The 113832-nt window shown below is 67.6% G+C and carries 102 protein-coding genes and 1 pseudogene (2 of these 103 only partly in view); 54 read left to right on the forward strand and 49 right to left on the reverse strand.

What is annotated here, in order from left to right; translation table 11 throughout:
• The 3 genes from istA to U5O44_RS02555 all read left to right on the forward strand — a co-directional run.
• Positions 1–629: the final stretch of an IS21 family transposase gene (gene istA, locus U5O44_RS02545; protein WP_322586890.1), read on the forward strand. 895 nt of this gene lie to the left of the window's left edge; the window shows 629 of its 1524 coding nt (coding positions 896–1524); its start codon lies beyond the left edge, outside the window; the stop codon is at positions 627–629.
• A gap of 44 nt (positions 630–673) precedes the next feature.
• Positions 674–1450: an IS21-like element helper ATPase IstB gene (gene istB, locus U5O44_RS02550; protein ID WP_322586891.1), complete on the forward strand. Its 777-nt coding sequence runs from the start codon at positions 674–676 to the stop codon at positions 1448–1450.
• Between the two features lie 137 nt (positions 1451–1587).
• Positions 1588–4038, forward strand: coding sequence for a DEAD/DEAH box helicase (locus U5O44_RS02555; protein WP_322586892.1), 2451 nt, complete (start codon positions 1588–1590; stop codon positions 4036–4038).
• A 274-nt stretch (positions 4039–4312) separates the two neighbouring features.
• On the opposite strand, the gene U5O44_RS02560 is transcribed toward U5O44_RS02555, so the two are convergent.
• The 11 genes from U5O44_RS02560 to U5O44_RS02610 all read right to left on the reverse strand — a co-directional run bounded on the left by U5O44_RS02560 (position 4313) and on the right by U5O44_RS02610 (position 15798).
• Positions 4313–5080 carry an SIR2 family NAD-dependent protein deacylase gene (locus tag U5O44_RS02560; protein WP_322586893.1) on the reverse strand — a complete coding sequence of 256 codons (768 nt, stop codon included), beginning with the start codon at positions 5078–5080 and terminating at the stop codon, positions 4313–4315.
• A 168-nt stretch (positions 5081–5248) separates the two neighbouring features.
• Positions 5249–6052: an ankyrin repeat domain-containing protein gene (locus tag U5O44_RS02565; RefSeq protein ID WP_322586894.1), complete on the reverse strand. Its 804-nt coding sequence runs from the start codon at positions 6050–6052 to the stop codon at positions 5249–5251.
• Positions 5985–6224: a hypothetical protein gene (locus tag U5O44_RS02570; RefSeq protein WP_322586895.1), complete on the reverse strand. Its 240-nt coding sequence runs from the start codon at positions 6222–6224 to the stop codon at positions 5985–5987. The genes U5O44_RS02565 and U5O44_RS02570 overlap by 68 nt, the downstream gene beginning before the upstream one ends.
• 14 nt (positions 6225–6238) lie before the next feature.
• Positions 6239–6445 carry a hypothetical protein gene (locus U5O44_RS02575; RefSeq protein WP_322586896.1) on the reverse strand — a complete coding sequence of 69 codons (207 nt, stop codon included), beginning with the start codon at positions 6443–6445 and terminating at the stop codon, positions 6239–6241.
• A gap of 13 nt (positions 6446–6458) precedes the next feature.
• Positions 6459–7658 (reverse strand): vWA domain-containing protein, encoded by a 1200-nt coding sequence (locus tag U5O44_RS02580; RefSeq protein WP_322586897.1) that lies wholly within the window; start codon positions 7656–7658, stop codon positions 6459–6461.
• Positions 7655–8848, reverse strand: a complete 1194-nt coding sequence (locus U5O44_RS02585; protein ID WP_322586898.1) for an ATP-binding protein — start codon at positions 8846–8848, stop codon at positions 7655–7657. Before U5O44_RS02585 ends, U5O44_RS02580 begins: the two co-directional genes overlap by 4 nt.
• Positions 8820–10598 (reverse strand): hypothetical protein, encoded by a 1779-nt coding sequence (locus U5O44_RS02590; protein WP_322586899.1) that lies wholly within the window; start codon positions 10596–10598, stop codon positions 8820–8822. The genes U5O44_RS02585 and U5O44_RS02590 overlap by 29 nt, the downstream gene beginning before the upstream one ends.
• Complete coding sequence (locus tag U5O44_RS02595) at positions 10598–11128, reverse strand: protein-tyrosine phosphatase family protein (protein ID WP_322586900.1); 531 nt, start codon at positions 11126–11128, stop codon at positions 10598–10600. Before U5O44_RS02595 ends, U5O44_RS02590 begins: the two co-directional genes overlap by 1 nt.
• A 43-nt stretch (positions 11129–11171) precedes the next feature.
• Positions 11172–12275, reverse strand: coding sequence for a hypothetical protein (locus tag U5O44_RS02600; protein WP_322586901.1), 1104 nt, complete (start codon positions 12273–12275; stop codon positions 11172–11174).
• A gap of 40 nt (positions 12276–12315) precedes the next feature.
• A complete protein-coding gene (locus tag U5O44_RS02605; protein ID WP_322586902.1) occupies positions 12316–14463 on the reverse strand; it encodes an AAA family ATPase in 2148 nt (715 codons plus the stop codon).
• Between the two features lie 207 nt (positions 14464–14670).
• Entirely contained in the window at positions 14671–15798 is a 1128-nt protein-coding gene (locus tag U5O44_RS02610) for a helix-turn-helix transcriptional regulator (RefSeq protein ID WP_322586903.1), read from the reverse strand.
• Positions 15799–15968: 170 nt separating this feature from the next.
• Between U5O44_RS02610 and U5O44_RS02615 the strand changes: the two genes are divergently transcribed.
• Genes U5O44_RS02615 through clsB form a run of 4 tightly spaced genes read left to right on the forward strand, consistent with a single transcriptional unit; the run spans position 15969 to position 19526 of the window.
• Positions 15969–16886, forward strand: a complete 918-nt coding sequence (locus tag U5O44_RS02615; protein ID WP_322586904.1) for a prenyltransferase — start codon at positions 15969–15971, stop codon at positions 16884–16886.
• Positions 16887–16915: 29 nt separating this feature from the next.
• Entirely contained in the window at positions 16916–17404 is a 489-nt protein-coding gene (gene nudB, locus U5O44_RS02620) for a dihydroneopterin triphosphate diphosphatase (protein ID WP_322586905.1), read from the forward strand.
• Positions 17401–18201: an endonuclease/exonuclease/phosphatase family protein gene (locus U5O44_RS02625; RefSeq protein ID WP_322586906.1), complete on the forward strand. Its 801-nt coding sequence runs from the start codon at positions 17401–17403 to the stop codon at positions 18199–18201. The genes nudB and U5O44_RS02625 overlap by 4 nt, the downstream gene beginning before the upstream one ends.
• On the forward strand, positions 18198–19526 hold the full coding sequence (gene clsB / locus U5O44_RS02630) for a cardiolipin synthase ClsB (RefSeq protein ID WP_322586907.1): 1329 nt from the start codon (positions 18198–18200) through the stop codon (positions 19524–19526). The genes U5O44_RS02625 and clsB overlap by 4 nt, the downstream gene beginning before the upstream one ends.
• On the opposite strand, the gene U5O44_RS02635 is transcribed toward clsB, so the two are convergent.
• The 4 genes from U5O44_RS02635 to U5O44_RS02650 form a co-directional block, all read right to left on the reverse strand.
• Positions 19520–20692 (reverse strand): acyltransferase family protein, encoded by a 1173-nt coding sequence (locus U5O44_RS02635; protein WP_322586908.1) that lies wholly within the window; start codon positions 20690–20692, stop codon positions 19520–19522. The genes clsB and U5O44_RS02635 overlap by 7 nt on opposite strands.
• 134 nt (positions 20693–20826) lie before the next feature.
• Positions 20827–21702 (reverse strand): protease HtpX, encoded by an 876-nt coding sequence (gene htpX, locus U5O44_RS02640; RefSeq protein ID WP_322586909.1) that lies wholly within the window; start codon positions 21700–21702, stop codon positions 20827–20829.
• Positions 21703–21811: 109 nt separating this feature from the next.
• Positions 21812–22858, reverse strand: a complete 1047-nt coding sequence (gene pyrC, locus U5O44_RS02645) for a dihydroorotase (RefSeq protein WP_322586910.1) — start codon at positions 22856–22858, stop codon at positions 21812–21814.
• The gene (locus tag U5O44_RS02650; RefSeq protein WP_322586911.1) at positions 22855–23802 is read right to left on the reverse strand and encodes a LysR substrate-binding domain-containing protein; all 948 of its coding nucleotides are present in this window, start codon (positions 23800–23802) and stop codon (positions 22855–22857) included. Before U5O44_RS02650 ends, pyrC begins: the two co-directional genes overlap by 4 nt.
• A gap of 294 nt (positions 23803–24096) precedes the next feature.
• Between U5O44_RS02650 and U5O44_RS02655 the strand changes: the two genes are divergently transcribed.
• The gene (locus tag U5O44_RS02655; RefSeq protein ID WP_322586912.1) at positions 24097–24516 is read left to right on the forward strand and encodes a hypothetical protein; all 420 of its coding nucleotides are present in this window, start codon (positions 24097–24099) and stop codon (positions 24514–24516) included.
• On the opposite strand, the gene U5O44_RS02660 is transcribed toward U5O44_RS02655, so the two are convergent.
• Positions 24483–26372 (reverse strand): ABCB family ABC transporter ATP-binding protein/permease, encoded by a 1890-nt coding sequence (locus U5O44_RS02660; RefSeq protein WP_322586913.1) that lies wholly within the window; start codon positions 26370–26372, stop codon positions 24483–24485. The genes U5O44_RS02655 and U5O44_RS02660 overlap by 34 nt on opposite strands.
• Before the next feature lie 143 nt (positions 26373–26515).
• Between U5O44_RS02660 and U5O44_RS02665 the strand changes: the two genes are divergently transcribed.
• Positions 26516–26881: an acyl-CoA thioesterase gene (locus U5O44_RS02665; protein ID WP_322587102.1), complete on the forward strand. Its 366-nt coding sequence runs from the start codon at positions 26516–26518 to the stop codon at positions 26879–26881.
• Here the strand turns inward: U5O44_RS02665 and U5O44_RS02670 are convergent.
• The 7 genes from U5O44_RS02670 to U5O44_RS02700 all read right to left on the reverse strand — a co-directional run bounded on the left by U5O44_RS02670 (position 26865) and on the right by U5O44_RS02700 (position 35309).
• Positions 26865–27638, reverse strand: a complete 774-nt coding sequence (locus U5O44_RS02670; RefSeq protein WP_322586914.1) for an SGNH/GDSL hydrolase family protein — start codon at positions 27636–27638, stop codon at positions 26865–26867. The genes U5O44_RS02665 and U5O44_RS02670 overlap by 17 nt on opposite strands.
• 49 nt (positions 27639–27687) lie before the next feature.
• A complete protein-coding gene (locus tag U5O44_RS02675) occupies positions 27688–28452 on the reverse strand; it encodes an enoyl-CoA hydratase (protein WP_322586915.1) in 765 nt (254 codons plus the stop codon).
• Positions 28453–28597: 145 nt separating this feature from the next.
• Entirely contained in the window at positions 28598–29797 is a 1200-nt protein-coding gene (locus U5O44_RS02680; RefSeq protein ID WP_322586916.1) for an acetyl-CoA C-acyltransferase, read from the reverse strand.
• 23 nt (positions 29798–29820) lie between these two features.
• On the reverse strand, positions 29821–32214 hold the full coding sequence (locus U5O44_RS02685) for a 3-hydroxyacyl-CoA dehydrogenase/enoyl-CoA hydratase family protein (protein WP_322586917.1): 2394 nt from the start codon (positions 32212–32214) through the stop codon (positions 29821–29823).
• A gap of 43 nt (positions 32215–32257) precedes the next feature.
• Positions 32258–32698, reverse strand: a complete 441-nt coding sequence (locus U5O44_RS02690) for a DUF2147 domain-containing protein (RefSeq protein ID WP_322586918.1) — start codon at positions 32696–32698, stop codon at positions 32258–32260.
• Positions 32699–32757: 59 nt separating this feature from the next.
• On the reverse strand, positions 32758–34560 hold the full coding sequence (locus tag U5O44_RS02695) for an acyl-CoA dehydrogenase C-terminal domain-containing protein (RefSeq protein WP_322586919.1): 1803 nt from the start codon (positions 34558–34560) through the stop codon (positions 32758–32760).
• Positions 34561–34649: 89 nt separating this feature from the next.
• The gene (locus tag U5O44_RS02700) at positions 34650–35309 is read right to left on the reverse strand and encodes a TetR/AcrR family transcriptional regulator (protein ID WP_416222112.1); all 660 of its coding nucleotides are present in this window, start codon (positions 35307–35309) and stop codon (positions 34650–34652) included.
• Positions 35310–35454: 145 nt separating this feature from the next.
• Between U5O44_RS02700 and U5O44_RS02705 the strand changes: the two genes are divergently transcribed.
• Complete coding sequence (locus U5O44_RS02705) at positions 35455–36012, forward strand: HNH endonuclease (RefSeq protein WP_322586920.1); 558 nt, start codon at positions 35455–35457, stop codon at positions 36010–36012.
• A gap of 27 nt (positions 36013–36039) precedes the next feature.
• Positions 36040–36540, forward strand: coding sequence for an outer membrane lipoprotein (locus U5O44_RS02710; RefSeq protein WP_322586921.1), 501 nt, complete (start codon positions 36040–36042; stop codon positions 36538–36540).
• Positions 36541–36560: 20 nt separating this feature from the next.
• Here the strand turns inward: U5O44_RS02710 and U5O44_RS02715 are convergent, their stop codons facing one another.
• Positions 36561–37835 (reverse strand): O-acetylhomoserine aminocarboxypropyltransferase/cysteine synthase family protein, encoded by a 1275-nt coding sequence (locus U5O44_RS02715; RefSeq protein WP_322586922.1) that lies wholly within the window; start codon positions 37833–37835, stop codon positions 36561–36563.
• Between the two features lie 56 nt (positions 37836–37891).
• On the reverse strand, positions 37892–39226 hold the full coding sequence (locus U5O44_RS02720; RefSeq protein WP_322586923.1) for a DUF3422 family protein: 1335 nt from the start codon (positions 39224–39226) through the stop codon (positions 37892–37894).
• A gap of 153 nt (positions 39227–39379) precedes the next feature.
• On the opposite strand from U5O44_RS02720, the gene groES reads away from it, so the two are divergent.
• The 4 genes from groES to U5O44_RS02740 all read left to right on the forward strand — a co-directional run bounded on the left by groES (position 39380) and on the right by U5O44_RS02740 (position 43922).
• Positions 39380–39670 carry a co-chaperone GroES gene (gene groES / locus U5O44_RS02725; protein WP_322586924.1) on the forward strand — a complete coding sequence of 97 codons (291 nt, stop codon included), beginning with the start codon at positions 39380–39382 and terminating at the stop codon, positions 39668–39670.
• A 57-nt stretch (positions 39671–39727) separates the two neighbouring features.
• Positions 39728–41374 carry a chaperonin GroEL gene (gene groL / locus U5O44_RS02730; protein ID WP_322586925.1) on the forward strand — a complete coding sequence of 549 codons (1647 nt, stop codon included), beginning with the start codon at positions 39728–39730 and terminating at the stop codon, positions 41372–41374.
• 291 nt (positions 41375–41665) lie between these two features.
• Positions 41666–42079, forward strand: coding sequence for a pilin (locus U5O44_RS02735; RefSeq protein WP_322586926.1), 414 nt, complete (start codon positions 41666–41668; stop codon positions 42077–42079).
• 88 nt (positions 42080–42167) lie between these two features.
• A complete protein-coding gene (locus tag U5O44_RS02740; RefSeq protein WP_322586927.1) occupies positions 42168–43922 on the forward strand; it encodes a PglL family O-oligosaccharyltransferase in 1755 nt (584 codons plus the stop codon).
• Position 43923: 1 nt separating this feature from the next.
• Here U5O44_RS02740 and moaC (U5O44_RS02745) read toward each other — a convergent pair.
• Together moaC (U5O44_RS02745) and moaC (U5O44_RS02750) are read right to left on the reverse strand one after the other, a co-directional pair.
• A pseudogene (gene moaC, locus U5O44_RS02745) lies at positions 43924–44019 on the reverse strand (cyclic pyranopterin monophosphate synthase MoaC); the annotation flags it as partial.
• Positions 44020–49640: 5621 nt separating this feature from the next.
• Positions 49641–50120 (reverse strand): cyclic pyranopterin monophosphate synthase MoaC, encoded by a 480-nt coding sequence (gene moaC / locus U5O44_RS02750; protein WP_322586928.1) that lies wholly within the window; start codon positions 50118–50120, stop codon positions 49641–49643.
• A 98-nt stretch (positions 50121–50218) separates the two neighbouring features.
• Here moaC (U5O44_RS02750) and U5O44_RS02755 point away from each other — a divergent pair, with 98 nt between their 5' ends.
• Entirely contained in the window at positions 50219–51826 is a 1608-nt protein-coding gene (locus U5O44_RS02755; protein WP_322586929.1) for a M48 family metalloprotease, read from the forward strand.
• A 26-nt stretch (positions 51827–51852) separates the two neighbouring features.
• Here U5O44_RS02755 and U5O44_RS02760 read toward each other — a convergent pair whose 3' ends face one another.
• Complete coding sequence (locus U5O44_RS02760) at positions 51853–52209, reverse strand: phage holin family protein (RefSeq protein ID WP_322586930.1); 357 nt, start codon at positions 52207–52209, stop codon at positions 51853–51855.
• A 360-nt stretch (positions 52210–52569) separates the two neighbouring features.
• On the opposite strand from U5O44_RS02760, the gene U5O44_RS02765 reads away from it, so the two are divergent.
• Positions 52570–53550 carry a TerC family protein gene (locus tag U5O44_RS02765; protein ID WP_322586931.1) on the forward strand — a complete coding sequence of 327 codons (981 nt, stop codon included), beginning with the start codon at positions 52570–52572 and terminating at the stop codon, positions 53548–53550.
• 116 nt (positions 53551–53666) lie between these two features.
• On the opposite strand, the gene sucD is transcribed toward U5O44_RS02765, so the two are convergent.
• From sucD to recA, 4 genes are all read right to left on the reverse strand, one after another.
• The gene (sucD, locus tag U5O44_RS02770; RefSeq protein WP_322586932.1) at positions 53667–54563 is read right to left on the reverse strand and encodes a succinate--CoA ligase subunit alpha; all 897 of its coding nucleotides are present in this window, start codon (positions 54561–54563) and stop codon (positions 53667–53669) included.
• 25 nt (positions 54564–54588) lie between these two features.
• Positions 54589–55749, reverse strand: a complete 1161-nt coding sequence (gene sucC / locus U5O44_RS02775) for an ADP-forming succinate--CoA ligase subunit beta (protein ID WP_322586933.1) — start codon at positions 55747–55749, stop codon at positions 54589–54591.
• A gap of 168 nt (positions 55750–55917) precedes the next feature.
• Complete coding sequence (gene recX / locus U5O44_RS02780) at positions 55918–56379, reverse strand: recombination regulator RecX (protein WP_322586934.1); 462 nt, start codon at positions 56377–56379, stop codon at positions 55918–55920.
• A gap of 4 nt (positions 56380–56383) precedes the next feature.
• Positions 56384–57478 (reverse strand): recombinase RecA, encoded by a 1095-nt coding sequence (gene recA / locus U5O44_RS02785; RefSeq protein WP_322586935.1) that lies wholly within the window; start codon positions 57476–57478, stop codon positions 56384–56386.
• Positions 57479–57655: 177 nt separating this feature from the next.
• Here recA and U5O44_RS02790 point away from each other — a divergent pair, with 177 nt between their 5' ends.
• Together U5O44_RS02790 and U5O44_RS02795 are read left to right on the forward strand one after the other, a co-directional pair.
• The gene (locus tag U5O44_RS02790) at positions 57656–58330 is read left to right on the forward strand and encodes a response regulator transcription factor (RefSeq protein ID WP_310463234.1); all 675 of its coding nucleotides are present in this window, start codon (positions 57656–57658) and stop codon (positions 58328–58330) included.
• A gap of 55 nt (positions 58331–58385) precedes the next feature.
• Entirely contained in the window at positions 58386–59852 is a 1467-nt protein-coding gene (locus U5O44_RS02795; protein WP_322587104.1) for a sensor histidine kinase, read from the forward strand.
• Here the strand turns inward: U5O44_RS02795 and rodA are convergent.
• The 5 genes from rodA to U5O44_RS02820 all read right to left on the reverse strand — a co-directional run bounded on the left by rodA (position 59829) and on the right by U5O44_RS02820 (position 65777).
• The gene (gene rodA / locus U5O44_RS02800; RefSeq protein ID WP_322587105.1) at positions 59829–60989 is read right to left on the reverse strand and encodes a rod shape-determining protein RodA; all 1161 of its coding nucleotides are present in this window, start codon (positions 60987–60989) and stop codon (positions 59829–59831) included. The two genes, U5O44_RS02795 and rodA, sit on opposite strands and share 24 nt — an antisense overlap.
• 2 nt (positions 60990–60991) lie before the next feature.
• A complete protein-coding gene (mrdA, locus tag U5O44_RS02805; RefSeq protein ID WP_322587106.1) occupies positions 60992–63184 on the reverse strand; it encodes a penicillin-binding protein 2 in 2193 nt (730 codons plus the stop codon).
• 20 nt (positions 63185–63204) lie between these two features.
• Positions 63205–63723: a rod shape-determining protein MreD gene (mreD, locus tag U5O44_RS02810; protein ID WP_322586936.1), complete on the reverse strand. Its 519-nt coding sequence runs from the start codon at positions 63721–63723 to the stop codon at positions 63205–63207.
• The gene (gene mreC, locus U5O44_RS02815) at positions 63720–64670 is read right to left on the reverse strand and encodes a rod shape-determining protein MreC (protein ID WP_322586937.1); all 951 of its coding nucleotides are present in this window, start codon (positions 64668–64670) and stop codon (positions 63720–63722) included. Before mreC ends, mreD begins: the two co-directional genes overlap by 4 nt.
• A 63-nt stretch (positions 64671–64733) precedes the next feature.
• A complete protein-coding gene (locus U5O44_RS02820) occupies positions 64734–65777 on the reverse strand; it encodes a rod shape-determining protein (protein WP_310463230.1) in 1044 nt (347 codons plus the stop codon).
• Between the two features lie 195 nt (positions 65778–65972).
• Here U5O44_RS02820 and gatC point away from each other — a divergent pair, with 195 nt between their 5' ends.
• A complete protein-coding gene (gene gatC, locus U5O44_RS02825) occupies positions 65973–66272 on the forward strand; it encodes an Asp-tRNA(Asn)/Glu-tRNA(Gln) amidotransferase subunit GatC (protein ID WP_322586938.1) in 300 nt (99 codons plus the stop codon).
• Positions 66273–66289: 17 nt separating this feature from the next.
• Complete coding sequence (gene gatA / locus U5O44_RS02830; protein WP_322586939.1) at positions 66290–67807, forward strand: Asp-tRNA(Asn)/Glu-tRNA(Gln) amidotransferase subunit GatA; 1518 nt, start codon at positions 66290–66292, stop codon at positions 67805–67807.
• A 22-nt stretch (positions 67808–67829) separates the two neighbouring features.
• Here the strand turns inward: gatA and U5O44_RS02835 are convergent, their stop codons facing one another.
• Positions 67830–68861, reverse strand: a complete 1032-nt coding sequence (locus U5O44_RS02835) for an extracellular catalytic domain type 2 short-chain-length polyhydroxyalkanoate depolymerase (protein WP_322586940.1) — start codon at positions 68859–68861, stop codon at positions 67830–67832.
• 188 nt (positions 68862–69049) lie between these two features.
• Between U5O44_RS02835 and U5O44_RS02840 the strand changes: the two genes are divergently transcribed.
• Positions 69050–70351: an Hsp70 family protein gene (locus tag U5O44_RS02840; protein WP_322586941.1), complete on the forward strand. Its 1302-nt coding sequence runs from the start codon at positions 69050–69052 to the stop codon at positions 70349–70351.
• A gap of 13 nt (positions 70352–70364) precedes the next feature.
• Here U5O44_RS02840 and U5O44_RS02845 read toward each other — a convergent pair whose 3' ends face one another.
• Positions 70365–71384, reverse strand: coding sequence for a FecR family protein (locus U5O44_RS02845; protein ID WP_322586942.1), 1020 nt, complete (start codon positions 71382–71384; stop codon positions 70365–70367).
• 406 nt (positions 71385–71790) lie between these two features.
• Here U5O44_RS02845 and U5O44_RS02850 point away from each other — a divergent pair, with 406 nt between their 5' ends.
• The 17 genes from U5O44_RS02850 to U5O44_RS02930 all read left to right on the forward strand — a co-directional run bounded on the left by U5O44_RS02850 (position 71791) and on the right by U5O44_RS02930 (position 90342).
• Positions 71791–72237 (forward strand): division/cell wall cluster transcriptional repressor MraZ, encoded by a 447-nt coding sequence (locus tag U5O44_RS02850; protein ID WP_322586943.1) that lies wholly within the window; start codon positions 71791–71793, stop codon positions 72235–72237.
• Between the two features lie 10 nt (positions 72238–72247).
• Positions 72248–73222: a 16S rRNA (cytosine(1402)-N(4))-methyltransferase RsmH gene (rsmH, locus tag U5O44_RS02855; protein WP_322586944.1), complete on the forward strand. Its 975-nt coding sequence runs from the start codon at positions 72248–72250 to the stop codon at positions 73220–73222.
• Complete coding sequence (ftsL, locus tag U5O44_RS02860) at positions 73219–73530, forward strand: cell division protein FtsL (protein WP_322586945.1); 312 nt, start codon at positions 73219–73221, stop codon at positions 73528–73530. Before rsmH ends, ftsL begins: the two co-directional genes overlap by 4 nt.
• The gene (locus U5O44_RS02865) at positions 73527–75326 is read left to right on the forward strand and encodes a peptidoglycan D,D-transpeptidase FtsI family protein (RefSeq protein ID WP_322586946.1); all 1800 of its coding nucleotides are present in this window, start codon (positions 73527–73529) and stop codon (positions 75324–75326) included. Before ftsL ends, U5O44_RS02865 begins: the two co-directional genes overlap by 4 nt.
• Positions 75326–76861, forward strand: coding sequence for a UDP-N-acetylmuramoyl-L-alanyl-D-glutamate--2,6-diaminopimelate ligase (locus U5O44_RS02870; protein ID WP_322586947.1), 1536 nt, complete (start codon positions 75326–75328; stop codon positions 76859–76861). The genes U5O44_RS02865 and U5O44_RS02870 overlap by 1 nt, the downstream gene beginning before the upstream one ends.
• A 12-nt stretch (positions 76862–76873) precedes the next feature.
• Positions 76874–78292, forward strand: coding sequence for a UDP-N-acetylmuramoyl-tripeptide--D-alanyl-D-alanine ligase (locus U5O44_RS02875; protein WP_322586948.1), 1419 nt, complete (start codon positions 76874–76876; stop codon positions 78290–78292).
• Entirely contained in the window at positions 78282–79463 is a 1182-nt protein-coding gene (gene mraY / locus U5O44_RS02880) for a phospho-N-acetylmuramoyl-pentapeptide-transferase (RefSeq protein ID WP_322586949.1), read from the forward strand. The genes U5O44_RS02875 and mraY overlap by 11 nt, the downstream gene beginning before the upstream one ends.
• A gap of 25 nt (positions 79464–79488) precedes the next feature.
• Positions 79489–81024 (forward strand): UDP-N-acetylmuramoyl-L-alanine--D-glutamate ligase, encoded by a 1536-nt coding sequence (gene murD / locus U5O44_RS02885; protein WP_322586950.1) that lies wholly within the window; start codon positions 79489–79491, stop codon positions 81022–81024.
• A complete protein-coding gene (ftsW, locus tag U5O44_RS02890; RefSeq protein WP_322586951.1) occupies positions 81021–82271 on the forward strand; it encodes a putative lipid II flippase FtsW in 1251 nt (416 codons plus the stop codon). Before murD ends, ftsW begins: the two co-directional genes overlap by 4 nt.
• A gap of 28 nt (positions 82272–82299) precedes the next feature.
• Positions 82300–83391 carry an undecaprenyldiphospho-muramoylpentapeptide beta-N-acetylglucosaminyltransferase gene (gene murG, locus U5O44_RS02895; protein ID WP_416222117.1) on the forward strand — a complete coding sequence of 364 codons (1092 nt, stop codon included), beginning with the start codon at positions 82300–82302 and terminating at the stop codon, positions 83389–83391.
• A gap of 7 nt (positions 83392–83398) precedes the next feature.
• The gene (murC, locus tag U5O44_RS02900) at positions 83399–84808 is read left to right on the forward strand and encodes a UDP-N-acetylmuramate--L-alanine ligase (RefSeq protein WP_322586953.1); all 1410 of its coding nucleotides are present in this window, start codon (positions 83399–83401) and stop codon (positions 84806–84808) included.
• Positions 84805–85782 (forward strand): D-alanine--D-alanine ligase, encoded by a 978-nt coding sequence (locus tag U5O44_RS02905; RefSeq protein WP_322586954.1) that lies wholly within the window; start codon positions 84805–84807, stop codon positions 85780–85782. Before murC ends, U5O44_RS02905 begins: the two co-directional genes overlap by 4 nt.
• A gap of 150 nt (positions 85783–85932) precedes the next feature.
• Positions 85933–86625 carry a cell division protein FtsQ/DivIB gene (locus tag U5O44_RS02910; RefSeq protein WP_416222118.1) on the forward strand — a complete coding sequence of 231 codons (693 nt, stop codon included), beginning with the start codon at positions 85933–85935 and terminating at the stop codon, positions 86623–86625.
• Between the two features lie 22 nt (positions 86626–86647).
• The gene (gene ftsA, locus U5O44_RS02915; protein ID WP_322586956.1) at positions 86648–87877 is read left to right on the forward strand and encodes a cell division protein FtsA; all 1230 of its coding nucleotides are present in this window, start codon (positions 86648–86650) and stop codon (positions 87875–87877) included.
• Positions 87878–87903: 26 nt separating this feature from the next.
• The gene (gene ftsZ, locus U5O44_RS02920) at positions 87904–89112 is read left to right on the forward strand and encodes a cell division protein FtsZ (RefSeq protein WP_322586957.1); all 1209 of its coding nucleotides are present in this window, start codon (positions 87904–87906) and stop codon (positions 89110–89112) included.
• Positions 89113–89204: 92 nt separating this feature from the next.
• Positions 89205–90140 carry a UDP-3-O-acyl-N-acetylglucosamine deacetylase gene (gene lpxC / locus U5O44_RS02925; protein WP_322586958.1) on the forward strand — a complete coding sequence of 312 codons (936 nt, stop codon included), beginning with the start codon at positions 89205–89207 and terminating at the stop codon, positions 90138–90140.
• Positions 90141–90159: 19 nt separating this feature from the next.
• On the forward strand, positions 90160–90342 hold the full coding sequence (locus U5O44_RS02930) for a hypothetical protein (RefSeq protein WP_322586959.1): 183 nt from the start codon (positions 90160–90162) through the stop codon (positions 90340–90342).
• Positions 90343–90357: 15 nt separating this feature from the next.
• Here U5O44_RS02930 and ruvC read toward each other — a convergent pair whose 3' ends face one another.
• The 4 genes from ruvC to dusB all read right to left on the reverse strand — a co-directional run bounded on the left by ruvC (position 90358) and on the right by dusB (position 93871).
• The gene (gene ruvC / locus U5O44_RS02935; protein ID WP_322586960.1) at positions 90358–90912 is read right to left on the reverse strand and encodes a crossover junction endodeoxyribonuclease RuvC; all 555 of its coding nucleotides are present in this window, start codon (positions 90910–90912) and stop codon (positions 90358–90360) included.
• Positions 90913–90937: 25 nt separating this feature from the next.
• Positions 90938–92524: a bifunctional phosphoribosylaminoimidazolecarboxamide formyltransferase/IMP cyclohydrolase gene (purH, locus tag U5O44_RS02940; RefSeq protein ID WP_322586961.1), complete on the reverse strand. Its 1587-nt coding sequence runs from the start codon at positions 92522–92524 to the stop codon at positions 90938–90940.
• A 64-nt stretch (positions 92525–92588) separates the two neighbouring features.
• Positions 92589–92840, reverse strand: coding sequence for a helix-turn-helix domain-containing protein (locus U5O44_RS02945; protein WP_322586962.1), 252 nt, complete (start codon positions 92838–92840; stop codon positions 92589–92591).
• Positions 92837–93871, reverse strand: coding sequence for a tRNA dihydrouridine synthase DusB (gene dusB, locus U5O44_RS02950; RefSeq protein WP_322586963.1), 1035 nt, complete (start codon positions 93869–93871; stop codon positions 92837–92839). Before dusB ends, U5O44_RS02945 begins: the two co-directional genes overlap by 4 nt.
• A 116-nt stretch (positions 93872–93987) precedes the next feature.
• Between dusB and U5O44_RS02955 the strand changes: the two genes are divergently transcribed.
• The 8 genes from U5O44_RS02955 to U5O44_RS02990 all read left to right on the forward strand — a co-directional run bounded on the left by U5O44_RS02955 (position 93988) and on the right by U5O44_RS02990 (position 101246).
• Positions 93988–94473, forward strand: a complete 486-nt coding sequence (locus U5O44_RS02955; protein ID WP_322586964.1) for a YqaA family protein — start codon at positions 93988–93990, stop codon at positions 94471–94473.
• A gap of 393 nt (positions 94474–94866) precedes the next feature.
• Positions 94867–96372, forward strand: coding sequence for a ferritin family protein (locus U5O44_RS02960; protein WP_322586965.1), 1506 nt, complete (start codon positions 94867–94869; stop codon positions 96370–96372).
• A gap of 32 nt (positions 96373–96404) precedes the next feature.
• A complete protein-coding gene (locus U5O44_RS02965) occupies positions 96405–96665 on the forward strand; it encodes a toluene-4-monooxygenase system B family protein (protein ID WP_322586966.1) in 261 nt (86 codons plus the stop codon).
• A 19-nt stretch (positions 96666–96684) separates the two neighbouring features.
• Positions 96685–97020 carry a monooxygenase system ferredoxin subunit gene (locus U5O44_RS02970; RefSeq protein ID WP_322587107.1) on the forward strand — a complete coding sequence of 112 codons (336 nt, stop codon included), beginning with the start codon at positions 96685–96687 and terminating at the stop codon, positions 97018–97020.
• A 41-nt stretch (positions 97021–97061) separates the two neighbouring features.
• Complete coding sequence (locus tag U5O44_RS02975; protein WP_322586967.1) at positions 97062–97376, forward strand: MmoB/DmpM family protein; 315 nt, start codon at positions 97062–97064, stop codon at positions 97374–97376.
• A gap of 45 nt (positions 97377–97421) precedes the next feature.
• A complete protein-coding gene (locus U5O44_RS02980; RefSeq protein ID WP_322586968.1) occupies positions 97422–98405 on the forward strand; it encodes an aromatic/alkene monooxygenase hydroxylase subunit beta in 984 nt (327 codons plus the stop codon).
• Positions 98402–99421 carry a 2Fe-2S iron-sulfur cluster-binding protein gene (locus U5O44_RS02985; RefSeq protein WP_322586969.1) on the forward strand — a complete coding sequence of 340 codons (1020 nt, stop codon included), beginning with the start codon at positions 98402–98404 and terminating at the stop codon, positions 99419–99421. Before U5O44_RS02980 ends, U5O44_RS02985 begins: the two co-directional genes overlap by 4 nt.
• Positions 99422–99482: 61 nt before the next feature.
• Positions 99483–101246, forward strand: coding sequence for a sigma-54-dependent Fis family transcriptional regulator (locus U5O44_RS02990; RefSeq protein ID WP_322587108.1), 1764 nt, complete (start codon positions 99483–99485; stop codon positions 101244–101246).
• Positions 101247–101255: 9 nt separating this feature from the next.
• Here the strand turns inward: U5O44_RS02990 and U5O44_RS02995 are convergent, their stop codons facing one another.
• The 4 genes from U5O44_RS02995 to U5O44_RS03010 form a co-directional block, all read right to left on the reverse strand.
• Positions 101256–102245: a PQQ-dependent catabolism-associated beta-propeller protein gene (locus U5O44_RS02995; protein WP_322586970.1), complete on the reverse strand. Its 990-nt coding sequence runs from the start codon at positions 102243–102245 to the stop codon at positions 101256–101258.
• A 132-nt stretch (positions 102246–102377) separates the two neighbouring features.
• Positions 102378–102836 (reverse strand): c-type cytochrome, encoded by a 459-nt coding sequence (locus U5O44_RS03000; protein WP_322586971.1) that lies wholly within the window; start codon positions 102834–102836, stop codon positions 102378–102380.
• 29 nt (positions 102837–102865) lie between these two features.
• On the reverse strand, positions 102866–103405 hold the full coding sequence (locus tag U5O44_RS03005; protein ID WP_322586972.1) for a pentapeptide repeat-containing protein: 540 nt from the start codon (positions 103403–103405) through the stop codon (positions 102866–102868).
• Between the two features lie 83 nt (positions 103406–103488).
• Positions 103489–105375 (reverse strand): methanol/ethanol family PQQ-dependent dehydrogenase, encoded by a 1887-nt coding sequence (locus tag U5O44_RS03010; protein WP_322586973.1) that lies wholly within the window; start codon positions 105373–105375, stop codon positions 103489–103491.
• Between the two features lie 188 nt (positions 105376–105563).
• On the opposite strand from U5O44_RS03010, the gene U5O44_RS03015 reads away from it, so the two are divergent.
• The 4 genes from U5O44_RS03015 to U5O44_RS03030 are packed head-to-tail and all read left to right on the forward strand — an operon-like array spanning position 105564 to position 108651.
• Entirely contained in the window at positions 105564–106199 is a 636-nt protein-coding gene (locus tag U5O44_RS03015; RefSeq protein WP_322586974.1) for a response regulator transcription factor, read from the forward strand.
• A gap of 9 nt (positions 106200–106208) precedes the next feature.
• On the forward strand, positions 106209–107702 hold the full coding sequence (locus U5O44_RS03020) for a sensor histidine kinase (RefSeq protein WP_322586975.1): 1494 nt from the start codon (positions 106209–106211) through the stop codon (positions 107700–107702).
• A complete protein-coding gene (locus U5O44_RS03025) occupies positions 107690–108349 on the forward strand; it encodes a response regulator transcription factor (RefSeq protein ID WP_322586976.1) in 660 nt (219 codons plus the stop codon). Before U5O44_RS03020 ends, U5O44_RS03025 begins: the two co-directional genes overlap by 13 nt.
• A gap of 20 nt (positions 108350–108369) precedes the next feature.
• Positions 108370–108651, forward strand: a complete 282-nt coding sequence (locus tag U5O44_RS03030; RefSeq protein ID WP_322586977.1) for a hypothetical protein — start codon at positions 108370–108372, stop codon at positions 108649–108651.
• Positions 108652–108786: 135 nt separating this feature from the next.
• Here the strand turns inward: U5O44_RS03030 and U5O44_RS03035 are convergent, their stop codons facing one another.
• The gene (locus U5O44_RS03035) at positions 108787–109722 is read right to left on the reverse strand and encodes an IS5 family transposase (protein ID WP_322586978.1); all 936 of its coding nucleotides are present in this window, start codon (positions 109720–109722) and stop codon (positions 108787–108789) included.
• Between the two features lie 689 nt (positions 109723–110411).
• Between U5O44_RS03035 and U5O44_RS03040 the strand changes: the two genes are divergently transcribed.
• The 3 genes from U5O44_RS03040 (at position 110412) to U5O44_RS03050 (ending at position 113307) form a co-directional block, all read left to right on the forward strand.
• Positions 110412–111911, forward strand: a complete 1500-nt coding sequence (locus tag U5O44_RS03040; protein ID WP_322586979.1) for a carboxypeptidase M32 — start codon at positions 110412–110414, stop codon at positions 111909–111911.
• A 61-nt stretch (positions 111912–111972) separates the two neighbouring features.
• Complete coding sequence (locus U5O44_RS03045) at positions 111973–112374, forward strand: hypothetical protein (RefSeq protein ID WP_322586980.1); 402 nt, start codon at positions 111973–111975, stop codon at positions 112372–112374.
• Positions 112375–112401: 27 nt separating this feature from the next.
• Positions 112402–113307, forward strand: coding sequence for a GGDEF domain-containing protein (locus U5O44_RS03050; RefSeq protein ID WP_322586981.1), 906 nt, complete (start codon positions 112402–112404; stop codon positions 113305–113307).
• Here U5O44_RS03050 and hutF read toward each other — a convergent pair.
• On the reverse strand, positions 113281–113832 hold the 3' portion of the coding sequence (gene hutF / locus U5O44_RS03055; RefSeq protein WP_322586982.1) for a formimidoylglutamate deiminase. It continues 867 nt past the right edge of the window; only the last 552 of its 1419 coding nucleotides appear in the window; its start codon lies beyond the right edge, outside the window; its stop codon occupies positions 113281–113283. The two genes, U5O44_RS03050 and hutF, sit on opposite strands and share 27 nt — an antisense overlap.

The raw sequence follows: 113832 nt of genomic DNA on the forward strand, positions 1-113832 counted from the left end.
CCGGCAGCCGTGCGAGCGTGTTCGCCGAACTCGATGCCCCGGCGCTGATGCCGCTGCCCGCACAGCGCTACGAGATGGCCCGCTTCAAGACCGTGAAGGTACACATCGACTACCACGTCGAGATCGAGGCCCACCGCTACAGCGTGCCGCACGCCCTGGTCGGGCAGACCCTGGAGGCGCGCATCACCCGGCACGCGCTGGAGTTGCTGCTGCGCGGCCAGCGCGTGGCCGCCCATGCCCGCAACGATCGGCGCGGCGGCTACACGACGGTGGAGGCCCACATGCCGGCCGCCCACCGCGCCCATCTCGAATGGACGCCGCAGCGCCTGATCGATTGGGGCCAGCGCATCGGCCTGTCCTGCGGCGAACTCGTCACCCGGCTGCTGCAGACCTACAAGCACCCCGAGCACGGCTACCGCTCCTGCCTGGGCCTGCTGAGCCTGTCGCGCCGCTATGGCGAGGCCCGGCTGGAGGCCGCCTGCGAGCGTGCTCTTGCCCTGGGCACTTGGCGCTACCGCCACGTGCGTGACCTGCTGGCCAACCACCGCGACCTCGCCACCGAGGCCACCGCTTCCGACTGGATCAGCCCCGAGCACGCCAACTTGCGCGGCCCCGGCTACTACCAGTGAGCCCCATGCCCCCGGCCTGCCCATCCACCGAATCCGACCCCACCATGCTCAACCACGTCACCCTCACCCAACTGCGCTCGCTCAAGCTGCTTGGCTTCGCCGATGCCCTGCAGCAGCAGCACGAACAGGCCGACTGCCTGGGCCTGTCCTTCGACGAGCGTCTGGCCCTGCTCGTCGAACGCGAGGTCTACGCCCGCAGCGACCGCAAGCGTGCTCGGCTGCTCCAGCAAGCCCAGCTCAAGTACCCCACCGCCACCATCGAGGACGCCTCCTTCCAGGGCGTGCGCGGCATCGACCGCCCCGCGCTCATGGGCCTGGCCCTGTCCAACTGGATCGACACCGGCCAGACCATCACCTTCGCCGGCGCCACCGGCCTGGGCAAGACCTGGCTGGCCTGCGCGCTGGCCCAGTACGCCTGTCGCCAGGGCCGCTCCGCGCTGTACCTGCGCGTACCACGTCTGCCCGAGGAGCTTCGCATCCTCCACGGCTCCGGCGCCTTCCGCCGCTGGCTCGTCCAGCTCGCCAAGACCGACGTGCTCGTACTCGACGACTGGGGCACCGGTCCCATGGACCCCGCCACGCGCGGCGACCTGCTGGAGATCATCGACGACCGTGTCGGTCACCGCGCCACCCTCATCACCCACCAGTTGCCCATCGAGCACTGGCACGCTTGGCTCGCAGACCCGACCATCGCCGACGCCATCCTTGACCGGCTCATGCAGCGTTGCCGTCGCTTCAACCTCGAAGGCGAGTCACGCCGCACCGGCAGCGCTGCGCGTGCAGCCGCCAAGCCACATCCTGCCGTTCAGGAGACCTCATGACGCCCTGACAACCACCCCTCGACCGTAGACTCTCACCACTGCGCAGCACCGCCTCCAACACGGCGGTCACGTTCACCGAAACGGCCGGTCACGTTGCCGGAACGGGTCTGATTCCCGCCCACAACGCCTCGGTCACGATGCGCCGAAATGGGCGGTCACGTTCGCCGAAATACGCAGCTGACGAGGTGGGGTTGGGCAAGACCATCGAGACGGCGCTGATCCTGCGCGAGCTGGCCAGTCGGGGTGAACTGAACCGCGCGCTGATGGTCGTGCCGGCCGGTCTGGTCCACAACTGGCACCGCGAGCTGAATGAGGTCTTCAACCTGGATTTCGAAGTCTTCGGCTCCGAGGGTGACATCACCGACCGCAAGACCAACGCCTTCGCCAAGCACGACCGCCTGATCGCCAGCATCGACACCCTCAAGCGACCGGCACGCATCAAGCGCCTGCAGGAAGCGCCCCGTTGGGACTTGGTGGTGTTCGACGAAGCACATCACCTGACGGCACACCGCAACGGCGGCAAGGTGCGCAAGACCGAGAACTACAAGCTGGCCGAGGTGCTGAAGGACCACGCCCGTGACCTGCTGATCCTCTCGGCTACGCCGCACCAGGGCAACCACTTCCAGTTCTGGATGCTGGTGCAGTTGCTGAACCCGACGTTGTTCGGTGCGCCGGAGGACATGGTCGAGAACCGTCACCGGCTGAACCAGGTGATGTTCCGCCGCACCAAGGCGGACGCCTGCCAACCCGATGGCTCCCCCTTGTTCGCCCGGCGCTGGGTGCACACCGAATCGTTCCTGATGGGACCGGAAGAGCGCCTGTTCTACGAGAAGCTGCGCGAGTACCTAGAAGACGGCTTCGACCTGGCCAAGCGCCAGGGCAACAAGGGCCGCGCGCTGGGATTCCTGATGGCGATCTTTCAGAAGATCGCGGCATCCAGCTTCGCAGCCGTGCGGCGCACGCTCAAGCGCCGGTTGCTGATGCTGACCTTGCACGAAGCCTATCTGCGTGACCAGGACCTGGACATCGAGGGCCGCGAGCGCTTGATGCAGGAAGCCCGCGCCATGGTCCACGAAGAGCTGGGGCTTGCGGACGACATCATGGGGCGCAGCGAGGTCGATCGCGTCATTGCCGATCTGAAGTACCGGCTGGTGAAGAAGCTGGACGAAGAGGCGTTGGAGAAGGCCTCGGACCCGTATGGCAATGAATTCGAGTCTGCAAACGCAGAGGACGCCGTGTCAGCCGTGGTGGAGCTGCACCTGCCAGAGGAACGGCTGCGCATTGGTGATCTGCTGAAGGTCTTCCCGCGACAGAAGGAGACGAAGGCTCAGAAGTTGCTGGATGGTCTGGGCTACCTGTGGCGCCAGAACCCTGCCGAGAAGATCGTTATCTTTGCGACCTACTTGGGTACAGTCGAGCTGCTTGCCCGAGAAATCGAACTGACCTTCCCGGGGCAAGGCGTGGTGGTACTCCGTGGCGGTGACCATGGTGCTAAGACCGCAGCGGAGCGCAAGTTCAGACAGAAGGACGGTCCACGTGTGCTGGTTTGTACCGCTGCAGGCCGGGAAGGAATCAACCTGCAGTTTGCCCGGATCCTGTTCAACTTCGACCTGCCGTGGAACCCCATGGACATGGAGCAGCGGATTGGCCGCATCCACCGCTACGGGCAAAACCACACGGCCCAGGTCTACAACCTGGTGCTGTCGGACACGATCGAGGGCCGCATATTCCTTCTGCTGGACGACAAGCTCACCGAGATCGCCCGCACAGTCGGTAAGGTAGACGATCAGGGCAACGTGGCAGAAGACTTGCGAGCCCAGATCCTGGGGCAGCTGTGTGAGCGACTCAACTACGACAAGCTGTACCAAGAGGCACTGTCGGACCCCGAGCTGAAGCGCACGCAGGTTGAGCTGGAAGCCGCACTGTCGAACTCGCGAGAGGCGCGCGAGGTGGTGTTCGACCTGTTCCAGGACCTCGAAGGCTTTAGTTTGGATGACTACAAGCCCCTATCCGACGTGGCCACCGGCCTGCAGCGACTAGTGCACTTCCTGTCGGCAGCAGTCGAAGACCGCCAACAACGCTTCGTAAAGCTGGACGACCAGACCTACGAGCTAGCCACCGTGGACGGGATGGTCATCGCGCGGTTCACGCTGGATCGAGGCGTCGCCACGGCTCAGGACGACTTGCAGCTACTGGGCCTAGATCACCCTATCGTGCAGCAGGAATTCGGTCGTTGGCGCAGCCTGTCACCTGAAGAGATCGGCGTGGCGGTCAACAGTCCGTCGGGTGAGCCGACGGTTCTTTCTTTCTGGAGGGTGGAAGCGGCCGGCAAGGGCGGGGAACGACGTACGTTCATACAGCCTGTCGCAATCCAGACCGACGGCATTCGTGTGCCGGCAATCGAACGTCTGTGCGATCAAGCTTTTCGGAATGCACCTGCGAGCCCCCATCTGGACGTCGAGGCACGAGCCCGTCTGATGACTGAGCACGTAGAAACGACTATTCAGCGGGAGTTGCGTCACAAAGGTGCTGTCCACGGTGACGGCAGCTACGCCGCTGAGTTGATCGGGTATGTCGAGTTGGTCTAACGGCCAAGTAGTCATCTCATAGGTTTGTTGTTCCACGGAAATCACTCGCTCGCCCAGCGGCTTGAAGTAGCGCATATTCGTCTCCACCAGTGGCCACCGGGGTAGCCGTTTCAATTCCTCCAGATCGCGCGATCCAGCCGATTGTTTGTCTTGCGCCCGACCTCGGTGCAAGCCGCGGCCTGGGCATACTTATTTACGCGTCGGAATTACCGCTTCAGCCCCTCGCCCGGCAATGGCCCAAGGGCGCGTGCAATTGACTGAAAGCCGCTGGTCTTCACGCCCACCGCGCCAGCAGCGCCGGAAGCACCTCGCCGGCCGGTCCACGCAGGCACAACTCGCGTGACTGCACACTGGCCATCTCGCCTGGGTTGATGACGATGATCGGCTTGCCTTGCTGCGCAGCGATCTGGTGCAGACCCGCCGCCGGGAACACCTGCCCGGACGTGCCGATCGACAGGAACAGATCGCACTCGCGCACCGCCCGCTCAGCCGCCGACCAGGCTAGCGTCGGCAGCGACTCACCGAACCAGACCACGCCGGGCCGCACATACCCGCCACACCGTTCGCACCGTGGCGGCTGTATGGAGCGACCGCCTTCCGGCTCATCGGGGATCCCGTCTGGCAGCACATGTGGATGCCCGCAGGCAAAGCAGCGCGGGTGGAGCAAGCTGCCGTGCAGGTGCACCACGTCCGGACTGCCGGCTCGCTCGTGCAGGTCATCGACGTTCTGCGTGATCAGCCGTAAGTCGTCGACGCGCTGGCGCAGGACCACCAGTGCGCGATGGCCGGCGTTGGGCTGGCTGCGCAGCACTTGCATGCGACGCCATTCGTACCAGCCCCAGACCAGCGCCTTGTCCGCCCGGAACGCCTGCGGCGTGGCCAGGTCGGCCGCCTCGAAGCGTTCCCACAGCCCGGTCAGGGCATCCCGAAATGTCGGGATGCCGCTTTCGGCAGAAATCCCGGCCCCCGTCAGCACGGCCACTCGGCGCGACCGGGCTAGCCAGTCTGCGGCCTTGTTCAGTTGGGTGGCGTGAACGGTCATACGGACACTCTGGGTGATGGGTGCGCCAACGCCGCATCAACGAAGGACCAGTTCCGCTCAGCGGAGGCGTTCAGGTGATCTGGACTGCCTGCATGCAGCCGGTCCGGAATTGCGGGGTCGCTGGATCGGAACGAACGGTTCACGGTGGTTTCCTGGTGGAGCCTGACTTCAGTGTATCTCTTGCGAAAGCGATTCCTTGCGGGCAACGGATTCGATTCCGTCCAGATACTTCAGCGGCTTGCCGAATAACCAGCCGCCATATTCGTGAGACAGTCCGGTGATCTCTAGGTCGGGATGAAAGACCGCCAGCCGCGGAAAAAATCCTGCATTCCAGAAATCTCGTCGAACCTGAAGCACGAGGGATACTGGGGAGTGAAGCGAACCCGGTTTGCTTGTCTCGGCTCGCATCAATATATGACCTTCGCAGTCAATCTCCACAAATCCTTGTCTTGGTCCGAATGGAGAGTGTTGTGAATCTTCCCAGATGCATCCTACCCGCAATTCCGCTTGGACCACACGAGCCAATTCATGGCACTCGACATCGACCTGCATCCTGAGATCGATGAAAGCCTCAGATGGACGCAGGATCTTCTGGGGCGGATGAACCTGTTGCTCGTGTTTCTGCAGTTCATTCAATACACGTGCAGAGTCGATGGTCGCCCCATGTCCGTGCAACCTCTGGAGGACTTCCATCTGGCCGAAGCGAGCCGCTTCGCAAGCCGGAGTCCAGCCATCGGTGCAGGCAGCTTCAGGGTCTGCTCCCTGTTGAACCAGTTCATCGATCAGAACAAAGTCACCGCGAGCCGAGGCCACATGCAGGGCTGTACGCCCTTGGTTCCCGCGAATGTTGGCGGGGGCTCCATCCGCCAGGCTGGCACGGATCGAGTCGGAATCTCCATCCGTGTCAATCAAGAATTGCAGACGGCAGAAATCTCTCTGCAAATTTGGCGTCATTTTCATGGTGGTAATCATCGCGTGTGGCGATGTTGTCTGACAATATGACTTTTCCGCAGGGAGTGACCTCGGTAAATATCCCCCGCATCAGTAACGCTCTTGCAAGCGTTAGTGCATCCAGTTCTGATGAATCGTGGGGCTGGAATGGGTTTTCAAAGTCGGAAACGGAGATGTATTGGTCTGCTGGCATTTTTCTCTCCTATCTCACTTCAACACCATCCATTTCACCCACTGCGAGCAGGACGCGGACGGACTGCGTTGCGTCCGGTTCCAGCCGCCCCCCACGCATTCGCCGCGCACACGCTCGCTGTCGTATTCGACGCGCTCACGAAAGGTGGACACCTGCCGCGGGCCGGCCCAGTGCGTGCAGGTCGCGCAGACCTGCCAGTTCGATGGTTTTCCAGTGCTCATCACATCTCCTCGTTCAAGAACAGGCGCTGATGTCTTTCAGGCCCAAGCTCAACTGCTGTCCCCATTCCACCGGCGCACTGCAGTGTTCGGGCACCACCCACATCACCGGGAACGCCGGGCTGTGCGCAGGGGCGCGGCCCTGGCCATCGGTCAGGTAGATCAGGGCGTCGGGCGGGTTTTTCTCTGCTTCCGCAAATGGCGGGCACAGGTCGGTTCCGCCGCCTCCGAGCAAGGTCTGGCGGTTGATGTCCCGCAGGTCATCGCCAGAGCGATAGGTCCGGATACGGTGTATCTCGGCATCGCATTCGACAAAGGTCAGCTCCAGGCTTTGCTCCACGGCCATCAGTCCGCCGATCTCGGCGATGAACATCGGCAACAAGAGGCGGGTGCTGCCACTGGTGTCGATGGCCAGCATCAGCCGCAGCCCATTTGGGCGCAGGTCCGGCAGCCATAGGCCACGGTGCCAGTGCCGGCGCGCAGGGCGCTCCCAGCCCCGCCGGCGGTCTTGCCGCCCGAGCACGAACTCGCGCAGCACTTGCCGCCACGGCACTTGCGCCGGTGTCGGCTGTTGGCCGATCAGCGTCTCCAGACCGGCTGGCAGTGTGCCCATCTGACTGTGGTGCTTGATGGCCGAGCCGAGCCGGAATTTCCACTCGTTCCGCAGCGCTTCGTCGGGCAGCGTGCCGAACTCTGAGGGCAGTTCATGCAGGTCAAACGAGACGCCCTCGACGTTGTGCCCATGGTCGATCAGCCACCCGTAGACCTGTTCGGCCGATTTGCCACGCTGTTTGCGGAACAGGACCGCGCCGAGCGGCATGGTGAAACCGTCCTGCAGCAGCAGCCAGTTCACCTCATGGTCAACGGCCAGGTTCCACAGCCGGGGGTCACGGCCCTGGCGCCGCCCCAGGTGGCCGGCCACGCAGTGCCAGACCTCATGGGCCATCACGAACAGGCGCTGATCGGCGTCGAGCCGGCCCAGGAAGTCGATGTGGAAATAGAGCCTGCGCCCGTTGGTGGCCGCCGTGGGAATGCGCGGATCGGTGACCAGCTCGACCGGCAGGTGCAAGGTCAGCGAGGCCGTGAAGGGATGGCGCAACAGGAAGCGGGCGCGATCGTCCTGCAGCGTGCGCAGCCACTGCGCACGCACTTCGTCGCTCAGCGTGGCCGTGCGCGCGGTGTCGGTGGCAGGATCGGGCACCCGGATCGCCTTCATGCCGCCCTCCGCTGCCGCCCGGTCACGGGCTTCGGCGCCTCTTCCGGCTCGGCCAGGGTGCTGCCATGGCGCAGGCCCCACTGGACGTAGAGCGGATGCGAGAACAGTGCATTCGCCTTGTCGCCTTTCGGGTCGTTCTGTTCTAGCCACTGCAATGCCGCCTGCATCGACATCACCGCGAAGTCGCTGCTGAACGCCAGACCCGCTCGCAGGAAATGCGTCAGGCGGGTGTCGCGTTGCTCGACTGGACCGGTCCAGAGGTGCTGCGCCAGCCCGGTCGCCATCGTGTGCCGGAGGTCCATGCGCTCGGGCACCTCGAACGCGATCTTGCCGAGCAGCACGCTTTCGAGGTCCGGCAGCTCCTCGTGCATCTGCAGGTAGGCCAGGAACTCGGTGGCGGCGGCCGAGCCGATCAGGCCGTGGACCATCAGTGCCACGCTGCTCGGGCCGAGCGAGCTGCCGGACGCCAGCACCTGCGCAACCCGCTCCCAGCTGCGCGGGCTGGGCCAGCCGCGCTCGACATTGCCCTCCATGTCGAGAAAGCAGTTCGGCCGGTATTTCAGGAACGAGACCACGATCGGGTGCAGCGCCTGCTGCTGTGCCCAGTCCAGCCAGGTGCCGAGATCGGCCCGAAGCTCCAGGTGACAGAAGCGGTTGGCCAGCGCACTCGACAGCGGCTGGCTGACGGCACGGTCCTCGCGCCGGTTGCCCGCCGCGCAGATCAGCCATCCCGGCGGCACCTGGTACAGGTCGCCCAGTCGGCGGTCCAGGATCATCTCGTAGGCGGCGACTTGCAGCATCCGGTCGGCGGCGGTCAGTTCATCGAACAGGATGATGCCGCGGCTGTCCGGGTCACGTGGCCACTCGGAGGACAGCAGCCAGCGCACCTGATCGCCGTCCGGCACCGGCAGACCGCGCAGGTCCACAGGCTCGCGCTGCGACAGCCGGACATCGATGAAGCCGATGCATTCCTGCTCGCACAGCGCGCGGACCACGCTGCTCTTGCCGACGCCGGGGGCGCCCCAGAGCATCATCGGCGCGATCCGGGCCGCAGCGCCGGGGTGCTCCAGCTGTCGCAACTGGTGGCGCAGCAGTTCGCGGACCTGGTCGATGGTGGCGGTCGGCGAGACCGGGGCGGGCTCGCGACGGGTTTCACGGCCATCAGCGTAAAAGCGGGGTGGTGCAACCATGATCGGCCGTGCTCCAAGGGGGTGGATCGAAAGTGGTGTCGTTCTTCGGCGCTGCCCGGAATCCGGGCGGCAGGCGCCCGCTCAGGATCAGCAGCTGGGCCAGTTGGCGGAATTCGGACTCGGACAGGCTGGAGCCGGCCTGTTTCGGGGGATCGGTCAGCAATCGGACCAGCGCGCAACGCACCTCGACCGGGCGCGCCGTGATCTGTTCCGCCAGCGTTTCCAGCACATGGCAGCGCGGCAGGTGCTTGAGCAGGAAGTCATGGGCCGCTCGACGGAGCCCGGCGTCCATCTGGGGCGTGCGCATCAGGCTCTTGGCGGTCCGGGTCAGCCACTCGCGCGTCTGCAGCGGCATCGGTCGATGGGTTCGGGCATGCACGAACATGGCGGTCAGGAATTCCGGCATGGCCACCGCCGCCTGGCCGGTGTGCTGCCACCACGACACCATCTGCTCCAGGATGTGGGTCTGGTAGCAGAGGTCGACCACCATCTGGTGCATGGCCGCCCGGGCCTCGGGCAGGTGCCGGCAGCCTTGCCACAGCAGCCAGTCGGCCCGCCACCCGTCGGCGCCCAGGTCGAGGGCCATAGCCCAGCGCCAGGCGTAGGGGTCGGTCACAGGCCGGCCGTTCTGGTCGCGCATCAGGCGCCTTGCGAGGCGGCAGCGGTGGGCCCAGACGACCGCCGGATCGATCCCCGCCCGCAGCATCTCCAGCAGGGTCGCCAGTACGCCGGGCAGCAGGGCTTGTGTGCAGTGCTTCAGCAGGCCCTGGAACTGCTCCCACGACGACTGGTCTCCGGCGATGCAGGCCTGTTGCAGGCGGCGGAAGGTGCCGTCATTGAGGTGGACCTCACTCACCTCGACCAGGTCCGGCGGGACATGGCCGGTGCAGTTGACTTTCGTGCCGACGCCCAGGCTGGTTCTCATCAGCTGGAGGCAGTTCTCGATCGTCAGCGTCGTCGGCTCGTGCAGCGTCAGGGCGGTCACATGGCTGTCCGACAGATCGACCTGCTGGGCGGGCAGGGCGATCACCAGGCCAGCGCGGGCGCCGGTCTGGTGGCCCAGTTCCAGCCGGTTGGCCGAGCCCAGGCCATCAAGGCACAGCAGCCGGTTGCAGCCGATGAGTTCAACATGGCCCATGCTGGCCTGCAGGCTCAGTCGCTCCAGGCTCGGTGTCTGGCTGATGCGCAGGTGTGACAGCGCCTGCGCGCAACTCAGCGACCGCAGGTCGGGGTGGTCGATGACCAGGGCTGTGCGCCAGGACACATTCGGTTCCAGGACGAGATGGCCGCCGGCCCTGGACGAAGCGCCGGTCAGGACACGCAGCTCGACAGGCTGCGGCGTCTCGTCCGGGGCATGGGCCGGACCAATGCGGGCCGACTGCCAGGGCGGGTGGCGGTGGTCTGCTGCGTCCAGCATGAACTTCGCCTGGCGCCAGCAGGCATCGAGCAGGGCCAGCTGGGCCTCGATCAGCATCTCCGGGGTCTGGTCTCCGCCGTCGAGGTGGACCACCGCCCGGGCCGACTCGGGCATCCGCACATGCCGCAAGGCGGGGCAGCCCTGCACGGTCAGGTGGACCTCGTCCGTGCCGGTCAGCCCCCGAAGATCGAGTTCCTGCAGATGCGGGCTGTCGCTCAGGTCGAGTGCCCGCAGCGTCGGGTGCACGATGCACAGGACGAGGGTGTCCGGGCAGGAAACCCGCGCCCCATGGGCGGCGTCCACCTGCGGCGACAGGTAGCGGATCACCTCCATCAGGACACTTCCGTGACCGGGGCCGGCGGGCGTGCAGCCCAGTCCACGACGTAGCGGCGCTGCTGTTCGGTCTCGGGCGAATGTGGCCGGCGCTTTGACTTCGGGCAGGTGGACCACAGCTGGGCGAGTTGCTGCAGCGCCGCCTCTCCCGTCACCGCCTGCTGCGTGGCCAGCCAGCACCCGACGATCACGCCCGTGCGGCCGATGCCGCCCCAGCAGTGCAGGTAGACCTGTCGCCCTGCCGCTAGATGGCGGTCGATCGCGTCGAGGGCGCCGCGTGTCACCTCGGCGTTTGCCGGCACCGAGACATCGCGGATCGCATGGCGCTCGTGGTGAATGCCTGCCGGCAGCAGGTGGGCGTAGGGGGCCAGCTCGCGCTCCTGGGTCAGGTCAATGAAGACCTGCACCCCGGCGTCCACCATCGCCTGCACCTTGACGCGGGCTTGGGCCTCGGTGGCGGCGCCGGGGTATTCGCCGGCGTGGAAGCGTCCCGGCAGGATCTCGTAGCTGTGAAAGGTGGGAACGGGCATGGGGTTTTCCTCCGGAGGTTCATTCAGTGCAGGGCAGGGCTGGTCAGGACAGCACGCGGACCTGATCGGCGGTGACCCCGAGACGCAGGCGCTTGCTCTTGATCACCTGTTCCCAGAGGCGGTAGCCGGAAGGCGGCAGGTACTTGTATTGCTTGGGGTCGTAGCGCCCTTCGATGCCTGTCATGGCGTGCATCGTGCTGGTGGCTGCGGCCTTCACGCCGTCGTCGGTTTCGCGGCAGCCGATGTAGTAATCGTTGCCGGGCCAGGAGACATGGTCCCAGGCCACGACGCTGAAGAGGTCGCAGTCCGAGAAGTCGTCCCCCGCCTCCTCGTAGGCAGTCGGCGGGCAGAGCTGCGGCGTGTCGAGGTGCAGGAGCAGCGGGCGCACCCGCAGCAACGTCTGACCGCACACGACCTGCTGGTCCGTACCAGACCGGTAAGGGTCGAAGCGGACCAGGGCAACATGCTGCAGCCGGTCGGCGTGGCGTTCCAGGAGGGTCTGCAGGGCGAGGGCCAGAGGCTGTTCGAGTTCTCCTCTGAACACGCCGGCGAACTGGCCGCAACCCAGACCCGGTACCGTGACCACGGCCCGGCGACCTTTTCGGGCTGCCGTCTCGTTGGCGTGGAGCAGGACCGGCAACAGCCGCCGCTCGTACAACGCGAGGAAACCCGGCAGGTGCAGCGTCCGCTCGCGCACCACCTCGCCCGAGTCGGCCGCAGGGTAGCCCTTGCCGTTGGCCAGCAAGGCCCCGGGCGTGAACAGCATCGTGGCGTCGATCGGCACGGGATGGACCCGGGGTGCATGGTGTGTGCCATCGTCATGGACCCGGACCGGCACCGCCACGCTGATGTCGCCCAGCAGGCCGAGTTCGTGCTGTGTCCAGTCCGTGCCATCGCCGTAGACGGCACTCTCGGCAAAGATCTGCGGCTCCTTGGTCTGGAACAGCCGCTCCAGCATCGAGACGAGATCGTGCGGTTTCCCGTGCTCACGCAGCACCTTGGCCAGCCGGGCACCTGGCTTCTGATCGGCCTGCAAGGCCTGCACGTACGCCAGTAGACGTTGCCGGGTGTCTTCGCTCAGCAACAGGGTGTATGGCGCTGCGGCGGTGGCGGATGAGGGGTGTGACAGATCGATCGAGTTTTCCATGAGAACCTTCCTTGTTGACGTTGCTTGAGAGATGTTGGGCTCAGATCGGCGCATGAGAGTCGATCTGGAGCGAAAGATCACGGGTGTGATCGAGCGAGTCCAGGAAGCCGATGCCACGCGACGGCCGCCCTGGCTTGATCGCGCAGGCCTGCTTCAGGCGCTGGGCCAGTGCAGCGCTGTCCTGCGGCACGTTCAGCCGGGCACCGCGGCGCACTGCGGCGAAGTCCCCCGGTGTGAGCAGGTCCAGTGCAGCGATCATCGACAGGCTGTGGACGTCGGCCGCCCAGCCCCAGGCGCCGACCAGTTCCTGGAACATCTCCAGGGCCTGTTCGGCTTTCAGCGGGCCAAAGCGGATGCAGAGGTCGAAGCGGCGCATCGCCGCCTGGTCGATCTGCTCGATCAGGTTGGTGGACGCGATGAAGAGACCGTCGAAGGCTTCCATCTGGGTCAACATCTCGTTGACCTGGGTGATCTCCCAGGGACGCTGGGCGCTGCGGCGGTCCATCAGGAAGCTGTCCGCCTCGTCCAGCAGCAGGACCGAACCGTCGCGGCGCGCCTGGTCGAACATCTGCGCCATCTGTTTTTCGGCCATGCCGACATAGGGTGACAGCAGGTCCGAGGCCTTGCGCACCAGCAGCGGCCGGCCGAGCGTGTCGGCCATGTGGCGACCGAACTCGGTCTTGCCGGTGCCGGGCGGTCCCCAGAGGCACAGGCGCCCGCTGCCTTCCCGCAGCAGACCATCGCGCAGCGACGGCAGGTTCGTGTCGGCATTGAGCCAGTCGAGCCGGTAGCCGCCCCGGGCCGTCACGGTGGCGGGCAGTCGGGGGGCGTCCATCGCCTGCAGGGTGTTGTTCATCACCCGGGTCAGAACCTGCTCGGCCCCCATCGTGCAGCCTTCGGTGCCGGTCACGGCTGCACAGACCTTGGCGGCGCGCTGGATCAGGCCCGGCCCCAGGGCCTCGTGACGGGCCGCCTGCGCGATCCAGGCCGGCGAGAGCGGCAGGTCGTGTGCGCGCAGGTGCTGCTCCAGCATGTGCCGGCGCACCCGCTCCGGTGGCATCTCCAGTTCCAGCACATAGTCGAACCGGCGACGGTAGGCCGGATCCAGCCCGTCCAGGTCGCTGGTCACCCAGAAGGTCAGCACCGGGTTGTGCTCCAGCACATGGTGGACCCAGCCCTTGATGCCACTGCTGTTCGGTTGACTGCCCTCGAAGACATCCTCGGCTTCGTCGAAGAGCAGCGCCGGGGAGGCGGTGTTGCGCAACAGGTTCTGCGCAAAGCGGAACGAGTTGAAGCGGGCCTTGCCGCCGTTGGGTCGGCCGTCTGGCAGGTGCACCGGGATCTCCAGCAATTGCAGCCCTGTCGCCTGGGCCAGCATCCGGACGAACTGCGTCTTGCCGGTACCCGAGCGACCGTGGATCAGGACGTTGAGGCCCATGCGGCCCTGCTGCGCCGACGATGCCAGATAGGCCGACAGGATGTGGACATCCTCCTGGACGTGGGCAAAGTCTTCGCGGTTCAGAGTGGGCGGCGACGGCCGCACGACCATCGCCGGGAACAGGTCCAGCAGATCGACCGGCCCCTGCTGCAGGGCATCGACCAGACCCTCCAACAGGTCGACCTTGTCGTTGAAACGGTAGCGCCGGTCATCATCGACCGAAATCAGTGCCGAGCGGCACAGGCCGGACTGGGGAGCCAGGGCCATGCGGATACGGTGACTGCCGCTGGGCAGGCAGGTCGCCAGCAACTGCACCAGTTCAGTCCGGCTCAGATCCCCCGCCAGATTCAGCGCGCTGTTCAGTTCGTTGTGCAGACGCTGCAGAACCACCACATGCAACAGATCGCGCTCGATCACATTCAACCCGAGGCGATCGCCCAGCCGGGCGATGTTCATCGCCAGCGTGGTGTCCGTCGGCAGCACGGGTTGGAGGCGCTCGAGATCGGCCTGCAGTGCCTGCAGTTGCCTGCGCACCTTGTCGGCATCGTGGGCCTTCTTGTTGTTCAGCCCCAGGAAGAAGGCCACATCCTCATCACCGAGAAAGTGCTCCTGTACCAACTGGTCGATGCCCCGGAAGGAGAAGAGCACACGCAGGATCCAGCGCTGGATCACGGGGGTGTAGCGCGCATCGAGGGTCGGCGAGAGGTCAAGACCGTCTGCCGTGGTGCTCGACCCCAAGGCCGATGTCATCGCTGGCTTCAGACGGGGCGCCTCCTGGGCGCTGATCGGGTGCTTTTGCGCCAGTCGGCCTGTGCGCCGAAGCGAATCGAAAACGCGTGTGATCCACCGCCGGACTCTCGATGTGTCACGTGCATCCGGTGCGGGCGAGAGGCCAAGGTCGTTGGCGGTAGTACCTTCCAGAGTGGGGGGCATCGGCAGCTCCTCGTGTCCATGGATTCAGTGTGGGCGGCGCTGCGACAGCATGTGTCGCAGCCGATCCGATGTCGGACTGAAGTCCGTCGTGTCGGCTCCGGAGGCTGCAGGGGCGGCTTCATAGCCTGCCAGCGCCTGGCGCAGCGTGTGGCGGATTTCGTCGCGCAGGGCCTGTGGCGCCAGCACCTCCACCTCTGCAGAGCGTCCGACCAGCCACCAGCGCAGCTCCCAGGTGTCGGCCACGCTCGCCTGCACGCGCACGCGGCCGTCCGACATGGACTCGCTCCACTGGTCCTCGTCCAGCGGCGATTCCTGGAGCATGCCGCCCATCAGCGACGAGCAGGCCAGGACCAACTCGATCGGCTGGCTGCCGGGCTTCATGCCGAACTGGGCCTGTCCGCTGGACAGCCATTGGTCCAGGCTCCAGCCACGGGGCGGCATGATCGGGTGGGAGACCATGCGTGCCCGCAGGATGCGGTGCATGGCGTAGAAACCGGGAGGGGCTTCGAAGCCCTTGGACGCGATGAGGTAGGTCGTGCCACCGCGCAGCACGAGGCCCAGCGGATGCAGGGTGTAGCGCTCCGTGCGTGACCGGGTCGCGGTGGCATCCTGACTCTGACTCGCGCGGGCGTAAGAGACCTCGATCTGGACCTCTTTCAGCAGTGCATTCGAGACGACGGACCGGATGCCCGGGTTGACCACCGGCGGCATCTGCAGCAGCCCGGGCGTGACCACCCGGACCTTGTCGGCCCAGCGGGGCATCTCGACGTGGTCTCCCAGTTTCTGCAGGCGGTTGCCGGCCTGCTCGAAGACGGTGGCGAAGCCGTCGATCATGTGGGCCGGCAGCGCGGCCTGCAGGTGCTGCTTCACCAGCGTCACCATCAGCGCTTCGGGCACGCTCATGCCGCCGATGCCTTGGTCGGCCTCGACACCCCAGCGCCAACTGTGTGGCTTGCTGCTCTCGTTGACTTCCAGCGGGAAGTGATCGCGCAGCATCTGCAGGTCGCGCTGGACCGAGCGCAGCGTGACGCCATGGCCCCGCTCGCGCAGCCGCTCCTGCAGTTCCGTGGCCGACACGGACGATCGCCTGGGAATCGCCTGCAGCAGATCGAGCAGGCGGGCCAGGGTCTTGGGTTTGGATTGCGCGGGCACTGCGTGAACCTCCTGGGGTCGGTCATGCCGGCCGGGGCAGCTCGCTCGGCTCGGTCGTGACAGACATATCGGAGGAAAACCGTCCGACCTGACCTGCCGCCTCCTGGCTGGAAACCATCACTTGATGTTTCTCAACCTAGCCCTTTCGCTCCGCAGGCACCCTCCCGGGCATGTTCACCTCTGGCCTCCGCTGGATCACCGCCGCCCGCCCCGGCTTCCTCGTCGTCACCCTGGTCGCCGCCCTGCTGGGCATCGCCTCCGCGCAGGCTTGCGGCGCGGGCTGGCACCCACTGGACGCGGCGGTCACCGTCGTGCTGGCCCTGCTGGCCCATGCGGCGATCAACCTGCACAACGACTGGGGCGACGCGCTGATCGGCTCCGACGCGCTCAACACCGACCGCATCGGGCCATTCACCGGCGGCTCGCGTGTCGTGCAGGACGGTGTGTTCACGGCCGCGCAACTGCGCGACATGGTGCAGATGATCGGGATGGTGGTCATCGGCGGCGGGCTGGTGCTGGCGGCACGGGCGGGCCCCGGGCTGTTGTTCATCGGCATGGCAGGCCTGGCACTGGGCTGGGCCTATTCGCATCCACGGCTGGCGCTGATGTCGCGCGGGGCGGGGGAACTGGCGGTGGCGGCGGGCTGGTGGCTGGTCGTGGTCGGGGCGGACTATGTGCAGCGTCGGCACTTCGACGCCGCGCCTGCGCTGGCCGGTGTGAGCCTGGCGCTGCTGATCGCGGCGATGCTGTGGATCGCCGAGTTCCCCGATGCCCGCAGCGACGCGCAGGCAGGCAAGCGCACGCTGGTCGTGCGGCTCGGCCCGACAGTGGCCGCACTGGGCTATCTGGGGCTGGTCGTGGTAGCGCATGGCTGGGTGGCGTACTGGTGGTGGGCGGTCTGGCTGCCGACCACGGCCTGGCTGGCGCTCGGCTCGGCACCGCTCAGCCTCGTGGCGGCCGGCCTGCTCTGGCACCACCGGCGCACGCCGCAGCGGCTGCGCCCGGCCATCGTGCTGACGCTAGCGGCGGCGGTGCTGCATGGGGTGCTGCTGACGGTGGCGTACGGGCAGATCGCAGGCTTGCGCTGACCGGCGGCGTTGCCGCTATGCTTTGCCGCATGACACCCCGCAAACCGCCGAAGATTCCTGAATCCGTCCTCGTGGTCATCCACACGCCTGACCTGCAGGTGCTGCTGATCGAGCGTGCCGACAAGCCCGGCTTCTGGCAGAGCGTGACCGGCTCGAAGGACACGCTCGACGAGCCGATGCGTGCCGTCGCGCGGCGCGAGGTGGCCGAGGAGACGGGCATCGTGGTCGGCACGGCGGCGGTGCCCGAGGACGCGCTGTGCGACTGGGCGCTGCGCAATGTCTACGAGATCTACCCGGTCTGGCGCCACCGCTATGCCGACGGCGTGACCCACAACACCGAACATGTGTTCGGCCTGACCGTGCCGGCGGGCACGCCCGTGACGCTGGCGCCGCGCGAGCACTTGCAGCATGTCTGGCTGCCGTGGCGCGAGGCAGCCGACCGCTGCTTCTCGCCGAGCAACGCCGAGGCGATCCTGCAACTGCCGCGACAACTGGCGCTGAGTTCCTCGACCCGATGACCCCGACGATTCCGATGACCCTGCCGGGCGGGCTGGACGGCCCGCGGCTGCGGGTGGCGACCTACAACATCCACAAGGGCGTGCGTGGCGTCGGCCCGCGCAAGCGGCTGGAGATCCACAACCTGGGGCTCGGCGTCGAGGCGCTGGACGCGGACCTGGTGTTCCTGCAGGAGGTGCGGCTGTTCCACCACCGTGAAGCACGGCACTTCGACCAGACCTGGTTCGGCTGGCCGGAGCAGGGACAGGCCGATTTCCTGGCCCCTGAGGGCTATGCGTCGGCCTACCGCACCAACGCGGTCACGCGCGACGGCGAGCACGGCAATGCGCTGCTGTCTCGCTGGCCGCTGGGCGATGTCGAGCACCACGATGTCTCCGACCACCGCTTCGAGCAGCGCGGTCTGCTGCATGTGAAGGTGAACTGGCGCGGGGTGGACATCCACGCCATCGTGGCCCATTTCGGCCTGATCCATGCCAGCCGCGTGCGGCAGGCGCAGCGGCTGGGGGCCTATGTCCGCGCCGAGATTCCCCCGCACATGCCGCTGGTGGTGGCCGGGGACTTCAACGACTGGGGGGAGCGACTCGACCCGGTGTTCCACCTGGCCGGTCTGGCGCGGGCCCATCCGCCCGGCCCGCACAGCCGCACGCCGCGCACCTTTCCTTCCCGCATGCCGCTGCTGTCGCTGGACCGGGTCTATACCCGTGGCCTGCGCTGCCACAGCATGAGCGTGCCGCGTGGCCCGGCCTGGGCGCGCATGTCCGACCACCTGCCGCTCCTGGTGGAGCTGGAGCTGACGTGAAGTCCGGCGATCCTGTGCCCGTCGATCCGGTGAGTGCACTGGGCATCGACCCGGACGGCGAACCGATGTCCTGGTACCTGGTGCCGCGGCCGGTGTTCCGCGGGGGCAACGAGGTGGAGTTGCTGCGCGGTGGCGAGGCGCTGTTCCCGGCCATGATCAGCGCGATCCGCAACGCCCGCCACGAGATCTGGCTGGCGACCTACATCTTCCACGACGACGCCGCGGCGATGGCGGTGGCGGTGGCGCTGGAGCGGGCGGCGCGGCGCGGCGTGCGGGTCCGCGTGGTGGTCGACGGGTTCGGCGCGCACGACCATCTCGCGGCGATCGTGCCGCGGCTGGAGGCAGCCGGCATTGCCGTGACGGTGTTCCGCCCCCTGGAGCGCTGGACCCACTGGCTGCAGCCGGGACAGCTGCGGCGGCTGCACATGAAACTGTGCGTGGTGGACGGCGTGGTGGGCTTCGTCGGCGGCATCAATGTCATCGATGACCACATCGACCTGAACCACGGCCACACCGAGTTGCCACGGCTGGACTTCGCCGTGCGCGCCACCGGTCCGGTGGTGGCGCCGATGGAGCAGGCGGTGCGGGCGATGTGGTCGCGCTCCTGGTTCGGCCACGACTGGCAGCAGGAGATGCGCACCTTGCTGCACACCGAACGTCCCGTGCGGCGCCTGCGCGGCCTGATGCGCCAGATGCGGCTGACGCGCCGCGGACACCGGGTCGCGCTGCTGGACGAGGCGCTGCCGCCGGTGCAGGCGGCTTTCGTGGTGCGCGACAACCTGCGCCAGCGCCGCACCATCGAGCGGGCCTACATCGACGCGATCCGCTCGGCGCAGCGCCGCATCTGGCTGATCAGCCCGTATTTCTATCCCGGGCGCGAGTTCCGGCGTGCCCTGTGCAAGGCCGCGCAGCGTGGCGTGCAGGTGCGCCTGTTGATGCAGGGCAAGCCGGACTACCGCATCGCCGCGATGGCCGCGCGCGTGCTCTACGAGGAGCTGATGCGCCACGGCATCGAGATCTACGAGTACCTGCCCGCGTTCCTGCACGCCAAGGTCATGCTGGTCGACGACCACTGGGCCACGGTGGGCAGCTCCAACATCGACCCCATCTCGCTCCTGCTCAATCTGGAGGCCAACATGGTCGTGCGCGACCTGACGTTCACGCAGGATCTGGCGGTGGAGATCGGCCGGGCGCTGGCGCAGTCCGAGGCCATCACGGCGCAGCGTGTCAAGTCGCAGGGCTGGGCTGGGCTGGCGCCGCGGGTGCTGGTCGAATGGGCGGCCTATGTGTACCTGCGCGTGGCGGGCGTGACCGGCCGCTACTGACTAGGCCGCGCTCCGCGCGGACGCAGCCGCTCGCGCAGCGGTTGCTCGAACCACTGGAACGAAGCCCACGCCACCCCCACCAGCACGGCAATGGCCGCCAGCATGCCCAGCACGGCGGGGCCGCCCTGCCGCACGATGGTGTTGTGGACCGGGTGCACGATGAACGGGTGGTAGAGGTACATCCCATAGGAGATCTGGCCGATCAGCACCAGCACCGGGGCATTCAGGAGGGCTGCGGTGGTGCCGCGGCCGGAAGCCCGGATCAGCACCAGCGGCAGCAGCGCGCACAGCAGCACCGTCTCCAGCGCGAAGGCATAGAGCTGCTGATCGGCCACGGCGCCGGTCTCCCGCAGCAGCGAGGTGGACAGCAGCATGCCCGCGATCAGCGCCGGCAGCGGCCAGCGCCAGCGGGCGAGCTGCTCGAAATGCCGCCGCCAGCGCGGGGTCGTCAGCAGTACCGCCAGCAGACAGCCGGCGCAGAGCTGGTCCATGCGGGTCTCCAGTGCGCGGTAGAGGTAGACCTCGCCGACGCCGAAGCCGAAGATCAGCACCGCCTTGTACAGCCAGACCAGCGGGATCGACACCGCCAATGCCTGCCGCGGCGACTGGCCCCGGCGCAGCAGCGCGACCAGCAGGAAGGGCCAGACGAGGTAGAACTGTTCCTCCACCGCCAGCGACCAGCAGTGCGAGAGGTAGTGGGCGGCGGCGCCCGTGAATGCCTGGTAGTAGTTGGTGCCGTAGAGCAGCGTCGAGACCACGGCCCCCCAGGGAATCTCCTGGCCCCGCAGCGCCAGCAATGCCATGCCGGCCAGCACATAGGCCAGCGACGCCGGCAGCAGCCGGGCCACGCGGCGCTGGTAGAAGGCGCCCAGGGCGATGTGGCCGTGCCGGGCATGCTCGGCGAGCAGCAGCCAGGTGATCAGGAACCCGCTGATCACGAAGAACAGCTCCACCCCGACCGAGCCGTCGAACACCATGACCGGTCCGATCCGGTCCGCGCCGAGGTGGTTGACGATGACCAGCAGCACCGCGATGGCACGCAAGCCGTCGAGACCGGCCATGCGCGGCTGCTGCAAGGCCGACAGCAGCACCGGCGCCGGTGCCCGCCCGGACGACGCCTCTTGGATCCACGGACCCCGCAGAGGGGTGTCGATGACAGACTTCATGGCCCTCCCGAGGCAGCGTGCAGTGGCAATCAAGAAACTTTTGGTTACATTGATTTTCGCTGGGGAGGGGCCTTCTTTGCTGAAGGCCTGCTTGGCCTGCTTGGCCGGCGTGGCCGCAGCGGTTCAGGCGGGGATCACCGGGCGTTCTGGAGCGCCCGGATGCGGTCCTCGATCGGCGGGTGGCTGGAGAACAGCGCCATCAGGTCGTTCGGTCGACCCGAGATGCCCATCGCGGCCATGGTCTTCGGCAGGTCACCCGGCTCCAGCCCACCCAGACGGGCCAGCGCATGCACCATCGGCCGGCGATCGCCCATCAGTTGTGCGGCGCCGGCATCGGCGCGGAACTCCCGCTGGCGCGAGAACCAGGCCACGACCATGGCGGCGACCACGCCCAGCAGCATGTCCATCACGAGGGTGGTCGCGATGTAGCCGATGCCGGGAGCGTCCTTGTCGTTCTTCAGGATCATCCGGTCGACCACATAGCCGACCACCCGCGAGATGAAGACGACGAAGGTGTTCATCACGCCCTGGATGAGGGTCATCGTCACCATGTCGCCGTTGGCGACGTGGGCGACCTCATGGCCGATGACCGCTTCGACTTCCTCGCGGTTCATGCTCTGCAGCAGTCCGGTGGAGACCGCCACCAGCGCCGAGTTCTTGAAGGCGCCGGTGGCGAAGGCGTTCGGTTCGCCGTCATAGATGGCAACCTCGGGCATGGCGATGCCGGCCTTCTGGGCAAAGCGCTCGACGGTGCCGACCAGCCAGCGGTGCATCGGGTCGGTCGAGCCGTTGATGACCTGCGCGCCGGTGCTCCACTTGGCCATGGGCTTGCTCATCAGCAGCGAGAGGATCGCGCCGGTGAAGCCCATGAACAGCGAGAACAGCAGCAGCGTGCCGAGGTTCAGCCCCTGCGCGTCCAGGTAGCGGTTGATGCCGAGCACGCTGGAGGCGATGCCCAGCACCAGCATGACGGCGAGGTTGGTGAGCAGGAACAGGGCGATGCGTTTCATGGTGAAGCTCCTCGTGGGGGATCCCCAGCGTATCTGAGGCCGCTTCACCCGCGTGTCAAGTGGGTGCCGGTGTCGGTGCCGGTGTCGGCACCGCCATGGCCGACACGGCTCAGGGGATGAGGCGCCAGTTCAGCGTCTCGCCACCACCCAGCGGCTTGAGTTCCGCGTCACCATAGGACAGCGACTCGGGCAAGGTCCATGGCTCACGGCGCAGCGTGATGGTGGTGGTGTTGCGTGGCAGGCCGTAGAAGTCCGGGCCGTGGTGGCTGGCGAAGCCCTCCAGCCGGTCGAGGCGACCGGCGCGCTCGAATGCCTCGGCGTACAGCTCGATCGCCGACAGCGCCGTGTAGCAGCCGGCGCAGGCCGCGGCGTGTTCCTTGAGGTGGGCGGCGTGGGGGGCGCTGTCGGTGCCGAGGAAGAACTTCGGGCTGCCCGAGGTGGCCGAGGCGAGCAGCGCCAGACGGTGTTCCTCGCGCTTGAGCACGGGCAGGCAGTAGTAATGGGGCCGCAGTCCACCGGTGAAGATCGCGTTGCGGTTGTGGAGCAGGTGGTGCGCCGTGACGGTGGCTGCCGTGTTCGGGCCGGCTTCTGCGACGTACTGGGCGGCGTCGCGGGTGGTGATGTGCTCGAAGACGATCTTCAGTTCGGGAAAGGCATCGCGCAGCGGCTCCATCACCTCGTCGATGAAACGTGCCTCGCGGTCGAACACGTCCACCGACGGATCGGTGACTTCACCGTGGACCAGCAGCAGCAGGCCTTCGCGCTGCATCATCTCCAGCGTCGCATGGGTCTTGCGGATGTCGGTCACGCCCGCATCGCTGTTGGTCGTGGCACCCGCCGGGTAGAGCTTGAGCGCGACCACGCCGGCGTCCTTGGCGCGGCGGATTTCGTCGGGCGGGGTGTTGTCGGTCAGGTAGAGCGTCATCAGCGGCGTGAAGTCCACGCCTTCGGGCACACAGGCCTCGATGCGTGCACGGTAGGCCAGGGCCTGCTCGGCCGTGGTCACCGGCGGACGCAGGTTGGGCATGATGATGGCGCGGCCGAACTGGCGTGCGGTGTGCGGCACGACGGCCGCCATCGCTGCGCCGTCGCGCACGTGCAGATGCCAGTCGTCGGGGCGGGTGAGGCGGAGCGTGGGGGCGGTGGCGGTCGTCATAGACCGCGATTCTCGCCCAGCTTGGTGGTGCGCAGGAATTCCCACAAGGCCTGCGCCGCCGGCTTGTTGTGGCGCGAGACCTCGGGCCGCTCGCGGTAGAGGCGCACTTCGATCGTCACCTCGAAGGCCGCACCCGACTGGCGCGGACCGGCGGGGACCAGCCGCCGCGCACTCAGCTCCTTGCGCACCGAGCTGGCGGGCAGGAAGGCCAGTCCATGCCCTTCGAGCGCCATCGCCTTCAGGCCCTCGGCCATGTCGGTCTCGTAGATCGGGTCGAGGTAGAGGGCTTCGCTCGACTGCTTGAGCAGCAGGTCGACCATGCGCCCCAGGTAGGCGCCGGTGGCATAGCCGAGGTAGGGCACCTTGTCATGCGAGCGGCCCGGCAGGCGGAACAGCGGGTCGCCGTCGGCATTGGCCCGTGCATAGGGCGCCAGCGTCTCGGTGCCCAGGCTCAGCATCTCGTAGCGCTCGGGGTTGAGCTGCAGCGGCTGCGAGGCGTGGTGGTAGGCCAGCAGCAGGTCGCAGGAGCCCTCGGTGAGCTGCATCACCGCGTCGTGCACGTTCAGGCCCACCAACCGGCTCTTGAAGGCACCGAAGCGCTGGCGCAGCCCCATCACCCAGTGCGGGAAGAAGGTGAAGGCCAGCGAGTGCGGCACGGCGAACTCGATCATGTCCTGGCTGGAGGTCTGGTGGCCGCGCATCAGGTTGCGGGCTGCCTGCAGGTTGCCGAGGATCTCCAGCGCCTGCGGCAGCAGGGTCTTGCCGGCCGAGGTCAGGCGGGTGGGGTAGGACGAGCGGTCGACCAGGTCGATGCCGGCCCAGGCTTCGAGCGCCTGGATGCGCCGGGAGAACGCCGGCTGGGTCACATGCCGCAGCTGGGCCGAGCGCGAGAAGCTGCGCGTCTCGGCCAGGCTGACGAAGTCTTCAAGCCATTTGGTTTCCACGCTGACCAGTGTAGCGAGCCTGACCGAGCGGCCGCATCGGGTCCAGCGCGCAGATGCCAGGCCATGCGGTGGGGTCCATGGCCTCTGTCAAGCATGCAACTGCGAGACATTTGCCACTTGATTGCGATGGAATTGCTATCGAAATGACATGGAACTGCGCTCCCTACATGGGTACTATTCGCAGCCAAATTGCAAAATTGCAAAAATCAACAACAAACCAAGTCAACCGACTTGTGTCGAGGTGACATTGCCCACTTCACCGGCATTCCAGAGTGTGAATCCAAGAGCGTCGCCATGAGTCATCCCTCCCCTTCCGAGTCCCTGTCGCGCGACATGGGCGCAGCACCGAGCCAGTTCGAGGCGCGGCCAACGCCGGGTTCCGCCACCGACGCCCGGCCTGTGCTGGAACTGCGCCACGCGGAGTCCGGGGACAGTCGCCAGATCACCATCGGCTACTCCCTGCGCGTGGCCTTGCTGGGACCGATCGAGCTGATCCGCCGCGGCGACTGGCGCAGCACCGCCGTGAGCGTGCTGCTGCCCGTCGTGGGCCAGTTGCTGCTGGCGCCCACGGCCAACCGGTCCTATGTGAAGCTGCTGGTGCGCCGCGGCTACCGCGCCGTCAGCCGGGAGCCGGGCCAGATCAGCCGCATCGAGTGGATGCTGGGCCTGCAGATCCCGCGCTACGCTGGCCGCAGCAGCAAGTCGGTGAACTGAGCGTCGAGCGGGTCTTTCGCTCCGTCCGCCGTCCCGCCACTTTGCTGCAGGCGCCACATCCGGGCATACACGCCGTCGCGGGCGAGCAGTTCGGCATGGCTGCCTTGCTCGGCGATGCGGCCCTGCTGCAGCACCACGATGGTGTGCGCATCGACCACGGTGCTCAGCCGGTGCGCGATGACCAGCGCGGTCTTGCCTTTCGCCGCGCTCGCCAGTTCCGTCTGGATCGCCCGCTCGTTGGCCGAGTCCAGCGCCGAGGTGGCTTCGTCGAAGATCAGGATCGGCGGGTTCTTCAGCAGCGTGCGCGCAATCGCCACCCGCTGCTTCTCCCCGCCGGAGAGCTTCAGCCCCCGCTCGCCGACCATCGTGTCGTAGCCCTTGGGCTGGGCGGCGATGAAGTCGTGGATGTGCGCGGCGCGGGCGGCGGCCTCGATTTCGGCCTGTGACGCGCCGGGGCGACCGTAGCCGATGTTGTAGCCGATGGTGTCGTTGAACAGCACGGTGTCCTGCGGCACGATGCCGATGGCGCGGCGCAGGCTGTCCTGCGTCACCTCGCGCAGATCCTGCCCGTCGACCGTGATGCGCCCGCCGCCGTGGTCACCGGCCGTGGCGTCCACGTCGTAGAAACGGTAGAGCAGCCGCGCCAGCGTGCTCTTGCCCGAGCCGGATGGCCCGACCACCGCCACCGTCTGCCCGCCCGGGATCTCGAAGCTCACGTCGTGCAGGATCGGCCGGTCCGCGTGGTAGGCGAAGTGCACGTGCTCGAAGCGCACGGTGGCGTGTTCGATCGCCAGCGGCTGTGCGCCGGGCTTGTCGGCGATCTCGCGTTCGCGCTCCATCAGGCGGAACATCTTGTCCAGGTCGGTCAGGCTCTGCTTGATCTCGCGGTAGAGCACACCCAGGAAGTTCAGCGGGATGTAGAGCTGGATCAGCAGCGCGTTCACCATCACCAGGTCGCCCAGCGTCAGCCGCTGCTCGACCACGCCCGCAGTCGCGCGCCAGAGCATCGCCACCAGGCTGGCGGCGATGATGAACTGCTGCCCGGCGTTGAGCAGCGACAGCGTGCCCTGCGACTTGATCTGCGCGCGGCGGTAGGCGTCCAGGCCCTCGTCGTAGCGGCGCGACTCGAAGTCCTCGTTGTTGAAATACTTGACGGTCTCGTAGTTCAGCAGCGCGTCGATGGCGCGGCTGTGCGCCTTCGAGTCCAGCTCGTTCATCTCGCGGCGGAAGCGGTTGCGCCATTCGGTGATGCTGATGGTCAGCGTGCCGTAGGCGACGAGCGCGGCCAGCGTGATCCACACGAAGCCCATGTCGAAGCGCGAGCCCAGCAGCGTCAGCACCAGCCCAAGCTCCACCAGCGTCGGCACGATCGTGTAGAGCGAGTAGCTCACCAGCGACTGCAATGCCCGCGTGCCGCGCTCGATGTCACGGGTCATGCCGCCGGTCTGACGCTCCAGGTGGAAGCGCAGGCTGAGCGCGTGCAGGTGGCTGAAGGTCTCCAGCGCGATGCGGCGGGTGGCGCCGTGGGTGGCCTTGGCGAAGACGAGTTCGCGCAGCTCGGTGAACAGCGTCGTCGAGAAGCGCAGCCCCGCATACGCCAGCAGCAGCCCCAGCGGCACGACCACCAGCGCCCGCGGGTCACCCACCGGGATCGCTAGGTCATCGACCAGCGTCTTCAGCAGCACCGGCACGCCGACATTGGCCACTTTGGCGGCCACGAGGAACAGCAGCGCCAGCAGCATGCGGACGCGGTATTCCCACAGGTAGGGGCCGATGCGCTTGAGCGTGGTCCAGTCGCTGCGGGGGGTGCCGGGTGGGTCGGCGGGGGCGGGGTCGTTCGGAGCGAAGCGGCGCATGAGGGGTCTTGGTGAAAGAATGGCGCCTGTAACCGAGGTGCCAACCCATGAGTGTGAACCAAGCCAACGCTCCGCGTTTTTCCAGTCCGCCGCCGGTCCACGGTGGTGATCCCGGCTCGCACCAGCGCGAACTCGTGCTGCGCATGATGCCGATGCCCGCAGACGCCAACGGCAACGGTGACATCTTCGGCGGCTGGATCATGGCCCAGGTGGACATCGCGGGTGCCGTGCTGCCGGCACGCATCGCCAAGGGCCGCATCACCACTGTGGCGGTGAACCAGTTCATCTTCAAGCAGGCGGTGTCGGTGAGCGACCTGCTGAGCTTCTATGCGACGGTGGAGCGCATCGGCAACACCTCGGTGACGGTGCATGTCGAGGTCTATGCCGAGCGCAACCCGGCCGATCCGCAGACGGTGAAAGTGACCGAGGCGAACCTGACCTATGTCGCCATCGACCCGGCCGGCCGGCCGCGCCCGATTCCCCGCCCCGGGCTCACACCGGCCGCATGAGCGGCCGGTAGTCGGCGGCGATCTGCAGCGCCAGCGCCTCGCCCCAGCGCTGGTAGAGGGTGGGGCCAGGGTGGAATCCGTCACTGGCCATGAGGTGCCGCACCTCGTCGTGCTCCGGGTCGTAAGGCAGCTCGAAATAGGCCCGCGTCCCCGAGTCCGCCGTCCACTGCATCAGGGCAGCATCCAGCGCCTGCGCCGAGCGGCCCAGCACCCAGCGCAGCGGCTGCGGCAGCAGCGGGAACAGGTGCATCGGCGGCACGGCGGTCGCCACGATCTGGTGCACCCCTGCCAGCTCGCGGGCGCAGTCTTCGAGCCGGTCGAGCTGGGCCAGCCAGCGCCGCGGGCTGGTCTGGCGCACGGTGTCGTTCACGCCGAGGGCGGTCACCATCACATCGGCCGGGGGCAGGCGGCCCTGCGAGGCCAGCGCCTCCAGCGCCTGGGTCGCGTCCGGCGTGGTCCAGCCGGTGCGTGCCACCAGTTGCCAGGCGATCGGCGCCTTGAGCCGGCGGGTCAGCGCCTGGCTGAGCCGGCCGGCCAGTGCCTCGTCCTGGGTGGCCGCGCCGACGCCCGCTCCCGAGGAGTCCCCCACGATCAGCACCCGCAGCCGCGGCATCGCGCCGCTGTGGCGCTCCATGCCGGCCAGACCGAGGCGCGGCCCCTCGGCTTCCGGCAGGCGCGGGGCTTCCCTGCGCACCTGCCGCCCTTGCCAGATCAGCAGTGGGGACAGGGCAACTTTGGCGGCGGTGAAGGTGGGCATTGGCAGGTGGTCGCGCTCGGGCGGCGCGTTCGGTGTGGGCAGGGGACGTTCAGGTGAACGAGGAAAAGTCGGGCTTGCGCTTCTGGAAGAAGGCCTGGAAGGCCTCCTGCGCTTCGGGGCTGCGCAGCCGCTCGGAGAAGATGGCGGCCTCGCTGGCGATGACGGCACGCACCTGCTCGCGCTGCGGCGCGCGCATCAGGCGCTTGCTGTCGCGCACGGCGCCCGGCGGCAGCGCGTTGAAACGCTCGGCGACGCGGCGCGCATGGTTGACGACTTCGCTGGTCGGCAGCACCGCGTTGGCGATGCCGCACTCGACCGCATCCGCGCCCGTGAACGGGTCGCCGAGCAGCAGCTTTTCCGCCGCCTTGGCGTGGCCCATCAACTGCGACACGAGCAGGCTCGACCCGTATTCCGGCACCAGCCCGAGCCCGACGAAGGGCATCGCCAGCCGCGCCTCGTCGCTGACATAGACGAAGTCGCAGTGCAGCAGCATGGTCGTGCCGATGCCGATCGCCGCACCCGTCACGGCGGCGACCACCGGCTTCTCGCATTCCAGCAGCGCCAGCATGAACTGGAACACCGGCGAGTCCATGCCCTGCGGCGGGCGCTGCATGAAGTCTTCCAGGTCGTTGCCCGAGGTGAACATGCCTGGCTGCCCGGTGATCAGCACAGCGCGCACCGACGTATCGGTCTGTGCGCTGCGCAGCGCCTCGGCCATGGCGGTGTACATCACCATGGTCAGCGCGTTCTTCTTTTCCGGGCGGGCGATTTCGATCGTGGCCACGCCGTTGAGGGTGGCGGTCTTGATGCTCATGGGGTCTCCTCGGGCAACAGGGAATGGTAAATGCGCTGCAACATCCGGTCACGACCGATTGTTGCGTGTGAAACAAAAAAGCCGCTGCACACAGTGGTGCAGCGGCTTGGACGGTCATGCGGGCACCATCCTGACGTGTGACGGATCAGACGCGCTCGAAGATGCCAGCGGCGCCCTGGCCCGTGCCGACGCACATCGTCAGCATGCCGTATTTCAGGCCATGGCGGCGCAGTGCATGGACCAGCGTCGCGGCGCGGATCGCCCCGGTCGCGCCCAGCGGATGGCCGAGCGCGATGGCGCCGCCCATGCGATTGACCTTCGCCGGGTCGAGACCCGTGGTATTGATCACGGCCAGCGCCTGTGCGGCGAAGGCTTCGTTCAGCTCGATCCAGTCCAGGTCGCTCTGCTGCAGCCCCGCGCTGCGCAGCGCGGCGGGGATCGCCTCGATCGGGCCGATGCCCATGATCTCCGGCGGCACGCCCTTGCTGGCGTAGCTGACGAAGCGCGCCAGCGGCGTCAGGCCGTGCTCGCGGATCGCCTTCTCGCTGGCCAGGATCAGGCAGCCGGCGCCATCGCTGGTCTGGGAGCTGTTACCTGCGGTGACACTGCCCTTGGCGGCGAACACCGTCTTGAGCTTGCCCAGGCCTTCGAGCGTGGTGTCGGGGCGGGCGCCTTCGTCGCGGTTCACCGTGCGGGTGCGGGTGTGGATCTCGCCGGTGGCCAGATCGGGCGTGCGCTCGACGACGTCCACCGCCGTGGTCTCGGCGTCGAATTCGCCCGCGGCTTGCGCCGCCAGTGCCTTCTGGTGCGAGGCCAGCGCGAAGGCGTCCTGTGCGTCGCGGCTGACCTTCCACTGGTTGGCCACCTTCTCGGCGGTCAGGCCCATGCCGTAGGCGATGCCGATGTTCTCGTCGCGCTCGAAGATGCTCGGGTTGAAGCTCGGCGTGTTGCCGCTCATCGGCACCATGCTCATGCTCTCGGCGCCGCCGGCGATCATCACGTCGGCTTCGCCGACGCGGATGCGATCGGCGGCCATCTGGATCGCGCTCAGGCCGGAGGCGCAGAAGCGGTTGACGGTGATGCCGCCCACCGTGTTCGGCAGCCCCGCCAGCAGTGCGGCGACGCGGGCCATGTTCAGCCCTTGCGGCCCTTCGGGCATGGCGCAGCCGATGATGGCGTCCTCGATGGCCTTCGGGTCCAGCGTCGGCACCTGGGCCAGCGCGCCACGCATGGCCGCGACCAGCAGGTCGTCCGGGCGCGTGTTGCGGAAGAAGCCGCGGTGCGACTTGCCGATCGGCGTGCGGGTGGCGGCGACGATGTAGGCGTCTTGCAGTTGCTTGCTCATGTGTATGTGCTCCGTCGGCCTGGTCAGTTGCGCACCGGCTTGCCGGTCTGCAGCATGCCCATGATGCGTTCCTGGGACTTGGGGTGTTCGAGCAGGGCGCAGAAATGCTTGCGCTCCAGCGCCATCAGGTATTCCTCGGTGACGAGGCTGCCCGCGTCCACCTCGCCACCGCAGACCACGTCGGCGATCAGGCTGGCGATGTGGAAATCGTGCGCGCTGATGAAGCCGCCGTCGCGCATCCCGACCAGACTGGCCTTGATGGTGGCGATGGCGCTGCGGCCGGCGACCGGGAACGGCGCTTTCACGGGCGCGCGGTAGCCGGCATTGGCCAGCGCCTTGGCCTGGCTGAGCGCGACGTGCAGCAGCTCGTCCTTGTTCGCCACGACGATGTCGCTGTCCAGCAGGTAGCCCAGCTTGCGCGACTCCAGCGCGCTGGTGCCGACCGTGGCCATCGCTGCCGCCTGGAAGCCGTCCTTCAGGAAGGCCAGCAGGTCGGTGCCCGGCGCCGCCGCGGCCCGCTCGGCCGCCCGGCGCGCCACATAGGCCAGCCCGCCGCCGCCCGGGATCAGCCCGACGCCGACCTCGACCAGCCCGACATAGCTCTCCATCGCCGCGACCCGCTGCGCGCAATGCACCGCCAGCTCACAGCCACCGCCCAGCGCCATGCCGCGCACGGCGGCCACCACCGGCACGCTGGCGTAGCGCACGCGCAGCATCATGTCCTGCAGCTTCTTTTCCTCGGGCGCGATGCCCTTGGCGCCGAGCTTCATGAACACCGGCATCAGCGATTCGAGGTTGGCGCCGGCCGAGAACACATCGTCCGGCGACCAGATCACCAGCCCCTGGTAGCCGGCTTCCGCGAGTTCGACTGCCTTCAGCAGCCCCTCGGTCACGGTCGGGCTGATGAGGTGCAGCTTGGCGGTGATGCTGGCGATCAGCACCTCGCCGTCCAGCGTCCAGACGCGCACTTCCTCGTTGCGGAACACCTCGGTGCCGCTCTTCAGCGGATCGACGGCGCCGCCGCCGACGAGGCTTTCCGGGAAATGCTGGCGCTGGTAGACGGGCAGGGCGGAGCGCGGCACGTAGGCGTTGGCCGTCGGCGACCACGAACCTTCCGGCGTGTGGACGCCCGTGCGGCCGTCGAACACCCAGGCCGGTAGCGGCGCGTTGCACAGCGCCTTGCCCGCGTCGATGTCCTCCTGCACCCACTTGGCGACCTGCTGCCAGCCGGCTTCCTGCCACAGCTCGAACGGCCCCTGCTTGGCGCCGAAGCCCCAGCGCATCGCAAAGTCCACCTCGCGCGCCGAGTCGGCGATCGTGGCCAGATGCACGGCGACGTAGTGGAAGCTGTCGCGCAGGATGGCCCACAGGAACTGCGCCTGCGGGTTGCTCGACTCGCGCAGCAGCTTCAGGCGCTCGGCGGCGGGTTTCTTCAGGATGCGGTCGATGATCGCGTCCGCCTTGCCGCCCGCGGGCACGTACTCGCCCTTGGCGGCGTCCAGCCGCAGGATGTCGCGGCCGACCTTCTTGTAGAAACCGGCGCCGGCCTTCTGCCCCAGCGCGCCCTTGGCGATCAGCGCCGACAGCACCGGCGGCGTCGCGTAGGACGGGAAGAATGGATCGTTGGCCTGGTCGGGGCCGAGGTTGTCCTGCAGCGTGCGGATGACGTGCGCCATCGTGTCCAGGCCGACCACGTCCGCGGTGCGGAAGGTGCCCGAGCTGGCGCGGCCGAACTTCTTGCCGGTCAGGTCATCAACCAGATCGACGCTCAGGCCGAACTGCTGTGCCTCGTGGATGGTGGCCAGCATGCCGGCGATGCCGACGCGGTTGGCGATGAAGTTCGGCGTGTCCTTGGCGCGCACGACGCCCTTGCCGACGGTCGAGGTGACAAACGTTTCGAGCTGGTCGAGGTAACGTGCCTCGGTGCTCGGGGTCGGGATCAGCTCGACGAGGTACATGTACCGCGGCGGGTTGAAGAAGTGGATGCCGCAGAAGCGCGGCTTCAGCTCGGCGGGCAGACCATCCGACAGCGTCGTGATCGACAGGCCCGAGGTGTTCGAGGCCAGGATGGCGTGCGGCGCGATGAAGGGCGCGATCTTGGCGTAGAGGTCGTGCTTCCAGTCCATGCGCTCGGCGATGGCCTCGATCACGAGGTCGCAGTCCCGCAGCAGGTCCAGGTGCTCCTCGTAGTTGGCGGCGCGGATGCGCGCGGCGTCCTCGGCCACGCCGAGCGGCGACGGCTTGAGCTTCTTGAGGTTGTCGATGGCCTTCTGCGCGATCGCGCTCTTCGGGCCTTCCTTGGCGGGCAGGTCGAACAGCACGACCGGCACCTTGACGTTGACCAGGTGGGCGGCGATCTGCGCGCCCATCACGCCGGCGCCGAGCACGGCGACCTGGCGGACATTGAAACGGCTCATGGGTGCTTCCTTGTGAGAGTCGGGGTCTTCGTGGTTCGGGGGGTCATTCGACGCGGACCCAGGTCTGCGTGCGGCCCAGCAGCGGCGCGCCGATGTAGCCGCGCACCTCCAGCTGCTTGCCGCCGTCGACCGGCTTCATCCGCACCTTGTAGGTCTTGCCGTTGTTCGGGTCGAGGATCTCGCCACCGTCCCACAGCACCTTGTCGTCGAGGTTGGCACGCACGCCCTTGACGATGGTCATGCCCAGCACGGGCTGATCCTTGCGGTCGTCACTGCATTTTTCGCAGCGCGCGTCCTGCTTGGTCGCGTCGAACACCTTCTCGACCTTGGCCGAGAAGGTGCCCGCGTTGTCGGTGATGCGCACCAGCGACTTCTCGGTCTTGCCGTCGTCGTCGATGGTCTTCCACAGACCGGCGGGCGTGGACTGCGCGGCAGCGGCCAGCGAAGCGCCGGCCAGCGCGAGGGCGATCAGGGTGTTTTTCATGGTGTGCCTCGTCTTGCTCCCTCCCCCAGCGGGGGAGGGTCGGGGTGGGGGCTTCGGGCTCAGAACATCGCTTCGTCCATCGCCATCAGCGGCGCGAGGCCGGCGCGGGCGGTGCGGATCAGCGAGGCGGTTTCCGGCAGCAGCTTGGCGAAGTAGAAACGCGCGGTGTGCAGCTTGGCGACGTAGAACGGGTCCGGGTTCGCGCCTTGCTCCTTCAGCCGGTCGAGCGCCACCTTGGCCATGCGCGCCCAGAAATAGGCGAACACGAGGTGCCCGACCACGCGCAGGTAATCGACCGCCGCCGCGCCCACTTCGTCCGGGTTGCCGAACGCCTTCATGCCCAGTTCGGTCGTCAGCTTGGTCACCTTGTCGCCGAGGTCCGCCAGCGGGTTGATGAACTCCTGCATGTCCTCGCGGATGCCTTCTTCCTCGACGAACTCGGCCACCTTGCGGCCAAATGCCTTGAGCTTCTTGCCGTTGTCGGCCAGCACCTTGCGGCCGAGCAGGTCCAGCGACTGGATCGTGTTCGTGCCCTCGTAGATCATGTTGATGCGGGCATCGCGCACGTACTGCTCCATGCCCCATTCCTTGATGTAGCCGTGGCCGCCGAAGACCTGCATGCAGTGCGAGGTGGCGATCCAGCCGTTGTCGGTCAGGAAGGCCTTGATGATCGGCGTCAGCAGCGCGACTTCATCGGCCGACGCCTTGCGCACGTCCTCGTCCGGGTGGCTGAGTTCCTGGTCGAGCATCAGCGCCGTGTGCACACACAGCGCACGGCCCGCTTCGGCGTAGGCGCGGGCTGTCAGCAGCATCTTGCGCACGTCCGGGTGGACGATGATCGGATCGGCCGCCTTCTCCGGTGCCTTCGGGCCGGACAGGGCACGCATCTGCAGGCGGTCCTTGGCATAGGCGACGGCGTTCTGATACGCCACTTCGGTCAGCCCGAGCGACTGCATGCCGACGCCCAGGCGGGCGGCGTTCATCATCACGAACATGGCGGCCAGGCCCTTGTGCGGCTGGCCGACCAGCGTGCCGACGGCGTCTTCGAGCACCAGTTGCGCGGTGGCGTTGCTGGTGATGCCCATCTTGTGTTCGAGGCCGGCGCAGAAGATGCCGTTGCGTCCGCCGAGCGAGCCGTCCGCGTTGACGTGGAACTTGGGCACGATGAACAGCGAGATGCCCTTCGAGCCTGCGGGTGCGTCCGGCAGGCGCGCCAGCACGAGGTGGACGATGTTGGCGGCCATGTCGTGCTCGCCGGCGGAGATGAAGATCTTGGCGCCGTTGATCTTGTAGGTGCCATCCGCCTGCGGCTCGGCCTTGGTGCGCAGCAGGCCGAGGTCGGTGCCGCAGTGCGGCTCGGTCAGGCACATCGTGCCGGTCCACTCGCCGCTGCTCAGCTTGGGCAGGTAGGTGGCCTTCTGCTCGGGCGTGCCGTGGGCGTGCAGGCTCTCGTAAGCGCCGTGCGACAGGCCGGGGTACATCGTCCACGCCTGGTTGGCGCTGTTGAGCATCTCGTAGAAGCACTGGTTCACGACGTGCGGCAGGCCCTGGCCGCCGTAGGCCGGGTCGCAGCTCAGCGCCGCCCAGCCGCCTTCGACGTACTGGGCATAGGCTTCCTTGTAGCCCTTGGGCGTGCGCACCTCGTGGGTGGCCTTGTCGAGCGTGCAGCCTTCCTCGTCGCCGCTGCGGTTCAGCGGGAACACCACCTGTGCGGCGAACTTGCCGCCTTCTTCGAGGATGGCGTTGACGGTGTCGACATCGACCTCGGCGTGCGCGGGCATGGCCTTGAAGGTCTCGGTGACCTGGACGAGTTCGTGCAGCACGAATTGCAGGTCACGCAGCGGCGGGGTGTACTGGGGCATCGAGATCTCCTCGGTGAGGGGTTCAGAATCGGTTCAGGAGGGCGGGGCGGGCACCCGCTCACCGGGTGGCCCGACCGTGTCGGCGTCAGCTAGCTGGGCATGCGGCGATAGCGGGCCAGCACATTCAGAAAGGCTTGTTCAGCGCGCTGGAGCGCGCCTGGGGTGCGCAGGAAACGGGCATCGTGGTGCAGCGCCAGCACCAGCCCGTGGAGTTCGAACAGCATCTGGCGTGCGTCGGTGTCGGCGCGCAGGTGGCCTTCCTGGCGCGCCATCGTGATGGACCGCTCCAGCCCGGTGTGCCAGGTGCGCACCATGGCGACCAGCGCATCACGGACCGGACCGGGGCGGTCGTCGAACTCGACCGCGCCGCTGATGTAGATGCAGCCCGAGTCGATCTCGACGCTGACCCGCGCCAGCCAGCGGCGGAACATCGCCTCCAGCCGGGGCAGGCCGCGGGCTTCGCGCAGCGAGGGGTAGAACACTTCTTCCTCGAAGCGCGCGTGGTATTCGCGGATCACCGACATCTGCAGCTCCTCGCGGGAGCCGAAGTGCGCGAAGACGCCGGACTTGCTCATGCCGGTGATGTCGGCCAGCGTGCCGATCGACAGCCCCTCCAGCCCCTTCTGCGAGGCCAGGCTCAGCGCGGCGTCCAGGATCGAGGCGCGTGTCTGCTGGCCCTTCTGGGCAGCACGCGCGCCAGAAGGGGCGGTCCGGATGGCGAGGGGCGAGGTGGAGGTCACGTGTTGCAATAAAACGAACGATCGTTCTATTCTGATCGAAGAACACCTGAGCGCCACTGCGGATGACCCTTGTGAGGCTAGAGTCAAAACTCTAGATGGCGCCAGTCGGGCAGCCCCGCACAGTCTGCTCTATGCTGGCGCGGAGGTTTTTCCCATGGACGTGTTGCAACTCGATGTATCGGGTCGTCCCCAGGCCTGGATTTCACCCCGGGAGGCGGCCAACCTCTATGTCTGCGATGCCGTCGCGTGGACAGTGGGCGAGCCGTGCCTGCTGCTGCGCGGGGGGATCCAGCGGGTCAGCGGGCTGCAGTCGCGGCTGGAGCTGCACCCGATCATTGCGGTCCGCGGCGCGGTACCGACACGCGCCTGGCGCCAGGTGCCGGCGCTCACCAATCCGAAGCTGTTCGCCCGCGACCGCCTGGTCTGTGCCTACTGCGGCCAGCGGGGCCATGCCGACCACCTGACCCGCGAGCACATCGTGCCGACCTCGCGCGGCGGCGACGATTCGTGGATGAACTGCATCACCGCCTGCCGCGGCTGCAACGGCCGCAAGGGCAATCGGCTGCTTCAGGAATGCCGGATGGAACTGCTTTACCTTCCGTACACACCCAGTCTGCATGAAGACATGATCCTCAAGGGGCGGCGCATCGTGGCGGACCAGATGGAGTTCCTGCTCGCAGGCGTGCCCCGCCACAGCCGCCTCTACGGCTGACCTCCACAACAACCTCAGGTTTCCCCCATGAAAGCACTCTTCGTCACCGTGGCGACCGCCACCGCCTTGTTGCTCGGCGCCTGCAGCACCACCAGCCCCGACGTGATCCGGCCCGGCGACGCGCAGCGCCTGTCCACCGTGCAGGACGCGGTCGTGCTCAACGTGCGCGCTGTCGTCGTCGAGGGCCAGCAGCAGGGCATCGGCGGCACGTCCGGCGCCGTGGTCGGTGGCATCGCTGGCAGCTCGGTCGGCGGGCGGCGCGAGGGGGCGGTGATCGGTGTGCTCGGCGCCGTGGCGGGTGCCGTCATCGGCAACTCGATCGAACGCTTCGGCACGCGCGAAGAGGCTGTCGAGATCCTGCTGCAGCTGCCCAGCGGCGAGCGCCGGGCGCTGGTGCAGGCCAAGGGCAACGAGAGCTTCACGCCCGGTGAGGCCGTGATTCTCGTCTCGACGGGCGGCAAGACGCGGGTGATGAAGGCGGTCAGTGCGGGCAACGCGGCGGTGCCGGTGGCTGCGCCGGCGCGCTGATGCACTGACGCGCCGCGGGATCAGGCCGCCGCCAGCGCCTGGTCCAGATCGGCCATCAGGTCATCGATGTGCTCGATGCCGACCGACAGACGCAGCATGTCCTCGCTGACTCCCGCCCGGGCCAGTTCCTCGGGGTTGAGCTGGCGGTGCGTGGTCGAGGCCGGGTGCGTGGCCAGCGACTTGGCGTCGCCGATGTTGACCAGCCGGGTGAACAGCTTGAACGCATCCAGCACGCGCGCGCCAGCCTCGCGCCCGCCTTCAGTCAGGCCGAAGCTCAGGATGCCCGAGGCGCGCCCGCCCATCTGGCGCTGCACCAGCGCATGGTCCGGGTGGTCGGGCAGGCCGGCGTAGTTCACCCACGCCACCTTCGGGTGGTTCTTCAGGAAGGTGGCCAGCGCCAGCGTGTTGTCGCAGATGCGGTCCATGCGCAGCGCCAGCGTCTCGATGCCCTGCAGGATCAGAAAGGCGTTCATCGGCGAGATCGCCGCGCCCATGTTGCGCAGCGGCACGACGCGCGCGCGGCCGATGTAGGCCGCCGGGCCGAGCGCTTCGGTGTAGACCACGCCGTGGTAACTCACGTCCGGCTCGTTCAGACGCTTGAAGCGTTCCTTGTGCTGCGCCCACGGGAAGGTGCCCGAGTCGACGATGGCGCCAGCGACGCTGTTGCCGTGGCCGCCCATGTACTTGGTCAGCGAGTGGACGACGATGTCCGCGCCGTGCTCGATCGGGCGGCACAGCGCGGGCGAGGGCACCGTGTTGTCCACGATCAGCGGCACGCCCGCGGCGTGCGCGACCGCGGCCAGCGCGGCGATGTCGGTGACATTGCCCAGCGGGTTGCCGACCGATTCGCAGAAGACCGCCTTGGTGCGTGCGTCGATCAGCGCGGCGAAGGACGCGGGATTGGTCGCGTCGGCGAAGCGGGTCTCGATGCCCATCTGCGGCAGCGTGTGCGCCAGCAGGTTGTAGGTGCCGCCGTAGAGCTGGCTGGCCGAAACGATGTTGTCGCCGGACTCGGCAATCGTCTGGATCGCGTAGGTGATCGCGGCCATGCCCGAGGCCACGGCCAGCGATGCGATGCCACCTTCGAGCGCGGCCACGCGCGCTTCGAGCACGGACTGCGTCGGATTCATGATCCGCGTGTAGATGTTGCCGGCCACCTTCAGGTCGAACAGGTCGGCGCCGTGCTGCGCGTTGTCGAAGGCGTAGGCGACCGTCTGGTAGATCGGCACGGCCGCGGCCTTGGTGGTCGGGTCGGGGCTGTAGCCGGCGTGGACGGCGAGGGTTTCGAGTTTCATGGGCGTGTCTCCATCAGTGTCGGTGGGGGAACGTGGAAAGCGATTGGGTGTTCTGTTCAGTGGCCAGCGTCGGCGTGCAGCCGCGCGTGGATGCGCCGGTTCGTGCGCCACACGCCCCAGAGCACGGCGGGGATCAGCGCGCCGGCCACCAGGTCTGCGTTGATCGGCGCGCCGACGACTTTGGCCGCCTTCGCGCCGTAATACAACAGGCTCATCACGTAGTACGAGATCGCCGCGATCGACAGCCCCTCCACCGTCGACTGCAGCTTGAGCTGCAGCTCCTGCCCGCGCGTGAGCTGGGCCAGGAGCTGCTGGTTCTGCGCTTCGGCGGCGATGTCCACGCGGGTGCGCAGCAGGCCGCTGGCGCGTTCGACCCGCTGCGACAACGCCGCCAGCCGCTGCGCCGTGGCGCCGACCGTCGCGATGGCGGGCGCGAGACGGCGCTGCATGAACTCGCCGATGCCCTGCGTGCCGGAGATGGGTTTTTCGCGCAGCTCGGCAATGCGCTGGCCGACGATGGCGTGGTAGGCCTGGGTGGCGGAGAAACGGTACTGGTGGAGCGCAGTGGCGCGTTCGACCTTGGCCGCCAGTGCCACCAGCGTGTCGAGCAGCTCCTGGTCGGTGGCCTGCTTGTTCTCCAGGCGTGCGGTGATGTCGGCCAGCGTGGCTTCGGCCTCGGCCAGCATCGGCGTCAGCGACTTGGCCGCCGGCAGGCCGCGCAGCGCCATCAGCCGGTAGGTCTCCAGCTCCAGCAGGCGCTGCGAGATGCGGCCGGCGCGGGTCTCGGTGGTGCTGGCCGGGGCGATGACCAGCATGTGCTCGAAGCCGCTGTCGCGCAGCCGGAAGGTGGTCACCGCGATCGAGTGGCCGAAGGTGCCCATGATCGAGGCCACCACGCTGCGCCCGCCCAGCCACTGCTGGCCCAGGCGCGCGGTGGCCGGCGCGTTCGAGATGTCGCCGATCACCATGGCCAGCTTGATGGCCGCCACGGTGCGGCCGGGGATGGTGCGCAGCCAGTCCGCTTCGACCGCGAGCGTGTCCAGTGCGGGCGATTCGGTGGCGTCGAGGCCGGCGCCTTCGGGCAGCGCCTGCACGATGGAGTAGCGGGTGAACTCGCTGTGGCGCTCCCACTTCAGCGTGCAGTTGGCCAGCCGGATGCGCAGGAAGCTGCTGCTCAGCTCGGCCAGCCGCAGCCCCTCCTGACCGGGCAGGCGCTTCAGGTGCTCCCACTCCGCCTCGCGGCTGACGCCGTCGTTGAGCACCGCGACATAGACCACCAGCGCCGGCAGCCGGATGCGCGCGGTGGGGCGGGCGTGGACCTCGTCGTGCAGCGTGGCGCGCAGCACGTCGTCGGGGGGCAGGGCAGTGCGGGCGTCGGGCAGGGCGTTCATAGGCACAAGATTAGCGGGTTCTCTGGGTCTGCCCTCTTGAAAGCGCGCGGACCGTTCCTATAATCAGTCCTGTTAGCACTCGATGGTGTCGAGTGCTAGTGGAGCCGGAAAGGCTCTTCCCCCTGATTTTTTTCTCTGTATCCAGGAGATCTCATGAAACTTCGTCCTCTGCATGACCGCGTCATCGTCAAGCGTCTTGAGCAAGAAACCAAGACCGCCTCGGGCATCGTGATCCCCGACAACGCCGCAGAGAAGCCTGACCAAGGTGAAGTTCTGGCCGTCGGCCCGGGCAAGCGCAACGACAAGGGCGACTTCGTTGCCCTGAACGTCGCCGTCGGCGACCGCGTCCTGTTCGGCAAGTACAGCGGCCAGTCGGTCAAGGTCGATGGCGACGAACTGCTCGTGATGCGCGAAGAAGACCTCTTCGCCGTCGTCGGCAAGTAAGCCGCGACAGCCACGTCCGTCCCATCCCTCAGATTTCAAGATTCCGGAGTTAACAACATGGCAGCAAAAGACGTCATCTTTGGTGCAGACGCCCGTCACCGCATGGTCGAAGGCGTGAACATCCTCGCCAACGCCGTCAAGGTCACCCTGGGCCCCAAGGGCCGCAACGTCGTGCTGGAGCGCTCGTTCGGCGCCCCGACCGTGACCAAGGACGGTGTGTCCGTGGCCAAGGAAATCGAGCTGAAGGACAAGCTGCAGAACATGGGCGCGCAGATGGTCAAGGAAGTCGCTTCCAAGACCTCTGACAACGCTGGTGACGGCACCACCACCGCCACCGTGCTGGCCCAGGCCATCGTGCGCGAAGGCATGAAGTACGTGGCCGCCGGCATGAACCCGATGGACCTGAAGCGCGGCATCGACAAGGCTGTGACGGCCCTGGTCGTCGAGCTGAAGGCCGCTTCGAAGGCCACCACGACCACCAAGGAAATCAGCCAGGTCGGCTCGATCTCCGCCAACAGCGACTCGTCGATCGGCGAGATCATCGCCAAGGCGATGGACAAGGTCGGCAAGGAAGGCGTCATCACCGTCGAAGACGGCAAGTCGCTGGACAATGAACTCGACATCGTCGAGGGCATGCAGTTCGACCGCGGCTACCTGTCGCCGTACTTCATCAACAACCCGGAAAAGCAGGCCGCCCTGCTCGACAACCCGTTCGTGCTGCTGTACGACAAGAAGGTGTCGAACATCCGTGACCTGCTGCCGACGCTGGAGCAAGTCGCCAAGGCCGGCCGTCCGCTGCTGATCATCGCGGAAGACGTGGACGGCGAAGCGCTGGCCACGCTGGTGGTGAACACCATCCGCGGCATCCTGAAGGTTGTCGCCGTCAAGGCTCCGGGCTTCGGCGATCGCCGCAAGGCCATGCTGGAAGACATCGCCATCCTGACGGGCGGCAAGGTCATCGCCGAAGAAGTCGGCATGTCGCTGGACAAGGTGACGCTGGCCGATCTGGGCCAGGCCAAGCGCGTCGAAGTGGGCAAGGAAAACACGACGATCATCGACGGTGCCGGCACCGCCGACATCATCGAAGCCCGCGTCAAGCAGATCCGCATCCAGATCGAAGAAGCGTCGAGCGACTACGACCGCGAGAAGCTGCAAGAGCGCGTGGCCAAGCTGGCCGGTGGCGTGGCCGTCATCAAGGTCGGTGCTGCCACCGAAGTCGAGATGAAGGAAAAGAAGGCCCGCGTGGAAGACGCGCTGCACGCGACCCGTGCTGCCGTCGAAGAAGGCATCGTGGCTGGTGGCGGCGTGGCCCTGCTGCGCGCCCGTCAGGCGGCTGGCACCATCGCTGGTGACAACGCTGACCAGGACGCCGGCATCAAGCTGGTCCTGAAGGCCATCGAAGCCCCGCTGCGCGAAATCGTGGCCAACGCCGGTGGCGAGCCGAGCGTGGTCGTGAACGCCATCCTGGCCGGTTCGGGCAACTACGGCTTCAACGCCGCCAACGACACCTATGGCGACATGATCGACATGGGCATCCTGGACCCGACGAAGGTCACCCGCACCGCGCTGCAGAACGCCGCGTCGGTCGCCTCGCTGATGCTGACGACCGAGTGCATGGTCGCTGAAGCCCCGAAGGACGATTCGCCTTCGATGGGTGGCGGCGGCATGGGTGGCATGGGCGACATGGGCGGCATGGGCATGTGATGTCCGCTGCCTGAGCAACGCTCAGCGCAACGCGAAGAAGCAGGAAGGGTCGCAGCGATGCGGCCCTTTTTTTGTCTGTCGGGGGCGGTTACCCCCGTGAACAAGGGTGACGCATCCGGTTTGTCTGGCCGTGGAAGTGACAATTTTTGGCAGTGGCGGGCTTGCCAGGCGCCGATTCTTGTCGCACGGACCAGCCAATTGCGGGTGATTCGGGATGTTTCTGCGCGATTCAGGGCTGGCACGGCCCCTGCACAGTGGAAGTATCTTCACCCACCCATTGCAGGAAGCACCATGAAGCGAGTTCAACAAGGTTTCACGCTGATCGAACTGATGATCGTCGTCGCCATCATCGGCATTCTGGCCGCCGTGGCGCTGCCGGCGTATCAGGACTACACGGTTCGTGCTCGTGTCTCCGAAGGGCTCAGCCTTGCCAGCGGCATCAAAACAACCGTCACGGAAAATATCTCCAACAATGGTGGGACCATGCCCGATGACGCTTGTCTCGGCACCAACGTGACCAAGGCTGGTCAAGTGGACTCGCTTGCATGTGCGGCGGCTACCGGCGTCATCACGGTCACCATGACGGCTAAGGCTGCCAGTGTTGTGCTGGTCCTGACGCCTACCATCACCGCGGGTGCTCCTGTGGGTTGGAAATGCACCACCACCACTGACAAGAAGTACGTGCCATCCGAGTGCCGCAGCTGATAGCGAGTTAACTCTAGAAAAAATGCGCCTTCGGGCGCATTTGTCGTTTCAGGGGCGCGCACGGTGGCCTCGCTATGATCTGCTACCCATGACCGCGCCCGCCCACCCCCCCGTCTCCTTCCTGCCGCTGGCCCTGCTGGCCGTCGCATTTCCCTTCCTGATCGCCGGCAGTGCACCGCCCACCTCGACCTATTTCAACCAGGTGGTGGCCTTCGGCGGCTGCGGGGTCTGGCTGCTGGTCTGGGCGCTGACCGCACGGCCGAGTCTCGCCGCGCAGCCCGCCTCCACGTCCACCAAGCTGTTGCTGCTGGCCGGTGCGCTGCTGGTGGCGGCCACGCTCACCTCCAGCGCGCCGTGGGGCCAGCGTCTGGCACCACTGGCCTGTCTGGTGCTGGCCGGGGCCTTGATGCACGCCACCGCCGCCGCAACGCGGGCGGGCCGGCTCAGCGATTGGGTCACGCCGCTCATGACCGCCTTGCTGGTGGCCGGCCTGCTGAGCGTCGTGGTCGGCGTCGTCCAGGTCTTCCGCCCCGAACTGGCCGACGGCCGCCTGATTTCCTTCCCCACCATCGCTGGCCGCGCCATCGGCAACATGCGCCAGCCGAACCAGCTCTCCACGCTGTTGCTATGGGCGGCGGCGGCAGCCGTCTGGCTGGCGGTGCGCGAGCGCCAGTCGCTGAAGGTGCTGGCGGTGGTGCTGGGAGTGCTGGTGTTCGGCGTGGCACTGACCGCCTCGCGCACGGGGCTGGTGGGCGTGCTGCTGCTGGCGCTGTGGGGCGCGCTGGACCGGCGCCTGCCCAAGCCCGTGCGCTGGCTGCTGGTGGCGATGCTGCCGCTGTACGCACTGAGCTGGTGGGGGCTGGAGCAGTGGCTCTCGGCGCACGGCGTCATGTTCTACGGCGAAGACCAGCTCAAGAAGACGCTGCACGGCGACCCGAGCAGCTCGCGCGGCAAGATCTGGGCGAACACCTGGGACATGATCGCCGCCCATCCGTGGACCGGCGTCGGGGTGGGCGCCTACAACTTCATCTGGTCAATGACGCCGTTCCCGGGGCGGCCGGTCGCGTTCTATGACCACTCGCACAACATCGTGCTGCAACTGGCGGTCGAGTCGGGTGTGCCGGTGGCGGCGGTGGTGCTCGGCTGCGCGCTGGCGGCGCTGTGGAGGGCCCGTGCCGCGTTGACCGTGGCCGATGACGATGCCGCCCGCGGTGCCCGCGCGGCCTTGTTCATGCTGACGATGGTGGGCGTGCACAGCCTGCTGGAGTATCCGCTGTGGTACGTGTATTTCCTGCTGCCGGCGGCCGTGCTGGCGGGTTGGCTGACGGGCCTGGCGCCGGTCCGCCTGGACCCACCACCGCAGTCCCGCTTCGCGGCGGCCCGGCGCCCGGTCTGGTGCGTGACGGGGGCGGTGGCCTTGTCCGGCTCGCTCTGGTCGACCGTGGAATACGCCAGCGTGGCCGTCATCTTCGAGCCGGAGCTGTCCTGGGCCGAGCCGGCGCCGCTGGCCGAGCGCATCGCCCGCGGGCAGCGCAGCGTGCTGTGGGGCCACCACGCCGACTATGCGTCCGTGACCATGGCGGCCAAGCCCGAGGAGGTGTTCAGCGAGTTCGAGCGCCCGCTCTACCACCTGGCGGACACGCGGCTGCTGATGGCCTATGCACGGGCGCTGCTGGCGCGCGGCGAGATCGAGAAAGCGACCCATGTGGCAGCGCGGCTGCGTGAATTCCGCAACCCCTTGTCGACGGAGCTGTTCGCGGCCTGCGACAAGGAAGGGGGCACGCCGTTCCAGTGCCTGCCGGACCCCGGTTTGCCCGCCGAGGCCCTGCGGCCTTCGCCCTGAGTCAGTCGGCCGTCCAGTCCCCCGACTTGCCGCCGCGCTTCTCCAGCAGGCGCACGTCGGTCATCGTCATGCCCCGGTCGGCCGCCTTGCACATGTCGGCCTGTAAGCCCTCGATTTACAAGGCTTTCGGGGGGACTGTGGGCGCTGTGGCGCTGTGTAGTGGGTTCTTTGCTCCTGTCGTGCTCCTTTCACCATAAAGGGGAGGTGGGACAGGAGCGATGGGGGGGCGGGAAGTATAGGTGGGGAAGGGAGGGTTGAGAAGAGTAGAAAGGGTGAAAAGGTGGGGAGGAGGAAGGAAGGGAGGTGGAGGGCGTGCGGGAGGGGGAGGGAGAAGGAGAGGGAGGAGCGCCAGGGAAGCAGCGGAGTAAAAAGGGGGGGGGGGCTGAAGGGGCGACGACTACGCCTAGGTCGGGTAGGGCGAGCCGGGGGGAGTGACAGGGGACTGGTGGCGCGAGCGGCGTGAAGGACCGCAAGTAAGTCGGGGGGGGGGTGGGGGTGGTGGGGGAGGGGTGGGGAGGAAGGGGAGGGAAGAGGGGCAGGGGGACCGGATGAACTGGCCGTTGAGGGGAAGAACGGGGCGTGGAGGGGTTGGCGTTTCGGCTTGGTCTGTCCGCAGCGCAGGGGACTGTTGTGCGGACGCGGATAGCGAGTGTTGACGCGGGACAGAAAAAGGAGCGCACGGGTGTGCCGGCGCCTGAGGCGCTGGCTGCGTGCGTGGTGGTTGATGGCGAGGAACAAGGGCGTTCACGCCTTGTTCCTGTGGGCGCGCGGAGATATCCACAGCCTTCACCGGGCGGTTTCCGGGCGGAAGCTTCGCCCGGTGGCCGTTTGGGGTCGAAGCCTTGCCGGACTTCGGAGACGGCGGTACGCCTGGACACACGCGAGCATGGGAAAGGCTGGCTGTTTGAGAGTTGATGCTGAAGCGGACAAAGTCCGTCAGATGCTACTGATACACACCTTCAACCTGGGAGTTTCTTTGAACCGTCAGATACCAGCGGAACAAAGCCGAGTAAACCCAGGGAAACGGAACCTACCTAATGAAGACGACTAGACGAGCACAAAACACTCGGAGGGATAACGAGTTCGATGGGTGAAGAATTGGAAACGAAGACTGCGAGATAACTCTTAGTGATGAGGAAGGGACCGTGGAGTGACTGAAGAGACGAGGGAGGACTAGGAGAGGATGGCGGATGGTGCGGGGAGGTGCTGATGGTTAGTGGGGGAGTACCGTTGTGCGCGATGTGGGGTTGATGAGTGGAGATGGAGCGCGTGAGGAAGACTTATACTGTGCGGGAAAGTCGGGTATTATGGTGGGTGGTGGAGGATTGTATTCTTGATAGGGGGTGATTAGGTATTCGGAGATTGGAAGGATTGTTATTTGGTGCGGAGTTGCTATTGGAATACGGGAGAAAATACGTTCGGGCCTTGTGCGCCTGGGAATATTGAGATCGCGTTGTTGGCAGCTCCGCTGACGAAACACCTAAAGGAATGAGAAATTTTGCGTTAAGAGGTCGCACGTGGAGGTGTGGTTGTATATTCGGAGGGGGAGGGGCACCGATAAAGTCACCGAAAAAGGGTTGGAAGGAGAAGAAGTTTCTGGGGTCCAGGGTGTAAACAACCCTAAGGGCGAGACAGCACCGGAGAGTAAGGCGCTTGCTCGAAGGTAGGGGTCGCCGGTGTCGAGGCTAGTGAGAAAGAAGGCGAGGGGCCGAGGGGTTGGTGGTGTGGGTGTCGAGAGCGTGAGCGGGAGGACGGGACCGGGTTCTATGGTGGTGGGAATGGGATTGGGGGGTGGACGAACTGGCCGAAGGTGTGGCCGGTGGGATGAACGTAGGGGGAGTTCGATGCAGGCCGAGTTACGGGAAGGTGAACCTTTAGAAGTCGCTGACCTGGGAAGGGTGCGGTTTGGTGGAGCAGAAAGACACGGCTCCCGCTGGAAAGGAGCCGCTGGTGGGAGTTGAGGATGTGGAGGGGGGCGGAGCAGTGGATAAGGAAAGGTGTAAAATATCGCTTGTCGAGGGGAAGTAGTGCCTGAATACCCTGGGGAGTGATTTGTGTCGCGGATGTTGGGAAGACGTGGAGTTAGGGGGATGGTAGCGGTGAAGACCACGGCGCGAGTTGGGGGGGGTGTATGAGGTCCGGGCCTTTGCAGACGTTCACCAGCTCGCCGAACGGTGGACAGCGTGATCGACAGCCGTCAACGTGTCCGGTGATGGGGGGGAGGTGATACCGCGAAGCGTGAGAACCGGGGATTGCCGAAGAAGGAGAACTTTGCCCGTGTAGGTGGGATGTGTACGACATGACGACACCGGGGAAGGGGCCTGAGTGGGAAGATGTGGAGTTGTTGGTGTGGTTGCGGTGGGGGTGGTGTGGTGGGAGCTTGGGCGTCGTTACGTACGACGACGACCGAGGGGGACCGACGGAGGTGAGGGCGGGGTTGTAGTTGTGAAGGAGAGGACGGCCGGTGGTAGGTGTGCGATGGTGGTGGGGAGGGGTGAGGGGAAGTGGGGGAGGGTGGGGGGTGTGAACGCGGTTTGGAAGCGATGATACGGGGGCGAGGGGGATGGGAGGAGGGGGGGTTGTTGGAGGGGATGGTGAAAGGCGGGAGGCGACTGAGGGAAGGAAGGGGACAGGGCGTGGGGAGGAAGCAAAGAGCGAAGGGGAGAGGAGGGCTGGCGCGTGTGGGAGTTGAGGGGAGGTGTGGCGGGGTGGTATGCTGAGGGACAATGTTCCGGGAGGGAAACTGGGTCGGGGGTTGAGGGAGCTCGGGGGAGGCTGGGATGAACTGCCGTTGTTCACCCCGATGGACGGACGAGTTGTCAGTTGCGAAGTCCGCCGACAGGGAAATGGATGAAGACGGTGTTGTGCGATGAATTGAACATCGGGGCGGGGGCGATGCCGGTTTTCTGTGTCGTCGTCCGTGTTTGTTCGATCGGGTGGAGGTGTGGGGGGGGTTGTCGGTTGGTTGGAAGGGTAGGGGGGTTGTGGTGGGGTTGGTGGAGTGTGTCGGGTGGTGAAGTTTTATGGGTAATGGGGGGAGCCGGTCCTTGTGGGAGGCGTGCGGTGCTGGACGTTGCGGGATGAACTTCACGTGGGGTTTAGATGAATAAGAAAGGCGAGTGTGGGGGACTTGAACGGGAACGGAGAACTGGGTTGGAGGTTTTGCGAAGTGGTGAGGGTGTTCCCCGGTGAAGGGGTTATGCGTTCCCTGTGGCGGTGATCGTCCCCGTCAGGGTTCGATGAAGAAACCGGGGTCTTTTGGTGAGTGAGGTTCTGAGTTTTAGGCAGCGGGGGTGTCTGGGAGAGGTTCGCCGGGCGTGGGTGTGGTGTTTGCGCCCTTTGCGAAGTCAGGTTTCGGGCCCAGCGTCTGCGGGGGGGAGTGGCAGCGGTCTTCACGGCCTTGTGTCGCCCCGTGATGAGTTCGCGGGTGTCGTCGTGATGAGTTGTAGGGGTGGGGAAAAAAGCTGATGACGGCACTGGGGGCGCTTGTTGAGGGGCAGTGCCTGGCGTGTCGTCCTGGTCTTGTTGAGGAAGAAGGAAGAAAGCTGTTGGAGTTGCGGGGGGGGGCTGGAACGGTCCTCTGGGAAAGTCCTAGGGGTGGTCCGTTCGGCGTCAGTGTCTGGGTCCTTACCTCGGGATCATAAGGCGTGTCTGGGCCTGAAAGGTAGGGGAGGTTCGGGCGCTGGTTGCGTTCTCTGGGAACAATGCGTCTGGATGCTGACCTTCTGCGGCGTGTGCTGAAATACGGATCAACGCCGGGGCGTCCTCGTCCCGAGCCTTGGTTCTGCCCCGTGACCTCTGCCGTGGACCAGCGCGAGTCGCGGAAGCGGCGTGCATCGTCTGGCGTGCTCTTCGACGCGGGCGCCCTGTGTGCCGGGGTGTGCGGGAGGCTTCAAGGATGGAACGACTGGTCAGGAATTGGTCCTGTGGCTCGCCCGCGAAGGTCTGACGATGCCTCCCGTTCGGGGAAATTGGCGACCCTGCGGCCTCGATGTTGCAGATAACGGACGCAGAGGGGAAGTGGGACGACGGCCGTTCTCCTTCAGGGCTGAAGAACTGGCCGAAGAAAGGATCTGGGGTATTACGGGCGGAGGCTTTCGCCTGGTTACGGAAGGGGCAAAGAAGGAGGGGACGCGCGGGACGTGTGGGAGTCGTTGACCGAGATATAGGGGGAAAGCCAAGCCCCGCTTCGAGTCTCGGGATGGTTAAAGATCGGCGTGAAGGGTTGTTGGTGGCTGAAGCTGTGGGGGCGACTGGCCACAGGCCGGCGGTTTGGAACGTGGTAGGCCTGACGGCCTGAACCTGTGGAGGGACTAAGGGACTAGATGGACTAGTCCCGGCCTCTTGGGGAAAATGTGTACGTCTTGTTACGTGTTTTCTCCACGTAAGGGTCATATCTGTCCTCTGTCCCTCTGTCCCTCCGAAAAGAGAGAGAAACGAATGGAACCAACGGAAAGGGGCGCAAGCCCGCAGGCTCGCACACTGCCAGGGGTGCGGGGTTGGACAACCTGGCTGGTGTGTGGGAGCGGTAGGGCAGGCGCACGGGGCAAGCCTTGCCGATGGCCTGCGCATCCAGCGCCAGAGGTCGAAGCCTGAAAGCCCGGCGTCCCGAGGCGCTGGCCGTCTCGCCCGGCGCTACCGTGTTGGAGCGCTTTCGCGCTTCGCCGAGGACGCGTGGCAGAGAGGGGGGCAGGCGCGGGGAGTTGCGGGGCGCGCTTCAGGCACAGCAGGCCTACGCGCGAACCTTCACCCTCGTTCGGGCTGGCAGGGCAGACGCCTGCGCGCGGCTTCAGAAAGGTTGAGGGGCAAGGTGCCACCGAAGCGGAGGGGCGCTGTGGTGCGCTGGTGGGGTCTTCTGAGGGTGAGGGGGTGGAGTGGAGCGGGGCGCCCGGTGAGTGTGTGGGTGTGTGACGAGGCCGAAGCAGAGGAAGCCCTGGCCTACGTCGGGCGGTGCATGGCCTTGTGGGCGCCGGTGGCCTGGTCCGGCGGCACCGGGTCGGAGAAGGGGTGGGTGGAGGGTATGGCGTTCCTGATTTTGGAAAAAAGCCGGAGACGTTTTGGGGGGTGGTGGATCCGGGAACAGCGCGCAGGAACAGAAAGTTACCCCGTCACCTGGCAAAGGGTGAGCGGACAGCCTGGTAGAGGTCGGGCAGAGGTCGGGGACGACCAGCGCCAGCCCGACAGCCTGGCAGAGACCGAAGGGGGAGGGCAGCGAGCCGGAAGCCTGGAAAGGTGGGCGCACAGCCCGGTGAAAGGCAGCGGGTTGCAGGTTTGAGGTGGTACCGGGTCGATTTATCACTAGCGATAAGTGAAGGTTATCGCTAGTAATGAGCTTGTCACCCCCCGAAGTCGTGTAACTCAAGCCCTAGGATTCATGTAACTCGGGGCAAGTTTTCGGCCAGCGCCAGCCAACAGGCGGCAGGGTTCGAGCCAATCAGCGCCAGTCGGGGTTACAGGGCCAGCCCGACAGCCTGGCAGAGGTCGAGTGAACCAGCGCCAGCCCGACAGCCTGGCAGAAGCCTGGTGAGGCAGCGCCAGCCGGACAGCCTGGCAGAGATCGGGGGGACCAGCGCCAGCCGGACAGCCTGGTAGAAGGTGGGCAGGACTGTCCCAGCGATGGCACAGTCCCCCTTGTGGTCCTCATTTTCGAGGAGTGTCAGGAACGCTTGTGACCATGCTCCTTTGGTGCTCCAATGCGAGAAGCACGAAGGAACAGATTCACTCTGCGACCCAGTCCCCCGACTTGCCGCCGCGCTTCTCCAGCAGGCGCACGTCGGTCATCGTCATGCCCCGGTCGGCCGCCTTGCACATGTCGTAGATGGTGAGCAGGCCGACCTGCACGGCGGTGAGCGCTTCCATCTCGACGCCGGTGCGGCCCAGCGTCTCCACGGTCGCCTGGCAGTGCACGGCGGAGGCGGCCTCGTCGATCTCGAACGCCACCGCGACCCGCGTGATCGGCAGCGGGTGGCACAGCGGGATCAGGTCGGATGTGCGCTTGGCGCCCTGGATGGCGGCGATGCGGGCGATGCCGATCACGTCGCCTTTCTTGGCGTGCCCCTGGGTGATGAGCGCCAGCGTGGCCGGCAGCATGCGGATCGTGCCCGTGGCGGTGGCGACGCGGTGGGTTTCGCGTTTCTCGGCCACGTCCACCATGTGGGCCTGGCCGTGGGCGTCGAAGTGGGTCAGGGGAGAGTTCATCGGGCGTCGGATCCGCTCAGCAGGGATTTACACAGGGGTGACACAGAGCGGGCATCATACGCAGCCCCGTTGCTTCTCCCGCCCCCGGCGGGCAGGCCATGACCGCTTCCTGTTCTGTTGCTCGACGACATGGTGCCCGGCGCTGGCCGGTGTGGGGGGCTGTGCTGTCCGCGGCGCTGGCCGTGGCGCCCCTGTCGCTGGGGCTGTCGGCGGCGGTGCAGGCGCAATCGACGCTGCCTGCGCTCGGGGACGCGGCGGCGGCGGACCTCACGGTCGGCGCCGAGCGTCGGCTGGGCGACCGGATCATGCGCGAGATCCGGCGGGATCCGGACTGGCTGGATGATCCGCTGCTGCAGGACTACCTGAACAGCCTCTGGCAGCCGCTGCTGGTCGCAGCCCGGGCGCGGGGCGATCTCTCCGATGACCAGCAGACCCATTTTGCATTGCAGGCTTTCCTGGTGCGGGACCGCTCGATCAACGCCTTTGCGCTGCCGGGCGGCTATGTCGGGGTCCACCTGGGCCTGATCGCGCTGACCAGCTCGCGTGATGAACTCGCGGCCGTGCTCGCCCACGAGCTGTCGCACATCACCCAGCGGCACATCGCCCGCAACATGGCGAGCAGCCGGCGGCAGTCGATGTTGAGCGTGGCGTCGATGATCGTGGGCATCCTGGCGGCGTCGCGCAGCCAGAATGTGGACGCGGCCAATGCCGTGATCGTGGGCGGGCAGGCCGCGGCCGTGCAGGGCCAGCTGAACTTCTCGCGCGACATGGAGCGCGAGGCGGACCGGGTCGGTTTTGGCGTGCTGGACGCTGCGGGATTCGCACCGGATGGCATGGCCAGCATGTTCGACCAGATGCAGTTCGCGTCGCGGTTGAACGACTCCGGCCAGTTCCCCTACCTGCGCACGCACCCGCTCACCAGCGAGCGGATTGCCGAGGCGCGTGGCCGGCTGGGCACGGGCGCCGACCGCAAGGCCGCAGCAGCCTCGGCGCAGTGGCTGCATGCCGCGATGCAGGGACGGGCACGCGCCTGGATGGATGGCCGCACGCAGACGCTGACCCGGCTGTCGGGTGGCGGTGTGCCCACTGCCGCGGCTGCCGCCCAGACGCCCCAGGCCCTGGCCACGGCCTGCGCTGCAGCGATTGCCGCCACGCGGCTGAAGGACTGGCGTGTGGCCGATGCCGCGCTGGCCCGCGCGCGCGCGCTGGCCACTCCGCAGGGCGAGGCGGTGCTGCGCGCGGTGCAGGTGTTGCAGGTCGAGTCGCTGCTGGAGCGCGGGCAGGCGGTCGAGGCGGCGCGGGTGCTGTCGATCGGGGTGCTGGATGGCTCGCGGGCGGGTCTGCTGCTGGGCGCTCGGCTGGCGGCGCTGCCCGGCTCCGAGGCTGCCCTGGTGTCCCGCACCCGCGAGGAACTCCAGACCTGGGTGGTGCTGCATGCGGACGATGCGGGTGCCTGGCTGGCGCTGGCGCAGGTGAACGAGCGTCTGGGGGTGCCGCTCGCTGCCTTGCGCGCGCATGCCGAAGCACGGTTTGCGCAGGGCGATCTCTCGGGCGCGGTCGATCGCCTCCGCGCGGGTCAGCGGCTGGCGCGCAGCAGCGGGGCGGTGGAGTCAATGGAAGGGGTGATCATCGAGTCGCGCCTGAAGGTGATCGAGCAGCAGCGCCGCGTCGAGATGGAGCAGGAGCGCAACGGTTCGCAGAACTGACCTGATGCGGATGGAGGCCGCCTGGGTCAGTTGTCGTCGAACACACGCTCCAGCACCGTGTCGATGATGATGCCGCAGACGCTGTACAGCAGCGAGGCAACCAACGCTGCGACGAAGCTGACCACTTGCAGACCCGGCAGCAGCCACGCTGCGCTGTAGAACACCATCGCGTTCACGACGAAGAGGAACAGGCCGAGTGTCACGACGGTCACCGGCAGTGTCAGCACGATGAGCACCGGCCGCAGCACCGTGTTCAGCAGCCCCAGGATCAGCGCTGCCACCAGCGCGGCGCCATATCCCTGGACCTGGATGCCGGGGTAGAAATGGGCCGTCAGCAGCAGGGCCGCGGCCAGGAGGAACCAGCGTGCAAGCAGTTTGACCATGCGCGCGAGCATACACGGGTCGTGGTAAATTGTGACCTCCGTCACGGCTTGTCAGGGCATTCGAAATTCCACTTTGCTTGTGGGGAATATGTCCTGCCGTGCAGAATGCCGGGATCGAAAGGGGAGTAGCAGATGGCGCCCTGCCATCGCGTATCCCGTCAGTACGGTGACTGTCGCCATCACGGCAGCTCATCCGGGTTCGCAGGAGCTCTGTGCGTGATGCCTGTCGCCACAGCCCCCCGCAAGACCTTTCGGTGCGAGGTGGTTGTCCTGGGTTGAGCCCGACAATCGCGTTCTGCGCCGAAAGCAGCCACTTCGCCATCCTCTGTTCTCTTCGAATAACCGGATTGGAGTGGTCTCATGCAAACAATGGCGCCAGATTGGCTGTGGCTGTTTTTCGGGGCGGTGGTCGCGCTTGCCCTTTTTGTTGATTTTGTCGTGCTGCGCCGGCAGGGTGCGCATGAGGTGACCGTCCCCGAGGCGGTGAAATGGTCCATCGTCTGGGTGGCATTGAGCCTCGCCTTCAACGGACTGCTCTGGTGGGCCACCTGGCGCGAGCATGGCACCGAGATCGCCAACACCCGCGCACTCGAATTCCTGACCGGCTACCTGATCGAGAAGTCGCTCGCGGTCGACAACATCTTTGTCTTCCTGATGATCTTCACCTACTTTGCGGTGCCGCCGGCGTACCAGAAGCGGGTGCTGATGATCGGCATCATCGGGGCGATGGTGCTCCGCACGGTGTTGATCCTGGTGGGGGCCTGGCTGATCTCGCAGTTCCACTGGATCCTGTACCTCTTCGGCGCGTTCCTGCTGATCACCGGCATCAAGATGTGGTGGGCCGCTGGCCAGGAGCCGGACCTGGAGAGCAACCCGGCACTGAAGCTGCTGCGTCGCGTGCTGCCGGTCAGCAAGAACTTTGACGGCGAGAAGTTCTTCACCGTCGAGAACGGCAAGCGCATTGCCACGCCGCTGCTGCTGGTGATTGCGCTGGTGGGCATCACCGACGTGATCTTCGCGGTGGACTCGATCCCGGCGATCTTCGCGATCACCGACGATGCCTTCATCGTGCTGACCTCGAACATCTTCGCCATCCTGGGTCTGCGTGCGATGTACTTCCTGCTGGCGGCGATGGCGACGAAGTTCCACCTGCTCAGCTACGGTCTGGCGGTCATCCTGGCCTTCATCGGCACCAAGATGCTGCTGATCGACATCGTCAAGATCCCGGTGTTCGCCTCGCTCGGCGCGGTGATCGGCATTCTGGCGTTCACGATGTGGCTGAGCGTGCGCACCGCGCCGAAGATCGACATGCAAAAGGACAAGGCGATCGGCCACGGTTGATCGACGGTGCGGGCCATGCACGGGTCATGGGCCTGGGCATGGGATGCAAAAAAGCCACTCCTCGGAGTGGCTTTTTCATGCGCGACCGGCTTGCCCGGCCCGCCTAGCGGACTGGCTTACTTCAGCAGCGCCTTGAGCAGCTTGGCCATCTCGGAGGGGTTGCGCGTGACGGTGAAGCCACACTCTTCCATGATGGCGAGCTTGGCATCCGCCGTGTCGGCACCACCGGAGATCAGCGCACCGGCGTGGCCCATGCGCTTGCCGGCCGGCGCGGTCACGCCGGCGATGAAGCCCACGATCGGCTTGGTCATGTTCGCCTTGCACCACATCGCCGCTTCGGCTTCATCGGGTCCGCCGATCTCGCCGATCATGATGACCGCGTCCGTGTCCGGGTCGTCGTTGAACGCCCGCATGATGTCGATGTGCTTCAGCCCGTTGATCGGGTCGCCGCCGATGCCGACCGCGCTGGATTGGCCCAGACCGATCTCGGTCAACTGCGCCACCGCTTCATACGTCAGCGTGCCCGAGCGGGACACCACGCCGATGCGGCCCTTGCGGTGGATGTGACCCGGCATGATGCCGATCTTGATCTCTTCCGGCGTGATCAGGCCCGGGCAGTTCGGGCCGAGCAGCAGCGTCTTCTTGCCACCGGCCGCTTCCTTGGCCTTCATCTTGTTGCGCACTTCCAGCATGTCCCGCACGGGGATGCCTTCGGTGATGCAGATCGCCAGATCCAGGTCGGCTTCCACCGCTTCCCAGATCGCCGCGGCCGCGCCCGCCGGCGGCACGTAGATCACGCTGACGGTGGCGCCTTGCTGCTGCGCGGCTTCCTTCACGCTGGCGTAGATGGGGATGTCGGCGAACTTCTCGCCCGCCTTCTTCGGGTTCACGCCCGCGACGAAGGCGTTTCGGCCGTTCGCATACGCCTGGCAGCCCAGCGTGTGGAACTGGCCCGTCTTGCCCGTGATGCCCTGGGTGATGACGCGGGTGTCCTTGTTGATCAGGATGCTCATGTCTGTGTTCCTTGTGCTGCTGGGCTTACTTGACGGCTGCGACGATCGACGTCGCGGCTTCGGCCATCGTGTCGGCCGCGATGATCGGCAGGCCCGACTCGGCCAGCATCTTCTTGCCCAGATCCTCGTTCGTGCCCTTCATGCGCACCACCAGCGGCACCGACAGGTTCACCGCCTTGCACGCCACGATCACGCCCTCGGCGATGGTGTCGCACTTCATGATGCCGCCGAAGATGTTCACCAGGATGCCCTTGACCTCCGGGTTCTTCAGCATGATCTTGAACGCCTCGGTCACCTTCTCGGCCGTGGCGCCACCGCCCACGTCCAGGAAGTTCGCCGGCTCGCCGCCGAACAGCTTGATGGTGTCCATCGTCGCCATCGCCAGACCGGCGCCGTTCACCAGGCAGCCGATGTTGCCGTCCAGGCTGATGTAGGCCAGATCGAACTTCGAGGCTTCCACTTCCGCCGGATCTTCCTCGTCCAGGTCGCGGTAGGCCACGATCTCCGGGTGACGGAACAGCGCGTTCGCGTCGAAGTTGAACTTCGCGTCCAGCGCGATCAGCCCGCCCTTCGAATCACGGTTCAGCGGGTTGATCTCGACCAGCGAGGCGTCCGTGTCCATGTAGCAGCGGTACAGGTTCTGGAACAGGCCGACCGCTTGCGCCATCGACACGTCTTCCAGACCGATCGCGCGGGCGATCTTCTCGGCCTGCTCGGCGCCCAGACCCGTCAGCGGGTCGATCACCTCGGTGATGATCTTCTCGGGCGTCGAATGCGCGACTTCCTCGATGTCCATGCCGCCTTCAGAAGACGCGATGAACGCGACCTTCTGCGACTGGCGGTCGGTGACCAGCGAGACGTAGAACTCCTTCTGGATGTCCGCGCCGTCCTCGATGTACAGCCGGCGCACCTTCTGGCCTTCCGGGCCGGTCTGGTGCGTCACCAGCTGCATGCCCAGGATCTGCTCGGCCAGACGCTTCACGTCGTCCAGGCTCTTGGCCACCTTCACGCCGCCGCCCTTGCCGCGGCCACCCGCGTGGATCTGTGCCTTCACGACCCACACCGGGCCGCCCAGCTTCTGCGCGGCTTCCACCGCCTCCTGCACCGTGAACGCCGGGTAGCCGCGCGGCACCGGCACGTCGAACTGGCGCAGGACTTCCTTGCCTTGGTATTCGTGGATCTTCATCGGGTTGAACTCTTGGGGAGGATGGGAACGATGCGGGACTGCATGGCGTGGAGGTGGCGCGCAGCAGTGGGCGCCCGTTCGGCGTCGATGCCGAAGCGCGAAGACTTTAGCATGGTGCACTGCGGCAACCACATGCGTGGTAACCGCCATGTACCGCGCGGCGGCCGCTCAGTCCGGATCCGCGCCTTCGCCCTTGAGTACCCGTCGTACCACGTCGCCTGAAAAGCCCCGTGCCATCAGGAATCGCACCTGGCGACCGTGTTCACGTGGGTCTGTGGCCAATGTGCCGAACCGGCGAGCCCACACGGCATGGGCGCGTGCCAGCTCGCTGGGCTGTAACGCCTCCAGCGTGTCACGCATCTGCTCCGCCGTGATGCCCTTGAGACTGAGTTCTCGGCGGATGCGTGCGGCGCCATGGCCCGTTGCCCTGCGGTGGACCACCGAGGCCACAAACCGTTCCTCGCTCAAAAAGCCACGCGATTGCAACTCGTCCAGCACACGGTCGATTTCGGCCGGATCTTCGGCATGTGGGGCGAGCTTGCGGATGAGTTCACTGCGCGAGTGCTCACGTGCGGCGAGGTACTTCAGTGCCCGTCCCTTGAGACTGAGCGTAGGCCTTGCTGTGGCCATGCGGTCACGCCTTGCCCTTGCCCTTCGAATCCCCGGCTCCAGCCGGCTCGTTGCTGCTGCCGGGCAGCAGACTGACGCCCAGCGATTCCCGGATGCGGTTCTCGATTTCGTGGGCCAGATCGCGGTTCTCGCGCAGGAATTCGCGCGAGTTGTCCTTGCCTTGACCGATCTTTTCGCCCTTGTAGGCGTACCACGCGCCGGACTTGTCGACGATCTTGGCCGTGACGCCCAGGTCGATGATTTCACCTTCGCGGCTGATGCCCTCGCCATAGAGAATGTCGAAGTCGGCGGTCTTGAACGGAGGCGCGACCTTGTTCTTCACGACCTTGACGCGGGTTTCGCTGCCGATGACCTCTTCACCCTTCTTGATGGAGCCGACGCGGCGGATGTCCAGGCGCACTGAGGCGTAGAACTTCAGGGCGTTGCCGCCGGTGGTGGTCTCGGGGCTGCCGAACATCACGCCGATCTTCATCCGGATCTGGTTGATGAAGATGACCATGCAGTTGGTCTTCTTGATCGTGGCGGTGAGCTTGCGCAGGGCCTGGCTCATCAGGCGGGCCTGCAGGCCGGGCAGGGAGTCGCCCATCTCGCCTTCGAGTTCGGCCTTGGGGGTCAGTGCCGCGACCGAGTCCACGACGATCAGGTCGACCGAGCCCGAGCGCACCAGCGCGTCCACGATTTCCAGCGCCTGCTCGCCGGTGTCCGGCTGGCTGATCAGCAGGTCCTGCAGGTTGACGCCGAGTTTCTGGGCGTACTGGGCGTCCAGCGCGTGTTCGGCGTCGATGAAGGCGCAGACGCCGGCGAGCTTCTGCATCTCGGCGATCACCTGCAGCGTCAGCGTGGTCTTGCCCGAGGACTCCGGGCCGTAGATCTCGACCACACGGCCGCGTGGCAGACCACCGACACCGAGCGCGATGTCCAGCCCCAGCGAACCAGTGGAGCAGACCTGGATGTCCGCGACGACCTCGCCTTCGCCCAGGCGCATGATCGAGCCTTTGCCAAACTGCTTCTCGATCTGGGCCAGTGCGGCTTGCAGGGCCTTGGCTTTTTCGGTGCTGAGGGCGGTGCTGTTCGGGTTGGATTTGCTCGGAGCGTCCATCGAAATTCTCCTGGGTGGATGGGTCATTATGTCAAAAGCTGGATGTTTGTACAGTTTTTTTGGTGAGCATGGGCGCATGTGTCCCGGCATGGCATCTGTACCGATGCGGTACAGGGCCGGTCTTTCTACAATCACGGCCAAGCCCCCGTCCACAGGGGTATTGAGGAGACAGACGCCATGCGCATCCTGATCGCTGAAGATGACCAGATTCTGGCCGACGGTTTGTTGCGCAGCCTGCGTTCTGCAGGATACGCCGTCGACCATGTAGGCAACGGTTCCGAGGCCGACGCCGCCTTGGCCGCCCACGAATTCGACATGCTGATACTGGACCTGGGCTTGCCGAAGCTGCATGGTCTGGAGGTGCTGAAGAAGCTGCGCGCGCGCGGATCGTCGGTGCCGGTGCTGATCCTGACGGCCGCGGACAGCATCGAGCAGCGGGTCAAGGGCCTGGACCTTGGTGCCGACGACTACATGGCCAAGCCGTTCTCGCTGCAGGAACTCGAAGCCCGTGTGCGAGCGCTGACGCGGCGTGGCCTGGGGTCTGCCAGCGCGCTGATCAAGCATGGCCCGCTCACCTTCGATGCCACGGGTCGCGTGGCCTACATCAACGAGCAGATGATCGACCTGTCGGCACGCGAGCTGAGCCTGCTGGAGGTGCTGCTGCAGCGCGCCGGTCGCCTGGTGAGCAAGGACCAGCTGGTCGAGCGGCTGTGCGAATGGGGCGAAGAGGTCAGCAACAACGCCATCGAGGTCTACATCCACCGCCTGCGCAAGAAGATCGAGCAGGGACCAATCCGCATCGCCACGGTGCGGGGGCTGGGCTACTGCCTTGAGAAGATCGCCGCTGCCTGAGGGGGCATCGCGCCGGCGCGAGCAGCGATCGCTGTTCGGCGAGATCCTGGACTGGATGCTCGCGCCGCTGCTGCTGCTGTGGCCGATGAGTCTGGCGCTGACCTGGCTGGCGGCCCAGGGCATTGCCAGCCGCCCGTATGACCGGGCGCTGATCGAGTCGGTGCGCTCGCTGGCGCAGCGGGTGGAGGTGCGCGGCGACAGCGTCTACTTCGACCTGTCGCGCGAGACCGCCCGGATGCTGCGCGCCGACGAGGTGGACAACGTCTATTACCAGGTGCTGGGGCCCCGCGGCGAGTTCGTCAGCGGCGACCGTGATCTGATGCTGCCGGCGGATGAGACGCCCCGGGTGCTGGGCGAGATGCATGTGCGCGACGACGAGGTGCACGGTGACAGCGTGCGTGTGGCCTACCAGTGGGTCAGCGCAGGCCCGGGCGAGCGGGCCGTGCTGGTGCAGGTGGCCGAGACGCTGACCAAGCGTTCGCGGCTGGCCACCGAGATCATCAAGGGCGTGATCCTGCCGCAGTTCGTGATCCTGCCGGTGGCCGTGCTGCTGGTGTGGCTGGCGCTGGTGCGGGGGCTCGCGCCGCTCAATGCCCTGCAGCAGCGCATCCGCGAGCGTGACAGCGATGACCTTTCGCCAATCGACGTGCACGAGGTGCCGGAGGAGGTCTCGCCGCTGGTGCAGTCGATCAACGACTTGCTGGAGCGCCAGCAGTCCGCGCTGGTGACGCAGAAGCGCTTCCTGGCCGATGCGGCGCACCAGCTCAAGACGCCGCTGGCCGGTCTGCGCATGCAGGCCGAGCTGGCCACGCGCGAGATCGACGCCGGCCAGGGCGATCCTGCGGTCATGAAGGCCTCGCTGGCCCAGATGGCGCATGCCTCGCAGCGTGCGGCGCACATGGTCAACCAGCTGCTGTCGATGGCCCGTGCAGATGCCAAGGCCGGTACGGTCGCCCGTGACGAGGTGGATCTGGAGGCACTGGCCACCGACGTGGTGCGCGACTTCGTGCCGCGGTCGCTGGACGCCGGCATCGACCTTGGCTTCGAAGGGCCGGACACGCAGATTCCGAGCGGATTGCGCCGGCCGCGGGACATGCTGGTGCTGGGACACGCGATGCTGCTGCGCGAGCTGATCACCAACCTGGTCGACAACGCGCTGCATTACACGCCCCGGCGCGGCACGGTGACCGTGCGTGTCGTGCCGGATCCGTTCGGGCAGGTGGTGGTGCTGCAGATCGAGGATTCGGGGCCTGGCATTCCCGCCTCCGAGCGCGATCTGGTGTTCCAGCCCTTCTACCGTGCGCTGGGCACCACCGTCGATGGCTCCGGTCTCGGGCTGGCCATCGTCGCCGAGATCGCGCAGCAGCATGGCACCTCGGTCGTGCTGGACGATGCCAGGGCACCGGGCCAGGTGTCGCCGGGCGAGGGGCCGGGGGCGCGGTTCACGATCCGCCTGCGCCGTGCCGCGCCACCCGAGCCGGCGGCGCCGTCCGGTGACTCAGCTCTGCATGAGCCGGCGTGAGCGCGCGATCGACATCAGGATGCCCAGCGACAGCCCCAGTGTCACCATCGCCGTTCCGCCATAGCTCATGAAGGGCAGCGGCACGCCGACCACGGGCAGGATGCCGCTGACCATGCCCATGTTGACCATGGCGTAGACGAAGAAGCTCATCGTGATCGCGCCCGCCAGCAGTCGCGAGAAGGTGGTCGGGGCTTCGAAGGCGATCACCAGGCCGCGCAGGATCAGGAAGCTGTAGCAGCTGATCAGCAGCAGCACGCCGATCAGACCGAACTCCTCGGAGTAGGCGGCAAAGATGAAGTCCGAGGTGCGCTCCGGGATGAACTCCAGATGGGTCTGCGTGCCCTTCATGAAGCCCTTGCCGGTGATGCCGCCGGAGCCGATGGCGATCATGCCCTGGATGATGTGGAAGCCCTTGCCCAGCGGATCCCGGGTCGGGTCGAGCAGGGTGCAGACGCGGTGCTTCTGGTAGGTGTGCAGCACATGCCAGTCCACGCCCGGCTCGCAGATCGTCGGCCCCGCCAGCACGACGGCGATGATCCCGAGAATGCCGACCACGGACACTGGCAGGATCGCCTTCCAGGACAGTCCAGCAAAGTAGATGACGAAGAAGCCGGCGAAGAAGATCAGCAGTCCGGTGCCGAGATCGGGCTGCTTGGCCACCAGCAGGAAGGGAACGAGCACCAGCACGAGGGCCTGCACGATGTCGCTGGTGCGGGGGCGGCCTTCGCGGCGCTGGAACCACCAGGCGACCATCAGCGGCGTGGCGATCTTCAGGATCTCGCTGGGCTGGATGACGATGCCGACATTGAGCCAGCGGCGTGCGCCCTTGTGGGTCGGGTCGATGCCGAACAGCGCCGTGAGCACCAGCAGGATGACGCCCACGGTGTAGAGCGGCACGGCCAGGGTCAGCAGCCGCTGCGGCGGCACCTGGGAGACGACGAAGAACACGACCCCTGCCAGCACCATGTTGCGCACATGCAGCGCAAAGCGTGCGCCGTTGTCGTAGCCGGCCGAATACATGGCGACCAGCCCGATGGTGACCAGCGAGAAGATGGCCAGCAGCAGCAGCGGGTCGAAGCCGCTGAACCATGGCCGCACGCGCTGCCACAGCGTGGGTTGCCCGAACGAGGACTGCAGGATCATGGTGAGCGTGGGGTGGCGGGCATGGCGGGCATGGAGGCGGGCGTCGGGGGGAACGCGGGGGGCGTGCGGCGTGGCACCCAGAGCCGTGGCCGGGACGGCGCCAGCGGAGAGAGCACCACGCCGGAAGCCGCAGAGGCCATGCCTGGGGCGGAGGCCGCAGATGCGGACGCGGACGGGAAGCCCATGGCACTCGCGGCGGCAGAGGCTGCTGCGGCCTGGGCATCGAGCCCTGCGCCCCGGGTGGGGGGCAGCGGCACGCTGGCCATCGGGAGCCCCGGCTCGATCGGTGCCGACCCCTGGCCCTTCTGCACCAGCGCAATGTCTGCCGGTGTCGGGTAGATGCCGGAGATGACGTAGTCGAGCACCCGGCGCGAGATCGGGGCGGCCGCTTCGGCGCCGAAGCCGGCGTTCTCGACGATGATGGCCAGCGCGATGCGTGGCTCGTCCAGCGGGGCGAAGGCGGTGTAGAGCGAGTGGTCGCGCTGGTAGTCGGCGAGCTTGGCGGCGTTGTACTTCTCGTTCTGGCGCACGCCGACCGCCTGGGCGGTGCCGGTCTTGCCACCGCTGGCGTAGGCCGCACCGGCAAACACCTTGGTCGAGGTGCCGGTCTGGGTCACGCCGTGCATGGCCCGGTTGATCACGGCGACATGCTCGGGCTTGAGTGCCAGCGGTTCGACGGCTTGCGAGGACACAGTGCGCCGCTCGCGGGTGACGACGTTCTCGATCTCGCGCACGACCCGTGGCTCGAAGCGCAGCCCGCCCGACACCAGCGTGGCCATCGCGGAGGCAAGCTGCGTCATGGTGAAGTTGTTGTAGCCCTGGCCGATGCCCAGCGAGATCGTCTCGCCCGCGTACCAGCGTTTCTGCTCGGGGCGCTTGTACTTGTTGCGCTTCCACTCGGTCGAGGGCAGATCGCCGGTGGACTCGCCTTCGAGGTCGATGCCGGTCTTGCGCCCGAAGCTGTAGAGGTCCATCTGGTCGTGGATCAGGTCCACGCCCATCTCGTTGGCCAGCGAGTAGTAGTAGACGTTGCTCGACTGCACGATCGAGCGGGCCATGTCCACCGCCCCCAGACCATGGTCGCCATGGCTGCGGAAGCGGTGGTTGCCGAACATGAAGGAGCCGTTGTCGAGGATGGTCTGCCCGGCCGTGCGCTTGCCGGTGGCCAGCGCGGCCATGGCCATGAACGGCTTGTAGGTGGAACCGGGCGGGTAGGTGCCGCGCAGGGCACGGTTGAGCATGGGCTTGTCGAGCGACTCGTTGAGTTCCTTCCACGAGTCCTGGTCGATGCCGCCGACGAACAGGTTGGGGTCGAAGCCCGGCATGCTGACGAAGGCCAGTACCTCGCCGTTGCGCGGGTCGATGGCCACCAGGGCGCCACGCCGCTTGCCGAACAGCTCCTCGATCAGCGCCTGCAGCTTGATGTCGATCGACAGGCGCACGGTGTTGCCGGGCGTCGCGGGCTCGGAGCGCAGGCGGCGCACGGGGTGTCCGCCGGCGCTGGTCTCGACCTCCTCGAAGCCGGTGGTGCCGTGCAGCTCGCGCTCATAGCGCTGCTCGATGCCGAGCTTGCCGATCACGTCGGTGCCCCGGTAGTTGGCCTGGTCCTCGTCGGACCACTCGGCCATGTCGTCCTTCTCGCGCTGGTTGATGCGGCCGATGTAGCCCAGCACATGGCCACCAATCTCCCCGAACGGGTAGTTGCGGAACAGGCGGGCCTTGATCTCGACACCCGGAAAGCGGTAGCGCCGGGCGGTGAAGCGCGCGACCTCCTCGTCGCTGAGCTTGGTGCGGATCGGGATGGACTCGAAGCTCTTGGAGTCGCCCATCAGGCGCTTGAAGCGGCGGCGGTCGCGCGGCTGGATCTCGACCACTTCGGCGAGCTGGTCGATCACCTGCTCCAGGTCGTCTTCGAGCTGGGAGCGGGTGATCTCGAGCGTGTAGGCCGAGTAGTTGTCGGCCAGCACGACACCGTTGCGGTCGACGATGAGGCCACGGTTGGGCACGATCGGGACCACGGCGATGCGATTTTTCTCGGCGCGCGTGGTGAGTTCATCGAACTTGAGGACCTGCAGCGTGAACAGCCGCGCCACCAGCAGTCCGAAGCAGCACAGCACCACCAGCGCGGCCACGATCAGGCGGATGCGGAACCGGTCCAGCTCCTGCTCGACATTGCGCAGCTCGGTCATCGTCCCCAGGCCGATGGGCTTCACAGCGGTCGGTTCTTGTCAGGGTCCGGCGCGCGGCGCTGGGGCGCGAGCAGCAGCAGGCTCACCAACGGCCACAGCAGGCTCTCGAACAGCGGCGACAGCAGCACCGACCAGCCGGGGAACTCGCCGCCCGAGGCCATGCGCAGCAGCAGGGAGGTCAGGTGTGCCGCGGCGAACAGCGGCAGCACATGCAGCGCCTGCGCCGGAGCCGTGAACCACAGCAGGCGGCGGTGGATGGTGATGGCGAAATAGCTGACCAGCGTGTAGGCCAGTGCATGCTGGCCCAGCAGGCCGCCCTGGTGCACATCCATGAACAGGCCGAACACGAAGGCCGCACCCACGCCGACCCGGCGCGGCTGGTGGACATTCCAGAACACGAGTGCCAGCGCGATGAAATCCGGCATGGCCGGCTGGCGCCCCAGTGGCACCAGGTTCAGTCCGAACGCCACGAGCAGCGTCATCCACATGAACCACGGGTTCACCGGCAGCAGCAGCTGGTCGCTGGAGCGGGGCATCATGGCTTGCTGCTCCCCTTGGCGGCCGGTTTGGCGGCTGCGGCGTCCTTGGCGTGCACGGGCTGGCCGACATCGCTGGCGGCCGGCGGAGGGGGCAGCTGCGCTCCGACAGGTTCGAGCACCAGCACATGGCGCACGCTGTCGGGCACGGTGGCTGGGATGAGCGCGATCTTGGCAAAATCGGACTGGGTGCGCCGATCCAGGCGCCCCACCTTGGCCACGGGCAGGCCCGGTGGATAGACACCGTCCAGCCCCGAGGTCTGCAGGATGTCGCCTACCTGCACATCGGCATTGGCGGCCACGAAGCGCAGCTCCATGCGGTCGGCCGAAGGATCGCCGAATGCCACGCCGCGCAGGCCCGTGCGGACGTTGTGGACCGGGATGGCCGCGTTCTCGTCGATCACCAGCGTCACTTCGGAGGTCATGGGATAGACCCGCGTGACCTGTCCGATCACGCCCAGCTCATGGATGACCGGCGAGCCATGCTGCACGCCCTGGTTGCTGCCCCGGTCGATGATGATCTTGCGGGTGTAGGGGTCTGCTGCGTCATAGAGCACTTCTGCGGCGCGGGAGCGCACCGACAGCCGGTTGCGCAGTTCCAGCAGCGCGCGCAGTCGGGCGTTTTCCTGCAGCAGCTGTTCGGCCTGCAGCGAGCGCTCGGCCTGGCGGGTCAGCTCGGCGCGGGCACGCTCGGTGGTCTGCTGCGCCTGCGCGATCCCGGAGAGGTAGTCGTTGGCCGAGGCCAGGCCACGAACCGGTGCCAGCAAGGTCCGCTCGACCGGGTGCAGCAGCACGGCTGCCGCGGTCCGCAGCGGCGTGGTCAGGCCGACCCGCGAGTCGGCCGCCATGAGCAGCACCGACATCGACGCGAAGAACAGCAACTGCGACAGGGCCGACGGGCCTTGCCGGAAGAAGGGGGGCGGAGAACGGTCGAGGGTACCCAGTGGCATGTCAGCAGGTGCCGGCGTTCACCGGAGTTGCCGCGTCGACCGCGTTCACCGCGGCCGGCACGTTCACTCCGATGTGAAGATCGAACCCAGGCGCTCCATGCGCTCCAGCGCCATGCCGCAGCCGCGCACCACACAGGTCAGCGGATCCTCGGCGATCAGCACCGGCAGGCCGGTTTCCTCGGCGAGCAGGCGGTCCAGGTCGCGCAGCAGCGCGCCGCCGCCGGTCAGCATCATGCCGCGGTCGGCGATGTCGGCGCCGAGTTCGGGCGGGGTCTGCTCCAGCGCCTTCTTGACCGAGGAGACGATCTGGTTGAGCGGGTCGGTCAGCGCTTCGAGGATCTCGTTGCTGGAGACCGTGAAGCTGCGCGGCACGCCTTCGCTGAGGTTGCGGCCCTTGACTTCCATCTCCTTGATCTCGGAGCCGGGGAAGGCTGAGCCGATTTCCTTCTTGATGGCCTCGGCGGTGGGCTCGCCGATCAGCATGCCGTAGTTGCGGCGGATGTAGTTGATGATGGCTTCGTCGAACTTGTCGCCGCCGACGCGCACCGAGCCCTTGTAGACCATGCCGCCGAGCGAGATGACGCCGACCTCGGTCGTGCCGCCGCCGATGTCGACCACCATCGAGCCCGAGGCTTCCGACACCGGCATGCCGGCGCCGATCGCTGCCGCCATCGGCTCCTCGATCAGGTAGACCTCGCTGGCCCCGGCGCCGAGCGCCGATTCGCGGATTGCGCGGCGCTCGACCTGGGTCGAGCCGCAGGGCACGCAGATGATGATGCGCGGGCTCGGCCGCAGCAGCGAGCGCGGGTGCACCATCTTGATGAACTGCTTGAGCATCTGCTCGGTGACGGTGAAGTCGGCGATCACGCCGTCCTTCATCGGGCGGATGGCCTCGATGTTGCCCGGCACCTTGCCGAGCATCGCCTTGGCTTCGGCACCGACCGCCTGGATGGTCTTCTTGCCATGCGGGCCGCCCTCATGGCGAATGGCCACCACCGAGGGCTCGTTCAGCACGATGCCCGTGCCTCGAACATAGATCAGGGTATTGGCGGTGCCGAGGTCGATCGCGAGATCGGTAGAGAAATATCGACGCAACGATCCGAACATGGTGAACTCGTGGGCATTCCGGCGGCACGTTGGCGGCAGGAGCGCGTGACTGGAAGAGCGGGTGATAATACCCCATGGCTTGTGGCGTGGCCTTGGCCCCGCCGGGTCTGCCTCTTCATGTCGGCGACCGGTGGCCTCCCATGTAGGGGTCTTATCTGCGCCCAGTGCGCCCGTTTCATTTCATTGTTCACGAAAATGGCACTCACGCCCCAGGATGTGCGCCGGATTGCCAATCTGGCCCGGCTTGAACTGAGCGAGGCCGAGCAGGCAAGTCTGCTGGGCGAGCTCAACGGTTTCTTCAACATCGTCGAGCGCATGCGTGCGGTGGACACCACCGGCGTGGCGCCGCTGTACACCCCGCTGTCGGCTGTCCAGGAGGTTCACCTGCGCTTGCGCGAGGACGCGGTGACCGAGCACGACAACCGGGCCGCCAACCAGAAGAGCGCCCCGGCCGTCGAGGCCGGGCTGTTCCTGGTGCCCCGCGTGATCGAGTGAATCCGAGCGAGATGGCCATGACCCTGTCGACTTCCCTGTCCACCACGCCCCTGCACACCCTGGGCGTGGCCGAACTGTCGCACCTGCTCGACCAGAAGCAGGTTTCCAGCGTCGAGCTGACCCGCCACCTGCTGGACCGCCTGGAGGCCCATGCTGCGCTGGGTGCCTTCCTGTCCGTCGACGCTGACGTCGCGCTGGCCCAGGCGGCGGCTGCCGACGCCTGGCGCGCCCGTGGCGTGGCGGGCGCCGGCCACACATTGCTGGGCGTGCCGATCGCGCACAAGGACATCTTCGTCACCCGCGACTTCCCGAGCACCGCCGGCTCGAAGATGCTCGACGGCTACCGCAGCCCCTTCGACGCCACCGTGGTCAGCCGGCTGGCGTCGGCCGGGGCGGTGACGCTGGGCAAGCTCAACTGCGACGAGTTCGCGATGGGCGGCTCGAACGAGAACTCGGCCTACACCCCAGCGCGCAACCCGTGGAACACCGGCCGCATCCCGGGCGGCTCGTCCGGTGGCAGTGCGGTCGCGGTCGCCGCCCGCCTGATCCCGGCGGCCACCGGCACCGACACCGGCGGCTCCGTGCGCCAGCCCGCGTCGCTCACCGGCATCACCGGCATCAAGCCGACCTACGGCCGCTGCTCGCGCTACGGGATGATCGCCTTCGCCTCCAGCCTCGACCAGGCCGGCCCGATGGCGCGCTCGGCGCTCGACTGTGCCCACCTGCTGCAGGCCATGAGTGGCTTCGACCCGCGTGACGCGACCAGTGCCGAGCAGCCCGTGCCCGACTTCGTCGCCGCGACCACCACGCTGCGCGAAGGCGCGACCGCAGACCGCCCGCTCGTCGGCCTGCGCATCGGTCTGCCCAAGGAGTTCTTCGGCGAGGGCGTGTCGGCTGACGTGCTGGCCGCGACCCGCGCGGCGCTGGCCGAGCTGGAGACGCTGGGCGCCACGCTGGTCGAGGTCAGCCTGCCGCGCACCGAGCTGTCGATCCCCGTGTACTACATCATCGCCCCGGCCGAGGCCAGCTCGAACCTGAGCCGCTTCGACGGTGTGCGCTACGGGCACCGGGCAGCGCAGTACAAAGATCTGAACGACCTGTACCGCAAGAGCCGCAGCGAGGGCTTCGGCACCGAGGTCAAGCGCCGGATCATGATCGGCGCCTACGTGCTCTCGCATGGCTACTACGACGCCTATTACCTGCAGGCCCAGAAGCTGCGCCGCATGATCGCCGACGATTTCCAGGCGGCACTCAAGCAGTGCGACCTGATCGCCGGCCCGGTGTCGCCGACGGTGGCGCGCCCGATCGGCAGCCAGACCGACCCAGTGGCCGAGTACCTCGCCGACATCTTCACGCTGCCGGCGTCGCTGGCCGGGCTGCCGGGCATCAGCGTGCCGGCCGGCTTCGGCGCGGACGGGCTGCCTGTGGGCCTGCAGCTGATCGGCAACTACTGGCAGGAAGCCGCGTTGCTGCACGCCGGCCACGCGCTGCAGCAGGCCACCGACTGGCACCAGCAGGCGCCTGCCGGTTATTGATTGAGCGTGAGGCCAAGGCCCGTCAGCGGGCCTTGCCCAGCGCGTCGACCATCGCCTTGATGGCCGACATCTGCGAGCCCGCCTTCCAGGCGTAGGTCGGCCCGGTGTAGCCGAACCAGTCCCAGCAGCCCTTCGGATTGAACGGGACGTTCGAGGCGTTGACCTGCGGGTACAGCACCAGCATGCGGTTGTGTTCGGCCCACTCGTTGTAGCCGGTGTCGGCGATGAAGTTCTTGCCGACCTTCTCGGCGGATTGCTCGCAGCCGTGGATCGCGACGTGGACCTTGCAGGCCTGGCCCGCATCACACGACGGCGGCACATACAGGAAGGCTTCCTCGGCCATGCCCGTGCCGGCGGACGCGAACGCACGCTGGTTGAACGTCACCATGCGCCCGGCGAGGCTGGTGGCCTTGGGCTGCAGCTTGCCGTGGATGTGCGCCAGCAGCGCGCCGGACTGGTCGTAGCCCAGGCCGTTGACAACGCACTGGCTGATGTAGGGCGTGGCGTTGGCGTCGCAGGCGTTGCCGTAGGTTGGGGTGATGACGGCGTGGCCGGCGGGGATGTTGTTCACATAGAGCAGCTGGCTGTCGGGCACGCCCACCTGCTTGAAGAACGACACCGTGGCGTTGACGGCCGGTGGCTTGACGACGGTGTCCTTCGTGCCGCTGAACACATAGAGGCGGCGCTTTTTCAGGTTGCTCAGCTTGTCGATCTGGCCGGCGGCCTCGAACTGGCGCGCCGCGGCGCTCATGAGGGCGGCGTTCGGGTAGACCATCGGCACCTGGCCCATGCAGATGCCCGCGTAGGCGATGTTGCCCGCGGCGCAGTAGTACGGGCCGCCGGCGACGATGCCGGCACCCTTGAAGGTGGCGGAGTAGGCGACCTGCAGCTGGGCGGCCATGAAGGCGCCCGACGACAGGCCCGAGACCGAGACCTCGTTGCGGTCGATCTGGAAATGCGGCAGGGGCTCGGCGGCCTGGGCGGTCACACCTGGAAGCGCTGAAAGCGCGCAGGCCAGCAGGCAGGCGGGGGCGAAGAGGCGGTGGCGAGGCATGGAGCGGCTCCTGAGGTGGAGAATTTGGGACACCGGGAGCTGACTTTAGCCAAGAGCGTCAACCGATGTTGCGCTGCAGCATACTGGGCGTCGCTCTCATGCCACAGCGCCTTGCCATGTCTGGCCGCTGCGGGGGCGGGCGGCCTCGTATGATGCGCGCCCCCTTGATCTGCGCCTTGCGTCCGCCCATGTCTGCCACTCCCCGTTTCTGCGCCATCGACTTCGGCACCTCGAATTCCGCGGTGGCCGTGCCCCGGGACGGCGAGATGGTGCTGGTGCCGCTCGAAGACGGTGCCACCACGATGCCGACCGCCACGTTCTACCTCGGCGAAGGGCCGGACCTGCAGAACCTGCCGCGGCTGGTCGGACGCGCAGCCATCGCGTCTTATGTCGAAGGGACGGAAGGGCGGCTGATGCGCTCGATGAAGAGCGTGCTGGGCTCGGCGCTGATGGCGCAGCACACCGACATCGGCGCCGGCCGCTCGGTCAGCTTCGCCGACGTGATCGCCAGCTACCTGCGCCATCTCAAGCGCAGCGCCGAAGCGCACGCCGGCCACCCGCTGACGGCGGTGGTGGTGGGGCGGCCGGTGTTCTTCGTCGATGACGACCCGGTGCGCGATGCGCAGGCGCAGGCCTCGCTGGAAGAGGCGGCGCGGGCGGCCGGCTTCGAGGAGGTGCAGTTCCAGTTCGAGCCGCTGGCGGCCGCCTTCGACCATGAGTCCCGCATCGACGCCGACCAGCGCGTGCTGGTGGCCGACATCGGCGGCGGCACCTCGGACTTCTCGATCGTGCAGGTCGGACCGAGCCACCGTGACCGGTTGGACCGGCAGGGGGATGTGCTCGGCCACCACGGCATCCACATCGCCGGCACCGATTTCGATCGGCGCATCGAACTGGGCGCGATCCTGCGCGAGTTCGGTTTCGGCGCGATGGGGCCGTCGATTGGCGGGCAGCCGGCCCGCGAGGTGCCCAGCCGGGTCTACCACGACCTGGCGACCTGGCACCTCATCAACAGCGTCTACCGGCCGCAGCGGGTGCAGGAGCTGCGTGCGATGAAGATCAACTACGCCGACCTGCGCCACCACACGCGGCTGATGACGGTGGTGAACGACCACCTTGGACACGACCTGCTGGGCCGGGCCGAGATGGCCAAGATCGCGTCGGCGGCAGGCGACGACGCCTGCATCGACCTGCGCCTCGTGGAGCGTGGCCTGTCGGTGACGATGACCTCGGCCCAGGCGCAGCGTGCGCTGGCCGACGACATCGGCCGCATCGCCGACGCGGCGCTGGAAACCGTGCGACTGGCCGGCCTGCGGCTCGACCAGATCGACGCGCTGTATTTCACCGGCGGCTCCACCGGGCTCCGGCTGCTGACCGACCGCCTGGCGGCGGCCTTTCCGAAGGCGCAGGCGCTGCAGGGCGAGCGCCTGGCCAGCGTCGCCAGCGGACTGGGGCTGGACGCGCGCCGCCGCTTCGCGCCCCGGCACTGAGCGGCGCTCTGCGTCAGAGCACGCGCTGCGGGCGGCGGGGTTCGTCCGGGCGGGGTTGCAGTGGGTCGGCGATCCCGGGAGGCACGGGCGGCGCGGACGGTGTGCCTTCATGGTGGCGCCGGTCCGGCCGTGGGGGCCGCACGGCGATGTCCGGTGGCGGCAGCGGCAGGGTCGGGGGGGCGGGTGCCACCCAGCGCGGTGGACGTGCAGGCTCGCGTGGCTCCGGGTGCTGGCGCCAGGGGCGGTGCGGTGGTTCGACCACGATGGGGGCTGGCACCACGATCACACGTGGCGGGGGCGGCGGCGGTGGGGGCGGGACATCCCATGCCGGCGCCGCCCGCCACTGGCGCGGGCGCCGGTCATCCCAGTCGTCTGGCCGATCGTGCGCCGCTGGAGGGGCCATGGCCCAGGCGGCGAAGGCGTCGGCTTGTGGAAAACCGATCTGCCAGCGTCCGCTGCGGTCGCGCTCGGCCCGGTGCCCGGGGGGCAGCAGCAGCGTGCCGTCCTCGTTCTCGATGCGCAGCGCGCTGCGCCAGGCGGTGGCGCTGCCCGCGTCAAGGCCCCGACGGTCTGGCGCATCGACGCGGAACAGGCCGGCGCCATGCGGCTGGTGGCGACCCGCGGCGCTGTCGACCTGCCAGCGCCAGGCGCCTTCGTCGCGGCGCAGCTCCAGCACCACCCCGCCGCGCTCCAGATCCAGCGCCACGGCGTTGCGGTCGAGCCGCCGCACCAGCAGTTCGCTGCGTTCATCGAGCTTCACGCGGTTCGGGCCGATGTCGATCACCAGCCGGCTGTTCCAGCCAGTGGACAGACGGTCGCCTTCGCGGATCTCGGTCTGGCGCGCGCGCGGGCCGTCCCCCAGCTCGAACGCCTCGCCGCTGGCGCGCTGCAGGCGAAGGCGGCCGTCCAGGTCCGCGACACGGGCGCCGGGTTCCGCGTCCTCCTGGTGCCAGGCGGCGGGCTGGACGGCCGCGCTGGTGTCGGGTGTCACCAGTGCGGCAACGGCCAGCAAGGCGGCGATCAGCAGGGGCATGGGGAACTCCGTGGGCAGTGCGAATGCCTCTGCAACGGGCGAGCCACCGTGTGCGACGACGTGCGCCCCGCCGATGCACCGTGAAAACCACCCGGTCGCGAATGGCGAAAATGTGACACCGTGACCCGTCTTCTCCGGCGGTCGGATCCGGGCATTTTCTGCACGTCGGTGCCGCACTGCCGCCATATTTCACAGTTCGGTCCGCACTGGCTCACCCGGTGAACTGGCGCTGCATCCATGTCGGTCAGCCTAAGTGCTTCATTTGTATGGCTTTTTTCCGAATCGGCCGATTCGGACGTGGAATCGATCTAAGTGCTTGATTTCATTGGTTATTCCGAATCGGCTTTCTTGACCCCCCCGCAATTTCTCCGCTACAGTGGGAGATCGTGTCGATTTGTGGGTATTCGTGGCCGGATTTCATTTCCAGGGAACTTCAGCGCTCGCGCTGGACGCCAAAGGCCGCTTCAGCGTCCCGGCGCGCCACCGCGAGATGTTGGCCATCGTTCCGGAAGACCGCCCGACCCTGACCTTGACGCGGCATCCCGATGGTTGCCTGATGGTGTTTCCGCGCGCTGTGTGGGAAGACTTCCGTGTCCGGATCGCGTCGCTGCCCTTGTCGGCCAGCGGCTGGAAGCGTCTGCTGCTGGGCAGCGCGATGGAGGTCGAACTGGACAGCGCGTCCCGCGTGCTGGTGTCCCCGGAACTCCGCGCCGCCGCCGCACTGGACCGGCAGGTCCTGCTCATTGGCATGGGCAACCACCTCGAACTCTGGGACGTTCAACGCCACTCGGCGGCCGAGGCCGCCTTGCTGCAGCAGCCCATGCCGGCGCAACTGCAGGACTTCAGTTTCTGACCCCCTCCCCATGGCCCCAGACGACGCAGTACCCCGACAACACCGCACGGTGTTGCTCCATGAAGCGGTCGATGCCCTCGTGCACCGGCCGGAAGGCGCCTATGTGGACGGCACCTTTGGCCGCGGTGGCCATTCGCGCCTGATCCTGTCGCGCCTGTCCCCGGACGGGCGACTGCTGGCGATCGACCGCGACCCGGAAGCCGTCGCCCACGCGACCCAGGGTGAGGCGTGCATCGCCGATCCGCGCTTCTCGATCGACCACAGCCGCTTCGCCGACTACCCTGCCGTGATGGCCCGCCACGGCGTGGCCCGGCTCGACGGCTTGCTGCTCGACGTCGGTGTGTCCTCGCCGCAGATCGACGACCCCGCACGCGGCTTCAGCTTCCGCCATGACGGACCGCTCGACATGCGCATGGACCCGACCCGCGGCCAGAGCGCCGCCGAGTTCCTGGCCACCGCCCCGAAGGAGCGCATCGCCGAGGTCATCCGCGACTACGGCGAGGAGCGCTTCGCGCCGGCGATCGCCCGCGCCGTGGTGGCGCGGCGCGAATCCGGGCATATCCTGCAGCGCACCAGCGAGCTGGCCAGTCTTGTCGCCAGTGTCGTGCGCACCCGCGAGCGGGGCCAGGATCCGGCCACGCGCACCTTCCAGGCCCTGCGCATCCTCGTCAACGGCGAACTGGAGGAGCTGGAGCAGGCGCTGGAGGCCTCGCTGACCGCGCTCAAACCGGGCGGTCGGCTGGCGGTGATCAGCTTCCATTCGCTCGAAGACCGCATCGTCAAGACCTTCATCCTTCGACATTCCCGCGAAGTGTTCGACCGCCGCGCACCCTTCGCTGAACCCAAGCCGGCGCTGCTGAACGCCCTGGCGCGCATCAAGCCTTCCGACGAGGAGGTCAGCGGCAATGGCCGCTCCCGCTCCGCCGTGCTGCGGGTGGCCGAGCGCACCGAGGTCGCGCTGCCGCCGGTGTGGAGCCGCCCATGACCCGTCTGAACATCCTGCTGCTGCTGGCGGTCGTCGCCAGTGCGCTGTACCTGGTGCAGGTCTCCTACGAGACCCGGCGCCAGTTCATCCAGCTGGAGCGTGAGCGCAACCAGTCGCAGCGGCTGGAACAGGATGCCGAGAAGCTGCGCGTGCAGCTGCGCACGCAGGCCACGCATCTGCGTGTCGAGCAAAAGGCCCGCGAGCAGCTGCACATGACCACGGCGTCACCCGCCGTGACCCAGTACCTCCAGGCGGACGGCACACTGCCGGCTCCGGTGTCCCCGGCCGCATCGAAAGGGCGCCCATGAAGCTCCCCGGACGGGATGCGCTGCGCGGGCGTGCGGCGGCACCTGAACCCGCGCCTCAGGGCGCGAAATACGCCTCCAGCCCGTTGCTGGCGGCCAAGACGCCGATCTGGCGTTCACGGTTCCTCGTGCTGGGCGTGGGGCTGACCTTCGGCCTGCTGATCGGGCGGGCGGTCTACATCCAGGTGGTCAACCAGGATTTCTTCCAGCAGCAGGGCGAGAGCCGCTACCAGCGCACCTTCGCGCTGCAGGCCAGCCGTGGCCGCATCACCGACCGCACGGGGCAGGTGCTGGCCGCCAGCGTGCCGGCGCAGTCGATCTGGGTCATCCCCAAGGACTTCAATGCCAGCCCGGCGGAGCGCCAGACGCTGGCGAAGCTGCTCGGCATGGCCCCGGCGGACCTGAACAACCGCCTGAAGGAGAACCCGAACTTCGTCTGGCTGCGCCGCCTGGTGGACGACAGCGTGGCTGCGCAGATCAAGGCGCTGGCCCTGAAGGGCGTCCACCAGCAGCGCGAGTACCGCCGCGAGTACCCCGAAGGCGAGGCGGCCGCGCATGTGGTGGGCTTCACCAATGTGGAGCAGAGGGGCCAGGAAGGCATCGAGCTGGCGTTCCAGAAGGATCTGGACGGCCGCAACGGCAGCCGCAGCGTCGTGCGCGACCGGCTGGGCAACGTGATCGAGGACATCGGCGAGCGTGTCGAGCCGGCCGACGGGCACGACATCGCGCTGTCGATCGACGCCCGGGTGCAGTTCGTCGCCTACCAGCAGGTGCGCGACGCGGTGATCCGCCACAAGGCCAAGGCGGGCAGTGCGGTGGTCCTGGACACGCAGACTGGCGAGGTGCTGGCGCTGGCCAACTACCCGAGCTACACCCCCGGCGACCGCCTGACCCGCACCGGTGCCAACCTGCGCAACCGGGCGCTGACCGACACCTTCGAGCCCGGCTCGACGATGAAGCCCTTCATCACCGCGCTGGCGATGCAGTCCGGGCGTGTCAATCCGTCCACCATCATCCAGACCGCCCCGGGCAGCATCACCATCACCGGCTCGACCATCCGCGATTCGCATCCGCACGGCGCGCTCACGGTGCAGCAGGTGCTGCAGAAGTCGAGCAACGTCGGCACCGTCAAGATGGCCATGCAGATGCAGCCGCGCGAGATGTGGGATCTCTACCATGCCGTCGGCTTTGGCCAGAAGCCGCCGCTGGTCTTCCCGGGGCTCGCCAGTGGCAAGCTGCGGGCCTACAAGACCTGGCGTCCGATCGAGCAGGCGACGATGAGCTACGGCTACGGCCTGTCCACCTCGCTGTTCCAGCTGGCCCGGGCCTACAGCGTGTTCGCGCGCGACGGTGATCTGGTGCCGGTGTCGCTGGTCCGGCAGCCCGGCCCGGTCGCTGGCGAGCCGGTGTTCCGGCCGGAGGTCGTGCGCGAGGTCCGCACCATGCTGCAGATGGCGGCGGGTGAAGGTGGCACGGCCCCGAAGGCGCAGGCCGTCGGCTATTCGGTCGGAGGCAAGACCGGCACCGCCCGCAAGCAGGACGGCGGCCGCTACGCCTCGAACAAGTACCGCGCCTGGTTCGTCGGCATGGCGCCGGTCCAGGCCCCGCGCATCGTCGTGGCCGTGATGGTGGACGAGCCGGACAACGGCACCTACTACGGCGGCGAAGTGGCCGCCCCGGTGTTCAGCCAGGTGGTGCAGCAGACCCTGCGCGTGATGGGTGTGCCGCCTGATCTGGAGATCAAGCCCCAGATCATTGCCCGTGCCCAGGCGGCCAAGGCCGAACAGGAGTCTTTCTGATGACGGGCATCGTGTCCTTGCCGGACTTGCCGGCTGTCCTCGACTGGCTGCGCGCCCGGGCGCCGCAAGCCACCTTGTGCACCGACAGCCGCCGCGTCCAGCCCGGCGACCTCTTCATTGCGTGGCCGGGCTACGCCCAGGATGGGCGGGTCCATGTGGCGGCGGCCCTGACGGCTGGCGCGGCGGCCTGTCTGGTCGAAGCGGAGGGGGTGGAGGCTTTCGGGTTCGACGATGCGCGGATCGCCGCCGTGGCGGGCCTGAAGGCGATGACCGCCGGGCTGGCCGACGCCTGGCATGGCCGACCGAGCGCCGCGCTGTCCGTCATCGCCACCACCGGCACCAACGGCAAGACCTCCACCGCCTGGTGGACCGCGCAGGCGCTGAGCCTGTCGGGGCGGCGCTGCGGCGTGGTCGGCACGCTCGGCGTGGGCGAGCCGCCGAGCCGCGTGGCGCCCGAGGCGCGTGTCGTGGCCACCGGCCTGACCACGCCCGACCCGGTCACGCTGCACCGCAGCCTGCGCGCCTTCGTCGACCAGGGGTTCGCGGCCTGCGTGATGGAGGCCTCGTCGATCGGCGTGGCCGAGCACCGGCTGGACGCGGTGCGCATCCAGGTGGCGCTCTACACCAACTTCACGCCCGACCACCTCGACTACCACGGCAGCATGGCCGCCTACTGGCAGGCCAAGCGGGCGCTGTTCGACTGGCCGGGGCTGCGGGCGGCCGTCGTCAACCTTGACGATGCGCAGGGCGCGCTGCTGGCCGAGGAGCTGTCGGCGCAGGGCGCGCCGGAGGTCTGGACCTATGCGATGCAGCCGCGTGCTGTGCCGGCCCGGCTGCAGGCGCAGGACGTGCATTACGAAGCCGACGGGCTGTGCTTCACCGTGCGCGAAGGCGCCGACGCGGTACTGGTGCGCACCGGGCTGATCGGCGAATACAACGTGGCCAACGTGCTGGCGGTGTTTGGCGGGCTGCGGGCGCTGTGCCTGACGCTGGCGGAGATCGCGCCGCTGGCGGTCGACTTCACGCCGGTGCCGGGCCGCATGCAGCGGGTCGAGCCGCCGGACGCTGCCGCTGCGCTGCCGCAGGTCGTCGTCGATTACGCCCACACGCCGGATGCGCTCGACAAGGCGCTGCAGGCGCTGCGGCCGTTCGCGGCGGCGCGGGGCGGGCGGCTGTGGTGCGTGTTCGGCTGTGGTGGCAACCGCGACGCGGGCAAGCGCCCTGTGATGGGGCGGCTGGCGCAGGCGCTGGCTGACGAGGTCATCCTGACCAGCGACAACCCGCGCCACGAGGCGCCCGACGCCATCCTGGCGCAGATCGCCGCCGGCTGCACACCGTCGCCGCACCTGCGCACGCTGGAAGACCGCGCTGCCGCCATCGCCGCCGCCCTGACCGAGGCGAACACGGCCGACGTGGTCCTCATCGCCGGCAAGGGCCACGAGGACTATCAGGAGACGGCGGGTGTGAAGCGGTTTTTTTCAGATCTGGACGAAGCGGCCGGCGCGCTACAACGCCGTGTGTCCCACCGTCCCTGACCTTCCCCGATGATGTCCCACGAATTCATGACCCTGGGCGAGGCCCATGCCCTGGTGGCGGCGCGCCTGCCCGGCACGCGGCTGGTCGGTGACCCGGCCACCGCGCTGCAGCGTGTCCACACCGACACCCGCAGCCTGCGCGCGGGCGACCTGTTCGTCGCGCTGCGCGGCGAGCGTTTCGATGCCCACAGCTTCCTGCCGCAGGCGGGCGCGGCGGGCGCCGTGGCGGCCATCGCCGAGCGTGGACTGGCCGAGGCCGGGCTGGCCGGACTGGAAGTGCCCGACACGCTGAGCGCGCTGCAGGCGCTCGCCGAGGGCTGGCGCGCCAGTCTGATGCTGCCGCTGATTGCGGTGACCGGCAGCAACGGCAAGACCACGGTGACGCAGATGATCGCCTCCATCCTGCGCACCGCGCAGGGGGACGCCGCCCACGCCACCGCCGGCAACCTGAACAACCACATCGGCGTGCCGCTGACGGTGCTGGGCCTGCGTCGCCACCACCGCATCGCGGTGATCGAGCTGGGCATGAACCACCCCGGCGAGATCGCCGAGCTGGCGCGCATCGCGCAGCCGACGGTCGCGCTGGTCAACAACGCCCAGCGCGAGCACCTCGAATTCATGAAGACGGTGGAAGCGGTCGCGCGCGAGAACGGCTCGGTGATCGCGGCGCTGCCGGCCAATGGCGTGGCGGTGTTTCCGGCGGACGACGACTACACGCTGCTGTGGCATGCACTGGCCGGCGCGCGGCGCGTGGCGACTTTCGCGCTCGACGCCGACACGGGCGCCACACTGACCGCGCAGGCCGACTGGCAGGGCGACCACTGGGCGGCGCAGCTGCACACGCCGGCGGGCGAGTTGACGCTGGCACTGGCGGTGGCCGGCGCGCACAACGTGCGCAACGCGCTGGCGGCGGCGGGCTGTGCGCTGGCGGCCGGCGTGTCGGCCGAGGCGGTGCGCGACGGGCTGGCGGCGTTCGTGCCGGTGCGGGGGCGCTCGCAGGTGCAGCGCTGCGCCTGGCGCGGCCGCACCATCACGCTGGTCGACGACAGCTACAACGCCAACCCCGACTCGGTGCGGGCCGCCATCGAGGTGCTGGCGGCGCTGCCCGGGCCGCGCTGGCTGGTGCTGGGCGACATGGGCGAAGTGGGCGACCGCGGCCCAGAGTTCCATGCTGAAGTCGGCCAGCTCGCCGCCGCCAGAGGCATCGAAATCGTCTGGACAGCAGGCATACTCGCGGCCCACGCCGCGCAGGCGCTCACGCCACCGACCTCGGGTCGCCACCACGCCGATGCGGCTGCCCTCGTGGCGGCGATGCAGGCCGAGGGCGGTGCGGCGGTGCAGGCGGCGCAGTCGGTGCTGGTCAAGGGCTCGCGCTTCATGAAGATGGAACAGGTCGTTGCCGCGATCTGTGGAGAACAACATGCTCATTAGCCTCGCACAGTGGTTGCAAGGCCTTTATCCCGAGAGCCTCGGCTTCCTGCGGGTCTTCCAGTACATCACCTTCCGTGCGGTGATGGCGGCCACGACGGCGCTGCTGATCGGGCTGGCGTTCGGGCCGTGGGTGATCCGGCGGCTGACCGAGCTGAAGATCGGCCAGCCGATCCGCGAATACGGGGTGCAGGCCCACATGGTCAAGCGGGGCACGCCGACGATGGGCGGGGTGCTGATCCTGCTGGCGATCGCCATCTCGACGCTGCTGTGGTTCGACTGGAGCAACCGCTTCGTCTGGATCGTGATGATCGTGACGATGGGCTTCGGCGCCATCGGCTGGGTCGACGACTGGCGCAAGGTGGTGCAGAAGAACCCGGAAGGCATGCCGTCCGGCGAGAAGTACCTGTGGCAGTCGCTGATCGGGCTGGTGGCGGCGCTCTACCTTGCGTTCAGCGTGTCGGAGACCTCGAACCTGCGCGTGCTGGAGCTGTTCATGCGCTGGGTGCTGTCGGGCTTCTCGAACGACCTGCCGCCCAAGGCCGACCTGATCGTGCCGTTCTTCAAGACGGTGAGCTACCCGCTGGGCGTGTTCGGTTTCATCTTCCTGACCTACTTCGTCATCGTCGGCACCAGCAACGCCGTCAACCTGACCGACGGCCTCGACGGGCTGGCGATCATGCCGGTGGTGCTGGTCGGCTCGGCGCTCGGGCTGTTCGCCTACGCGACCGGCAGCGCGGTGTTCTCGAAATACCTGTTCCTGCCGCACATCCCCGGCGCGGGCGAGCTGGCCATCTTCTGCGCGGCGATGGCCGGGGCGGGGCTGGCCTTCCTCTGGTTCAACGCCCACCCGGCGCAGGTCTTCATGGGCGACGTGGGTGCGCTGGCGCTGGGCGGCGCGCTCGGCACCATCGCGGTGATCGTGCGCCAGGAGATCGTGCTCGGCATCATGGGCGGGATTTTCGTGGTCGAGGCGCTGTCGGTCATGGTGCAGGTCGGCTATTTCAAGTACACCAAGAAGCGCACCGGCACCGGCAAGCGCATCCTGCTGATGGCGCCGCTGCACCACCATTTCGAGAAGAAGGGCTGGATCGAGACGCAGGTGGTGATCCGGTTCTGGATCATCACGATGCTGCTGTGCCTGGTCGGCCTGTCCACCCTGAAGCTGCGCTGAGCTGTTCCGGCGCACGGAAACGACGATGAATGTTCTGAAGGACTTGTCGCTGCTGATCCTCGGTCTGGGGGACTCGGGACTCGCGATGGCGCGCTGGGCGCAGCGCTGCGGTGCGGCGCGCATCGTCGTGGCCGACACGCGCGAGGCGCCGCCGAAGGCCGCGGCGCTGGCCGCCGAGGTGCCGGGCGCCGAGTTCCATGGCGGGCCGCTCGCGCTGTCGCTGCTGGACGGCGTGGCGCTGGTGCTCAAGAGCCCGGGGCTGTCGCCGCTCGACCCGGCGATCGCGCCGCTGCTGGACGCAGCGCGCGCGCGGGGCACGGCGGTGCAGGGCGAGCTGTCGCTGTTCGCGCTGGCGCTGCAGGATCTGCAGACCGCGCAGGGCTACGCCCCCAAGGTCATCGCCATCACCGGCACCAACGGCAAGACCACCACCACCTCGCTGACCGCGCAGCTCGTCGCGCGCGCCGGGCTGCGCGTGGCGATGGCCGGCAACATCGGGCCGACGCTGATGGACACGCTGACCGCCGTGCTGGAGGCCGCGGTCGCTGCCGAAGACGCCGACGCCACGCCGCTGCCCGAGGTCTGGGTGCTCGAACTCTCCAGCTTCCAGCTCGACGGCGTCACCGGCTTCCACCCCACCGCCGCCACCGTGCTCAACGTGACGCAGGACCACCTCGACTGGCACGGCTCGATGGCCGCCTACGCCGAGGCCAAGTCGCGCCTCTTCGGCGCCGGCACGGTCCGTGTCCTCAACGCTGATGACCCGCTGGTCGAGGCGATGGCGCCGCGCGAGGCCACCGCGACCGTGGTGCGTTTCGGGCTGGATGCGCCGCGCCGGGTGGGCGACTGGGGGCTGGTGGTGGAGAACGGCATGGCGTGGCTGGTCCGCGCGCAGGCCGCTGATGACACGCCGGTCAAGGTGCGCCGGGGCGCGGCTGCGCCGCCGGTGGAGACCACGCTGCAGCGCCTGATGCCGGCCGACGCGCTGCGCATCCGCGGGCGCCACAACGCCGCCAATGCGCTGGCCGCCCTCGCGCTGGCCACGGCGGCGGGCGTGCCGCTGGCGCCGATGCTGCACGGCCTGCGCGAATACCGCGGGGAGCCGCACCGCGTCGAATACCTGAACACGATCGACGGCGTGGACGCCTACGACGACAGCAAGGGCACCAACGTCGGCGCAACCGTCGCGGCGCTGACCGGCCTCGGCGCCGACCGCGCGCCCGCCAAGCTGGTCGTCATCCTCGGTGGCGATGGCAAGGGCCAGGACTTCGCGCCGCTGGCCGGCCCGGTCGAGCGCCATGCCCGTGCGGTCGCCCTGATCGGCCGCGACGCCGCCGCGATCGGCCGTGTGCTGCAGGACGTGGCCGTGCCGATGCAGACCTTCGCCACGCTCGAAGACGCCACCCGCTGGTGCTACACGCAGGCGCGCTCCGGCGACGCCGTGCTGCTCAGCCCCGCCTGCGCGAGCCTCGACATGTTCCGCAACTACGCCCACCGTGCCGAGGTCTTCATCGACACCGTGCAGGCGCTGGCGGTGGGCCAGGGGGAACTGGGCGCATGAGCACGAACGCACTGGGTCGACTGGGTGACTGGTGGAGCCGCCGCACACGGGCCGACGTGCCGGTGCGCAACTGGACCGACATCTCCTCGGGCACGCCCACGCGCTGGGTCGGCTTCGACGAGACGCTGGCCTGGGTCATCGCCGGGCTGCTCTCGCTGGGGCTGGTGATGGTGTATTCGGCCTCGATCCAGCTGCCGGACAACCCGAAATACACCAACTACGCCTCGCACCACTTCCTGATGCGCCACATCCTGTCGATCACGCTGGCCGTGGTGGCCGCGTGCGTGACGCTGGCCATTCCGATGCGGACCTGGGAGAAGATGGCGCCGTGGCTGTTCGTGGCAGCGCTGCTGCTGCTGATCCTGGTGCTGATCCCGGGCATCGGGCGGGTGGTGAACCGCTCGCGGCGCTGGATTCCGCTCGGGGTGATGAACTTCCAGCCCAGCGAACTCGCCAAGCTCGCCATCGCCATGTACGCCGCCAACTACATGGTGCGCAAGATGGACGTGAAGGAGAGCTTCACCCGCGCCGTGCTGCCGATGGCGATCGCGCTGGGGGTGGTGGGGCTGCTGCTGCTGGCCGAGCCGGACATGGGCGCCTTCATCGTGATCGCGCTGATCGCGGTCGGCATCCTGTTCCTGGGGGGCGTCAACGGCAAGGTGTTCGCCATCATGATCGCCACCCTGCTGGGGGCGCTGCTGTCGATCATCTGGCTGTCGCCGATCCGCTGGGAGCGCATCAAGGCGTTCTGGAACCCCTGGGACGAGGCCAACGCGATGGGCAAGGCCTACCAGCTCACCCACTCGCTGATCGCCTTCGGCCGTGGCGAGGTGGTGGGGCAGGGACTGGGCCAGTCGGTCGAGAAACTGCACTACCTGCCCGAAGCGCACACCGACTTCCTGCTGGCCATCATCGGCGAGGAACTGGGCCTGCTCGGCGTGCTGGCGGTGATCCTGGCGTTCTTCTGGATGGTGCGGCGCATCTTCATCATCGGTCGCCAGGCGATTGCGCTGGACCGGGTCTTCGCCGGCCTGACGACCCAGGGCATCGGCATCTGGATCGGCGGCCAGGCCTTCATCAACATGGGCGTGAACCTGGGCGTGCTGCCGACCAAGGGGCTGACGCTGCCGCTGCTGAGCTACGGTGGCTCGGCGATCATCCTGACCTGCGTGGCGCTGGCGGTGGTGCTGCGGGTGGACATGGAAAACCGCCAGATCCTGCGCGGCGGAGGCAGCCGTGAGCGCTGAGCCGGGCCGCCTCCGCCACCTCGTGGTCATGGCCGCCGGCACGGGCGGCCACATCATGCCGGGGCTGGCTGTCGCGCGCGAGATGCAGACGCGTGGCTGGCAGGTGAGCTGGCTGGGCACCTCGCACGGCATGGAAAACCGCCTCGTGCCGCCTTCGGGCTTGCCGATGGACACGATCGCCTTCGCCGGCCTGCGCGGCAAGGGTGCGTTCGGCGCGCTGCGTGGCGGCGTGCAACTGCTCAAGGCGCTGGTCGCCTGCCGCGGCATCCTGAAGCGTCGGCAGGCCGACGCCGTGCTCGGCATGGGCGGCTACGTCTGCTTCCCCGGCGGGCTGGTGGCGCACTGGCTGAAATGCCCGCTGGTACTGGTCAACGCGGACGCGGGGCTGCTGCTGTCGAACCGCTCGCTGCTGAAGTTCGCCGACCGGGTCGCCTTCGGCTTCGACGGCGAAGCGGCGCGCTCGGTGCCGCAGGGCGTCGTCACCGGCAACCCGGTGCGCGCCGAGATCGAGGCCATCGCTCCGCCCGCCCAGCGTTTTGCCGGCCGCACCGGGCCGCTGCGGGTGCTCGTCGTCGGCGGCAGCCTCGGCGCGCAGGTGCTCAACGAGACGGTGCCGCGCGCGCTGGCGCGGCTGTCCGCGGCCGAGCGTCCGGTCGTCACCCACCAGACCGGTCTGGCGCACCACGACAAGGTGCGCGCCGCCTATGCGCAGGCCGGGCTGCTCGACCTCGAACACGGCTCGGCCGGCGTCGAGGTCGTGCCCTTCATCGACGACATGGCGCGCCGGCTGGCCGACTGCGACCTGATCGTCTGCCGCGCGGGCGCGGTGACGGTGAGCGAGCTGTGCGCGGCAGGCGTTCCCTCGGTGCTGGTGCCGCTCGTGGTGAGCACGACCGCCCACCAGCGCGACAATGCGCAGTGGATGGCGCAGCACGACGCCGGCCTCCACCTGCCGCAGACCGAGCTGACGCCCGAGCGGCTGGCCGATCTGCTGCGCCATCTTGACCGGCCCCGCCTGCTGCGGATGGCGGAGCAGGCGCGCGCGCTGGCGTTGCCGCACGCTGCGCAGCGCGTGGCCGACGAGATCGAACAACTCACGAACCCCGCATCCCCCAGATGAACCCGGCATGAAACACGCGGTCAAGCACATCCATTTCGTCGGCGTCGGTGGCGCCGGCATGAGCGGCATCGCCGAGATCCTGCACAACCTGGGCTATGTGGTCTCCGGCTCCGACCAGTCGGACGGCGCCGTGACGCGCCGGCTGGCCGAACTCGGCATCCGCATCCACACCGGCCACGACGCCGCGCACATCGCCGGCGCGCAGGCGGTGGTGACCTCGACCGCCGTGAAGGGCGACAACCCCGAGGTGATCGCCGCCCGTGCCCAGCGCATCCCGGTGGTGCCGCGCGCCGTGATGCTGGCCGAGCTGATGCGCCTGAAGCAGGGCATCGCCATCGCTGGCACCCACGGCAAGACGACCACCACCTCGCTGGTCACCAGCGTGCTGGCCGAGGCAGGGGTTGATCCGACCTTCGTCATCGGCGGCAAGCTGAACGCGGCGGGAGCCAACTCGGCGCTCGGCTCGGGCGACTACATCGTCGTCGAGGCGGACGAGTCGGATGCGTCCTTCCTGAACCTGCTGCCCATCCTGGCCGTCGTCACCAACATCGACGCCGACCACATGGACACCTACGGCCACGACTTCGCGCGGCTGAAGCAGGCGTTTGTCGAGTTCCTGCACAAGATGCCGTTCTACGGCGCCGCGGTGCTGTGCAGCGACGACCCTGGCGTGCGCTCGATCATGCCGATGATTTCCAGGCCGGTGATCACCTACGGCCTGGGCGAGGATGCGCAGGTGCGCGCCGTGGACGTGCAGGCGCTGCCCGGCGGGCAGATGCGCTTCACCTGCCAGCGCCGCAATGGCGTAGCGCTGGCCGACCTGCACATCACGCTCAACCTGCCCGGTGAGCACAACGTGCGCAACGCGCTGGCGGCGATCGCCATCGCGACCGAACTGGAACTGCCGGACGCGCCCATCGTCACCGCGCTGGCGAAGTTCAGCGGCGTCGGCCGGCGCTTCCAGCGCTGGGGCGACCACCCGGCCACCAGCGGCGGCAGCTTCACGCTGATCGACGACTACGGCCACCACCCGGTCGAGATGGCGGCCACGATCGCCGCCGCGCGCGGTGCGTTTCCGGGCCAGCGTCTCGTGCTCGCGTTCCAGCCGCACCGCTACACCCGCACCCGCGACTGCTTCGAGGACTTCGTCAAGGTGCTCGGCACCGCCGACGCCGTGCTGCTGACCGAGGTGTATTCGGCGGGCGAATCGCCGATCGTCGCGGCGGACGGTCGCGCCTTGGTGCGCGCGCTGCGTGTGGCGGGCAAGGTCGACCCGCTGTTCGTCGACGACATCGCCGAGCTGCCGCAGACCATCGTCGAGCAGGCGCAGGCCGGCGACGTGGTCATCGCGATGGGGGCGGGCACGATCGGTGGCGTGCCGGCGCGGGTGGTGGAACTGGTCGGGGGACAGGCATGACGGATGTGAACACGCTGGGCAAGGTGGCGGTGCTGATGGGCGGGACCTCCGCCGAGCGCGAGGTCTCGCTGATGAGCGGCGCGGGCGTGCTGCAGGCATTGCGCTCGCTGGGGGTGGATGCCCACCCCTTCGATCCAGCCGACCGCAGCCTGCAGGCGCTGAAGGACGAAGGCTTCGCGCGCTGCTTCATCGCGCTGCACGGCCGCCACGGCGAGGACGGCTGCGTCCAGGGCGCGCTGGAGATGATGGGCATCCCCTACACCGGCTCCGGCGTGATGGCCTCGGCGATCGCGATGGACAAGGTCATGACCAAGCGCCTCTGGCTGGCAGAGGGCCTGCCGACGCCGCGCCATGTCTGGCTGGCTCCGGGGCAGCAGGACGCGGACGCGATCGCCGCCCTGCCGGCGCAGCTGGGGCTGCCGCTGGTGGTCAAGGCGCCGCGCGAAGGCTCCTCCATCGGGGTGACCAAGGTGACCGATGCCGCCAAGCTCCACGCCGCCGTGGCCGAGTCGCTGCGCTTCGACCCCGACGTGCTTGGCGAGGAGTTCATCCAGGGCGACGAGCTGACCTGTCCCGTCATGGGGGAAGGCGCCGACGCCCGGGCCTTGCCGGTGATCCGCATCGTGCCGCCCGAGGCCGGCTACGACTACCAGCACAAGTATTTCACCGACGACGTGCGCTACCTGTGCCCGAGCGGTCTGCCCGAGGCCGAGGAGCGCGAGATCCAGCGCATCGTGCTGGCCGCCTACCGGTCGCTGGGCTGCCGCGGCTGGGGCCGGGCCGATCTGATGGTGCGCGCCAGCGACCGCAAGCCCTTCCTGCTGGAGATCAACACCTCGCCCGGCATGACCAGCCACTCGCTGGTGCCGATGTCGGCCCGCGCGGCGGGCATCGACTATCCGCAGCTCTGCCTGCGCGTGCTGGCGTCGGCACGGCTCGACAGCGCACGGCCTGCACCGATCCAGCCGGCTTGACGGGACAGCATGCGCGCGCATTCCGTCACGGCCAACACGGCCAGCAAATCCGGTTCGGCCCCGCCGGGCATGCCGATCGATGTCCGGCTGATGCGCACCGGCGCCAATGTGCTGCTGGTGCTGGTGCTGCTCGCGGGACTGGCCGTGCTGGTGGACAGCGCGGCGCGTTCGCCCTGGTTCAACCTGCGGCAGATCCATGTCGAGGGGGAGGTGGCCCACAACAGCGCGGAGTCGGTCCGTCGGCATGTGTCGCCGCTGCTCCAGGGCAGCTACCTGACGATGGATCTCGCGCAGGCACGCACGGCGTTCGAGTCGGTGCCCTGGGTGCGACGTGCCGAGGTGCGGCGCGTCTGGCCGCACGACCTGGTGGTGCGCATCGAGGAACACCGGCCGGTGGCCTACTGGGCACGCGAGGGTGCGGAGCCCCTGCTGGTGAACACCCACGGCGAGCTGTTCGAGGCCAACCTCGGCGACGTCGAGGAGGATGATCTGCCGACGCTGCAAGGGCCGACCGGAACCTCGCTGCAGGTGATGACGATGTGGCGGACGCTGTCGCCGGTGCTGGCACCGCTGCGCCAGCGCATCGACCGGGTGGTGCTGAGCGACCGGGGCTCATGGCGGGTGCAACTCGAACAAGGCTCCCTGCTGGAACTCGGGCGCGGAGAATCCGACCGGATCGTCGTGCGCACCCAACGGTTTGTCCAGTCCGTGGGCCACATCACCGCCCGCTTCGAACACCGGGCGATCGAGTATGCCGACCTGCGGCACAGTGAAAGTTACGCCCTGAGGCTGGCCGGCATGGGCACGACGCCGGTGGCGATGCGCCCGGGCAAAGGGCATTGAAGGCGATATGCAAGGAACTCGAATGGCCAAGGAATACAACGATCTGGTCGTCGGACTCGATATCGGCACTGCCAAGGTCATGGCCGTGGTCGCCGAGATCCTGCCGGATGGCGAGATGCGTCTGGCCGGCCTCGGCGTGGCGTCCTCGCACGGACTCAAGCGTGGTGTCGTGGTGAACATCGACGCCACCGTGCAGTCGATCCAGCACGCGCTGAAGGAAGCCGAGATGATGGCCGACTGCAAGATCGGCCGTGTCTACACCGGCATTTCCGGCAGCCACGTCCGCGGGCGCAATTCCACCGGCATGGTCATCGTCCGCGACAAGGAAGTCGGTGCCATCGACGTGGCCCGTGTGGTCGAGACAGCCAAGGCCATCAATATTCCCAACGACCAGCGGCTGCTGCTGGTCGAGCCCCAGGAATTTGTCATCGACGGCCAGGAGGTGCGCGAGCCGGTCGGCATGAGCGGCGAGCGTCTGGAGGTGCGGGTGCACATCGTCACGGGCGCCTTCAGCGCGGCCGAGAATATCGTCAAGTGCGTGCGGCGCTGCGGGCTGGAAGTCGAGCAACTGGTGCTGAATCCGAGCGCGTCGAGCCTGTCGGTGCTGACACCGGATGAAAAAGACCTCGGTGTCGTGCTTGTGGATATCGGGGCGGGCACCACCGATGTGGCGATATTCACGGACGGGGCAATCCGTCATACTGCAGTGATACCGATTGCGGGGGATTTGATCACCAGCGACATCGCCATGGCCCTGCGCACCCCGACCAAGGATGCGGAGGACGTGAAGATCGAGTTCGGGGTGGCCAAGCAATTGCTGGCTGACCCCTCCGAACAGCTCGAAGTCCCAGGCCTGGGCGACCGGGTACCAAGGGTGCTGAGCCGACAGGCGCTGGCGGGCGTGATCGAACCGCGGGTAGAAGAGATTTTTTCGCTGGTTCAGCAAGTGATCCGGGACAGTGGCTACGAGGAGCTGCTGTCTTCTGGCATTGTGCTGACCGGTGGCTCTGCGGTGATGCCGGGCATGATCGAACTGGCAGAAGACATATTCCTCAAACCCGTGCGCATGGGGATTCCGACGTACAGCGGAGCCCTCCACGACATGGTGGCCAGTCCCCGCGCCTCGGCGGCGATGGGCTTGCTGGAGGAGGCGCGCCTGGCGCGCATGCGGGGATTGAGGTCGAATCCACCCAGCGGCACAGGGCTGGGTTTGTTCGGCAAGGCACGGGACTGGTTCTTGAAGAGTTTCTGATGTAATTCAGATGCAAGGAGAGCGGCATGGGTATCGAGATGATTGAAGAGTTCAACCAGGGCACGCAGATCAAGGTGATCGGCGTGGGTGGCGGCGGTGGCAATGCGGTCGATCACATGATCAACCGCGGGGTGCAGGGAGTGGAGTTCATCTGCGCCAACACCGATGCCCAGGCGCTCAACCGCTCCAAGGCACACACTTTGTTGCAATTGGGACACACCGGCTTGGGTGCCGGGTCGCGTCCCGAAGCTGGAAAAGCCTCTGCCGAAGAAGCCGTTGACCGCATCAAGTCGTCGCTGGAAGGCGCACACATGGTGTTCATCACCGCCGGCATGGGCGGCGGCACCGGCACCGGCGCTGCCCCGGTCATCGCGCGTCTGGCCAAGGACATGGGCATCCTGACCGTCGGCGTCGTGACCAAGCCCTTCGACTTCGAAGGCCCGCGCCGCATGAAGCAGGCCGATGTCGGCCTGAACGAACTCGAAGCCAACGTCGACTCGCTGATCGTCGTGCTCAACGAGAAGCTGCTCGAAGTGCTGGGCGACGACGTCACGCAGGAAGAGGCGTTTGCCGAAGCCAACGACGTGCTGCGCAACGCCGTCGGCGGCATCAGCGACATCATCCACATCCCCGGCCTGGTCAACGTCGACTTCGAGGACGTCAAGACGGTGATGAGCGAGCCCGGCAAGGCCATGATGGGCACGGCCACTGCCAGCGGCCCGGACCGCGCCACCAAGGCGGCCGAAGCCGCCGTGGCCTGCCCGCTGCTCGAAGGTGTCGACCTGTCCGGCGCGCGTGGCGTGCTGGTGCTGATCGCCGCGAGCAAGCAGAATTTCAAGCTTTCCGAGAGCCGCAACGCGATGACCACCATCCGTCGCTACGCTGCCGAAGAGGCCCACGTCATCTACGGTACCGCCTATGACGAGAGCCTGGGCGACGCGCTGCGCGTGACCGTGATCGCCACCGGCCTGGCTCCGGCCGGCAAGCAGCAGCAACAGCAGATCCCGCAGCAGCGTGTGGCGCCGATGCAGGTGGTCCAGCCCTCGGGTGGCCACCGCACCGGCACGGACAACATCCCCGTGCTGACCCATCCGCTCGTCAGCCCCAGCCATGCCAGCGCCCCGAGCGTGTGGCGGCCCAACCGCACCCAGGCCTCTGCCAAGGTCGATGCGCTGGCGGCCAATGGCATGGAAGAGATCGAGATCCCGGCGTTCCTGCGCAAGCAGGCCGACTGATCCGCTGACTCGCTGACCCGCTCCCCGCCGTGCCCTGTCTGGCCCGGTGTCCTTCAGAGGACACCGGGCTTTTTCGCTGCCAGAATGCACGGATGCTGCAACAAAGAACCCTCCAGTCCCTGACCCGTGCTGTCGGCGTCGGTCTGCACAGTGGCCAGAAGGTCGAACTGACGCTGCGCCCCGCCGCACCGGACACCGGGCTGGTCTTTCGCCGCATCGACCTGCCGCACCCGGTGGACATCCCCGTGACACCGGAGTCGGTCTGCGACACCCGCATGGCCACGACGATCTCTCCCGGCGGTGACCCCGGTGCCCCCAAGGTGCAGACCATCGAGCACCTGCTGTCGGCGATCGCCGGCCTCGGCCTCGACAACCTCTACATCGACATCACCGCCGACGAGGTGCCGATCCTGGACGGCTCGGCCGCCAGCTTTGTCTTCCTGCTGCAGAGCGCGGGCATCGCGCTGCAGAACGCGCCGAAGAAGTTCCTGCGCGTGAAGAAGGCGATCGAGATCCGCGAAGGCGAAGGCCGCGCGCTGAAGTGGGCCCGGCTGGCACCGCACCACGGCTACCGCCTCGGCTTCGAGATCGAGTTCGGCCACCCGGCCGTGGACGCCACCGGCCAGCGCGTGGTGTTCGATTTCGCCACCGGCCGCTACAAGCAGGACATCGCCCGCGCGCGCACCTTCGGGTTCACCAAGGACGTCGAGATGATGCGTTCGCGTGGCCTGAGCCTGGGCGGCAGCATGGACAACGCCATCGTCGTCGACGACTACCGCGTGCTCAATGCCGAGGGGCTGCGCTACGACGACGAGTTCGTGAAGCACAAGATCCTCGACGCCATCGGGGATCTGCACGTCTGCGGCAAGCCGCTGCTGGCCGACTACACCGCGTTCAAGAGCGGCCACGCCCTGAACAACAAGCTGCTGCGCAAGCTGCTCGCCGACGAGACGGCCTGGGAGATCGTGACCTTCCCCGACGAGAGGCTCGCGCCGCGAGGCATGGCGGAACTCGCCCCGGCCTGGTGAGGCAGGAGACACGGCGATGATGGTCTTTCGTGTCCTGGTCTTCCTGCTGCTGGTGTCGGGGCTGCTCAGCTTCGGGCTCTATCTGGCGACCGGACAGGCCATCTGGCGGCGGCGGGCGATCGCCATCATCCGCTGGACGGTGATCGCCGCTCTGGCCTTCGTCGCGGTGCTCTTGCTGGAGCGTCTGGCGCTGGCGCTGTAGCCCGCGCGGGCTCGCTCAGTAGCTCCGCCCGCCCCGATACTGCGCGTGCGCCTTGCGGTTGAGTGTCCCGCCCTGCGCCAGTGCGGCGAACGAGCTGCCCGCATGGGCGTGGGTGATCGCCAGCCCGAGCGCGTCGGCGGCGTCCTTGCCCGGCAGCACCGGCAACTGCAGCAGCCGCTGCACCATCGACTGCACCTGGACCTTGTTCGCGTGGCCGTGGCCGACGATGGCCTTCTTCATCTGCAGCGCGGTGTATTCGCACACGGTCAGCGTGCTGCTGGAGGACACCAGTGCGGCCAGCGCCGCGCCGCGTGCCTGGCCGAGCAGCAGGGTGCTCTGCGGATTGACGTTGACGAAGACGATCTCGACCGTGGCCGTGTCCGGCTGGTAGGTCGACACCACTTCGCGCACCCCTTCGAAGATGATGCGGATGCGTTGCGGCAGGTCACCGCGCGGGGCTTCCGCCGTCTTGATGGTGCCGCTGGCGACGTAGCTCAGCCGCTGGCCGTCGACGTCGATGACGCCGAAGCCGGTGACCTGCAGGCCCGGATCAATCCCGAGGATGCGCATCCGGGCGTCCTGTCGCGGCCCGGGTTCAGTGGCGGAAGTGGCGCGTGCCGGTGAAGACCATCGCGATGCCGCGCTCGTCGGCGGCCGCGATGACTTCGTTGTCGCGCATCGAGCCACCCGGCTGGATCACGCAGGTGGCGCCCGCGTCCACGACCACGTCCAGCCCGTCACGGAACGGGAAGAACGCATCGCTCGCGACGGCCGTGCCCTGCAGCGTCAGACCGGCGTGGCCGGCCTTGATGCTGGCGATGCGGGCCGAGTCGAGGCGGCTCATCTGGCCGGCGCCGACGCCCATGGTCATGCCGTCCTTGCAGAAGACGATGGCGTTGCTCTTGACGAAGCGCGCCACCTTCCAGGCGAAGAGCAGGTCGTCCATCTGCTGCGCGGTCGGCTGCAGCTGGGTGACCACCTTGACCTCGCCGCCGACGATGTCGATGGTGTCGGCCGACTGCAGCAGCATGCCGCCGCCGACGCGCTTGAAGTCCAGCGCGTTCGACACCTGGGCCACCGGCACCTCCAGCAGACGCACATTGGTCTTGCTGGCGTAGGCGGCGCGGGCCTCGGCCGTGAAGGCCGGGGCGATGGCGACTTCGACGAACTGCTTGTTGGCGTTGATCTCGTTCACCACGTCCGCGTCGATCGGGCGGTTGAAGGCCATGATGCCGCCGAAGGCGCTGGTCGGGTCGGTCTTCAGTGCCTTCTGGTAGGCCTCCAGCGGCGTCGCGCCGATGGCCACGCCGCACGGGTTGGCGTGCTTGACGATGACACAGGCGGGCACGTCGAAGGCCTTCACGCATTCCCACGCGGCGTCCGCGTCGGCGATGTTGTTGAAGCTCAGCTCCTTGCCCTGGATCTGGTGCCAGCCGGACAGCAGCCCGGCGGCCGGCGCGGCTTCGCGGTAGAAGGCCGCCGACTGGTGCGGGTTCTCGCCGTAGCGCATGCCCTGCACCTTGTGGAGCTGCAGGTTGAAGACGCTCGGGTATTCGGCGCGGGCGGGGACGGCTTCGGTCGCTTCTTCCGAGCCGGCTTCCAGCGCGGTCAGGTAGTTGCTGATCATGCCGTCGTAGGCGGCGGTGTGCGAGAACACCTTCTTGGCCAGCATGAACTTTGTGCTGCGCGTCAGGCTCTGGCCGTTCGAGGCGGCGAGTTCCGCCAGCACCTGCGGGTAGTCGCTCGGGTCGATCACGACGCCCACGTCCTGCCAGTTCTTGGCCGCGGCGCGCAGCATCGCCGGGCCGCCGATGTCGATGTTCTCGATCGCGTCTTCCAGCGTGCAGTCGGCCTTGGCCGTGGCCTGCGCGAAGGGGTAGAGGTTGATGATGAGCAGGTCGATCGTGTCGATGCCGTGCTCCTTGAGCGCCGCCATGTGGGCCGGCACGTCGCGCCGGGCCAGCAGGCCGCCGTGGACCCGCGGGTGCAGCGTCTTCACGCGCCCGTCGAGCATCTCGGGGAAGCCGGTGATCTCGCTGACTTCGGTGACGGGCAGGCCCGACTCGGCCAGCAGCTTGGCGGTGCCGCCTGTGGAGAGCAGCTTGATGCCGTGGGCGTGCAGCGAGCGGGCGAACTCGACGATGCCGGTCTTGTCGGAGACGGAAAGGAGGGCAGTGGTCATGGGCAGACTCAGGAGGTCGTTTGGATGCGGGGAATCGGGGCGGGGCGAAGGCGCTCGGCGGGCGTCAGTCGATCAGCTTGTGCTCGACGAGCTTGCGGCGCAGCGTGTTGCGGTTGATGCCGAGCCACTCGGCGGCACGGCTCTGGTTGCCCTCGGCCTGTTCCATCACCACGTCCAGCAGCGGGCGCTCCACCGCCTTGACGACCATGTCGTAGAGCGCGTGCGGCTCGGTGCCCTCCAGGTCACGGAAATAGACGGCCAGGATCTCGCGGATCGACAGGTCGATGGGGCTGTGTTCGGAGGGGCTGGTGCTCATGCGGCTTGTTCTTCTGTGTCGGCGGTGGCGGCGGTCTGCGGCCAGGACGGGTGGACGTCGGCCAGCGCGCCCAGGAACGCCTGAACGGCCTGCGCCTGCTCCGCCGTGTGTTCGATCAGGTTCATGCGGGCGCGGAAGTCGCGTCCGCCCGGCAGGCCGTGCACCGCCCAGCCGATGTGCTTGCGCGCCGTGCGCACGCCGGCGCGCTCGCCGTAGAGGCTGTAGTGGTCGTGCAGGTGCTCGATCAGCCAGTCACGCACCTGCAGCGTCGGCGGCGCCTCGGCCAGCGTGCCGGTGTCGAGGTAGTGCGCGATCTCGCGGAAGATCCACGGCCGCCCCTGCGCGGCGCGGCCGATCATCAGCGCATCGGCGCCGGTGGCGTCCAGCACGGCGCGGGCCTTGTGCGGGCTGGTGATGTCGCCGTTGGCGCAGACGGGGATGCGCAGCGCGGCCTTCACGGCGGCGATCGTGGCGTACTCGGCCTCGCCTTTGTAGCCCTGCTCGCGGGTGCGGCCGTGCACGGTGACCATCGCCACGCCGCGCGCCTCGGCGCCGAGGGCGATTGCCAGCGCGTTCTTCTGTTCGTTGCACCAGCCGGTGCGCATCTTCAGCGTGACCGGCACGCCGTGCGGCGCGGCGGCCTCGACCACCGCCGCGACGATGTCCAGCGCCAGCGTCTCGTCCTGCATCAGCGCCGATCCGGCCCACTTGTTGCAGACCTTCTTGGCCGGGCAGCCCATGTTGATGTCGATGATCTGCGCGCCGCGGTCGATGTTGTAGCGGGCGGCCTCGGCCATCATCTCGGCGTCGGTGCCGGCGATCTGCACGGCGATCGGCGCGACTTCGCCTTCGTGGTTCAGCCGGCGCGAGGTCTTCAGGCTGTCGCGCAGCTCGGGCCGCGAGGTGACCATCTCGCTGACGGCATGGCCCGCCCCCAGTCGCTTGCACAACTGGCGGAACGGCCGGTCGGTGACGCCCGCCATGGGCGCGACAAACAGGCGATTCGGCAGGGTGAGGGAGCCGATGCGCATGGGGGAGGAGGGCGGGGGAAGGGCGGGGATGTGCTGAAAAAGGAGGCAGGAGTATAGCGGCGTGCGTTTTTCCACCGGCCGAGGCCCGCCGGGGCCCTTCAAGCAGAATGCCCGCCATGGAAGCCTGGATCTACTCTCTGCTGGTGATGCTGGCGCTGCCGAAGTTCGGCCTCAGCACTGTCTTCATCGTCTCGCTGGTCTCGGCGACGCTGCTGCCGCTGGGCTCGGAGCCGGCGGTGTTCGGTCTCGTGAAACTGAATCCGGAGCTGTTCTGGCCGGCGGTGCTGGTGGCCACGGCCGGCAACACGATCGGCGGGGCGATCTCGTGGTGGATGGGCTTTGGTGCCGAGAAGGCCTACGAGCATGTCACCCACCGCGCCGCTGCCGACCACCGCGCGCTGGCCATGCTGCGCCGCTTCGGGGCCAAGGCCTGCCTGCTGAGCTGGCTGCCGGTGGTGGGCGATCCGCTGTGTGCGGTGGCGGGGTGGCTGAAGCTGCCGTTCTGGCCGTGTGTGTTCTACATGGCGATCGGGAAGTTCGGGCGTTATCTGGTGATGACGGCGGCGTTGCTGTGGGTGTTTCCAGGGCAGGTCGGGCCCTGAGGTGGGTTTTGGCGCGTCAGGCGTCAATCCACTGAAATCTCGATAATCTGTGATTCAGCCGGGAGCCGCTGCGCCGTTGTACGGTCAACCGCACGGCCCGTGAAGTCACCAAATCATCACATCTGCCGTGGGCACAATCCCCTCAAGAATTCACCAATCGATCGATTGATCGAGGCCAGAGCGCGACAGGAGGGCCTGGCCATGGCCTGTTCTGCGGTGCTGGGGAAACTACCAAGTCTTCCCAAGGGATTGGCCAAATCTCGAGATATTTGACGCCGCACGCGCTGCATCTGGCCGCGTCGCTGGCATCTGCCTTGCTAAACAGACCACGTCACGGCGTGAGTTCCGTCGCGCCGGGGCCCGAGATCACCATTCCCAACGAGGAGACATCCCATGGCGTTACTTGAACGTGCGGCCTGGTACGACATCGCCCGCGCCACCAACTGGACCCCGGGCTATGTGGCCGAGTCCGAACTCTTCCCTGATGTCATGAGCGGCGCGATGGGCGTGCCGATGGCGCAGTGGGAGACCTACGACGAGCCGTACAAGGCGTCCTATTCCGAATACGTGCGCATTCAGCGCGAGAAGGACGCCGGGGCCTACTCGGTCAAGGCGGCGCTGGAGCGCAGCCGCATGTTCGAGGACGCCGACCCGGGCTGGCTGTCGATCCTGAAGTCGCACTACGGTGCGATCGCGCTGGGCGAATACGCGGCGATGAGCGCCGAAGCCCGCATGACCCGCTTCGGCCGCGCGCCGGGCATGCGCAACATGGCCACCTTCGGCATGCTCGACGAGAACCGGCACGCCCAACTGCAGTTGTACTTCCCGCATGCCTACTGCTCGAAGGACCGGCAGTTCGACTGGGCGCACAAGGCGTACCACACCAACGAGTGGGGCGCGATCGCTGCCCGCCACACCTTCGACGACCTGTTCCTGTCGCGCAGCGCGGTCGAGATCGCGGTCATGCTGACCTTCGCGTTCGAGACCGGCTTCACCAACATGCAGTTCCTCGGGCTGGCGGCGGATGCGGCCGAGGCGGGCGACTTCACCTTCGCCAGCCTGATCTCCAGCATCCAGACGGACGAATCGCGCCACGCCCAGATCGGCGGCCCGGCGCTGCAGATCCTGATCGCCAATGGCCACAAGGAGGAGGCGCAGAAGCTGGTCGATGTGGCCATCGCCCGCGCCTGGCGGCTGTTCAGCCTGCTCACCGGCAGCTCGATGGACTACGCGACGCCGCTGGCCCACCGCAAGCAGTCGTTCAAGGAGTTCATGCTGGAGTGGATCGTCGGCCAGTTCGAGCGCACGCTGATCGACCTGGGACTCGACCTGCCCTGGTACTGGGACCAGATGATCCACGAGTTCGACTACCAGCACCACGCCTACCAGATGGGCCTGTGGTACTGGCGGCCGACGCTGTGGTGGAACCCGGCGGCGGGCGTGACGCCGGACTGCCGCGACTGGCTGGAGGAGAAGTACCCCGGCTGGAACGACAGCTTCGGTCAGGCCTGGGACGTGATCATCGACAACCTGCTGGCGGGCCGCAAGGAGCTGACGATGCCGGAGACGCTGCCGATCGTCTGCAACATGAGCCAGATCCCGATCTGCGCCATCCCGGGCAAGGGCTGGAACGTCAAGGACTACCCGCTGACCTACCAGGGCCGCACCTACCACTTCAACTCCGAGATCGACCGCTGGGTGTTCCAGCAGGATCCCGTGCGCTACCGCGACCACCTGACGCTGGTGGACCGCTTCCTGGCCGGGCAGATCCAGCCGCCCAACCTGATGGGCGCGCTGCAGTACATGGGGCTGGCCCCGGGCGAAATGGGCGACGACGCCCATGGCTACGCCTGGGTGGACGCCTACCGCGACCCGCGCCTGTCCCGGCGTGCGGCCTGAGTACCGCCTGAACCGCTTGAGTGGAGACCGACATGGCCCTCTTTCCCGTGATTTCCAATTTCCAGTACGACTTCGTGCTGCAACTGCTGCCGGTGGACACCGAGCACTCGATGGACGAGGTGGCCGCCGCCGCCGCGTACCACTCGGTCGGTCGGCGCGTGGCGCCGCGTCCTGACAAGGTCATCCGCGTGCGGCGCCAGGGCAGCGATTCGTTCTTCCCGCGCCAGGCCAAGCTGTGCGAGACCGACATCCAGCCGATGGAGTCGCTCGAATTCATCTTCTGCGACGAGTGAGGTGCCCATGGACACCCCCATGACATTCCAGAAGGTGGGAACGCTCGACGACCTGTGGGAAGGCGAGATGCTGGAGGTCGAGGTCGGCGAGCACGTGATCGTGCTGGTCTGGCCGGAAGGTGGCGAGCTGCGCGCCTTCCAGGGCATCTGCCCGCACCAGGACATCCCGCTGGCCGAAGGCAAGTTCGACGGCCGCGTCGTGATGTGCCGCGCCCACCAGTGGACCTTCGACGCCCGCACCGGCGAGGGCATCAACCCTGGCAAGTGCCGGCTGGCCCAGTACCCCGTGAAGCTCGACGGCGACGACATCCTGGTCGCGGTCGAGGGCGTGCGGCCCGAGTTCGCCGCCGCCTGAACCCGAACCCTGCATTCCGCGATCCCGCAAGGAGATTCACCATGAGCAGCCAACCCGCCTCACAGGGCTACCGCAACAACCGCGTCGGCCCCGTGCTGCGCGCCAGCCCCATCACCGAGGCCGTCGTCGAGGCCGCCGAGCTGGACAACCCCGGCAAGGAGATCCGCGTGGACGACAAGCTGGCCTATGTCCGCATCGACACCGACGGCGAGCTGATCCTGCGCCGCACGACGCTGGAGGAGGCGCTCGGTCGGCCGTTCCGGATGTCCGAGCTGGAGGTCAACCTCAGCTCGTTCGCCGGCCGCATCGAGACCTCGGAAGACCAGGTCCGCTTCTATTACGCCATGACGCTGTGACGCCATGACGCCGTGACGCATTGACATTCCAAGAGGAGACACGCCATGCAACCCGACATCCTCAAGCCGCTGAAGACCTGGAGCCACCTGGCCGGTCGCCGCCGCAAGCCCAGCGAGTACGAGATCGTCTCGACCAACCTGCACTTCACCACCGACAACCCGGAGGCGCCGTTCGAGCTGGATCCGAACTTCGCGATGGCGCGCTGGTACAAGGAACACCGCAACGCCTCGCCGCTGCTGCACACCGACTGGAACGCCTTCCGCGATCCGGACGAGATGGTCTACCGCACCTACAACATGCTGCAGGACGGCCAGGAGACCTACGTCTTCGGCCTGCTCGACCAGTTCTCGGCCCGTGGGCATGACCGCATGCTCGACCCGGCCTGGGCGGCCACGCTGGCGCGGTTCTACACGCCGGCGCGCTACCTGTTCCACACGCTGCAGATGGGCTCGGCCTACCTGGCCCAGATGGCGCCGGCCTCGACGATCTCGAACTGCGCGGCCTACCAGACCGCCGATGCGCTGCGCTGGCTCACGCACACCGCGTACCGCACCAAGGAGCTGTCGCTGACCTTCCCCGACCTGGGCTTCGGCACCGGCGAGCGCCAGCGCTGGGAGCAGGACCCGGCGTGGCAGGGCTGGCGCCGGCTGGTCGAGCACGCGCTGGTGGCCTGGGACTGGGGCGAGTCCTTCGTGGCGCTGAACCTGGTGGTGCGGCCGGCGGTCGAGGAGACGGTGCTGCGCGGCCTCGGGCAGGTGGCGCGCCAGAACGGCGACACCCTGCTGGGCATGCTCGCCGACGCCCAGCTCGCCGATGCCCAGCGGCACCGCCACTGGGCGGCCGCACTGGTGCGGTTCGCGCTGGCCCAGGACGGCAATGCCGAGGTGCTGGGCGCCTGGGTGCGCAAATGGGAGGGCATGGCAGACGAGGCCATCGCCGCCTACTGCGCCGAGCTGCCGGACGCGGCCGATCTGGCGGAGCGCGCCAGTGCCGCTGGGCGGGAGTTCCGGCACGGGGCGGGGCTGTGAGCGCTGCGGGCCAGACGCACCGGGTGGCCATCGAGGGCGGCGTGTCGTTCGACCTGCCGCCCGGGGAGGACACGCTGCTGCGGGCGGCCCTGCGCGCCGGCGTCGGGCTGCCGCACGAGTGCAGCGTCGGCGGGTGCGGGGCTTGCCGGTTCGAGCTGGTGGCCGGGGAGCTGCAGACGCTCTGGCCACAGGCGCCGGGGCTGTCCGAGCGCGACCGCAAGCGCGGCAAGCATCTGGCCTGCCAGTCCCGCCCGGTCGGCGACTGCACGATCCGCGTGCGCTGCGACGACAGCTACCGGCCGGTGGTGGCGCCCGTGCGGCAGACGGCGCGGCTGCTGGCCCGGCGGGCGCTGTCGCCCGACATGAGCGAGTTCACCGTGCAGGTCAGCGCCGGGGCCACGTTCCGCCCGGGCCAGTACGCCTTGCTGTACCCGCTCGGCACGGTGGGCGCGCGGGCGTACTCGATGTCCAACCTGCCCGGCGCGGACGGCGTCTGGCAGTTCATCGTCCGCCGGGTGCCGGGCGGTGCGGGCAGCGCAGCGCTGTTCGACACGGTCGCCGTGGGCGACGCGCTGCCGCTGGACGGCCCCTACGGGCACGCCCACCTGCGCGACGACAACGACCGCGACATCGTCTGCATTGCCGGGGGCTCCGGGCTGGCGCCGATGCTGTCGATTGCCCGGGGCGTGCTGGCGCAGGCGGCGGGGACACGGCGGGTGCGCTTCTTCCACGGCGTGCGGACCCAGGCCGACCTCGGCAGCACGCAGGTGCTCGACGGGCTGGCCGGCGACCGGCTCTCGTCCACGGTGGTCCTGTCGTCGCCCGAGGCGCAGCCCGCCTGGACCGGGCGAACCGGCTTCATCCACGAGGAGGTCGAGCGTGCGCTGGCGCCCGACCTGGCGCGCTTCGAGTTCTATTTCGCCGGCCCGCCGCCGATGGTGCAGGCGGTGCAGGAGGTGCTGATGCTGCGGCACCGCGTGCCTTTCGAGCAGATCCACTTCGACCGGTTTTTCTGAACGGATCGGGTACGCTCATCGGACACGGCAGGCGGTCGAGGAAAGCATGGCCAAGGACGACATGAAAAAAGGATCAGGGCCTCGGCAGGGCCAGGGGCCGGGGTCGCATGCCAGCCCCGGGGAGATCCGCGTTCCCGCCATCCACGATCTGGCCAAGCGGCTGCGCTTCGCGCCGCAGCAGGGCCGCATCTGGCTCGACGACCAGCGCATGATGCTCATGCACATCAGCTCGCTGGGCTCGCTGCGCCAGGAGCTGATCGAGAGCCTGGGCCCGGAAACCGCGCGCGGGCTGGTCACGCGCATCGGCTACCAGGCCGGCACGCACGACGCCGCGATGGCGCGCAAGGTGCGCTCCGGCTCCAACACCAACGACGATTTCCTGGCCGGGCCGCAGCTCGTGGCGCTGGAGGGCATCGTGCATTGCGAGCCGGTGGCGCTGGACATCGATGTCGAGCAGGGCCGCTATTTCGGCGACTTCCTGCTGACCGACTGCGCCGAGGCCGAGGCCCACATCGCCACCTACGGCATCGGCACCGCGCCGGCGTGCTGGATGCTGATCGGCTATGCCTGCGGCTACACCAGCGCCTTCATGGGGCGGCCCATCCTGTGGCGCGAGTTCGAGTGCCGGGGCATGGGCCACGCCAAGTGCCGCGTCATTGGCAAGCCGGTGGAGGAGTGGGGCGACGCCGAAGACGACCTGCGTTTCCTGAAGATCGGCGACTTCGCCAAATGGTCGGTGCAGTCGCTGCAGCCGCTGCCGTCGCGCCAGACGGACGGACCGCTCCCGGCCACGCGCCGGGTGGCGGCGCGCCCGTCGGTGGTGCCGGAGAACAGCTTCGGCGTGGTCGGGATCTCGTCGGGCTTCAACATGGTCTGCCACACGGTCAACAAGGTGGCGCCGACCGAGGCCACCGTGATCTTTCTCGGCGAGAGTGGCGTCGGCAAGGAGGTCTTCGCCAACAGCCTGCACCGCCTGAGCAAGCGCGCCGACCGGCCGTTCGTGGCGGTCAACTGCGCGTCGATTCCCGAGCACCTGATGGAGTCGGAGCTGTTCGGCGTCGAGCGGGGCGGCTACACCGGGGCCACCAGCTCGCGCCCGGGCCGCTTCGAGCGCGCGGACGGCGGCACGCTCTTCCTCGACGAGATCGCCACGCTGAGCCTGACCGCGCAGGGCAAGCTGCTGCGGGCGCTGCAGCAGGGCGAGATCGAGCGCGTGGGGGATTCGCGCACGCGCAAGGTCGATGTGCGCATCGTGGCGGCGACCAACGTCAACCTGCGCGACGCGGTGGCGGCAGGCACCTTCCGCGAAGACCTGTTCTTTCGCCTCAACGTCTTCCCGATCCACATCCCGCCGCTGCGCGACCGGCGCGACGACATTCCGCTGATGATGAACTGGTTCCTGCAGCGGCTGGCCAAGAAGCACGACAAGCGCATCACCGGCTTCCGCGAGCGGGCGGTGGACGCGCTGTTCGGCTACGAGTGGCCGGGCAATGTGCGCGAGCTGGAGAACATGATCGAGCGGGCGGTGATCCTGGCCGACGAGGGCGGGGCACTGGACCTGTGCCACCTGTTCACGACCGGCGAGGAGATCGACATGTCCTCGTTTGTCCTCAAGCGTAACGGCAACATCGCGCGGATGGGCGCGCCTGACGAGGCCTCTCCGACCCCGGACGCCCGGCCGGGTCTGGCCGAAACCGAGGTGACGATGCTGCGGGCGGCGGTGACCGAGGCCAAGGGCAACCTGGCGCGGGCGGCCCGCCTGCTGGGCATCAGCCGCCCGAAACTGGTCTACCGGCTGCGCAAGTACGGCATCACGGTCACTTGAGAGGGGGGATCACTCCACCACGACGATGCTGTGCGGCACCCGCCCGACCGCCACCGACTTCAGCGCCTTGGCTCCGGGAACGTCGATGATCGTCATGTCGTCCGACAGCCCGTTGGCCACATACAGCCGGTCCTGCGCCTTGTTCAGCGCCAGCCCCCACGCCCGCTTGCCCGACAGCACGAGGTCCGTCGTCTTGCGGCTCGCCACATCGACGAACGCGACATGGTTCGCCTTGCCCAGCCCGACAAACGCCCGCTTGCCGTCCGCGCTCATCGTGATGCCCACGGGCGTGATGTCGGCGGCACGGGCGCCCTTGACCTCGAACTTGATCGTGTCCAGCACGCTGTGATCGGCCGTCGAGATCACCGTCACGCTCGCCCCCAGCTCGTTCGTCACCCACAGCTGGCTGCCGTCCGGCGTCATCGCGAAGCGTCGCGGGCGCTTGCCGGCCTTGATGTTCTTCGTCACCTTGCCGGTCGCGGTGTCGATCACATGCACGAGGCTGGCGACTTCCGACGTGACGTAGACCGTCTTGCCGTCGCGGCTGACCAGCACGCCCTCGGGCTCCTCGCCGACCTTGATCTCGCCGGTGCGCTTGCCGGTGGCGAGGTCGACGACACCGAGTGCCCCATCCTCCTCGTTCGACACGTACAGCGTCTTGCCGTCCGGCGTCAGATCGAAGATCTCCGGGTCATCGCCCAGCCCGATCTTCTTCACCGACTTGCGCGTGGCCAGGTCGATCACGTCGGCCTGGCCCGAGTCGCCGCAGGCCACCATCAGCTGCTTGCCATCCGGCGTGATGACCATGTGCCGCGGACGCTTGCAGGTCGCCACCGTGCCCGTCACCGCCTGCGTCTTCAGGTCGACGATGGTCAGCTTGTGGTCCTTTTCGCTCGACACATAGGCGACCTGGGCTTGCGATGACCAGGTGAATCCCGTCAGCAGCAGTGCAGCGAACAGCGGGCGGATCGGGAGTGGATGGCGGGCGGTGGTGTGCATGGCGGATGACGGACAAAAAGTTCAGGATGCACGACGGTAAGCAGTCCCTTCCCGACAGGACAGGGAAAAGTTCCCGACACAGGGAAGGTCCGCAGGCGGTGTCCCGTCCTGGAGCATGCGTCCGCTGTGGCCTCACCGCTCCCCGGCGGCCCGCTGCGCATCCACCGAGGTGGTCCGCTTTGGCGGGTCCATCGGGCGCGTCTCGACGTAGGTGCGGATCGACCAGATCTCCTGGGGGGTCAGCACGCCTTTCCAGGCCGGCATGTGGACCACGCCGGCGCGGACCTTGCCCTCGTGGACCGAGCGCAGGTAGTAGCGGTCGACGTCCGCGGTGCAGTCGGCTTTCAGCGCCTGATCCCGCAGGCGGCGACAGAAGCTGTCCAGCCGGCGCAGGTCCGGGGCTTCGGCGACCGACTGCCTAGCATCGTTGCCATGGCATTCGGCGCAATGCTGGTTGTAGGCCTGGCGACCGGCTTCGTGTACGGAAGTCTGGCCGCGGTAGGGGTTGAGGTCTTGTGCCGCTGCCGGGGTCGGCGCACACAGCCAGGCGGCCGTCGCCGTGGCCAGCAGCCAGCCTCGAACGGTGTTCAACGTCAGACGCGGGGTCATGGTCCTGTACATCACCAATCCTTCGGGCAGCCGTTGCAGCCCTCCAAGTTGGCATCCGGGAAGATCGTGTAGCGCAGCACCGCACCTTCGAGGTCCGCGTTCAGCAGGTTGCTGCCAACGAACTTGGTTTCCTGCAGGTTGGCGCTTGTGAGCTTGGCCCCGACGAACCAGACCAGGTTCATGCGGGCCGCTTCAAGGCTGGCGGCTGTCAGGTCGACCCCTGACAAGTTGGCCCGGAACATGCGGGCCATTTCCAGGTTCGCTCCGACCATCCGGGCGTTGCGAAACGAGGCACCGGGTGCGTTGAGCGCATAGGCCTGGACCGCGGTGAGGTCGGCACCGTCCAGCAACGCGCCCGCCATGTTGGCGCTGCGCAGGTTGGCCCGCGAGAGCTTGGCGCCGCTGAAATTCACGCCGCGCAAGTCCTTGCCGACCAGGTTGGCGTGGCGCAGGTCCGTCCCCGGACAGTGGGCGTAGGGCCACAGGCGGCAGCCGTTGATGACCGTGACCTCGGGTTCGGGCGCTGACGTCGAAGCGGACTGTGCGGCCACAGGGGCTGGCCCGCACAACCCGGCGGCCAGCGCCAGCCCTCCGAGGACACCGGTTACTCCCTGAAGGAATGCCGGTGCGGCCTTCACTTGTTGGCCACCTTGGCAGCCGACTTCGGCAGCTTGAAGACCCAGTAGCTGCCGCCTTGCGTGATCTGCTTGGTCAGGTCGGCCATGTCACCGCCCCACAGCGGCACGGCGCCCCCATAGCCCGACGACAGGCCGATGTACTGCTCGCCGTCCTGTTCCCAGGTGATCGGCACCGACACCACTCCCGAGCCGGTCTGGAACTTCCACAGCTCCTTGCCGTTCTTCGCGTCGAAGATCTTGATGTAGCCGTCCGACGTGCCGGTGACCAGCAGCCCGCCGGCGGTGGTCATCGTGCCGGCCCACAGCGGGAACTTCTCTTTCTGTTCCCAGACGATCTTGCCGGTTTTCGGATCGATCGCACGCAGTACGCCGACGTGGTCGTCGAACAGCCGCTTGATGCGGAAGCCCTGGCCGAGGTAGGCGGAGCCGGCCTTGTAGGTCAGGTTCTCGGTCCAGTAGTCCATTGCCCAGTGGTTGCCCGGGATGTAGAACAGGCCGGTGTCAGGGCTGTAGGACATCGGCATCCAGTTCGTGCCGCCCAGGAATGGTGGCGAGACGAACACTGACTTGCCCTTGTCCTGGCCGCTTTCCGGCTGCGGCGGACGGTTGCCGGTCTCGATCGGGCGGCCCGTCTTCAGATCGAAGCCCTTGGCCCAGGTGATGCCGTCCACGAACGGCCACGCATTGATCAGTGAGGTCGGCTTGTTCGGATAGCCGGCGCCGGTGGCCAGCTTGGTCCGGTCGGTGACGAAGAAGAAGCCGTTGCGGTCGGCGTGTGCGCTGGCCTTGACCAGCTTGCCGTCCTTGTCCTTGTACTCGAACAGCACCACCGAGTTGTTGCCCGAGAAGTCCCAGGCGTCGTTTGGAGTGTGCTGGAAGAAGCCCTTGAGTTCGCCGGTCGTGGCGTCCACATAGGCTTGGCCCGAGGTGAACAGGCTGTCCCAGTTCTGCGGGTCGTCGCCTTCCTTGGTGCGCTTCCAGGTGTTCCAGGGGGCGGGGTTGCCGGCACCGATGACGATGGTGTTGGTCTCTGGGTCAAACGCCGCCGACTGCCACGGTGCGCCACCGCCATGGTTCCAGGCATCGACCAGCTTGCCGTCCTTGTCGCGCGGCCAGCTCGGCGCCTTGGCGTCGCCGGTGGGGGTGCTGTCCTTGCCGTCGTTGCGACCGATGTGGCCTTCGACGAACGGACGGGCCCAGACTTCCGCTCCGGTCTCCGGATCGCGTGCGTACAGATAGCCGATCACGCCGAATTCGTCGCCCGACGAGCCGTGGATCAGCAGCACACGCCCGTTCTTCTCCTTGACGATGTTTGGCGCACCAGTCATCGTGTATCCCACCTTGTGGTCGGCAAACTTCTCGTTCCAGACAACCTTCCCGGTGGTGCGGTCGAGGGCGATCATGCGGGCGTCCAGGGTTCCGAAAAAGACCTTGTTGCCGTAGATGGCTGCGCCCCGGTTCACGACGTCGCAGCAGGGGCGGATGTCGTCGGGCAGGCGATGCTCGTACATCCAGAGCTGTTTGCCGGTCTTCGCATCCAGCGCGTGGATGCGCGAGTAGGAGCTGGTCACGTAGATCACGCCGTCATGCACCAGCGCCTGGGCTTCCTGGCCACGCTGCTTCTCGCCGCCAAAGGAGAAGCTCCAGGCGGGCACGAGTTGATCCACATTGCGGGCGTTGATCTGCTTGAGCGGACTGTGGCGCTGGGTCTTCAGACCGAGGCCGTAGTTCAGCACGTCCTGCCCCGTCTTGTCGTCGCTGGCGATGTCGTTCCAGGTCACAGGCTTCACGGCCGTGGCGCTGGTGGCACCGAGCGAGAGGGTGGCGGCAACGGCCAGCGCAACGGCGTGCCGGACGGGAACGTGGGGCTGTTTCAGGAACATGGACTGTCTCCTCGTTGTAGGTGAAGCCAGTCTAGAAACCGATCCCGGCGCTGTATCGGGAGTCCCTCCCGAGCGAGACGGGAACCGTTCCCGGCTCGCTTTGTGCATCAGGGACCGGGTTTTGCTTTCTTCTGGGACACAAACATCGACGACAGAATCGACAACAACAACGAACGGAGACAAAACGCATGATCCGGATCCTGCTGCTGGACGACCACGCAGTGGTGCGGGCCGGCTACCGCCAGCTCATCGACACCGAGCCGGACCTGCAAGTGGTCGCGGAAGCCAGCACCTCGGCCCAGGCTTGTGAACTCATCCGACAGCACACCATCGACGTGGCCGTGGTCGATCTGAGCCTGAAGGGCGACAGCGGCCTGGAAGCGGTGCGCCGCCTGCGCGAACGCCAGCCCGGCCTGCGGGTGCTGATCTTCACGATGCATGCGCAGGAGAGCTACGCACTGCAGGCGCTGCGCGCGGGCGCGCTGGGCTACCTCACCAAGGACAGCGATCCTGAGCACATGCTCGACGCCGTGCGACAGGTGGCGCGCGGACGGCGGGTGTTTTCCGGCGAGATCGCCCAGGCCTTGCTGAGCGACGCCGCGCGTGTCGGGCAGGGCGATCTGCTGGACCGACTCACCCCGCGTGAGTTCGACGTGCTGCGCCTGGTGACGTCCGGCGAGTCCATCGGCGAGATCGCCCAGGCTCTGCACATCAGTGAAAAGACCGTGTTCAACACCATGTCGCTGGTACGCCAGAAACTCGACGTGCGCAGTGACTTCAAGCTGTTGCGTCTCGCGGTGGAACAAGGGCTGGTACAGCTCTGAGGGTTTGTCATGAAGAGGATTCCCCCACTGGACCTGCCTCGCCTGGTGATGCGGCGGGCCATCCTGGTCGGGCTGCTGGCCGTGGGGCTGGCGCTGCTGGTCGGGCTGCAGCGGACACAGGAGGCCATCGACGAGGAAGTCGAGGCGGCGATGACGCTCGCGGCGGTGATGGCGAAGCTCGGAACGCTGTCCCATGTCGACGACCGCAGCGCGCTGGAGTCCCTGCGGGCGATGCAGGCCGAGAGCCCGCTGCGCCACCTGGAGCTGAACATCCACGCCGCCGACGGGCGCGTGCTGCTGGCGCCACCCTCGCCGCCATCAGCACCGGCACACGAAGACGCCTCGGTCGTGATGGACACGCTGGTCCGCCTGCACCGCGACTTCCTCTCCGAGCCGGAGACCCGCAGCGTGTCCTGGTCGGTGGCGCGGCCGGTCGGCGATCCCTGGACCGTTTCGCTGCACGCTTCATCCGAAGGCGAGCGCCACGAGGCCATCGCCGACCTGGCGGGCATCTTCCTGATCCTGCTGGGCTGCATCGCCGGCTTGCTGCTGGTGATGCGCTGGAACATGCAGCGGGCCTTCGCGCCGCTGGCTGACCTGCTCGACGCCATCAGCGACATCGAGCGGCAGGCGCTGGTGCCCGTGCGGCGCCTGCCGACGATGCCGATCCGGGAGCTGGAGTCGATCGCCATGGCGCTGCGCCACCTCGCCGGGGGGCTGGAGCAGGCCGAGGCGCAGCGCCGGCTGCTGAGCCAGAAGGTGCTCACGCTGCAGGAGGACGAGCGCACGCGCCTGGCCCGGGAACTCCACGACGAGTTCGGCCAGCGGCTGACCGCGCTGCGCTTCGATGCCACGTGGCTGACCCGCCAGGTGGCCGATCGGCCGGAGCTGCTGTCGGTGGTGCAGGGCATGTCGGCCCGCTGCGGCGAGGTGCAGCGCGACATCCGGCAACTGCTGGTCCAGTTGCGCCCGTTCGGTCCGGCGGGCGAGGGCCGCGACCCCGGCACGTTGCCGCTGGAGCGCCTGGTGTCGATGCTCGAAGCGCTGGTCCGGAGCTGGCAGGAGACCCGCACCGGCACGACCTGCACGCTGACGCTGGACATGCCGACACCCACAGACACCGCCGCGGTGTCCGAGACCGCCGAGATCGAGTTGCCCCGCGATCTGGCCCTGACGGTCTACCGCATCAGCCAGGAAGCGCTGACCAACGCGGCCCGCCATGCGCAGGCGCGGCAGGTCGAGCTGACGGTGCGGCTCGTGCTGTCGCCTGGTGCGCCGCGCCGTGGCTGGCTGTGCTGGTCGGTGTGCGATGACGGCATCGGTCTGGGCCAGCCAGCCGCCGCCGCGCTGCAGCGTGGCAACGGACTGGGCGGCATGCAGGAGCGGGTCTGGGCACAGGCCGGGCAGTGGCGGATACTGCCGGGCACCGCCGACCGGCCAGGCCTGACGCTGCAGGCGTGGCTGCCGTTGAACCAGCCTCATGATGCGCCATGCCCTTCCTGACCTCCTCGCCTGTCCCGCTGCGACTGGCCATCGCGGATGACCATGCCATCGTGCGCATGGGCTACCGGCGTCTGCTGGAGGACGAGCCCGGCCTGCGCGTGGTCGCGGAATACGGTGACGCCGACAGCGCCTGGGCGGACCTGTGCCGGCGGTCGGAGGGTGAGATCGACCTGCTGATCCTCGACCTGTCGATGCCCGGGCGCAGCGGGCTGGACCTGCTGCAGCAACTGCACGCCGAACGCCCGGCGCTGAAGGTGCTCGTCTTCACGATGCACGACACCGAGGCCCTGCGCGCACAGTGCCTGCGGGCGGGCGCAGTCGGGCTGATCGGCAAGAGCAGCGACCCGGAATGTCTGCTGGACGCTGTGCGGCAGATCGCCCACGTGGCACCGGCCTCGGTGCGGGCGACCGCGCCAAGCGTGGCGGCGCGCCGGTCCGATCTGCCGGGGCACCACCACCTGACGCTGCGCGAGCACGACGCCCTGATGGGCCTGCTGCGCGGCTGGACGCTCGACCAGATCGCCGCCGAGATGGGCGTGTCCGACAAGACGGTGTCCAACTACCAGACGCTGATCCGCCAGAAGCTGGGGGTGAACACGGCGGTCGAGCTGATGCGTTACGGGCAGGCGCATGGGCTGATTCCCTGACGCCTGGATGGCGGTCCACGTTGTTCGAGGGCCGTCTTCGCGATCGTGATGAGCGCACCGAACTGCTGGACAGCTTTCTGGGCACGTGCGAATGGACGCGGGTCTGTTTCGGCTGGCGGCCCAACCTGCCCGATGAAGCCGACCACCAACTGGTCGAACTGGTGGTGGTCGGTGCGGCCGACTTCATCGTGACCCCTGACTTTTTTGTCTGTCTGATGCAAAGCACTGGTATCGGATGCCTTGGATTTCTTCCGGGGGATGCGATCGTGTCCTACAAACCTTCGTGCATCAGGCGTGTCTGATCGTCTTCCCAGTGGGCGTGACGCTCATAAGCTGTTTATATGAAGTTCTATTCTTTATAGAACGAGAACTGGTACTTTGATCGGCTTTGTTGCACAACTCCGCCGAAGCCGAGTTTCCCCTGACCCCAGACGGAGTTACGCCACAGCCTGCGTCACCGGGGTGCCCAGGTGGGTGAAGCGGTTGAGCACCGCAGCCCGCACCTGCAGCTCCACCACCTGACGCTCGAAGGTGCGCGCCATCACCCGCTCGCCCAGCAGCTTGAAGCAGCGCATCTTCGTCTCCACCAGCGAGCGCCGGTGGTAGCCGCTCCACTTCTTCCAGATCCCCCGGCCCAGCCGGTTCGTCGCCCGCAGTATCTCGTTGCGCGCCGCCGCCCCCGGCCGCTTGGCCTTCCACGGCTGGGCGTTCTTGCGCGTCGGTATCACCGCCTCGGCCCCTCGTTCGGCGATCGCGTCGTGGCAGCCCTGCGTGTCATACGCCCCGTCCCCGCTCACCGACAGCACCACCTCCTCTGCCGGAATCTGCCCGAGCAGCTCCGGCAGCATCGGCGCGTCACCCACGCTGTTGTCCGTCACCTCGATCGCCCGGATCTCCAGCGTCTCGGCGTCGATCCCCAGGTGAACCTTGCGCCACTGCCTGCGGTACTCCGCCCCGTGCTTCTTGGTCTTCCACTCGCCCTCGCCCAGCATCTTGATCCCCGTGGAATCCACCAGCAGGTGCAGCCCGCCCCGGCTCGGCCGCGCCGTGATCTCCACCGTCAGCCGCTTCTCGCGCCGGCTCATCGTGCTGTAGTCCGGTGCCTGCCAGTCCAGCCCCGACAGCCCCAGCACGCTCTGCACGAACCCCTGCGTCTGGCGCAGCGCCAGTCCGAACAGCACCTTCATCGTCAGGCAGCACTGCACCGCCGCGTCGCTGTACGTCGCCGGTCGCCCCGGCTTGCCGCTGACCGGCGCAGCCTGCCACGCCATGTCCCGGTCCAGCCACATCGTCAGCGAGCCCCGCGCCCTCAGCGCCTTCGTGTACGGCGCCCAGTTCTTCGTCACGTACTTCTGCTTTGCTGGCTTGCTCATCCTGTCAGCCTACCTCACCGCTCGACCATCGGCCGGCGGGGTGGGTTGTGCAACAAAGCCTCGTCAATAGCAACCGAGAGTGTCCCCGCCATCTCTGCCAGTAGTTGGCTGTCGACTCGATTCCGGGTCCTGACAGCCCACGCAGTTCAGCGAACCACAGCATCACAGCCGGGACGTGCTCAATCCATGCCTCCAGATCGTCCGCGTCAAGAACCCGCACATCAAGCCATGGTGCTGTGGCTGCAGCGAGTTGTCGCCATTCCTTCCGTTGTCGCCAGCGCCTTGGCGTGACGAAAACGAAGCTGGTGGCAGTCATCTCTTCGATCGAGGACTCGAAAACCCGTTTGGCGAAATCTCCGTCTGCTTTGCTTGTCGGCCGAGCGTCGCAGCCCATTTCCCAGCATGCAGTGCCGACTGGAACCCAAGGATTGCCCTCGCTCGCATGGGTGATCCCGTCATAGCCCGGCTCATTGATCGAGTCTCCTGCCGGCATTGACAGTGCAGTCGTTTTTACTGTGCTCTGGATGAGACGCCGAACGAGCAGCGGCAGTTGAGCTTGTGCGTCGCGGGTGCCTGCCCACGTCTCGATGTGCGTTGCCGTGATGCGCAATGTCATTCCCCTGGGCGGATTCGGTCATGTCGCGCTACCGTAGCAGCATTCTTGTTTTTCGCTTCCGGAGAATCCGCCGATGACCCTCGCAACAACCCCCGCCTACACCGACCTCGAAGCCCGCTTCCAGCGCCTCTACCGCTTCGAGCACCTCGGCTCGATCGCCGGCTGGGATCAGGCCGCCAATATGCCCCCCGGCGGCAACGAGGCCCGCGCCGCCGCGATGGCCGAACTCGACGGCCTGATGCACGCCCAGCGCACCGACCCGGCCCTCAAGGCGCTGCTCGACCGCGCCGAAGGCGAGCCGCTCAGCGACGACCAGCGCGCCAACCTGCGCGAGATGCGCCGCGACTGGCGGGCGGCGAATGCGCTGCCGGCCGCGCTGGTCGAGCGCCGCACGCTGGCCACCGCGCGCTGCGAACACGCCTGGCGCCGCCAGCGACCGGCCAACGACTGGGCCGGCTTCGTCGAGAACTTCCGCCCCGTCGTGCAGGTCGCGCGCGAGGAGGCGATGCACCTGGCCGAAGCGACCGGCCTGATGCCCTACGACGCGCTGATGGACCGCTTCGAGCCCGGCACGACCAGCGCCGAGGTGGAGCGCGTGTTTGGCGACCTGAAGACCTGGCTGCCGGGCCTGATCCAGCAGGTGCAGGCGCGCCAGCACGCCGAGCCGCCGGTGCTGATGCCGGTCGGGCCGTTCCCGGTGGCGCAGCAGAAGGCGCTGAGCCTGCGGGTGATGGCGCTGCTGGACTTCGACTTCGACGGCGGCCGGCTCGACGAGAGCACGCACCCGTTCTCCGGCGGCGTGCCCGAGGACGTGCGGCTGACCACGCGCTACTCGGTGGACAACCTGATGTCGAGCCTGATGGGCACGGTGCATGAAACCGGCCACGCCCGCTACGAGCAGAACCTGCCGCGTGAGTGGCTCGGCCAGCCGATGGCGCGGGCGCGCTCCTACGGCCTGCACGAGAGCCAGAGCCTGTCGTTCGAGATGCAGCTCGGCGCGCATCCCGGCTTCGTCGCGCAACTGGTGCCGCTGATGGTCGAGCACTTCGGCGCGCAGCCGGCCTTCACGGTCGAGAACCTGACCCGGCTGGCCACCCGGGTCGAGCCGGGCCTGATCCGCGTCGAGGCCGACGAGGTGACCTACCCGGCGCACGTCATCCTGCGCTTCGAGATCGAGCGTGCGCTGATCGAGGGCACGATCGATGTGGCCGACATCCCCGCGCTGTGGGACGAGAAGATGCTGGCCTACCTCGGCCGCGACACGCGGGGCGACTACCGCAACGGGCCGATGCAGGACGTGCACTGGCCGTCCGGCTCGTTCGGCTACTTCCCCTGCTACACGCTCGGGGCGATGTACGCGGCGCAGTGGTTCGCCACGATGCGCCGCCAGAAGCCCGACCTGGACGCCAGCATCGCCGCCGGTGACCTGAACCCGGTGTTCGACTGGCTCAAGGACCACATCTGGCGCCAGGGCTCGCGCTGGGAGACGCCGGAGCTGTCGCGTCGGGCCAGCGGGGAGACGCTGAATCCGGCGCATTTCCGGGCGCATCTGGAAGGGCGCTACGGCGCGTGAGGTCTTCATGTCGCAGGCCGATGGTCGATATCGAAAAACCATCGACTTCCGGACGACTGACATGATGTCTCGACGCATGGTCTCCGCGGCCCTCGGCAGTGTGCTGCTGGCCGGCGCACTGCCTGCGCTGGCCGCAGACCCGAACGCCACCCTTCGCGTGAAGCTGCAGAGCTTTCTGCAAGTGCACGTCGACCGCTTGCTGGTGGACGGCGCCTTCCTGTGGCTCGACCTGTCCACGGGCGAGGTGCGCAAGCTCTACCCGACCACCCCCCACCCGATGATCATGGTGTTTGGCGCGCATTGCGTGCTGTGTTCCGAGTTCCGGGACAGCGCGGGCAAGCCGGTCGAGATGGATTTCTACACCGCTGTCCGCGGCAACGGCCATGTCGTGTTCCGCACCGAGGTGGCCAACCGGGCGCCGCTGATGGCATTGATGGACAAGGGCAAGGTGCAGCGTCTGTGAGCGAACGGACTGGCTGTGCGCCTGACCTTGTTCAGGAAGTTTCTGCTGATGCTGGCCGGCATCGTGTCGATCGCCTTTGTCGTCACGCTGTTGTCGGCGGGGTTCGGGTTCCGGCTCCTGGTGAGCCGGCGGCTGGACCGGTTGCACCGCGCGATCACACGGGCTGCCAGCGGGGTCGAGCGGGTGCGTGTCGAGCCCAGTCGCGGGGACGATGAACTCGGCGACATCATCCAGGCCTACGACGCGCTGGTCGCCCGCGAGGAGCGGCACGAGGCCGAACTGCGCGGCGCCCACGAGAAGCTCGACGAGCAGAGTCGCCGCGACCCGCTGACCGGCGCCTTCAACCGCCGGCATGTGCAGGAGCACATCCACGAGGTCGTCGACGCCTCCGGCTCCGCGCTGGCGCTGTTCGACATCGACCATTTCAAGCGCATCAACGACCGCCACGGGCATGGCGTGGGCGATGAGGTGCTGGTCGAGGTGGTGCGGCGCATCGGCCGGGTGGTGCGCAAGCAGGACTTGTTCGCGCGCTGGGGCGGCGAGGAGTTCCTGCTGTGTGTCGGCGAGGTCGGCGACGGGGGGCTGGACCGGCTGGCGCGGCGGCTGCTCGCGTGTCTGGACAGCGAGCCGGTCATGACCTCGGCCGGCCCGCTCGTGGTGACCTCGTCGATCGGCCTGGTGGCGTTTCCGTTGCGGACGGGCGCGGGGGCACACGCCTGGGCGGACGCGGTCACGGTGGCGGACTGGGGCCTGTACCGGGCCAAGCAGTCGGGGCGGGACTGTGCGGTCGTGGTGGACGTCGTGGACGTGCAGGACGCGGCGGCCGGCGGGGCGGCGGTCGAGTCGGTTCCGATCGGTGGCGGCGTCCTGTCGGTGGTGCCGCACGTGGTGCGCAGTGTCCAGGCGTCAGCGAACCCGGTCCTGCCCGCCTGACGGCGAGGACCACAGCCGCTGCATCACGTCGGCGAAGCGCCCGGCGGTGTCCGCTTCCCCCACCCAGCGCCCGGCGACCATCACGTCGCGCCAAGGCCGCCCCGGGCTGCTGAACACCAGCGCGTCCAGCCGGTGCTCGCCGGGCACGCCGACCAGCGCGGCATCCGCCGTGTCGATCACCAGCAGGTCCGCCCGCGCTCCGACGCGCAATCCCCACACCGCCTGACCGGCGGCCCGTCCGCCCGTGTCCAGTGCGAGCTGCCACAGCCGGGCGGCGGTGGCCGGCTGGCCCTGGTGCGGCGCGGCGGCCATGTTGCGTTGGCGGTGGAGCAGCCGCTGGCCGTACTCCATCCAGCGCAGCTCCTCCGTCCAGCTCCGCGTGACGTGGCTGTCCGAGCCGATCGCCAGCCCCACGCCCGCGTCCAGCCAGCCGGGCAGGTCCGCCAGCCCGTCACCCAGGTTCGCCTCGGTGCTCGGGCAGATCACGGCGGCGCTGCCCGCACGCGCGACCGCTTCGATCTCGGC

The organism is Sphaerotilus sp. (assembly GCF_034519685.1).
Lineage (GTDB): Bacteria > Pseudomonadota > Gammaproteobacteria > Burkholderiales > Burkholderiaceae_C > Sphaerotilus.

Coding starts and splice junctions, on each gene's coding strand:
- mreD (WP_322586936.1), bottom strand. CDS start 63,723: ATGATGCCCCGCTCCAGCGACCAGCTGCTGCTGCCGGTGAACCCGTGG.
- sucC (WP_322586933.1), bottom strand. CDS start 55,749: ATGAAGATCCACGAATACCAAGGCAAGGAAGTCCTGCGCCAGTTCGAC.
- U5O44_RS02955 (WP_322586964.1), top strand. CDS start 93,988: ATGGAAGCCTGGATCTACTCTCTGCTGGTGATGCTGGCGCTGCCGAAG.
- gatC (WP_322586938.1), top strand. CDS start 65,973: ATGGCACTCACGCCCCAGGATGTGCGCCGGATTGCCAATCTGGCCCGG.
- U5O44_RS02675 (WP_322586915.1), bottom strand. CDS start 28,452: ATGAGCATCAAGACCGCCACCCTCAACGGCGTGGCCACGATCGAAATC.
- U5O44_RS02600 (WP_322586901.1), bottom strand. CDS start 12,275: ATGGAAAACTCGATCGATCTGTCACACCCCTCATCCGCCACCGCCGCA.
- U5O44_RS02965 (WP_322586966.1), top strand. CDS start 96,405: ATGGCCCTCTTTCCCGTGATTTCCAATTTCCAGTACGACTTCGTGCTG.
- U5O44_RS03020 (WP_322586975.1), top strand. CDS start 106,209: ATGAAGAGGATTCCCCCACTGGACCTGCCTCGCCTGGTGATGCGGCGG.
- groES (WP_322586924.1), top strand. CDS start 39,380: ATGAAACTTCGTCCTCTGCATGACCGCGTCATCGTCAAGCGTCTTGAG.
- U5O44_RS02570 (WP_322586895.1), bottom strand. CDS start 6,224: ATGCCAGCAGACCAATACATCTCCGTTTCCGACTTTGAAAACCCATTC.
- U5O44_RS02595 (WP_322586900.1), bottom strand. CDS start 11,128: ATGCCCGTTCCCACCTTTCACAGCTACGAGATCCTGCCGGGACGCTTC.
- U5O44_RS02790 (WP_310463234.1), top strand. CDS start 57,656: ATGCGCATCCTGATCGCTGAAGATGACCAGATTCTGGCCGACGGTTTG.
- gatA (WP_322586939.1), top strand. CDS start 66,290: ATGACCCTGTCGACTTCCCTGTCCACCACGCCCCTGCACACCCTGGGC.
- ftsW (WP_322586951.1), top strand. CDS start 81,021: ATGAGCACGAACGCACTGGGTCGACTGGGTGACTGGTGGAGCCGCCGC.
- lpxC (WP_322586958.1), top strand. CDS start 89,205: ATGCTGCAACAAAGAACCCTCCAGTCCCTGACCCGTGCTGTCGGCGTC.
- U5O44_RS02870 (WP_322586947.1), top strand. CDS start 75,326: ATGACGGGCATCGTGTCCTTGCCGGACTTGCCGGCTGTCCTCGACTGG.
- U5O44_RS02905 (WP_322586954.1), top strand. CDS start 84,805: ATGACGGATGTGAACACGCTGGGCAAGGTGGCGGTGCTGATGGGCGGG.
- U5O44_RS02690 (WP_322586918.1), bottom strand. CDS start 32,698: ATGAAAAACACCCTGATCGCCCTCGCGCTGGCCGGCGCTTCGCTGGCC.
- pyrC (WP_322586910.1), bottom strand. CDS start 22,858: ATGACGACCGCCACCGCCCCCACGCTCCGCCTCACCCGCCCCGACGAC.
- U5O44_RS03010 (WP_322586973.1), bottom strand. CDS start 105,375: ATGTTCCTGAAACAGCCCCACGTTCCCGTCCGGCACGCCGTTGCGCTG.
- U5O44_RS02820 (WP_310463230.1), bottom strand. CDS start 65,777: ATGTTCGGATCGTTGCGTCGATATTTCTCTACCGATCTCGCGATCGAC.
- U5O44_RS03015 (WP_322586974.1), top strand. CDS start 105,564: ATGATCCGGATCCTGCTGCTGGACGACCACGCAGTGGTGCGGGCCGGC.
- U5O44_RS02705 (WP_322586920.1), top strand. CDS start 35,455: ATGGACGTGTTGCAACTCGATGTATCGGGTCGTCCCCAGGCCTGGATT.
- U5O44_RS02680 (WP_322586916.1), bottom strand. CDS start 29,797: ATGAGCAAGCAACTGCAAGACGCCTACATCGTCGCCGCCACCCGCACG.
- U5O44_RS02840 (WP_322586941.1), top strand. CDS start 69,050: ATGTCTGCCACTCCCCGTTTCTGCGCCATCGACTTCGGCACCTCGAAT.
- U5O44_RS02605 (WP_322586902.1), bottom strand. CDS start 14,463: ATGACATCGGCCTTGGGGTCGAGCACCACGGCAGACGGTCTTGACCTC.
- murC (WP_322586953.1), top strand. CDS start 83,399: ATGAAACACGCGGTCAAGCACATCCATTTCGTCGGCGTCGGTGGCGCC.
- purH (WP_322586961.1), bottom strand. CDS start 92,524: ATGACCACTGCCCTCCTTTCCGTCTCCGACAAGACCGGCATCGTCGAG.
- murG (WP_416222117.1), top strand. CDS start 82,300: ATGGCCGCCGGCACGGGCGGCCACATCATGCCGGGGCTGGCTGTCGCG.
- U5O44_RS02760 (WP_322586930.1), bottom strand. CDS start 52,209: ATGGTCAAACTGCTTGCACGCTGGTTCCTCCTGGCCGCGGCCCTGCTG.
- mreC (WP_322586937.1), bottom strand. CDS start 64,670: ATGCCACTGGGTACCCTCGACCGTTCTCCGCCCCCCTTCTTCCGGCAA.
- U5O44_RS02590 (WP_322586899.1), bottom strand. CDS start 10,598: ATGGAGGTGATCCGCTACCTGTCGCCGCAGGTGGACGCCGCCCATGGG.
- U5O44_RS02945 (WP_322586962.1), bottom strand. CDS start 92,840: ATGAGCACCAGCCCCTCCGAACACAGCCCCATCGACCTGTCGATCCGC.
- murD (WP_322586950.1), top strand. CDS start 79,489: ATGAATGTTCTGAAGGACTTGTCGCTGCTGATCCTCGGTCTGGGGGAC.
- U5O44_RS02565 (WP_322586894.1), bottom strand. CDS start 6,052: ATGATTACCACCATGAAAATGACGCCAAATTTGCAGAGAGATTTCTGC.
- U5O44_RS03040 (WP_322586979.1), top strand. CDS start 110,412: ATGACCCTCGCAACAACCCCCGCCTACACCGACCTCGAAGCCCGCTTC.
- U5O44_RS02975 (WP_322586967.1), top strand. CDS start 97,062: ATGAGCAGCCAACCCGCCTCACAGGGCTACCGCAACAACCGCGTCGGC.
- U5O44_RS03035 (WP_322586978.1), bottom strand. CDS start 109,722: ATGAGCAAGCCAGCAAAGCAGAAGTACGTGACGAAGAACTGGGCGCCG.
- U5O44_RS02960 (WP_322586965.1), top strand. CDS start 94,867: ATGGCGTTACTTGAACGTGCGGCCTGGTACGACATCGCCCGCGCCACC.
- ftsZ (WP_322586957.1), top strand. CDS start 87,904: ATGGGTATCGAGATGATTGAAGAGTTCAACCAGGGCACGCAGATCAAG.
- U5O44_RS02740 (WP_322586927.1), top strand. CDS start 42,168: ATGACCGCGCCCGCCCACCCCCCCGTCTCCTTCCTGCCGCTGGCCCTG.
- U5O44_RS02795 (WP_322587104.1), top strand. CDS start 58,386: ATGCTCGCGCCGCTGCTGCTGCTGTGGCCGATGAGTCTGGCGCTGACC.
- U5O44_RS02835 (WP_322586940.1), bottom strand. CDS start 68,861: ATGCCTCGCCACCGCCTCTTCGCCCCCGCCTGCCTGCTGGCCTGCGCG.
- U5O44_RS02720 (WP_322586923.1), bottom strand. CDS start 39,226: ATGAACGCCCTGCCCGACGCCCGCACTGCCCTGCCCCCCGACGACGTG.
- sucD (WP_322586932.1), bottom strand. CDS start 54,563: ATGAGCATCCTGATCAACAAGGACACCCGCGTCATCACCCAGGGCATC.
- U5O44_RS02765 (WP_322586931.1), top strand. CDS start 52,570: ATGCAAACAATGGCGCCAGATTGGCTGTGGCTGTTTTTCGGGGCGGTG.
- U5O44_RS02685 (WP_322586917.1), bottom strand. CDS start 32,214: ATGAGCCGTTTCAATGTCCGCCAGGTCGCCGTGCTCGGCGCCGGCGTG.
- U5O44_RS02755 (WP_322586929.1), top strand. CDS start 50,219: ATGACCGCTTCCTGTTCTGTTGCTCGACGACATGGTGCCCGGCGCTGG.
- U5O44_RS03025 (WP_322586976.1), top strand. CDS start 107,690: ATGCCCTTCCTGACCTCCTCGCCTGTCCCGCTGCGACTGGCCATCGCG.
- dusB (WP_322586963.1), bottom strand. CDS start 93,871: ATGCGCATCGGCTCCCTCACCCTGCCGAATCGCCTGTTTGTCGCGCCC.
- htpX (WP_322586909.1), bottom strand. CDS start 21,702: ATGAAACGCATCGCCCTGTTCCTGCTCACCAACCTCGCCGTCATGCTG.
- moaC (WP_322586928.1), bottom strand. CDS start 50,120: ATGAACTCTCCCCTGACCCACTTCGACGCCCACGGCCAGGCCCACATG.
- U5O44_RS02560 (WP_322586893.1), bottom strand. CDS start 5,080: ATGACCGTTCACGCCACCCAACTGAACAAGGCCGCAGACTGGCTAGCC.
- U5O44_RS02865 (WP_322586946.1), top strand. CDS start 73,527: ATGAAGCTCCCCGGACGGGATGCGCTGCGCGGGCGTGCGGCGGCACCT.
- U5O44_RS02930 (WP_322586959.1), top strand. CDS start 90,160: ATGGTCTTTCGTGTCCTGGTCTTCCTGCTGCTGGTGTCGGGGCTGCTC.
- U5O44_RS02875 (WP_322586948.1), top strand. CDS start 76,874: ATGTCCCACGAATTCATGACCCTGGGCGAGGCCCATGCCCTGGTGGCG.
- U5O44_RS02615 (WP_322586904.1), top strand. CDS start 15,969: ATGTTCACCTCTGGCCTCCGCTGGATCACCGCCGCCCGCCCCGGCTTC.
- U5O44_RS02665 (WP_322587102.1), top strand. CDS start 26,516: ATGATGCCGATGCCCGCAGACGCCAACGGCAACGGTGACATCTTCGGC.
- U5O44_RS02970 (WP_322587107.1), top strand. CDS start 96,685: ATGACATTCCAGAAGGTGGGAACGCTCGACGACCTGTGGGAAGGCGAG.
- U5O44_RS03045 (WP_322586980.1), top strand. CDS start 111,973: ATGATGTCTCGACGCATGGTCTCCGCGGCCCTCGGCAGTGTGCTGCTG.
- istB (WP_322586891.1), top strand. CDS start 674: ATGCTCAACCACGTCACCCTCACCCAACTGCGCTCGCTCAAGCTGCTT.
- U5O44_RS02635 (WP_322586908.1), bottom strand. CDS start 20,692: ATGAAGTCTGTCATCGACACCCCTCTGCGGGGTCCGTGGATCCAAGAG.
- U5O44_RS02655 (WP_322586912.1), top strand. CDS start 24,097: ATGAGTCATCCCTCCCCTTCCGAGTCCCTGTCGCGCGACATGGGCGCA.
- U5O44_RS02625 (WP_322586906.1), top strand. CDS start 17,401: ATGACCCCGACGATTCCGATGACCCTGCCGGGCGGGCTGGACGGCCCG.
- mraY (WP_322586949.1), top strand. CDS start 78,282: ATGCTCATTAGCCTCGCACAGTGGTTGCAAGGCCTTTATCCCGAGAGC.
- nudB (WP_322586905.1), top strand. CDS start 16,916: ATGACACCCCGCAAACCGCCGAAGATTCCTGAATCCGTCCTCGTGGTC.
- U5O44_RS02555 (WP_322586892.1), top strand. CDS start 1,588: ATGCGCCGAAATGGGCGGTCACGTTCGCCGAAATACGCAGCTGACGAG.
- groL (WP_322586925.1), top strand. CDS start 39,728: ATGGCAGCAAAAGACGTCATCTTTGGTGCAGACGCCCGTCACCGCATG.
- U5O44_RS02715 (WP_322586922.1), bottom strand. CDS start 37,835: ATGAAACTCGAAACCCTCGCCGTCCACGCCGGCTACAGCCCCGACCCG.
- U5O44_RS02995 (WP_322586970.1), bottom strand. CDS start 102,245: ATGCACACCACCGCCCGCCATCCACTCCCGATCCGCCCGCTGTTCGCT.
- U5O44_RS02980 (WP_322586968.1), top strand. CDS start 97,422: ATGCAACCCGACATCCTCAAGCCGCTGAAGACCTGGAGCCACCTGGCC.
- U5O44_RS02735 (WP_322586926.1), top strand. CDS start 41,666: ATGAAGCGAGTTCAACAAGGTTTCACGCTGATCGAACTGATGATCGTC.
- U5O44_RS02695 (WP_322586919.1), bottom strand. CDS start 34,560: ATGCCCCAGTACACCCCGCCGCTGCGTGACCTGCAATTCGTGCTGCAC.
- U5O44_RS02845 (WP_322586942.1), bottom strand. CDS start 71,384: ATGCCCCTGCTGATCGCCGCCTTGCTGGCCGTTGCCGCACTGGTGACA.
- U5O44_RS02710 (WP_322586921.1), top strand. CDS start 36,040: ATGAAAGCACTCTTCGTCACCGTGGCGACCGCCACCGCCTTGTTGCTC.
- rsmH (WP_322586944.1), top strand. CDS start 72,248: ATGGCCCCAGACGACGCAGTACCCCGACAACACCGCACGGTGTTGCTC.
- U5O44_RS02580 (WP_322586897.1), bottom strand. CDS start 7,658: ATGAAGGCGATCCGGGTGCCCGATCCTGCCACCGACACCGCGCGCACG.
- ruvC (WP_322586960.1), bottom strand. CDS start 90,912: ATGCGCATCCTCGGGATTGATCCGGGCCTGCAGGTCACCGGCTTCGGC.
- U5O44_RS02585 (WP_322586898.1), bottom strand. CDS start 8,848: ATGGTTGCACCACCCCGCTTTTACGCTGATGGCCGTGAAACCCGTCGC.
- U5O44_RS02575 (WP_322586896.1), bottom strand. CDS start 6,445: ATGAGCACTGGAAAACCATCGAACTGGCAGGTCTGCGCGACCTGCACG.
- ftsL (WP_322586945.1), top strand. CDS start 73,219: ATGACCCGTCTGAACATCCTGCTGCTGCTGGCGGTCGTCGCCAGTGCG.
- recA (WP_322586935.1), bottom strand. CDS start 57,478: ATGGACGCTCCGAGCAAATCCAACCCGAACAGCACCGCCCTCAGCACC.
- U5O44_RS02660 (WP_322586913.1), bottom strand. CDS start 26,372: ATGCGCCGCTTCGCTCCGAACGACCCCGCCCCCGCCGACCCACCCGGC.
- mrdA (WP_322587106.1), bottom strand. CDS start 63,184: ATGACCGAGCTGCGCAATGTCGAGCAGGAGCTGGACCGGTTCCGCATC.
- ftsA (WP_322586956.1), top strand. CDS start 86,648: ATGGCCAAGGAATACAACGATCTGGTCGTCGGACTCGATATCGGCACT.
- U5O44_RS02990 (WP_322587108.1), top strand. CDS start 99,483: ATGAAAAAAGGATCAGGGCCTCGGCAGGGCCAGGGGCCGGGGTCGCAT.
- U5O44_RS02670 (WP_322586914.1), bottom strand. CDS start 27,638: ATGCCCACCTTCACCGCCGCCAAAGTTGCCCTGTCCCCACTGCTGATC.
- recX (WP_322586934.1), bottom strand. CDS start 56,379: ATGGCCACAGCAAGGCCTACGCTCAGTCTCAAGGGACGGGCACTGAAG.